Genomic DNA, 112,496 nt, shown 5'->3' with positions numbered 1-112,496 from the left:
ACGACGGACCCGACCCAGCTTTCCCTGGCCGATTTCATCGTGGTCGCCGTGCCGACACCGGTGGACGACGCCCACCAGCCCGACTTCTCGCCCCTGGTCGGCGCCTCCGAGACCGCTGGGCGGTACATGAAGCGGGGCGCGACCCTGGTGTTCGAATCCACGGTCTACCCCGGGGCCACGGAAGAGGTGTGCATCCCGGTGCTGGAGCGGAGTTCCGGACTGCGCTGGGGGCAGGATTTCCACGTGGGCTATTCCCCGGAGCGCATCAATCCGGGCGACAAGGAGCACACGCTGACCCGCATCGTGAAGGTGGTGTCCGGGGACAGCCCCGAGACGCTGGAGCAGGTGGCGCGCCTGTACGAGTCGGTCATCGTGGCGGGGGTGCACCGCACTACCTCGATCAAGGTCGCCGAGGCGGCCAAGGTCATCGAGAACACCCAGCGCGACCTGAACATCGCCTTGATGAACGAACTGGCGCTGATCTTCGACAAGCTCGGCATCGATACCAACGAAGTGCTCGAGGCGGCCGGGACGAAGTGGAACTTCCTCAAGTTCAAGCCGGGCCTGGTCGGCGGCCACTGCATCGGCGTGGACCCCTACTACCTGACCCACAAGGCCGACATGCTGGGCTATCACCCCCAGGTGATCCTGGCCGGCCGCCGCATCAACGACGGCATGGGCAAGTTCATCGCTGAAAAGACCATCAAGCTGATGATCCAGGCGGGGCAGAACATCAAGGGCGCGCGGGTGAACGTGCTCGGCCTGACCTTCAAGGAAAACTGCCCGGACCTGCGCAACTCCCGGGTGCCGGACATCATCCGTGAGCTGGAGAGCTACGGGGTGGAGGTGTTCGTCCACGATCCCCTGGCCGATGCGGCGGAGGCAAAGCACGAATACGGCCTGACCCTGTCCGCCTGGGGCGATCTGCCGGTGGCCGAGGCGGTGGTGCTGGCGGTGGCCCACGATGCCTACCGCAACGACGGTGCCGCCATCGCCGAGAAGATTCTTCCCCGTGGCGGGCTGGCAGATGTCAAAGCCCTGTTCGGGCAGCCGCCCCGCGGCGACATCACCCTGTGGCGTCTGTGATTTCGCCGCTGTATCGACAACAAGCATAGGGAGCGGAACAACGTGATCCTGGTAACTGGCGGGGCCGGGTTCATCGGCGCCAATTTCGTGCTCGACTGGCTGGCGGAGAACGAGGAGCCAGTCCTCAACCTCGACAAGCTGACCTACGCGGGCAACCTGGAAAACCTGGCGGCGTTGGCCGGGAATCCACGCCACATCTTCATCCAGGGCGACATCGGCGACGCGGCGCTGCTCGAAAAGCTGCTGACCACGCACCAGCCCCGGGCCGTGGTGAACTTTGCCGCCGAGTCCCATGTGGACCGCTCCATCCACGGCCCCGAGGATTTCATCCAGACCAATATCGTCGGCACCTTCCGCCTCCTCGAGGCGGTCAGGGGCTACTGGAGCCGGCTCGACGACGCGGCGCGGGCGACATTCCGCTTCCTGCACGTTTCCACCGACGAGGTCTATGGCTCCCTGACCGCGGAGGCGGCGCCTTTTGCCGAGTCGCACCGTTACGAACCCAACAGCCCGTACTCGGCCTCCAAGGCCGCGTCCGACCATCTGGTGCGGGCGTATCACCATACCTACGGGTTGCCGGTTCTCACCACCAACTGTTCCAACAACTACGGCCCCTACCATTTCCCGGAAAAACTGATCCCGCTGATGATCGTCAATGCCCTGGCGGGCAAGCCCCTGCCGGTCTATGGAGACGGCATGCAGGTTCGCGACTGGCTCTACGTCAAGGACCACTGCAGTGCGATCCGGCGCGTACTCGCCGCCGGCCGCCTGGGGGAAACCTACAATGTCGGCGGTTGGAACGAGAAGCCGAACATCGAGATCGTCCATACCCTGTGCGACCTGCTGGATGAGATGCGGCCCCGGGACGACGGACAGCCCTACCGTACGCAAATCATCCATGTGGCCGATCGCCCCGGGCACGACCGCCGCTATGCGATCGATGCGCGCAAGATCGAACGGGAGTTGGGGTGGCGTCCGGCGGAAACCTTTGAATCCGGTATCCGCAAGACGGTCCGCTGGTACCTGGATAACCAGGACTGGGTCGCCAACGTGCAAAGCGGCGCATACCGCACCTGGCTGCAGACGAATTACGGCGAGGCGCTGAAGTGACGGCTCCGCTGAAAATCCTGCTCTTCGGCAAGAACGGGCAGGTAGGCTGGGAACTGCAGCGCGCCCTGGCGCCGTTGGGCCAGGTGCTTGCCTTGGGGACGTCGGGCCAGCCCGGTCTGGCTGGGGATTTTCGCGATCCCGAGGCGATCGCCCGGACTGTCCGGACGGTGGCGCCGGATGTGATCGTCAATGCGGCCGCCTACACTGCCGTCGACAAGGCGGAAGGCGAGCCCGAACTGGCCCGGTCCATCAATGCCGACAGCGTGGCGGCGATCGCCCGGGAAGCCGCGGCCCTGGGGGCCTGGCTGGTGCACTACTCCACGGATTACGTCTTCGATGGCAGTGGCGAGCGGCCCTGGTGCGAGCGGGACGTCCCCGCGCCCCTGTCGGTCTATGGTCAGACCAAGCTGGCGGGAGAGCAGGCAATCCAGGCGGCCGGGTGTCGCCACCTCATCTTCCGGACGAGCTGGGTCTATGCCACCCGTGGCGGCAACTTCATCAAGACCATGCTGCGCCTGGCGGCGGAACGGGACCAACTCAAGGTGATCGACGACCAGTTCGGGGCCCCGACCGGTGCCGAACTGATCGCCGACGTGACCGCCCACGCCATCCGCACCGCCCGACGGCAGGCGGACGTGGCCGGGCTTTACCATCTGGCCGCCGCTGGGGAAACCACCTGGTACGGCTACGCGCGCCATGTGATCGAATCCGCCCTCGCGGCGGGGCGCCCGGTCCTGGTCCGGCCCGTGCCGACCAGCGCCTATCCCCTGCCGGCCCCGCGGCCGCACAACTCGCGTCTGGATACGGCGCTGCTGCAACAGACCTTCGATCTGGCTCTGCCCCATTGGAAAATTGGGGTGTCACGCACGTTGGCGGAACTTTTCGACAAATAATCACCATGATCCAGCGCAAAGGTATCATCCTCGCGGGCGGGGCCGGAACCCGCCTGCATCCGGCCACGTTGGCGGTGTCCAAGCAGCTTCTGCCTGTCTTCGACAAGCCGATGATCTACTATCCCCTGAGCACACTGATGCTGGCCGGGATCCGCGACATCCTGATCATTTCGACGCCCCAGGACACGCCCCGTTTCGAGCAGCTGTTGGGCGATGGCCGGCAATGGGGGTTGAACCTGACCTATGCCGTGCAGCCCAGCCCGGACGGTCTGGCCCAGGCCTTCATCATCGGCGAGTCCTTCCTTGCCGGGGCGCCAAGCGCGTTGGTGCTGGGCGACAACATCTTCTACGGCCACGATTTCCCGCAACTGCTGGGCAATGCCATGGCTCGGGAACACGGCGCCAGCGTGTTCGCCTACCACGTCCACGACCCCGAACGTTACGGCGTGGCCGAGTTCGATACGGCGGGAAAAGTCCTGAGCCTGGAGGAAAAACCTGCCCGGCCCCGGTCCAACTATGCGGTCACCGGCCTGTATTTCTACGACAGCCAGGTGGTGGAACTGGCCAAGGGATTGCAACCTTCCCCCCGTGGCGAACTGGAAATCACCGATCTCAATCGCCTCTATCTGGAACGGGGCGACCTGTCGGTCGAGATCATGGGGCGCGGCTATGCCTGGCTCGATACGGGGGCCCATGAAAGCCTGCTCGAGGCGGGGCAATTCATCGCCACCCTGGAAAAGCGCCAGGGCCTGAAGGTGGCCTGTCCCGAGGAAATCGCCTGGCGCCATGGCTGGGTCGACGACGCCGAACTTGAGCGGCTCGCCCAGCCCCTGGCCAAGAACGGCTATGGTCAGTACTTGCAGGGTCTGTTGAAGCAGAAGGTGTTCTAAGGTGAAAGCGGTTCCATCGGCGATTCCGGATGTGGTTCTCTTTGAGCCGAAAGTATTCGGCGACGAGCGCGGATTTTTCTTCGAGAGCTTCAATGCCCGCGAATTCGCCAAGGCCACGGGGCTGGAGGCCCAGTTCGTCCAGGACAACCATTCCCGCTCCCGCCAGGGCGTACTGCGTGGGCTCCACTATCAATTGGCGCCCAAGGCCCAGGGCAAGCTGGTGCGGGTGACCGAGGGCGAAGTGTTCGACGTGGCGGTGGACATCCGCCGCGGTTCGCCGACTTTCGGCCAATGGGTGGGGGAGATTCTCTCCGCGGAAAACAAGCGCCAGCTGTGGATTCCAGCCGGTTTTGCCCACGGCTTCGCGGTGTTGTCCGAGAATGCCGAATTCCTGTACAAGACCACCGACTATTGGTCCCCCGAGCACGAGCGCTGCATCCGCTGGGACGATCCGACACTGGCGATCCCGTGGCCAGTGCCGGGCGCGCCGCTGGTCTCCGACAAGGATCGCCAGGGGTTCAACCTGCGCGATGCCGAACTTTATGATTGAGTGATTTCATGGCCACCTACGCCATCGGCGACATCCAGGGCTGCTTCGACGCCCTGCAATGCCTGCTCGACCGCTGCCGCTTCGACCCCGCCCAGGACCGGTTGTGGTTCGTTGGCGACCTGGTGAACCGGGGGCCCCAGTCCCTGGAAACCCTGCGCTTCGTGCGCGGCCTGGGGGATGCGGCGGTGACAGTGCTGGGCAATCACGACCTGTACCTGTTGATGGTGGCCGCCGACGCGGTGCCCAAGCGGGGGCGTGATGACACCCTGGACGAGATCCTGGCCGCGCCGGACCGGGGCGAGTTGCTCGACTGGCTGCGCCGCCAGCCCCTGTGCCACCGGGAAGGCCCCTACTGCGTCGTCCATGCCGGCCTGTTGCCGGGCTGGAGCGCCGACCAGGCCCGGGCCCTGGCCAGGGAGGTGGAGCTTGAGCTGGCCGGCCCGGACTGGCGCCGCTTCCTGCAGACCCTGTGGGGCGACGAGCCGGCGGCCTGGCGCGACGATCTGGCGGGGACGGAGCGCCATCGGGTGATCGTCAACGCCATGACCCGGATGCGCTTCTGCTCGCCGGAGGGCGAGATGGAATTCCGCGCCAAGGGGGAGCTGAGCGACGCCCCCTCCGGCTTCCTGCCCTGGTTCGACGTGCCCGGGCGGCGCAGCCACGACGGCCGCACCGTGCTGGTCACCGGCCACTGGTCGGCCCTGGGCCTGTTCCTGCGCACCGATCTGCTGGCCCTGGATTCGGGCTGCCTGTGGGGCGGCGCCCTGACCGCCCTGCGCCTGGAGGACCGGCAGGTCTTCCAGGTGGAATGCGGCCAGGACGGCTGCGTCGCGCGCTGATGGGGCTGCGACCGAGCAGCCTATAAATTTTTGTTATGTTGCCCGGTGGGTGCTTCGTCAAGCTCGGCGACTGGCGCGGACCTTCTGTTTTTCACTGCCGGACATCATTAATGTTTTTAATGATGTGACCGGCTGATCGGCGCAATGTCGTCATTTCGCCGTCACTGCGGCCAAGGGCGAATCCGTAAACGGAGGGCGGCGCCTGAAAGTCAGAGGCGCCGCAAAATCAGCCCGTCAGCCTGCGGCGCCCATCAGTCCACGGCAAAACCCAGAGCGTTGGCGATGCTGGCCCGGGCGGTGCGCGCCAGGGTGCGGCGGTCGGCGCAGGGCGAATCGGGTCCGGTGTCGAGGGGGGGCAGAATCTGCACCCGCACGATCAGCCGACGGCGCGTCAGGATGGCGCCCAGGCACTGGCCCATGGTGGTGTCCCCGGCATAGGCCGGCGCCAGGCTGGGGCGCCCGTCGGCCTCGTGGTACGACAGGGCGATGGGGATCACCGGCAGCCCTGTTTCCACCGCCGGTTGCAGCAGGGCGCCGTGGAAGTGCAGCAGATGGGTGCCGTCGGTGGTGGTGCCTTCCGGAAACAAGGCCACATGGGCGCCGGCGGTCATCGCCGACTCGATCTCCCCGTTGACCACCTTGGCGTGGCCCCGGCTGCCGCGGCGCAGGAAGATGGTGTCGGTGTGGGCCGCCAACCAGCCGATCACCGGCCACTGGCGCACCTCTGCCTTGGAGACGAAGGCCACCGGCGAGGTGGCGTTGAGGGCGTAGATGTCGATCCAGGACACGTGGTTGGCCACCACCAGGCCGGCGGGGGGCAGCACCGCGCCGTCGGCGTGGCGGACCTCCAGGGCGAAGCCGAGCATGGCCAGCAGCTGCCGGGCCCAGCGGCGCTTCAAGGCGCGGCGGTGGCGCGGCGAGGTCCAGGGATAGACCAGCATCAGGGTCAGCACGCCCTGGACGAGATGGAGCACCAGCCGGGCGCAGCGGAACAGGCGCACGACCCGGGTGGTGGGGCGCGGGGCGGTGCGCGAAAGCGTGTCTGGCGCGGCCGCGGCGTTGCCGTCGGGGTGGGCCAGGGAAGGAGCGGGGGCGTTCAGTTTCGGACTCGCGAGGTGAAACGACAAACGGGGAGACGCAGGCGCCTCCCCGGGATCGGGCGGTTGCCGCCGGCGCGCTCAGGCGCCGTTCTTCAGGAAGTGCTTGGCGTAGCGGGCATCCACCCGGGACATGGGCAGCAGCACCGGCAGGTCGGCGGTGTTGAAGTCCGGGTCCCAGGCCGGCTCGCCGCACACCCAGGCGCCGGCGCGCAGGTAGCCCTTGACCAGGGGCGGCACCAGCGCTTCGCTGCTGGCGGCCGCTTCGCGGCTCAGGGCGTCCAGGGGCAGGGGCACCCGGGGGAAGACCCGGTATTCCAGGGGCGACATGTGCTCGGTCAGGCGATGATACAACGCGGCGGCGGCGAAGCCCCCGTCGGCCATGGACACCGAGGCGCAGCCGATCAGGTAGTCGTAGCCGTTCTCCAGCATGAAGCGGGAGAGGCCGGACCACAGCAGGGTGATGGTGGCGCCGCTGCGGTAGTCGGGATGGACGCAGGAGCGGCCCACTTCCACCAGCTTGGGGCGCAGGTGCTGCAGGCGGGTCAGGTCGAACTCGCCCTCGGTGTAGTAGTTGCCGATCTTGCGCGCGGCTTCGGGCGACAGGATGCGGTAGGTGCCCACCACCTCGCCGCTGTCCTCGTCGCGCACCACCAGGTGCTCGCAATGAGCGTCGAACATGTCCTGGTCAACGCCCGGGGTGCGGCATTGCAGGTTGGCGCCCATTTCCTGGGCGAACACCCGGTAGCGCAGGCGCTGGGCTTCTTCGATTTCACGGGGACTGCGGGTCAGGCCCACGCTCAGGTGGCGGCGCTGGCGCGCGGCGGATTGGTCCTGGGCGGCGGCGTCGGCGTTGTGCAAGACCGGGGACTGGTCGGCTGGGGTCGTCATGGAGTGCTCCCTCTCGTTCGATGGGGACCACTGTACGGATCGACCATGACAGACCGGTTGCAGCCGCATTAACCGTCCATGACCTGGAGGGCGGAAACGCCACGAGGCCCCGCAGGGCCCCGTGATATGCCGGTAGCGGCGCGCGGATCAGCGCGATACGCGGGTGGCGCCGCCGCCGGACAGCACCCGCACCCGGTCGCCAGGGGCGAACTGCTGATCGGCTTCCTGCACCACGGCGATCAGGGAGCCGTTGTCGAGGCGCACGGTGATTTCCAGGCCCTGCTTGCGGGTCAGGCCTTCCTCGGCCGCCGCGCCGGCCAGGCCGCCGGCCACGGCACCGATGATGCCGCCGATGATCTGGCCCTTGCCGCCGCCCACGTTGCTGCCGGCCACACCGCCCACCGCGGCGCCGGCCAGGCCGCCGACCGGGGTCTTGGTGCCTTCGATCTGCACCGGCTTGACGGCTTCGACCACGCCCATGCGCACCACCTGTTCCTGGCGCGCCTGGTCGCGGCTATAGACCTCGCCGGAGCGGCTGGAGGCGCAACCGGCGGAAATCAGCACGGTGCCGCCCACCAGGGCGAGCAGCGCCAGGCGGGAGGCGGAGAGGGGCATGGAGAGAGCGGCGGGGCGGGTCATGTCGGGCTCCTTGATCGTTCTTGGTGGTATGGGAAAAGCATACTGCGCTCGGCAGAGCTTACCAAGGCCGGTAGCCGAATTCGGTGACGAAGCGTTGCGCGATGTAATCGCGGGTGAAATGGTGGTTCTGCGGGCCGGCCTGGGCGATCTTGATCGCGCCGAGCAGGGAGGCCAGGCGCCCGGTGGTTTCCCAGTCGAAACCGGCGGCAATGCCGTAGAGCAGGCCGGCCCGGTAGGCGTCGCCGCAGCCGGTGGGGTCCACCACGGCTTCGGCCTTGACGCAGGGGATGGTGAGCTTGCGGCCGCCCACGTAGATGTCCGAGCCTTCGGCGCCCTTGGTGACTATCAGGGCAGTGACCTTCTCCGCCAGGGCCTCCAGGGAGAGGCCGGTGCGGTCCATCAGCAACTGGGCCTCGTAATCGTTGAAGGCGGCGTAGGTGGCCTGCTCGAGGAAGGCCAGCAGGTCGGCGCCGTCGAACATGGGCATGCCCTGGCCCGGATCGAAGATGAAGGGGATGCCGGCCGCGGCGAACTGGCGGGCGTGCTCGATCATGCCGTCCCGGCCGTCCGGGGCGACGATGCCCAGCACCACATCCTTGGCGTCGGCCACCTTGTTCTCGTGGGAGAAGCTCATGGCGCCCGGGTGGAAGGCGGTGATCTGGTTGTCCGACAGGTCGGTGGTGATGAAGCACTGGGCGGTGTAGCTGCCCGGCACCAGGCGCACGTGGTCCTGATTCAACCCCAGGTCGCCGAGGCGCTGCCGGTAGGGAGCGACGTCCTCGCCCACGGTGGCCATGATCAGGGGTTCGCCGCCGAGCAGCTTGAGGCTGTAGGCGATGTTGCCCGCGCAGCCGCCGAATTCCCGGCGCAGCTGGGGCACCAGGAACGACACGTTCAGCATGTGGATCTTGTCCGGCAGGATGTGATTCTTGAAGTGGTCCGGAAAGACCATGATGTTGTCGTAGGCGATGGAGCCGCAGATCAGGGTGCGCATGGGAATGGTGGCGGGAATAGGAATGGGCGGGTTGGAATGGCCGGGGCGGCGGGCCGCTCCGGAAAACCCGCAAGTTTAGCGCGAAAAAAACGGCCCGCCGTTGCCGGCGGGCCGAAAGCTATTCCCGAGAGACTTGCAGGGCAGGACTATGCCTGCGCCAGATGACCGGGCGATTACGGCGGCGCAGCGCCTGCCGCCGGGGTCAGGGGTAGAACACCACCAGCCGGTAGCCGGCGGCTTCCAGGGGCTTGATGTCCAGCCACACCTTGACGGCCAGGTCGGCCCCCGGGGCGAACTCGGCGGGGGCGCCCGCCGGCAGGTAGTCCGCCGGAGCCAGGGTGCGGCGCAGCACCACCGTGTCGCCCACGTCGGTGAGGGCCAGGTCCAGGGACGGGTAGGCCTGGGCGAAGGCCGCCCGGTTGCGCAGGGTGGCCTGCAGCACCAGAAGGCCGCGGCTGGCGTCGGATTGCAGGTCGGAGGCTTCCAGGCTGATCTTTTCGGTGACCCGAGGCAGGGGCACCTTCATGCCCAGGGCGGCGAACACGCCGCGCAGGGCCGGCACGCTGGTGCACAGCTCGGTGCGCCAGTAGGCGGCGGCCTGGCCGAGCAGGACGAGCACGAGCAGGGTCGCCGCCAGGGCGTAGGGCCAGGCGGGGCGCTGCTGGGATGCACCCAGGCCCAGGCCACCGGCGCCGCCGGCCAGGGGGGCCTGGGCCCATTTGCTGTAGCCGGGAATCTCGGTGTGGTCCCGGGCCAGGATCGGGTCGCTCGGGTCCGGGGTCAGGACCGGGTTGAGGGGGGCGGCGGGGGCAGCTTCCTCGGCGGCAGGTTCGGCGTTGGGCTCGGATTGGAGCTCGGCATCGGCCGGGCCGGGTTCGGCGCCCGGCTCATCCGGCGGTACAGCGCGGCCGTCCGCGGCGATGGCGCCGTCTGGGACGGGTTTCGCCTCCTCCGGCGCCATGTCGGGGCGGGGGACGAGTACGGTTTCGCCCGCCGGGTCCCAGTCCGGGCCGGGGGCGAGGAGGGTTTCCCCGGCCGGGTCCCAGGCGGGGTCGAGCAGGGGCGCGGCCTCGACGGGGGACTCCGACACGTCGAGTGCCAGGGGCTGGGGCTCCGACTGGAACTCCAGGTCGGTAGGGAGCCGGGTGGGGGCGTCCAGCGGCAGGTCGGCGGGATGCGCTGCGGGGGAGATTGCCGGGGGCTCGGCGGCTGGAGCCTCGGCAGGTTCCAGGGGCGCGGCCAGGATGGTTTCGTCGCTGGGGTCTGCTTCCAGGTGTTCCCGGGCGTCGAAGACGTGCTGGCACTGGCCGCAGCGCACCCGTCCGGACCGGGCCTGGAGCTGTTCCGGGGTGATGCGGAAGGTAGTCTGGCAAGCGGGGCAGCGGGTCAGCATGACAAAACTCCGGGAGCGGGCGCGGTCAGCGCCCGGCCGTCAGGGATGGCGTTGGCCGGCCAAGCATACCCAGCCTTCCCGGCTGTCGGCCAGGGCGGTGGGCAGGTAGGTGGAGTAGAGGGCGCACATTTCCTCGGCCTGTTCCGCCAGGATACCCGAGAGCACCAGCCAGCCGCCGGGGCGGACGTGGCCGGCCAGGGCCGGGGCGAGCATCTTGAGCGGATTGGAGAGGATGTTGGCCACCACCACGTCGAACAGGCCGTCCACCGGCGCGGCCGAGTCGTGGAAGCGGCACTGGGCGGCGACCGCGTTGCGCTCGGCGTTGGCGACGGCGGCATCCACCGCCTGGGGATCGATGTCCACCCCGACCACGCTGGCGGCGCCCAGCCGGGCGGCGGCGATGCCGAGGATGCCCGAGCCGCAGCCGTAGTCGAGGACGGTCTCGCCGCCCTTCAGGTTGGCTTCCAGCCACTCCAGGCACAGCCGGGTGGTGGGGTGGGAGCCGGTGCCGAAGGCCATGCCCGGGTCGAGGATCAGGTTCACCGCGCCCGGGTCCGGCGCCTCGTGCCAGGAGGGCACGATCCACAGCCGGCCGGAAATGGGGATGGGGTCGAACTGGCTCTGGGTGAGCTGCACCCAGTTCTGCTCTTCCACAGTCTCGGTGGTGAAGGGGGGCACGGCGTTGAGGCCGGCCTCCCCGGCGGCCAGCGCCAGGCTGGCGGCCAGGTCGGCATCGGCGTCGAACAGGGCGACCACCGCCGAGCGTTTCCAGCCCGGCTGGGTGATCATGCCCGGTTCGCCGAACTGGGGCTCCTCGTCGGGGGTGCCGGCGTCGGCATCCTCGATCGAGGCGGTCAGCGCCCCGTGCTCCATCAGGGCGTCGGCCAGCGCTTCGGCGCCGGCCGCATCGGTAATCAGCCGCACCGAAAGCCAGGCCATGACGTCAGTCCTTCTTCTTGATCTCGCCGCGGGCGGCGAGCTTCTCTTCCAGGTAGTGGATGCTGGTGCCGCCTTCGACGAAGCGGGCGTCCTGCATCAATTCCTGGTGTAGCGCGATGTTGGTCTTGATGCCGGTGACGGCCATTTCCGACAGGGCGATGCGCATGCGGCGGATGGCCTGCTCCCGGGTTTCGCCGTAGGCGATCACCTTGCCGATCATCGAATCGTAGTGGGGCGGGACGCGGTAGCCGGCATAGACGTGGGAATCCACGCGAATGCCGGGGCCGCCGGGCGGGTGCCAGCCGTCGATGGTGCCGGGGGAGGGCACGAAGTTGAACGGGTCTTCGGCGTTGATGCGGCACTCGATGGCGTGGCCCTTGAGTACGATGTCGCGCTGCTTGACGCGCAGCTTCTCGCCGGCGGCGACGCGGATCTGTTCCTGGACGATGTCGATGCCGGTGATCAGCTCGGTGACCGGGTGTTCCACCTGGACCCGGGTGTTCATCTCGATGAAGTAGAACTCGCCGTTTTCATAGAGGAATTCGAAGGTGCCGGCGCCCCGGTAGCCGATCTTGCGGCAGGCTTCGGCGCAGCGTTCGCCCACCTTGGCAATCAGCCGCGGGGGAATGCCCGGGGCCGGCGCCTCTTCGATCACCTTCTGGTGGCGGCGCTGCATCGAGCAGTCCCGTTCGCCCAGATACACGGCGTTGCCGTGCTGGTCGGCGAGCACCTGGATTTCCACGTGGCGCGGATTCTCCAGGAACTTCTCCATGTACACGGTCGGGTTGCCGAAGGCGGTCTGGGCCTCCTGGCGGGTCATTTGCACGGCGTTAACCAGGGCGGCCTCGGTGTGCACCACGCGCATGCCGCGGCCACCGCCGCCGCCGGCGGCCTTGATGATCACCGGGTAGCCGACGCTGCGGGCGATCTTGACGATCTCCTTGGGGTCTTCCGGCAGGGCGCCGTCGGAACCGGGCACGCAGGGCACGCCGGCGGCCTTCATGGCGTCCTTGGCCGAGACCTTGTCGCCCATCAGGCGGATGGTGTCGGCCTTGGGGCCGATGAAGACGAAGCCCGAGGACTCGACCCGCTCGGCGAAGTCGGCGTTCTCGGAAAGGAAGCCGTAGCCCGGGTGGATGGCCTGGGAGTCGGTGACTTCCGCCGCCGAAATGATGGCGGGGATGTTGAGGTAGCTCTGGGCGGAGGGGGCCGGGCCGATGCACACCGACTCGTCGGCGAGCTTGACGTACTTGGCTTCGCGGTCGGCCTCGGAGTGCACCACCACCGTCTTGATGCCCAGTTCCCGGCAGGCGCGCTGCACACGCAGCGCGATCTCGCCCCGGTTGGCGATGAGGACCTTGTCGAACATGCTGTCCGACTCCTTAGCCGATGACGAACAGCGGCTCGCCGAATTCTACCGGCTGGCCGTTCTCGATCAGGATGGCCTTCACGGTGCCCGAGACTTCTGCCTCGATTTCGTTGAGGAGCTTCATGGCCTCGATGATGCACAGGGTCTCGCCGGCCTTGACCGCCTGGCCCACCTCGACGAAGGCGCTGGCGCCGGGGGAGGGGGAACGATAGAAGGTGCCGACCATGGGGCTCTTGACCACGGTGCCTTCCGGCAGGGCGTCGGCGGCGGGGGCTTCCGGAGCCATAGTGGCGGCCACGGGGGCAGCGGCGGCCGGGGCGGCGGGCATCACATAGGCCTGGGGGGCGGCGGTGGGGGCGGCCAAGTGTTTGGCAATGCGCACCTTCTCTTCGCCTTCGGTCACCTCCAGCTCGGAGATGCCGGACTCTTGCACCAGGTCGATCAGTTTCTTGAGCTTACGCAGATCCATTCTTGATTTCTCCCCAAAAAAAGCGCGCAACGGGGCGCACGGGATGATTTATGCAGGACGTTTTGAACTTGGAAATTTGGTTGGGGCGGCAAGATGGCCGCCCCGGAAGGCTGTCCGACGGAGCTCAGGCCGTGTCGCTGGCGGCGATGCGGGCCAGGACGTATTCCAGGGCCAGGGAATAGCCCTCGGCCCCCAGGCCGCAGACGACGCCCACGGCCAGGTCGGAGAAGTAGGAATGCTGCCGGAAAGGTTCCCGGGCATGCACGTTCGACAGATGCACCTCGATGAAGGGGATGCCGACGCCTGCCAGGGCATCGCGCAGGGCGACACTGGTGTGGGTGTACGCCGCCGGATTGATGATGATGAACGCCACGCCTTCGTCCCGGGCCGCGTGGATGCGCTCGATCAGCGCCCCCTCGTGGTTGCTCTGGAACGCCACCAGCTCGACGCCTGCCGCTTCGGCCCGGCGCGCCAGGGCCAGGTTGATGTCGGCCAGGGTGGTGGAACCGTAGATTTGCGGTTCCCGGGTGCCCAGCAGGTTGAGGTTGGGGCCGTGCAAGACCAGTAGCCGCGGCGTGCGCGCCTCGACTGCGGAGGCGCCTTCGCGGGCGGTTTTGGTTTTGCCGGAGGTGGATTTTCGGCGCTGCATGCCGGCAAGTTTGCCGGAAATCGCCGGAGTTTGTCCAGACGGGAATCACGTAGCCCGGGGCGGCGCCTGGGGGGCGAAAACGCCGTCATGGGGCCGTTTTGCGCCTGGCATGGTCGGGGGAGGCCGGCCCCGGGCGGGTTGGCCGGCCATTTGGAGCGGCGTTGGCGGTGGCGTGGGGCGCTATGCCTGCTGCAAACCAGTTTGTCCGACGTTCGCCACAGATGGCCGCTTTTACCCCGTGCCGTGGCGCCGGGGTCAGGCGTTGGCGGCGACCAAGGATTCCACCGCCTCGCGGCGGGCCCGTTCCCGCACCCGGCCGTCCCGGCTGCGGAAGGTCACCCGCTCGTCGTCCGGCGGGTAGATCACCAGGTTCACCGGGGCACCGTGCCAATCCAGTTGCAACACCGCTTCGACCCGGTCGTGGCGCGGGGTGACGTGCTCGAAGGGGATGTTGCGGTTGAGCAGGTAGATTTCCACGTCCTTGGCCGAGTCCGGGTAGAGCAGCAGGTCGATCTCGGCGTAGCGCCCGGCGGTGCCGTCGAGCACCGAGCCGGTCAGATAAGGGCTGAAACGCTCGAACTCGCGCATCGCCTCCAGGGCTACCTGGCGCATGCCCTGGAGCCGGTCGCGCTGTTCGTCGCCCTGGTACAGGGCCTGGTGGGTGCGCAGGGCCGATTCCACCTCGGCGTTGGTGGGCAGCCCCTCGCCGTCGGCGAGGTTGAGCTGGCGGGCGGCCTTGCGCTTGGCCAGTTCGTAGTCGAGGGAGCCGTCCTCGGCGATCAGCCGGGCGGCGGTGGAGGCGATGGTCTGGCGCAGCATTTCGGCCTGGCGCGGGCTGGCCGGGTGCTGGCGGCGGGACGGGGTGGCGGTGTTGCGACGGGGCATGGCGATGGCCTCGGGTAGGGGACGGGCTCGGGTAGAATCCCGTCCAGTCCTCGGGGGCGGCGGCGTGTGGCGCAGCCCCCAGTCCACGCGTCCCATTGTATCCCGCCCCCAACGCATTCCCATTACAACATGCACATCCACATTCTCGGTGTCTGCGGCACCTTCATGGGCGGCATCGCCCAGCTGGCCGCCGCCGCCGGCCACCGGGTCACCGGCTGCGACCTGAACGTCTATCCCCCGATGAGCGACCAGCTGGCCGCCGCCGGCATCGAACTGGTGTCCGGCTATGGCGAGGAGCAACTGGCCCTGGAACCCGACCTGTTCGTGGTCGGCAACGCCATCTCCCGGGGCAACCCGCTGCTGGAGGCCATTCTCGACAAGGGGCTGCCCTACGTCTCCGGCCCCCAGTGGTTCGCCGAGCACATCCTGCAAGGCCGCTGGGTACTGGCGGTGGCTGGCACCCACGGTAAGACCACCACCTCGTCGATGCTGGCCTGGATTCTCGAAGACTGCGGCTACGCCCCGGGCTTCCTGATCGGTGGGGTGCCGCTCAACTTCGGCGTGTCGGCCCGGCTGGGCGGTTCGCCCTTCTTCGTGGTCGAGGCCGACGAGTACGACACGGCCTTCTGCGACAAGCGCTCCAAGTTCATCCACTACCGGCCCAAGACCGCCATCCTCAACAACCTGGAATTCGATCATGCCGACATCTTTGCTGATCTGGCGGCGATCGAAACCCAGTTCCACCATCTGGTGCGGACCATGCCGCGGATCGGCCAGATCGTCACCAACCGGGGCGAGGCCAGCCTGGAACGGGTCCTGGCCCGGGGCTGCTGGTCCGAGCAGGTGGGCTTCAACGACCCAGCGGGCTTCCACACCCGGGGCGACGACGCCAGCGGCGCCCTGGCGCTCTACGAGGGCGAGCGCCTGGTGGGCGAGACCACCTGGGAGGTGACCGGCGACCACAACCGGGCCAACGCCGTAGCCGCCCTGCTTGCCGCCCGCCACGTCGGCGTGCGCCTGGAGGATGGACTGGCTGCCCTGTCCCGCTTCAAGAACGTCAAGCGGCGCATGGAAGTGCGCGGCGTGGCCGGCGGGGTGACGGTGGTGGACGACTTCGCCCACCATCCGACCGCCATCGCCACCACCGTGGCCGGCCTGCGCCGCAAGGTGGGGGCGGATACCCGCATCCTGGCGGTGCTGGAGCCCCGCTCCAACACCATGAAGCTGGGGGTGATGAAAAACGCCCTGCCCGGCTCCCTGGCCGAGGCCGACCGGGTGTTCTGCTACGCCGCCAACCTGGGCTGGGACGCCGCTGCCGCCCTGGCGCCCCTCGGCGACAAGGCCGTGGTGCGCGACGACCTGGACGCCCTGGTGGCCGAGGTGGTGGCCGCCGCCCGGCCCGGCGACCAGGTGCTGGTGATGAGCAACGGCGGCTTCGGCGGCATCCACGGCAAGCTGCTGGACGCCCTGGCTGCGCGGGGCTGACCCGGCCCCCGGGCGCCGTTCGGCGCTCGGGCTGCCGCCCCTTCCTTTTTCCCCTTCCCGGCCTGATCGTCCGGAGCGCCCGATTCAGGCGCCTTGGGGGGGTCAATAGCTGCGGTAGCTCGGTCCGCGCCGGTTGTCGTATTCCATCTGGCGCAGGGTCGCCTTGTCCCGCTCCAGGCGCTGCTGGGCTTCGCGCTGGCGTTCCTGTTCCAGGGCGAGCACCTGTTGCTGCTGGCGGCGGTTTTCCCGGGCGGCGTTGGCGGCAGCCACTTCCCGGGAATGCAATGCCGCGTCGGCCCGGGCATTGGCGACCTCGTAGCTGTGCTGGGCGTCCCGTTCGGCCTGGGCCTGGAGCTGGGCCTGCTGGCGGGCTTCGGCGGCCTCCTGGAGCAGGCGCGTCTTTTCCAGTTCGGCGGCCAGTTCGAGGGCGCGCCGCTCCTTGGCCTGACGTTCGACCTCGGCCAGGGCGCGGGCTTTTTCGGCCTCCTGCCGGCTCTGGTATTGCCAGCCGCCGACCAGGGCGGCGCCGATCAGCAGGACGGCCACCCAGCCCAGGCGCCGCGATGGCGGGGGCGCAAGCATCGCCGCCGTGGCGGCGGCATCGGCCTTGGACGCCAATTGCTGGTCGTAGCGCTGGCGCGATTCGGGGCGGGACAGCACCTGGAAGGCGTCGTTGATCGCCTTGTAGCGGTTGAGCGCGTCTCCGTCGTCCGCCGTGCCCTGGTTGTGGGGCGCGTGGGGGTGGTACTTGTCGGCCAGGCGCTGGTGGGCGGCGGCGATGGTTTCGGCGGAGGCGGTGGACGAGACTTCGAGCAGGTCGTAGAGGGTCTTGCTCATGATGGCTGGGGCGGTGGCGGTAATGTAAAACGCGTGAATCGGTCAGAAATCCGTCAGGCCGTGACGATGACATAGCCGCGCCCGGCGGGCAAGGCGCCGGAGGGGGGGGCGGGACGAAGCCCGGGTTCTAAGCTCATCAGCAAACGTTATTTGGCCCCGGGGCGGCCGCTGTCCAGAATGAATTCACCTGTTCCTTCCGGAGATCCGCATGGCTTCCCTGCGCCTGGGCGATACCGCCCCCGACTTCGAGCAAGAGTCCTCCCTGGGCCCGATCCGCTTTCACGAGTGGCTGGGCGACAGCTGGGGCATCCTGTTCTCCCACCCGGCCGATTTCACTCCGGTGTGCACTACCGAGCTGGGCTTCACCGCCAAGTTGGCCGACGAATTCAAGAAGCGCAACGTCAAGGTCATCGCCCTGTCGGTGGACCCGGTGGAGTCCCACAAACGCTGGATCGAGGACATCAACGAGACCCAGAAGACGGTGGTCAATTTCCCGATCATCGCCGACGCCGACCGCAAGGTGTCCGAGTTGTACGACCTGATCCACCCCAACGCCAGCGCCACCGCCACGGTGCGTTCCCTGTTCGTCATCGACCCGCAGAAGAAGGTGCGCCTGACCATCACCTACCCGGCCAGCACCGGGCGCAACTTCAACGAAATCCTGCGGGTGGTGGATTCGCTCCAGCTCACCGAGTACCACAGCGTGGCCACCCCGGCGAACTGGCAGGACGGCGACGACGTGGTGATCGTGCCCTCCATCACCGACCCCGAGGTGCTCAAGGCCAAGTTCCCCAAGGGCTGGAACGCCATCAAGCCCTACCTGCGCCTGACGCCCCAGCCCAACCGCTGATTCAATCGCTGATCGCCGGACGTTTGCGTCCAACGGCAAAAAGCCCGCTTCGTGCGGGCTTTTTGCCGTTCATGGGGTGATTTTTGCTGCGATTGGCGGCGAACGTCGGTCAATCGTTGCGGGGCGGCGGCGCCGTTCACCCGGCCGGATGCAACTGGCGCCAGCCGCCGGGCCGGGGGGCCGGTGCGTCCCGATCCCGCCGGGGTGCCCGGGCCAGGCGGTGGCACAGGGCCAGGGCGCCGGCCAGGAGCAGGGCGGCGCCCGTGTTGTGGGCCACCGCCAGGGGCAGGGGCAAGGTCGCCAGCACGTTGGCGACCCCCAGCCCGGCCTGGAGCAGCGTCAGCCCGGCCAGGGCGGCGGCCGCGCCGCGGTGCCCCTGGCGCAGCAAAGCCAAGGCCAGGGCGGCGGCGGCGGCCAGCACCGCCAGGGCGCCGGCCCGGTGGGCCAAGTGGATGGCGGTGAGCGCCGCGCCGGGCAGCAGCGCGCCGTCGGCGGTGGCGCCCAGGCTGCGGTCGAGGGTGAAGGCGTGGTGCCAGTCCGCCGCCGGCCAGGCTTGGCCGCCGGTGCAGGCGGGGAAATCGCCGCAGGCCAGGGCCGCGTAGTTGCTGCTCACCCAGCCCCCCAGGGCGATCTGGCCCAGCACCAGCAGCACGAACAGGGCGGCGCCCCGGCGCAGTCCCGGGCTGGCCGCCGGCAGCCGCTCCGGCGCCGGCGTCAGGTTCGGGCGCAGTTGCAGGTTGAGGGCCAGCAGGCCGCCCCAGGTGAGCATGCCGCCCAGCAGGTGGGCGGTGACCACCAGGGGCTTGAGCAGCAGGGTCACGGTCCACATGCCGAGCAGGGCCTGGAACAGCACCAGCCCGACCAGGGCCGTGGGCAGGGCGCGGCGCAGCGGCCCGCGCTCGGTCCATACCCCGCGCCAGGCGCCCACCGCCAGGGCGGCGATGAGCAGGCCCAGGGTGCCGGCGGCGTAGCGGTGGATCATCTCCTTCCACGCCTTGGCCGCTTCCACCGGCCGGTCGGGGAACAGCCGGGCCGCCTGGGCGTGCTCGTGGGGGGCGTCCGGCACCCCCACCAGATGGCCGTAGCAGCCGGGCCAGTCGGGGCAGCCCAGGCCGGCGTCGGACAGGCGCACGTAGGCGCCCAGGGCGACCACCCCCAGGGCGAGGAGGGCGGCGAGCAGGGCGAGGCGGCGGTAAAGAGCGAGGGTCATGATGGACTCGGGGGGGAGAGCAAAAATAGGAAGAGGGGGGCGGGCGCCAATGCCGGTGGATCGGCCGCCTTCCAGCGGGCTGGGGCGGCCGATGTATTAATAAATTTCATGTATTCGCCTGGTTCGAAATACAAGGTCCGCGCCAGTATTGGAGTTTGGCGATACGCCGGTCGGGATACATGAATAAAATTGATATATTGATGCCACCGCCGCCTCAGGCCGTACCCGGCAGGCCCAGGAAGTGATCGGCCAGGAGCGCGGCGAACAGGCCGAACAGATAGACGATCGAGGTGCGGAACACCTTGCGCGCCAGGGCGTCGGAATAGGCCCGCCATAGTTGCCAGGTGCGCGCCAGGAACAGGGCGTCGAGGACCAGCACCGCCGCCAGGTAGAGGCCGCCGGCCATGCCGATGGCCACCGGCAGCAGGCTCACGCCGCACAGGGCGATCACGTACACCAGGCTCTGGGTGCAGGTGTGGGCCACCCCGTGGGTCACCGGCAGCATGGGCAGGCCGGCCTGGGCGTAGTCGTCGCGCCGGTAGCAGGCCAGGGGCCAGAAGTGGGGCGGGGTCCAGGTGAAGACGATGAGGAACAGGGCCAGGGCCTCGGCCCCCACCTGGCCGGTCACCGCCGCCCAGCCGAGCAGCGGCGGCATGGCCCCGGAGGCGCCGCCGATGACGATGTTCATGGGCGTGGCCGGCTTGAGGATGACCGTGTAGATCACCGCGTAGCCGAGGAAGGTGGCCAGGGTCAGCCACATGGTCAGGTCGTTCACCCACAGGTGCAGCACCGCCAGGCCGGTACCCCCCACCAGGGTGGCGAGGGTCAGGGTCTCGACGGCGCCGATCTCGCCGCGCACCAGGGGGCGGCCCCGGGTGCGGGCCATGCGCGCGTCGATGTGCCGCTCCACCAGGCAGTTGATGGCCGCCGCCGCCCCGGCCACCAGGGCGATGCCCAGGGAGGCGGCGACGAACACTCCGGCGCCGGGCAGCCCCGGGGTGGCCAGGACCATGCCGATCATGGCGGTGAACACGATCAGGCTGTTCACCCGGGGTTTGCACTGGCGCCAGAAGGCGGCGAGCTTGAGGGCGAGGGGCTGGGGCCGGGCCAGGATGGCGGCGCGGGCGTGGGTGTGGGCAGCCTCCGGACCGGCGGGCGTGGGGGTGGCGGTCAGCATGGTCTCCTCCTTTTCTTGTTCGGGCCGGACGGACGTCCCTAGCCCACCCAGGAATACTTGAGCAGCCGGTCCAGGTCCTGGCGCAGGTCGCCCCAGGGCACGGCTGCCGGATAGGCCAGGATCAGCCGGCCCAAGGGGTCGGCCAGGTAGAAGCGGTAGGCGGCCGGGGGCTGGCCGGCGGCGCCCAGGTCGGGCGGTGTTACGGGGACTTCGCGCAGGGCCACCCGGTCGGCGTTCTTGCCCAGGGTGGCGCGCAACTGGGTCAGGGTGCGGCGGGCCGCCTGGCAGTCGGTGCCACAGGGCCCCTTGCCCACCAGCAGCACCTGCCAGCGGCCGGCGGTCGGCGCATTGGCGTCGTTGGCCGCCAGGGCCGGCGGCAGGGGCTGGGGCGGCTGGATCAGGACGCCGTGGGGCGAGCCGCCGGGCCGCCAGCCCAGGGCGAACAACCCCCAGCCGAGCACCAGGGGCAGGGCGAACAGGGCGAACACGCCGGCCATCGGCCAGAAGCGGCGGCGGGCGGCCTGGATGGGGGAGTCGGGTGAGGGAGGCGCCGCTGGCGGCGCGGGCTGGGGCCGGGCGGCGGTGCGGCGCAGGGGGATCAGGGTGGCGGTCATGGGCGGCGCCTCAGGTTGAGTCCGACGTAGAGCGCCGCCAGGGTGGCGGCGAAGGCAAACCATTGCCCGGCGTAGGCCCGGTTGCGCGCGGCACCGTCGTCCGGGGGCAGGGGGGCGAGGGGGAGGGGCTGGAGCTGGGGGGCGGTCCGGGATGCGGGTGCGACAGCGACGCTTTCGCCGCGGGCTTCGCCGCCGCGCCCGGGCGCGGCACCGTCCGGGGCGGCCAGCTGGAGCACCACCGGGAGCACCACCGGCGCCACGTCGACGGCGGGGGCAGCATTGGCGGCCTGGCGGGCGGCGGCGTAGCGTTCCGGGGTGAGGTATTGCCAAACCCCGCGCCAGTGGCCGTTTTCCAGGCCGGGCTCTTCGGGCGCGAGGAGGAACGCGGCTTTCGCCGGGGGCATGGCGGTTCCCCGCGCCAGCACCGGGCCTTGGGGCGCCGGCACCTGGGGGGCATGGCTGCGATCGGCTGGGGCCGGCACCCAGCCCCGGTCCACCAGGATCTGTTGCGGCCGGTCGCCGCCGGCCAGGGTGAGGGGGGTGATGACCCGGTAGCCGGCCTGGCCGTCGTGCACCTGGTTGTCCAGCAGCATCTGGTGGGCGGCGTCGTACTCGCCCGCGGCCTCGACCGGCCGGTAGGCCAGGGCCTCGGCGGTGGGCAGGGGGGCGGTGCCGTCCAGGAGCCAGGGGGCGAACTGGCTGCGGGCCGCCAGTTCGGCGCGGCGCGCCTCCTTGGTCTCGGCCCGGCCGAGCTGCCACTGCCCGAGGGCGATCAACAGGGGCAGCAGCAGGGCGGTGGTCAGGGTGGCGGGCCAGCCGGGGCGGAACCGCCAGCGGCGCGGGGCGCTCTGAGAGGGAGAAGGTTCGTGCGCTGCGCCGCCCAGCGGGCCGTCCGCCGGCACCAGGGCTGGGTGGAGCGGACGGCAGAGCGCGCAGGGTTCCGCCGGGGGCTCGGGGAATGGAGCGACCGGATCGATCGAATCGAACGACTCGAATGAAGGGAAGGGAGCGTCGGCCATGGTCTTCAAACTGGTGGTGATCGCGGTGTTGCTGGCCATCGTCGCCAGCCTGTTTTCCGGGCTGGTGTTCCTCTACCGCGACCGGGGCCAGGGCACCCGGGCGGTGCGGGCGCTGACGGTGCGCATCGGCTTGTCCATCATGCTGTTCCTACTCCTGCTCGTGGCGTTCCGCCTGGGCTGGCTGCCGGCGGTGCGCTAGGGTGGGGTTGGGCGTTCGGATTCAGGCGAATTCAGGCAGATTCAGGACCGGGGGCCGGGCTGGATGAAGAAGGCGTAGGACAGGGTCACGTCCCGCACGTCCGGGTCCAGGGCCGGGTCGAGGATGAAGGTCACCACCAGTTCCCGGGTTTCCCCGGGGGCCAGGGTCTGCTGCTGGAAGCAGAAGCAGTCGAGCTTGTTGAAGTACTGGGCGGCGTTGCCCGGCGAGACGCTGGGGATGGCCTGGCCGACGATGCTGCGCTCCGAGCGGTTGTGCACCACGAAGCGGGCCTGGTGGACCTCGCCCGGATGCAGGTCGAGGCGGCCGGTGATCGGCCGCACTTCCCAGGGCAGACCGGGCATGGCGGTGCCGACGAAATCGAGGGAGACGGTGCGGGCCAGGTCGACCCGGGAGGCGGGGGCGCTGGCTACCAGCGGTGCCGCCGGAGTGTTGGCGGTCTTGCCGTTGATGCCGGTGAGGCGGCAGAAGGTGTCGTAGAGCGGCACCAGGGCGAAGCCGAAGGCGAAGGCCCCGGCCACCAGCCAGAGCAGGCGTTTGACCAGCCGGCGGTTGGCCGCGGCAGTGGCGGCCGCAACCACCGGCGGCGCGGGCATCGCGGCGGCAGTTGCGCAAGGCTTGGTGGGCGGCACGGGCGGAGGCATCATCCCGATCTCCTGGGCAGGAAGGTGGGGCGGCGGGGCCGCCCGGGCGATCGCTTCGCAGGGTTTGAAGCCTGCCCGGCCCGTTTAGTTTCGTCGTCCCGCCATGCCCCGAGAATTTTTTCCGCCCGGGCCGGCCATAATCCAGGCCTGGCGCGGGCGGAGCGCGCCGGATATTGAGAGGACGAGAGGAGAAAGAGCGATGCGGCGACGGCCGGAATGGATGAACGGGATGGGCGCCCTGGCGGCGGCGCTGGCCGTGGCGTTGTTGCTGGCCGCCTGCGGCGAACCGGCACCGCCGCCCTTCCGCGCCACCGACATCACCGGCGCCTCGGTGGGGCCGGACTTTCCCCGGCCGCTCACCGACACCCAGGGCCAGCCGCGCCGCTTGGCCGACTACCGGGGCAAGGCGGTGGTGCTGTTCTTCGGCTACACCCATTGCCCGGACGTGTGCCCCACGGCCCTGACCCGCTTCGCCGCGGCGATGCAGGCCCTGGGCGACGAGGCGAAGCGGGTCCAGGTGGTGTTCGTCAGCATCGACCCGGCCCGGGACACTCCGGCCCAGCTGGCCGGCTACGTGCCCTGGTTCAACCCGGATTTCGTCGGCCTGACCGGCAGCGCCGAGGACGTGGCCGCCGCCGCCCAGGCTTTCCGCATCTACGCCGCCCGGCGCGACGTGCCCGGGGGCATGGGCTACGTCATGGACCATTCCGCCGGCGCCTACGTGCTCGATACCGCCGGCCGGCCGCGCCTGTACCTGCGCGACGACGCGCCGGTGGAGGACATTGTCGCCGACCTGCGTCGGCTCCTGGCCGGGGGCTGAGGGGCGCTGTAGGGCCACGCCCCGGGCGCTTCCCGCGCCGCGCCTCCGCCTGTTTTTCGCCCGCGTTCCCGCTCGTTTCCCCATTCCGGCCGGCCCAGGCGGGACGGGCCGTTCCGGTGGTCGCTTCATGCCGCTGGGAACTTGTTCGGTGCCGTCGCACTCCCACGCCTTGAGCTTTGCCGGCAGCTGGTCGGGGTAACGGGGCGTGCTGGATGCCCCCACCCCGCCGCCGCCGGCAAGGCGCCCGCCAGGCCCGATCGCCCGGGCCCTGGCCTCGCCGGGAGCGCGGTCGCAAGTCCGCCCTTCCGCCGTTGAGGAGGGGGTCGATGAAAAAGAACGATGGCTGGAGACAGGCGACGGCGTGCCGGCGGGGCATCCCCCGGACCATGCCGCTGCTGTGCGCGTTCCTCGCCGGGGCGCTGCCGCCGGGCCTGGCCCGGGCGGAATTCGCCCTTAACCTGCAAGCGCCGGCGACGGTCATCGCCCGGCAGATCGTGGACCTGCACACCACCATCCTGTGGATCTGCGGCGTCATCCTGGTGGTGGTCTTCCTGCCCCTGGTCTATGCCCTGATCCGCTTTCGCCGCTCCCGGGGCGCCCAGGCCAGCCAGTTCCACGACAACACGCCCCTGGAGATCGTCTGGACCATCATTCCGGCGGTGATCCTGGTGGCCATGGCCTGGCCGGCCACCGAGACGGTGCTGGCGATGAAGGACACCAGCGCCTCGGACATGACCATCAAGGTCACCGGCCACCAGTGGAAGTGGGAATACGAGTACCTGGCCCGGGACGGCACGCCGGAAAGCGACGAACCGGTGCGCTTCTTCAGCAACCTGGCCACCCCCCGGGAGCAGATCGAGAACCAGGCGGCCAAGGGCGAGCATTACCTGCTCGAAGTGGACAATCCCCTGGTGGTGCCCACGGGCAAGAAGATCCGGCTGGTGCTGACCGCCGCCGACGTGATCCATTCGTGGTGGGTGCCGGCCTTCGGGGTCAAGCAGGACGCCTTTCCCGGCTTCATCCGCGACACCTGGTTCAAGGTGGACGAGCCCGGCGTGTACCGGGGCCAGTGCGCCGAGCTGTGCGGGGTGAACCACGGCTACATGCCGGTGGTGGTGAAGGCCGTGCCGCCGGCGGAGTTCGACGCCTGGCTGGCGAGCCAGAAGCAGCTGCACGCCGCTGCCCGGGCCGCCGCGACCCGCACCTATGCCCTGGCCGACCTGAAGGCCCAGGGCGAGAAGGTGTACGCCACCAACTGCGCCGCCTGCCACCAGCCCACCGGCAAGGGCATCCCCGGCGCTTTCCCGGCCCTGGACGGCTCCAAGGTGGCCACCGGCCCGGTGGAAGGGCACCTGGACGTAGTGCTGCACGGCCGCCCGGGCACCGCCATGCAGGCCTTCGGCAAGCAGCTGTCCGACCTGGAGATCGCCGCGGTGCTGACCTACGAGCGCAATTCCTGGAGCAACCGGGCCGGGGCCGCGGTCCAGCCTGCCGACGTGGCGGCTGCCCGGGCCAAGGATGCAGCCGGCGGCGCCGGCATGGCCCAGGCTCCGGCAGGCAAATGAACTAGCCGAGCGCATCGGCCCAGACGAGGAGGCCCCATGGACGCCCACTCTGCCAATCCCGCCATTCCCGTGCCCGGGCAACCGCCCCGGGACTACGCCGAGGAGCACCACGGCGCGCCTCCCGGCGGGTTGCGCCGCTGGCTGACCTCCACCAACCACAAGGACATCGGCACCCTGTACCTGTGGTTCTCCTTCGCCATGTTCCTCTTCGCCGGGGCCCTGGCCATGCTGATCCGGGCCGAGCTGGCGCGGCCGGGCATCCAGCTGGTGGAGCCGGCGGTGTTCAACCAACTCACCGCCCTGCACGGGCTGATCATGATCTTCGGCGCGATCATGCCGGCCTTCGTCGGCTTCGCGAACTGGATGGTGCCCTTGCAGATCGGCGCGCCGGACATGGCCTTTCCGCGCATGAACAACTGGAGCTTCTGGCTGCTGCCGGCGGCGGGCACCCTGCTCATTTCGTCCTTCTTCGTCCCCGGCGGGGCGGCGGCGGCGGGGTGGACCATGTACCCGCCCCTCTACCTCCAGGGCGGCATCTCCTACGACATGACCATTCTGGCGATCCACATCCTGGGCCTGTCGTCGATCATGGGGGCGATCAACATCATCGTCACCATCCTCAACATGCGGGCGCCGGGCATGACGCCGATGAAGATGCCCCTGTTCGTGTGGACCTGGCTGATCACCGCCTTCCTGCTGGTGGCGGTGATGCCGGTGCTGGCCTGCGCCATCACCATGCTGCTCACCGACCGGCACTTCGGCACCCACTTCTTCTCGGCGGCCGGCGGCGGCGACCCGGTGCTGTTCCAGCACGTGTTCTGGTTCTTCGGCCACCCGGAGGTGTACATCATGATCCTGCCGGCGTTCGGCATCGTTTCCACCATCTTGCCGACCTTCGCCCGCAAGCCCCTGTTCGGCTATACCTCGATGGTCTGGGCGGTGGCCTCGATCGCCTTCCTGTCGTTCCTGGTATGGGCGCACCACATGTTCACCACCGGCATGCCGGCCGCCGGCCAGCTGTTCTTCATGTACACCACCATGCTGATCGCCATCCCCACCGGGGTGAAGGTGTTCAACTGGGTAGCGACCCTGTGGAAGGGCTCCCTGACCTTCGAGACGCCGATGCTGTTCGCCATCGCCTTCATCTGCCTGTTCACCATCGGTGGCTTCTCCGGCCTGGTGCTGGCCCTGGTGCCGGTGGACATCCAGTTGCAGGACACCTACTACGTGGTGGCCCACTTCCACTACGTACTGTTCTCCGGGGCAGCCATGAGCATCATGGCCGGGGTGTATTACTGGCTGCCGAAATGGACCGGCCACATGTACGACGAAACCCTGGGCAAGACCCATTTCTGGCTCACCGCCATCGCCTTCAACGTCACCTTCTTTCCCATGCACTTCCTCGGCCTGGCCGGGATGCCGCGGCGCATTCCCGACTACGCCCTGCAATTCGCCGAGTTCAACCTGATCGCCAGCATCGGCGCCTTCGTCCTCGGTGCGGCCCAGCTGCTCTTCCTCTACAACGTGGTCCGCTGCATCCGCGGCGGCAAGCCGGCCGGGGCCAAGCCCTGGGAGGGGGCCGACACCCTGGAATGGACCCTGTCCTCGCCGCCGCCCTACCACTCCTTCACCACCCCGCCGACGGTCCGCTAGCCGCCATCGCCCCCACCGCCATCGTTACACGTGCCGTCCCCGGAGGTCCGCCATGTCCCTGCCCTCCCAGCCCGGAAACCTCGCCGCCCACGCCGCCCCCGGCGGCTACTACACCCCGCCGCCGTCCTGGTGGCCCCTGGTCGGCTCGGTGGCCCTGCTTACCCTGGCCTCGGGCTTCATCCTGCTGCTCGCCAAGGTGGGCGCCGGCCCCTGGGTGATGGCCCTGGGCTTCGCCATCCTGGTGTTCATGCTGTTCGGCTGGTTCGGCAACGTCATCCGCGAGAGCCTGGCCGGGCGCTACAACCCCCAGGTGGATCGCTCGTTCCGCTGGGGCATGGTGTGGTTCATCTTTTCCGAGGTGATGTTCTTCGGCGGCTTTTTCGGTGCGCTCTTCTACGTACGCGAGTTCGCCATCCCCTGGCTGGCCCACACCCCCCTGCTGTGGCCCGGCTACGACGGCGCCTGGCCCACCGAGGGGCCGGGGCTGAAGGACGCCTTCACCCCCATGGCGGCCTGGGGCCTGCCGGCGATCAACACCCTGATCCTGCTCAGTTCCGGCGCCACCGTGACCTGGGCCCACTGGGGGCTGAAGAGCGGCCGGCGCGGCCAGCTCGCCCTGGGGCTGTTGCTGACGGTGCTGCTCGGCGCCCTGTTCCTCACCTTCCAGGCCTACGAGTACCACGAGGCCACCTTTTCGCTGAAGACCGGCATCTACGGCGCCACTTTCTTCATGCTTACCGGCTTCCACGGCCTGCACGTGACCCTGGGGGCGGTGATGCTGACGGTGATCCTGCTGCGCGTGCAGGCCGGCCATTTCACCCCGGACCACCACTTCGCCTTCGAGGCGGTGTCCTGGTACTGGCACTTCGTGGACGTGGTCTGGCTGCTGCTGTTCGTCTTCGTCTACTGGCTGTGAGGGTGACAGAACGGCCCTGCTCCGGCGAGGTCCAATTCAATGTAGTGAAGCAGTGAATTTGTGGTGCTTGGCAGTCGTTGCAAGGGGGCTCAGGGAGTGGTTCGCACTATGCGTCTTGCCTGAAAGGAGGTACGCCATGAGTCCGATGATGTTCCCGAAGATGCTGTCGTCCCATGGCGAGGGCTGGGACTGGCTGATGAAGGTCCACCCCTCGGTCACCAAGATGTTCTGGATGTACGTGGTGCCCATGTCCCTGGTGCCGCCGGCAATGATGCTCTACGCCTGGTCGGCTTACCACGAGACGGTGAACCTGCCGACGATCGGGCGGCAGATGATGATGGGCATTGCCGTGCTGTTCTACGTCACCGAGCTGGTGGCGGTGCCGGTGATGGCCCGCATCATCCAGCAACTGGGCGATGTGATCGACGCCCGGCCGTCCTACCAGGACGCCTTCACCCTGGCGGCGGTGGCGCCCACCCCCCTGTGGATCGCGCCGGTGGCCTTCTTCGCACCCAGCCTGCTGTTCAACGTGGCGGTGGCCATCCTCGCCCTGTTCGCGGTGGGCGTGCTCATCTACCAGGGCGTCAACCGGGTGTTCCACATGGGTGACGACGACGGCCATGCCCTGCTGCTGTGGGGCTCGGTGCTGGCTGCCGGCCTGTGCGCCTGGGTGGTGATGATGTTGCTCACCTTCGTCGCCCTGGGCTGGGCGGTGGGCTGATCCTGCAACCGGGGCCTTGCCCGCGTGCAGGCCCCATAAACACAACGGCCGGAGCGCACGCGCATCCGGCCGTTGGCATTGGGGGGGCGGAAAGGTCAGGCCGCCAGCACCCCGCGCAGGGACTTGAGGGCCTTGGCCTCGATCTGGCGGATGCGCTCGGCGGAAACGCCGAATTCGGCGGCCAGGTCGTGCAGGGTGGCGCCGCCGTCCTCGGCCAGCCAGCGGGCCTCGATGATGCGGCGGCTGCGCGCATCCAGGGTGGCCAGGGCGCCGCGCAGGCCCTCGTTGTGCAGGCGCTCCTCTTCCCGGGCTTCCAGCACCCGGGTCGGCTCCAGGCGCGAATCGGCCAGGGTGGCGATGGGGGCCAGGCGGCCTTCCTCGTCGTCCGGGTTGCCTTCCAGGGCCAGATCGTGGCCGCTCAGGCGGGTTTCCATCTCCACCACTTCCTCGGGCTTGACGCCCAGGGTGGCGGCCACTTCGTTGGCCTGCTCCGGCGTCAGCGCTTCGCTGCCCGGTTTCATGCTGCGCAGGTTGAAGAACAGCTTGCGCTGGGCCTTGGTGGTGGCCACCTTGACCAGGCGCCAGTTCTTCACGATGTATTCGTGAATCTCGGCCTTGATCCAGTGGATGGCGAACGACACCAGGCGCACGCCCCGGTCCGGGTCGAAGCGCTTCACGGCCTTCATCAGGCCGATGTTGCCTTCCTGGATCAGGTCGGCGTGGGGCAGGCCGTAGCCCAGGTAGCCCCGGGCGATGGCGATCACCACCCGCAGGTGCGACAGCACCAACTGGCGGGCGGCACTCAGGTCGTCGTCGTCGCGGAAGCGGCGAGCCAAGGCCTTCTCTTCCTCGTCGGAAAGCAGCGGAAAGCGTTGGGCGGTCTGGATGTAGGCGTCCAAATTGCCCACCGCCACCGGTAGATGCATCAGCGAAGCGGTCTGGGTCATGGAGGTCCTCCAAAAGGGTCGATCTGATTTTAGCACTCGTTGCCTTTGAGTGCTAAAGGGGGGATGAGTTCTGGGGAATCGCAGCTGGCGGCACCAGGTTAGGCCGCGCGGAACTCAGCCGGGAAGAGCATTCAAGATTGGCGTTTGGCATAAAACATGCTGCTTGGAAGAACTCGCCTTCCAAGGACTTCCCATGATCGTCCAGAGCGCCTTTGGCGCCGCCTCGCTGTATGCCGCCTCCGGTACGCCTGCCGTGCAGCGGCAAATCTTGGCAACCACCGATCCGGGCACGGCAAAATCTGCCGAACCGGTATCCATTTCGGCAGCCGCCCGGGAGCGGCTGGCTGGTGAGCAGCGGGCGGCCGCATCGGCCCCGTCCTCGACCGTGGCTTTCGATACCAACCAGGGAACGGTCAACCTGGACGTCGAGTCTTACCTGACCGGAAAGTCCTGGTCCGGCACGGGGGAGATTCCCCCGCTGCTGATGCCGACCCAGCGGAACATCGACGCCCTGGGGCAGTACGTTTCGAGCAACATGCCGGGGCTGCTGGCCGCCCACGGCATTCCCTATGCGCCTGCCCAGATCGGCTTCGATTCCCAGGGGCAGGTCCAGTTTCCTAGCGACTACCCCTACGGCGCCCAGTTGAAGGAGGCGTTGCAACAGTCGCCGGCTATGGAGCGGGCCCTGGGTTGGAGCCAGGGCTTGTCGGAAAGCAAGGCGGCGCTGGATGAGGCCGTCGGCTTCCAGGCCGAATACCGGGGCGCGGCGTCGCCGCAGGAATTGCAGGCGGTGATCGCCAAGTACGGCAGCCTGCTGTCGGGCAACCGGACGTCGGCCCAGGTGGTCCTGAATTTCAGCTCCGCCGGGCAGTTGAACATCACGGTCAATGGCGCGCCCCAGCGCACGTGAGCCAGGGGCGGCGGCGTGGCGGGGGCCGACGAACGTGCGCCGTCCCGGCCCGGGCGGGGGGTGTGGCGGCTGTGCAGCGAGTTGCAACAGTCGGTAAATCCAGGGCCGGCGGGTCGGCTCGGCAGCTGGTTCCGGCGTTAAATGCTCACGGATCGACGCTTTCCAACATTGCACAACAAGGAACCGCCATGCGCACCAAGCTGCTACTCGTTGCCCTCGCCACCGCCGCCGCCCTGTCCGGCTGCGTCGTCGCCCCTGTCGGCCGGCCGTATTACGGCCCGGCCTATTCCGAACCGGTGATGGTGGCTCCGCCACCGCCCCAGGTTGAAGTCGTGGGCCCGCCCCCCGTGGTCGGCCAGATCTGGATCGGCGGCTTCTGGAACTGGACCGGCCACCGGCACGAATGGGTGCCCGGCCACTGGGAGAACCCCCGTCCCGGCTATACCTGGGTGCCCCACCGCTGGGAGCAAGCCGGCAACGGCTGGCGACATACCGGCGGCCACTGGGAAGAAGACCGGGGCCGGGGCGAGCGCGAGCGCCGCGACTGGCGCTGAACCAACTACCCACTCAGTCAGGGCCGGCAGCGTGATGCTTCACGCTGCCGGCCCTTTTCCTTTGTGCCGCTCCGACGCCTGTGCGGGGTGCTGCAGTCCGCCGCTGGACGCATTGCCGGAGTGGCTGGGAGCGTGTTCGACAGCCCCGCTGCGGCGGTATGAGAGCAGTGGCGATTCCCTTAATCGAAACGTGTTGCATATCAGAAAACAGGTGCTAATATATCAGCAAGCTGAACTGACATATCAGAGCGGCTTCCCTAAAAAACAGAGGAGACAAACATGGTTGCTGGTATCAAGGCCCGTCATGGCGTGTTGTTCGGAGCGATGGCCGTTGCCCTGTTATGTACGGGGCCGGCCCGGGCGGCCGACCCGGACAAGTTCAAGATCGGCGGGGTGGTGTCCCTGTCCGGCACCTACGGAATCTTCGGCGAGGACATGCGCAAGGGCGTCGAGATCGCCATCGAGCAGCGCGGCGGCAAAGTCCTCGGCAAGCCGATCCAGGTGATTTGGGAAGACGACGAGACCAAGCCCCAGCCGGCGGTGCAGAAGACCACCCGGTTGATCTCCGAAGGGGTGCAGATGATCTTCGGCGCGGTCAGTTCGGCCTCCAGCATCGCCATCATGAACATCGCCAAGCAGCGCAAGATTCCCCACCTGGTGACCATGTCCGCCGACGACAAGATCACCGTGCCCAACGGCTCCCGCTACACCTTCCGCACCTCCAACACCCTGGGCATGGAGCAGCGCATGGCCCTCAGCTTCACCAAGGAACAGAAGCTCAAGCGGGTCTACGGCGTCACCGCCGACTACCAGGCCACCCGCGACAGCTGGGAGTGGTATCGCCGCGAGGCGGAGAAGGCCGGCGTCGAGATCGTCGGCGCCGACTTCGCCCCCCTGGGCAACCGGGATTATTCCTCCATCGTGGACAAGATCGCCCGCTCCAACGCCGACGGCGTGGCCCTGTTCATGACCGGCTCCGACGCCGTGACCATGGTCAAGCAGGCCGGCCAGGTGGACCTGGGCAAGACGCGCAAGATCTTCGGCCCGGTGATCGCCGATGAAACCATGGCGGCGGGGGTGGGCCCCGCTTCCATCGGCGTCTATTCCGGGGTGCGCTACCACTTCACCGTGGATAACCCGGCCAACCGCAAGTTCGTCGAAGCCTTCCGCAAGAAGTACAACGAACTGCCCTCCAGCGCCGCCGGCGAAGCCTACGACGGCATGGCCTGGTGGCTCGACACGGTCGAGCAGACCGGCTCCTGGGACAAGGAGAAATGGGTCGCGGCCTTCGAGAACAGCGTCCGCGACAACTCGGTGGAAGGGCGCAAGTCCATGCGCGCCTGCGACCACCAGGCGATGCAGGACGGCCTGTGGGGCGTGGTCGAGAAGGGCGCACCGCCGGCGCCGGCCTACACCATGAAGATCGTCAAGGTGTTCCCGCCCAACCAGGTCTTCGACGCCTGCCAGCCCTGAGCGCCGGCCCCGTCCGCCCCTGGGCGGCGCGTTGGGCCTAGCGCCTGACCGTCGTCCCCAGGGGCCGGGTTTCCTGCCGGTGCCGCGCGCACCGGCCGACTGACCGATGGAGGGAGTCCCCCGGAGGCGGCCTGGCCGCCCTCCCGGGCGGCGCTCGTCCCGACGATCCCTCCGCCGCGGAGATACCTCATGTCTACCCTCATCATCGGGCTCAGCCTGGGGATGCTGCTGTTCCTGCTCGCCTCGGGGCTGACCCTCATCTTCGGCATGCTGGGCGTGATCAACTTCGCCCACGGCGCCCTGTACATGCTCGGTGCCTATATCGCCTTCGACATCGGCCGCCACACCGGCTCCTTCGTCGCCGGGCTGATCGGCGCCACCGTGCTGGTGGCCGCCGCCGGCGCCCTGATCGAGCGCCTGGCCCTGCGCCCGCTCTACAACCGACCCCACTTCTACCAACTGATCCTGACCTTCGGCGTGATTCTGGTGATCAGCGAGCTGGTCAAGATCGTCTGGGGCCTGGGCTACCAGGAATCGACCATGCCCGAGGCCCTGGCCGGCACCGTGGAGCTGTTCGGCAGCACCATCCCGGTCTACCGCCTGTTCGTCATCGGCTTCGGCGCCCTGGTCTCCGGCGGCCTGTTCCTGCTCATCGAGAAGAGCACCTTCGGCATGCTGGTGCGCGCCGCCAGCAGCGACGGCGAAATGGTGCGCCTGCTCGGCCTGCCCGTGTCGTCGGTGCGCATGGCCGTGTTCGCCCTCGGTTCGGGGCTGGCCGGCCTGGCCGGGGCCATCGCCGCGCCGCTCTTTCCCATCGAGCTGGGCATGGCCACCAACACCATCATCGACTGCTTCATCGTCGTCATCCTCGGGGGCCTGGGCAACATCCGCGGCGCCGTGGCGGCCTCGCTGCTGATCGGCCTGGTGCGCGCCCTCGGCTACGCCTACATGCCGAGCTGGGTGGACATCCTGACCTTCGCCCTGCTCATCGCGACCCTGCTCACCCGGCCCCAGGGCCTCTTCTTCCGCGCAACGAGGTCCGCATGAACGTCTCCCGTTTCGACCTGTGGCTCGGCCTGCCCCTGGCGGCCGTCGCCCTGCTGCTGCCTTTCACCGGCCCAAGCGACTTCCTGCTCAACCTGGCGACCCTGGTGATGATCTGGGCGATCTTCGCCATCGGCTTCGACTTCGTCTTCGGCCTGCTCGGCATGGTTTCCTTCGGCCACGCCAGCTTCCTCGGCCTAGGCGGCTACGCCCTGGCCCTGGCCACCCAGCTGTGGGGCCTGCCCTTCAGCGCCGGCCTGGGCCTGGCCATCGTCGCCGGCGCCCTGTGCGCCTGGCTGTTCAGCTTCTTCGCCCTGCGCGTCTCGGGCATCTTCTTCGCCCTGGTCACCCTGGCCCTGTCGCAACTGCTCTACATCCTGGCCGACTCCAAGCTGCGCGCATGGACCGGCGGCGCCGACGGCCTGCCCGGGGTGGAGCGGCCCGGCCTGGGCGGCATCGACTTCTTCGATTCGACCCACTTCTACTGGTACGTGGTGGCGGTGTTCGCCCTGGTCATGGCGGCGGTGGCGGTGCTGCGCCGCTCACCCTTTGGCCGGGTCATCGCCGGCATCCGCCAGAACGAGACCCGGGCCGAGCAGCTGGGCTTCGACGTGCACCGCTACAAGCAGATCACCTTCATCGTCTCCGGCGCCATCAGCGGCCTGGCCGGGGCGCTGCTGGCCTCCCTGCTGATGTACGTGAATCCCCAGATGCTGCATTGGACCACCTCCGGCGACGTCATCATCATGACCCTGCTCGGCGGCGCCGGCACCCTGTGGGGGCCGGTGGTGGGGGTGCTCGCCTTCGAGGTGCTCAAGGAGTGGTTGAGCGGCTGGACCCAATACTGGTACGGCTTGCTCGGCCTGGTCTTCATCCTCGCCACCCTGTTCTTCCCCAAGGGCATCGTCGGCGAATTGCAGGAGCGCTTCGGGCAATGGCAGGACAAGGCCGCCCGGCGCGACGGGAGGTCCTCATGAGCGACATCGCCCTGAAATGCGACGGCGTGACGGTGAGCTACGGCGCCCTCAAGGCCATCGACGGCGTCAGCCACAGCTTCGAGCAGGGCCGCATCTACGGCCTGATCGGCCCCAACGGGGCGGGCAAGACCACCCTGCTCAACGTCCTGGCCGGGCGGCAGATGCGCCATAGCGGCAGCATCCACTGCTTCGGCGCCGATATCACCCGCACCCCACCCCACGAGCGCGCCCACCTGGGCATCGGCCGCAGCTTCCAGATCACCAAGATCTTTGCCGAGATGACGGTGCTGGACAACCTGCGCATCGCCGCCCAGATCAAGCACTCGCGCTTCCAGCCGTTCTGGATCGCGCCGCGCTACGAGCGGCGCCTGGCCGGCGACATCGACGCCATGCTCGAACTGACCGGCCTCACCGCCCGCCGCGACGACATCGCCGGGACCCTCTCCTACGGCCTGCAACGGGCCCTGGAGCTGGGCATCACCCTGATGCCGGACCCGCGCATCCTGCTCCTCGACGAGCCCCTGGCCGGCGTCGGCCAGCACGAGATCGAAAGCTCGACGCGCCTGATCAAGGCCGTTTCGGCCGGGCGCACCGTGCTGCTGATCGAACACAACATGGACGCCATCATGTCGCTCTCCGAAGAGATCGTGGTGATGAGCAACGGCCGGGTGATCGCCGTCGGCGCCCCGGAACAGATCCGCAACGACGCCACCGTGCGCTCGGTTTATCTCGGGGAGGATGCATCGTGATCGCGCTCGAACACGCCAGCGTCAAGTACGGCCACGCCCTGGCCCTGGAAGACATTTCGATCGAGGTCGGGCTGCACGAGATCGTCGCCATCGTCGGCCGCAACGGCGCCGGCAAATCCACCACCCTCAAGACCCTGGTCGGCCTGCTGCCGCTGGTGGCGGGGCGGCGGGTGTTCGGCGAGCGCGACATCTCGCGCCTCTCGGTGGAGCAGATCGCCCGCCTGGGCATCGCCCTGGTGCCCGATACCCGGCGCATCTTCCCCAACCTGTCGGTGCGCGAAAACCTGCGCATCGGCGCCGTCGCTCACCAGCCCGGCTACTGGACCGAGGAGCGGGTGCTGGAAATCTTCCCCCGCCTGGGCGAGCGCATCGACTTCGGCGGCGACCAGCTGTCCGGCGGCGAACAGCAGATGCTGGCGATTGCCCGGGCCCTGCTCGGCAACCCGCGCATCCTGCTCCTCGACGAACCCACCGAGGGCCTGGCGCCCCTGATCGTGGACCAGCTGGTGCAGGTGTTCGCCCACGTCCACCGCCAGGGCACCGGCATCATCCTGGTCGAGCAGAACCTCAAGGTGCCGATGAAGCTGGCCCACCGCCAGTACGTGCTCGACCACGGCCAGGTGGTCTGGTCGGGCACCTCGGCCGAACTGCAACAACAGCGGCAACTCGTGGAAAACCTCATCACTACCGGAGCGGCACAATGAGCAAGCAGAACCTCTACATCGTCGGCGTCGGCATCACCCATTTCGCCAAGCACCCGGACAAGACCGTCAAGGACCTAGTGCGCGAGGCGGTCGAGGGCGCCCTCCAGGACGCCGGCTGCGGCCGCGAGCTGATCCAGGCCGCCTACTTCGCCACCGCCGGCCAGGGGGTCATCGAAGGCCAGCACATGGTGGCCGGCGAAGTGGCCCTCAAGGCCATGGGCCTCACTGGCATCCCGGTGACCAACGTCGAGAACGCCTGCGCCAGCTCCAGCACCGCCCTCAACGCCGCCCAGCTGTACGTGGCCGCCGGCGAAGGCGACATCTGCCTGGCGGTGGGCGTGGACAAGCTGTTCTCGCCGGACAAGGAAAAGAGCTTCAGCGTCTTCGACGGCGCCTTCGACGTGAACAACAGGGATGGCCAGCTGGCCCTGCTGCACGGCCTGGCGCCGACGGTGACGCTGCCGGCGGGCATCAAGGAAGCGGACCAGCGCAGCATCTTCATGGACATCTACGCCAGTCTGGCGCGGCTGCACATGGAGCGCTTCGGCACCACCCAGCGGCAGATCGCCGCGGTGGCCGCCAAGAACCACGTCCATTCCACCCGCAACCCCCTGGCCCAGTTCCAGTACCCCCTGACCATCGACGAGGTGCTGGCGGCGCGCACCATCGCCTGGCCCCTCACCCTGCCCATGTGCGCCCCCATCGGCGACGGGGCGGCGGCGGCCATCGTCTGCAACGAGGACGGCCTGCGCAAGTTGCAGCGCAGCCGCGCCGTGCGCCTCATGGCCAGCGTGCTGCGCACCGCCACCGAGCGGCCCGCCGACCAGTACGAACGCCACCTCTGCCACCTGGCCGCCTTCGAGGCCTACGAGCGGGCCGGGGTCGGCCCCGAGGACATGTCCCTGGCCGAGGTGCACGACGCCACCGCCTTCGCCGAAATCCAGCAGACCGAGGCCCTGGGCTTCTGCCCCTTCGGCGAGGGCGGACCGATGGCCGAATCCGGCGCCACCAGCCTGGGCGGGCGCATCCCCATCAACGTCTCCGGCGGCCTGCTCTCCCGCGGCCATCCGATCGGCGCCACCGGCCTGGCCCAGGTGTACGAGATGGTCACCCAGCTGCGCGGCGAGGCCGGCGCCCGCCAGGTGGACAAGGCCCGCTTCGCCATTGCCGAGAACGGCGGCGGCTTCAACGGCGTCGAGGAAGCCGTCACCTGCATCACCATCCTGGGCCGCTGATCCACGCCATCCGCATCGTTTATTGCGACGAGACCACCATGCACCTCAACCAACTTTTCCAGCGCACCGTGCGCCTGCACGGCGACCGTCCCGCCCTGGCCCGGGGCCGGGGGCCGAGCCTCACCTACCGGCAACTGGAGCGGCGCGTCGCCGCCCTGGCCGGCTGGCTGCGCCACGACCTGGGCTTGCAGCCCGGCGACCGGGTCACCCTGGCGATGAAGAACTGCATCCAGTACGCCGAATCCATGCTGGCCATCTGGCACGCCGGCCTGTGCGCCGTGCCGGTCAACGCCAAGCTGCACCCCAACGAGCTGGAGTACGTACTGCACGATTCCGGTTCCGCCGCCTGCCTGTCTAGCGGTGAGCTGTACCGGGGGCTGCTGCCGGTGGCCGAGCGCCTGCCCGGCCTGCAACTGATCGACGTGGAGGCGGACGGCTACACCGCCGCCCTGGGCCGGGCGCCCATCGCCCCGGTGGCCGGCAACGGCGGCGACCTGGCCTGGCTGTTCTACACCAGCGGCACCACCGGCCGGCCCAAGGGGGTGATGCTGACCCACGACAACCTGCTCGCCACCTCCCTCAACTTCTACGCCGACGTGCAGCCGGTGGATGGGGACGACGTGCTGGTGCACGTGGCCCCCATGTCCCACGGCAGCGGCCTCTACAGCGTGCCCTACTTCATCCGCGGCGCCTTGCAGGTGGTGCCCGAGAGCGGCGGCTTCGACGAGGCCGAGCTGTTCGAATTGCTCGGCCACTACCGCTCGGCCAGCCTGTTCGCCGCGCCGACCATCGTCCAGCGCATGGCCCAGCACGCGGCGGACCACGGCAGCGCCTTCCCCGGCCTGCGCGCCTTGATCGTCGGCGGCGCGCCGTTCTACGTCGAGGACATCAAGGCGGCGGTGGCCTGCTTCGGCCCGCGCATCGCCCAGATCTATGGCCAGGGCGAAAGCCCGATGTCGATCACCGCCCTGTCGGCGGAGCAGACCGCCGCCGCCGTGGCCGGCAACGACCTGGCCATGCTGGCCTCGGTGGGGGCCAGCCAGACCTCGGTGGAAGTGGCGGTGCTCGGCCCCGACGGCCAGCCGGCCCCGGCCGGCACCCTGGGCGAGGTGGTGGCCCGGGGACCCTCGGTGATGAAGGGCTACTGGAACAATCCGGACGCCACCCGCCAGACCCTGGCCGGGGGCTGGCTGCACACCGGCGACGTGGGCGTGCTCGACGAGCGCGGTCTGCTCCAGCTGAAAGACCGCTCCAAGGACGTCATCATCAGCGGCGGCACCAACATCTACCCCCGGGAAGTGGAGGAAGTGCTGCTCCAGCACGCCGCGGTCCAGGAAGTGTCGGTGATCGGCGTGCCCGACCGGGAATGGGGCGAGTCGATCGCCGCCTTCGTCGTCTGCCGCGACGGCATGGCGGTCGGCGAAGCCGACCTGGAGGCCCTGTGCCTGCGTTCCATCGCCCGCTTCAAGCGGCCGCGCTGGTACTTCTTCGTCGCCGAACTGCCGAAGAACGGCACTGGTAAAGTGCTGAAAACCCAACTGCGCAAACTCGCCACGCCGACCTCATGACCGACGCCGACGCCAATCCCCTCTTTGCCCGCCAGACCGCCAGCCAGACCGAGAAGGCCTATTGCGCCCTCGAAGAGATGGTCGTCACCGGAGAGCTGCCCCCGGGCAGCCAGTGGTCCGAGGTGGCCCTGAGCGAGAAGGTCGGCTTCGGCCGCACCCCCACCCGGGAGGCCCTGCACAAGCTGGCCTACCAGCGCCTGGTGCACATCGCGCCGCGCCAGGGGGTGTTCATCTCCGAGATCGACTACCAGGGCCAGCTGAAGATCATCCAGGCGCGCCGCGAGATCGAGCGCCTGATCGTCTCCCAGGCGGCCCTGTGTGCCAGCGACGCTGAGCGGGCGGCGCTGCGCCAGCTAGCGGGCGAGCTGGAAGGGCTGAAGGCCCTTAACGACATGCGGGTCTACATGCGCCTGCACTTCTGCCTCACCAGCCGCCTCGGCGAGGCGGCGCGCAATACCTACGCCGCCGAGTTCTACGCCATGTTGCAGACCCTGGCGCGGCGCTTCCTGTACTTCCACCAGAAGCGCCACTCCAACCTGGCCCACATCTGCGACCTGCACATCGCCCAGATCAACGCCATCGCCGACGGCGACGCGGAGCGGGCGATGGCGGCGGCCACGGCGCGCAACGACTACGCCGAGCAGCTGGCGCGCAACATCCTGATGGAATTGATCGTCACCTCGGCGGTGACGATCAGCCCGGCCGAACGCTGACCGGTCCTGGCCGGGGCGCGGAGTTTGCAGAATCTGCGGCCCGGCATAGCCGATAACCAAAACAACCAACGAGGTGCGCCGCCACCGGCAGGCGTACCCAGGAGACGTTCCATGACCCCACCCCAACCGGGCCGTCGCGCCCTCGTCACCGGCTCGCTGCAAGGCATCGGGCTGGCCATCGCCACCGCCCTGGCCGAAGAGCAATGCCACCTGGTCCTGCACGGGCTGGGGGATGCCGAGCAGCAGGAACGGGCGCGCCAGGCGGTGCTCGCCGCCGGTGCCCTGTCGGCCACCGTCCATGGCCACGACCTGAGCGACGCCGCCCAGGTCCAGGCCCTGATGGCCGCCGTCCTGGCCGACGGCCCCCTGGACATCCTGGTCAACAACGCCGGCATCCAGCAGACCATGGCCCTGGCCGAGGTGCCCTTGGAGCTGTGGCAGCGCTTTCTGGCGGTCAATCTGTCGGCGGCCTTCCTCACCATGCAGGCCGCCCTGCCGGGCATGGCGGCGCGGGGTTACGGCCGGGTGGTGAACATCGCTTCGGTGCACGGCCTGGTGGCCTCGGTGCACAAGGCCCCCTACGTGGCCTCCAAGTTCGGCCTGGTGGGCGTGAGCAAGGTGGCGGCCCTGGAGTACGCCCGCGCCGGCAGCCGGGAGCAGGGCGGGGTGACCGTGAACTGCATCTGCCCGGGCTGGACCGAGACCGCCCTGCTCGAACCCCAGATATTGGACCGGGCCGCCCAGGTCGGCGGCGACCGGGAGGCCGGGGGGCGTTCCCTGCTCGCCGAAAAACAGCCCAGCCAGCGCATGTCGCTGCCGGTTGAGATCGCCCAGCTGGCGGCTTGGTTGTGCCATCCCGTGGCCCACAACATCACCGGGGCGGCGATTCCCGTCGAGGGAGGCTGGACCAGCCAGTAGCCGCGGGGCAGGGCGGGCGGCCGGGTGGCCCCGCCTCAATCGAAGGCGATGTCCCGGGGCACCACCACCGGGCGGCTGTCCTCCTGCCAGGCTTCGAAGCCGCCCGCCAGGGAAGTCACGTTCTCGAAGCCCATGGACTGGAGCGATTTCACCGCCAGGGCGGCGCGGCCGCTGGTCTTGCAATAGACGATCACCGGCCGGGTCACGTCCTGGAGGGCGGGCTCGCTGGAAATCTTGAACTCGAGCAGGCCCCGGGGAATGTTCAGGGCGCCCTGGATGTGCCCCTGGCGGTACTCGTCCGGTTCGCGCACGTCGAGCAGCAGGGTGTCCGGCGCCGTCGCCCGCCGGGCCTGGAGCTCGGCGGGGGAGCATTCGTCTATGGTCAGGCGGGCCGCCTGGACGAGGGTGTGGGCAGGGGTGAACATGGGGGCCTCCGCAAACGTGGCAAGGGCATGGCCCGCCGCCGGGGCGGCCATGACAGGGTGGAGAAGGATCAGTTTTTTCTAATTTAGCACGGCCGCCGCCGTGCAGCCCCCAGGTCTTCAGCTACCGTTACGTCGGCCCTTTTGCCGGCCCCTTGCCGGAAATGCCGATTGGTCGCCGCCGCCGTCGGGCCTACACTGGCGCCTCCTTTCACCGCGCCGGAGACGCCCATGTCCCGCCCCGCCGACCTCCCCTTGGTCTATTCCTGTTCCGGCTGCTCCAGCGCCGCCCAGATGGCCAATCACATCGCCGTGCAGCTGGACCGGCGCGGCGAGGCCGAAATGTCCTGCATCGCCGGGGTCGGCGGCGACGTGCCCCACCTGGTGCGCATCGCCCGTTCCGGCCGGCCGATCCTGGCCCTGGACGGCTGCCCGTTGCAATGCGTCAAGCACAGCCTGGCCCAGCGCGGGGTGACGCCCGACCGGCAACTGCTGCTGCACGAGCACGGCATCAAGAAGCGTCTGCGCACCGATTTCGACCTGGACGATGCCGCGCGGATGCTTGAGGTGGCGACGGCCGCCGCCCGTGACCTGCGCCAGCCGGCGGCGGAGGTGGCGTAAGTGGGCAAGGCCGCCATCTGGGTCGATGCCGACGCCTGCCCCAAGGTCATCAAGGAAATCCTCTTCCGCGTCGCGGTGCGGGCCGAGATGGTGGTCACTCTGGTGGCCAACCAGGCCCTGTTCGCTCCGCCTTCTCCCTTTGTGCGCAGCCTCCAGGTGCCGCGCGGCTTCGACGTGGCCGACCAGGCCATCGTCGAGCGGGTGGCAGAGGGCGACCTGGTGATCACCGCCGACATTCCCCTGGCCGCCGAAGTCATTGCCAAGGGGGCCCGGGTGCTGACGCCCCGGGGCGAGCCCTACGGGCCGGACACCATCCAGGCGGCCCTGACCCTGCGCAACTTCATGGACACCCTGCGCTCCTCCGGGGTGGAGACCGGCGGTCCGGCGGCCTTCAACCACGACGACCGCCGCGCCTTCGCCCGAGAGCTGGAGCGCTTCGTCGTCAAGGCCGGACGCCGGGTGGAGTAATCCTGCTGCGCAGATCCACGGACCCTTAGCCTTGCGGCGGCGCCGTGGCGCCGCCTCCCGTTTCGTCTTCGCTCTCCGCCCGTTCCTGCTCAGGGCGTCTCAATCGACGTCGTAATCCCAGAGCTGGTGAGCGTCCAGCTCCAGCCGGTAGCGGGCTTCCAGGGCGTCTAGGCGGGTCTGTTCGGCGGCCAGCCGGCCCTCGCCGGCCTGGCGGCGGGCGAGTAGCACCTCGGCCAGGGGCGCCTCCCCCAGGGATTGGGCCCGGGCGGTCAGGTCGGCGCTGGCCTCTAGTTGCCGGGCCGCCTGGTCGGCCCGTTGCCAGGCGATCTGGGTGGCGCTGGCCAGGGCGTGGCGGCTGGCGATGTCGGCGCTCACCTGGCGGCGCAGCCCGTCCTCCCGGTAGGACGCCGCATTGGCCCGGGCCGCCTGGCTGCGCGCCGCGGCACCCCGGGCGGCGCCGGGCAGGGGAATGGTGACCGACACCCCCACCAGCTTTTCCTCGCCGCCCCGCTCGCTGCCGACATGCACGCCGAACACCGGGTCCGGAGTGCGCTCGGCCTCGGCGCGCTGGACGGCCAGCCGGGCCTGGCGGGTCTCGGCGCCGGCCAGGGCCAGTTCGTGGCTCTTGCCGGCGATGCGCTCTTGCCAGGTGGTCAGGGTGCCTTCCAGGGGCTCGGGGGCCGGCAGGCTCACCCGCTCCGGCTGGGCAATGGCGGGAAAGCGCGCCCGCAGGTCTTCGCTGGCAGCCTGGAGGCGGGCCCGGGCCTGCTGCCACTGGGCGTCGGCCTGGGCGGCGGCGGCTTCGGCCTGCATCGCTTCCAGCCGCGCCGCGTCGCCCAGCTTGAGGCGCCGGCCGGTGCTGTCGGCCAGCCGGGCCAGCAGCCTGGCCTGGGTCTGGGCCTGGTCGGCGGCGACCCGGGCGCGCAGCCACTGGAACCAGGCGGCCAGCAATTGGCGGGCGGTTTCGTGCTGGGCATCCTCCACGGCGATGCGGGCGGTGTTCTCGCCCTGTTCGCCCAGGGCCCGGTCGGCATCGGCCTTGGCCGGTAGGCGCAGCGGCCGTTCCAGGGTCACCAGCCATTCGTTGTACGGCCCGCCCGGGCCTTCGCTGGGGGCGCTGCGCAGGCGCCGGCGCTGGTCCATGAGCCGGGTGGTCCACTCGTGGGGGCCGGCGTCGAGCCGCTCCCGGTTGGCGCTTTCCGCGCTCAGGTCGGCCCGGGCGGCGGCTACCAGGGGGGCGGCGGCGATGGCGGCCTTGACCTCGGCGGCGGCAGGCAGGCCGTCGCCGGTCTCGGCCCGGGCGGCCGGGACCGCCAGCAGCAGGGCCAGCAATAGGCTCAGAGGCAGGGTCAGCGGCAGGGATGAAACGGCGGTGGGGAAATGCGGGGTCATGACGGTTGCACCACGGAAGAGTCGTTGCCGCTATTGCTGCCGTCGCTTTCCGCGTTCCGGGGAACGCCGAAACGGCGGTAGAGGATGGGCAGCAGCACCAGGGTGAGCAGGGTCGAGCTGATCAGCCCGCCCACCACGACGATGGCCAGGGGGCGCTGGATTTCCGAGCCGGGGCCGCTGGCGAAGAGCAGGGGCACCAGGCCGAAGGCGGTGATCGAGGCGGTCATCAGCACCGGGCGCAGCCGGCGCCGGGCACCCTCGCGCACCACTTCGTCCAGGGGCAGGCCCTGGTCGCGCAGGGTGTTGAAGTAGCTGACCAGCACCACCCCGTTGAGCACGGCGATGCCGAGCAGGGCGATGAAGCCCACCGAGGCCGGCACCGACAGGTATTCGCCGGAGACGAACAGGGAGATGGCGCCGCCCACCAGGGCGAAGGGGATGTTGGCCAGCACCAGGGCGGCCTGGCGCAGGGAGCCGAAGGTGACGAAGAGCAGGCCGAAGATCAGCAGCAGGGCCATCGGCACCACCAGGGCGAGCCGGGCCGCGGCGCGCTGCTGGTTTTCGAACTGGCCGCCCCAGGCGATGCGGTAGCCGGCCGGCAGCTTGACATGGGCGGCCACGGCGGCCTTGGCGTCATCGACGAAGCCCACCAGGTCCCGGTCGCGCACGTTGCTCTGCACCACCACGTAACGCTGGGCGTTTTCCCGGTCCACCTTCACCGGGCCTTCGACCCGCTTCAGGGTGGCCACCGCCGACAGAGGCACGGCCCGGCCGTCGGGCAGTTGCAGACGCAGATCGGCCAGTGCCGGGGCGGCGCTGTCGGCGCCGGGGCCGCGCAGCAGCAGCGGGGTGCGCCGGCCCGGCTCCACCACCACCCCCACCGGGGTGCCCTCGATCAGGCGCTTCAGGTCCGCTTCCAGGGCGTTCACCGAGAGACCCAGGCGGCCGGCGGCAAGCCGGTCGATGCCCACCGACAGGTACTGGACGCCCTCGTTCTTGAGGGTGATCACGTCCTCGGCGCCGGGCACGCCCTTCACCGCGCCCTGGACCTGGGCGGCCAGGCCGTTGAGGGTGTCGATGTCCGGGCCGTAGATCTTGATCGCCACGTCGCCGCGCACCCCGGTGAGCATTTCCGAGACGCGCATCTCGATGGGCTGGGTGAAGCTGTAGACCACCCCGGGGAAGCGGTCGAGCACCTGGCGCAGCTGGTCGGCCAGCCAGGCCTTGTCCGGTGTGCGCCACTCGTCCACGGGCTTGAGCACCAGGAAGGTGTCGGTCTGGTTGAGGCCCATCGGGTCCAGGCCCAGCTCGTCGGCGCCGGTGCGGGCGACGATGCGCCGGACCTCGGGGATGTCCTGGAGGATCGCCGCCTGGACCTGCTGGTCCAGGGCGGTGGAGGCGGACAGGCCGATGGAGGGGAGCTTTTCCAGCTGGACGATCAGGTCGCCCTCGTCCAGGGTGGGCATGAAGGTCTTGCCGGTGCCCAGGTAGGCGCCCACCGCCAGCACCAGGGACAGGCCGGCGCCGATCAGCACCGGGCGTGGATTGGCCAGGGCCCAGGGCAGCAGCCGGTCGTACAGGGCGGTGAGCTTGCGCACCAGCCAGGGATCGCCGTGGGCCGGCTTGAGCAGCAGGGAGGCCGCCGCCGGCACCACGGTGAAGGCCAGCAGCAGAGAGGCGCCCAGGGCGAAGACGATGGCCAGGGCCACCGGCATGAACAGCTTGCCTTCCAGCCCTTCCAGGGTCAGCAGCGGCAGGAAGACGATGGCGATGATCGCCACGCCCGAAGCCACCGGCGGCGCCACCTCGGCCACCGCCCGGAACACCAGGGCCAGCTTGTCGTGGGCCGATAGGGCGGCCGGGTTGCCGGCGGCCCGAGCGTGCAGGTGGGATTCGATGTTCTCCACCACCACCACGGCGCCGTCCACCAGCATGCCGATGGCGATGGCCAGACCGCCCAGGCTCATCAGGTTGGCCGACAGGTCGTAGTGCCCCATCAGGATGAAGGTGGCCAGGGCCGACAGGGGCAGGATCGCCGCCACCACCACGGCGGCGCGCAGGCTGCCGAGGAAGGCGAACAGCAGGATTGCCACCAGCACCACCGCTTCGAGCAGTGCCTTGGTCACGGTGTGCACCGCCCGGGCCACCAGCTCGCCCCGGTTGTAGAAGGGCACCAGGCGGGTGCCGGCGGGCAGGGTGGGCTCGATCTCGGCCAGCTTGGCCGACACCGCCTCCACCACCGCCCGGGCGTTGGCGCCGCGCAGGCCGAGCACCAGCCCTTCCACCGCCTCGCCCTGGGCCAGGGCCGGAACGGCAGCGTTGGCATCGTTGGCTTGGCCGGCGTGGTCCGGCTGGGAGCGCTGGGTTACCGCGCCGTAGCGGGTCAGGGCGCCGAGGCGCACCTCGGCCACGTCGCCGACCCGCACCGGGGCGCCGCCGCGCACCGCCACCACCACGTTGCGCAGGTCGTCCACGTCGCGGATGGCGCCCTCGGCCCGCACCAGCAGGGCTTCTTCGCCCTCGTTCACCCGGCCGGCGCCGTCGTTGCGGTTGTTCTCGGCCAGGGCCGTTTCCAGGTCAGTCAGGGATAACTGGCGGGCGTTGAGCGCCGCCACGTCGGGCACCACCTCGAAGGCCCGGGCGTTGCCCCCCAGGCTGTTCACGTCGGCCACGCCGCGCAGGGTGCGCAGCTGGGGGCGGATCACCCAGTCGAGCAGGGTGCGCTTCTCCTCCAGGGAGAGGGGGCCCTCGACGGTGAACATGAACATCTCGCCCAGGGGCGTGGTGATCGGCGCCAGGCCGCCGGAGGCTTGCGGCGGCAGGTCCTTGAGCACGTTGCCGAGGCGCTCGCCCACCTGCTGGCGGGCCCAATAGATGTCGGTGCCGTCGTCGAAGTCGATGGTGATGTCGGCCAGGGCGTACTTGGAGGTGGAGCGCAGGATGTGCTGCTTGGGAATGCCCAGCATCTCCTGCTCGATGGGCACGGTGATGCGGGTTTCCACCTCTTCCGGGGTCATGCCCGGGGACTTGATGATGATCTTGACCTGGGTGGTGGAGACGTCAGGGAAGGCGTCGATGGGCAGGTTCTGCAGGCTCACCATACCGAAGCCGGCCAGCAGCAGGGCGGCCAGCCCCACCAGCAGGCGCTGGGCCAGGGAGAGGGCGACGAGCTGGGAGAAGAAGCGGGCGATCATGGCTGGTTCCGCCGCCTCATTCCGCGTTCTGGCCGAGCCAGGCGGCCTTCAGCGCCGCCACACCGGCCGTCGCCACCCGGCTCTTGTCGCTCAGGGGGGCGCCGCCGGCGGACTTGACCAGCCAGCCCCCGGGCACCGGGCCAAGCACCGTCACCGGCTGAGGCATGAAGCGGCTTTCCCGGGCGTCCTCCTGCACGGCAACGAACACGTAGGCCGTCGTCGCCTGCTTGCCCGGGCTGGCGGCGCCGCTGCGGTAGGTCAGGGCCGCGCCGGGGATGCGCACCGCGCCGGCCAGGGCGGGCAGTCCGGCCAGGCCGATTTCGGCTTCCACCGCCTGGCCGGGGCGCAGGGGCAGGGCGGCGGTGCCCGCCGCGGGACGCTCCAGGCTGGCGCGTACGGCCACGGTTTGGGCGGCGCCCACCTGGCGGCCGACGCTCACCACCTTGCCGCGCACGCTGCGGCCGTCGGCCAGGGTGGCGGTGACCGGCGCCCCGTCCGGCAACAGGGCGGCCAGGCTGGCGGCCACCTGGATTTCCAGCCCCAGGGCGCTGGTTTCGGCCAGGGAGAAGAGGGGGGCGGCGGCATCGACCCGCTGCCCCGGCGTGGCCATCTGCTCCAGCACGTAGCCGGAGAGGGGGGCGGTCAGGGCGGCGGCGCCCGGGCCGGATTTGGTCGCCGCCGACAGGCCGGCCACTCCCAGGGACAGCCGCTTTTCCTCGGCCTGGGCGGCGGCCTGGGCCGCACTGGCCCGGGTGGCCTCCAGGCGGGAGGCGGGGATGATGCCCTCGTTGTACAGCGCTTCGTCCCGGCGCCGGGCGCTGGCCGCCAGCTCGGCCTGGCTGCGGGCGATGCTGGCGTCCCGTTGCAGGGCCAGCAGTTCCGGGCTGGCGAAGGTGGCCAGCACCTCGCCCTTGCGCACCTGCTGCCCCGGCACCACCTTCACCGATTCCACCAGGCCGGCGGCGGGGGCGGCCACCATGCGCAATTGGCCCAGGGGCACGTTCACCGTGGCCGGCAGGCGCGACAGGCTGGCGCCACCGGCGCCGGCCGGTGTCGCCGGGGTGCTGCGCACACCCAGGGCCTGGACCTGGGCGGCGCTGAGCACCAGGGGCGGGGCCGGCGGCTCGCCGGCCCCCAGGGCGGCCAGGGGGAACGTTGCCTGGGTCGCCAGGGCCAGGGCCGCCAGACGGCGGCGCCAGGGGGCGGGCAGGAGGGGAAGGCGCGGGACGGCGGGTAGTGGCTGGCGCATGGCTGGCGGGGAGCAAGGGGAGAGTGGCCGCCAGCTTAGGCCGTCCAGATTAAGCGTCCCTTAAGGCACGGGCCGCCGCATCGGCGCGGGCGGCCGGACGTCGCTGGCCTGCCCTCGGGGCGTTGCCGTTGGAATGCCATCCGCCCCGGCCGCCGCTACAATGCTTATCCAAAAACCTGATAAGGGCGGTTTCCGCCCCTTCCCCTCCCCAGCCGATTCCGCCATGACTTCTCCCTCTACCTCCGCCGCGGACCGCACCCTGGCCTCGGTGTTGCTCTTCGCCGCCCTGATCGTGTGCGTGTCCATGGGCATCCGCCACACCTTCGGCCTGTTCCTCGCCCCCATGACCAGCGCCCACGGCTGGAGCCGGGAGCTGTTCTCCTTCGCCATCGCCGTGCAGAACCTGATGTGGGGGTTCAGCCAGCCCTTCGCCGGCCTGCTCGCCGACCGCTTCGGCGCCAAGCGGGTGCTGTGGGTGGCCAGCCTGTTCTACGTGCTCGGCCTGGTGGGCATGGCCTATTCGGCCAGCGGCACCGGCCTGGCGGCCACCGCCGGGGTGCTGATCGGCATGGCCCAGAGCGGTACCACCTACAGCGTGGTGTTCTCGGCCATGGGCAAGCTGGTCGCCCCCAACCGGCGCAGCTGGGCCATGGGCATCGTCGCCGCCGCCGGCTCCTTCGGCCAGTTCCTGATGATCCCGGTGGCCTCCGGGCTGATCGGCGGCCTGGGCTGGTTCGGCACCCTGCTGATCTTCGCTGGCGCCGCCTTCCTGATCGTGCCCCTGGGCGCTTCCCTGACCAAGGGGGTCGCCGCCGGGGCGGCAGCCCACGGCCAGACCGCCGGCGAGGCGCTGCGCGAGGCGATGCGCGAGAAGAGCTTTATCTTTCTCATGCTCGGCTACTTCGTCTGCGGCTTCCAGGTGGTGTTCATCGGCGTACACCTGCCCACCTACCTGCTCGACAAGGGCTTGCCGGCTTCGGTGGGCATGACCGCCCTGGCCCTGATCGGCCTGTTCAACGTGTTCGGCACCTATACCGTGGGCCACCTGGGCAACCGCTTCCCCAAGCGCTACCTGCTCGCCGCCATCTACTTCTGCCGCAGCATCGCCATCAGCCTGTTCCTGCTGGCGCCCCTCACGCCCCTGAGCGTCTATGCCTTCGCCGCGGTGATCGGCTTTCTCTGGCTGTCCACCGTGCCGCCCACCAACGCCATCGTCGCCCAGGTGTTCGGCGTGCGCTTCCTCGGCATGCTCTCCGGCTTCGTCTTCTTCGCCCACCAGATCGGCAGCTTCCTCGGCGTCTGGCTGGGGGGCAAGCTGTTCGATGCCACAGGCGCTTACGACACCGTGTGGGGCATCTGCATCGCCCTGGGGGTGATGGCCGCCCTGATCAACCTGCCCATCGACGAGCGCAGCCTGGAGTCGCGCCGCGCCGTGCCGGCAGCGGCCTGACCCTTCCGGAAGCATCGGACCACGGGACCGCCATGCGCCTGCTCCTCGTCGAAGACGACCTGCTGCTCGGCGACGGGCTGTGCGTCGGCCTTGGCCACTACGGCTTCCAGGTGGATTGGGTGCGCGGCGTGGCCGCGGCCCGGGCGGCTCTGGCCACCGACGCCTACGCCGTGCTGGTCCTCGACCTGGGCCTGCCCGACGGTGACGGGGTGGCGGCGCTGGAGGCAGCCCGGGCCGAAGGCGGGCGCAACGGGGCGGTGCCGGTGCTGCTGCTCACCGCCCGGGACGCCAAGGAGGACAAGCTGCGGGCCTTTTCCGCCGGGGCCGACGACTACGTGGTCAAGCCGGTGGACCTGGACGAACTGGCTGCCCGGCTGCGCGCCCTGATCCGGCGCAGCCACGGCCGTGCCGTGCCGCGTATCGTCGCCGGTCGCGTCGCCTTCGACCCGGAGGCCCGCCAGGCCTACCTGGACGATGCCCCGGTGGAATTGTCCGGCCGGGAACTGGCGATCCTCGAACTGCTGCTCGCCAGCCTGGGCCGGGTGGTGTCCCGGCCCCAGCTCGAAGCCGCCCTGTACCGTTGGGGCGAGGGGGTGGAGAGCAACGCCATCGAGGTGCACATCCACCACCTGCGCAAGAAGCTCGGCGCCGACTTCATCCAGACCCGCCGCGGCCTGGGCTACCTGGTGGACAAGCCGTGATCCGCCGCTGGCTGTCCTCGCTCCATGGCCGGCTGATCCTGATCGTGCTGGTCTGCGTCACCGGAGTGGACGGCCTCACCGGCCTGCTCGGCTACCGCCAGGCCACCCGGGAGGCGGCCGAGCTGATGGACGCCCAACTGGTGGAGATCGCCCATGTGCTGGGCACCACCACCGGCGCTCCCGCCACCGCCGTGGTCAGCGTCGACGGCGCGGCCCGGGCTGCTCATCGCTACCACAAGCGCCTGGTGTTCCAGGTCTGGCGCCCCGGGACGGGAGGGCGTGGCGACCAGTTGCTGGCCCGTTCCGACACGGCCCCCGAGGCGCCTCTGGAGGCCTTGGCGGCGGTGGCCGACGACGGCTACGTGACCCTGCCCTGGCGCGACGGCACCTGGCGCTTCTACGTGTCCGGCAACGAGCCGGGCGGGCTGCGGGTGGTGGTGGGCCAGCAGGGCGGAGTGCGCGACAAGATGGCCCGGGAAGTGGCCATGAACGCCCTCTATCCCCACCTGGCCAGTTGGGCGGTGTTGGTGGGCCTGCTGCTGGTGGGCGTGCGCCAGGCCCTGACGCCCCTGCGCCAGTTGGCCGAGCAGGTGCGCCAGCGTTCGCCGGACCACCTGGTGCCGGTCCGCATCGAGGCGGCGCCGGCGGAGATCGTCCCCGTGGCGGGGGCGGTCAACGGCCTGCTGCAACGGGTCGAAGCGGCCCTGGAGCGGGAACGGCGCTTCACCGCCGACGCCGCTCACGAACTGCGCACGCCCCTGGCGGCGCTCAAGATCCAGGCCCAGGTGGCGCGCCTCGCCGATTCCGGCAGCGACGAGGCGGCCCGCCAGGCCGCCTTGCTCAACGTCATCCGCGGCACCGACCGGCTGGCCCACCTGGTGGAGCAACTGCTCACCCTGGCCCGGGTGGATGCTCATGCTCCCGGCCAGGCGGGGAACGCCTTCGCCACGGAGAGCGCCGACCTGGCCGCCTTGGCCCGGGAAGTAGTGGCCGGGGCGGCCGGACAGGGCGCCCAGGCCCAGCGCCGCGGCGTGACCCTGGCGGCGGTGCTGCCGCCGTGGACGGCCACGGCGGCGGGCCAGGCCGACCTGCTGGCGGTGCTCCTGCGCAACCTGGTGGACAACGCCCTGCGCTATACCCCGGCCGGCGGCCGGGTGGAGGTGCGGGTCGACCAGGTGCCGTTCGGCTGGCGCCTGACGGTGGCCGACGACGGCCCGGGCATCCCCGTGGCCGAGCGCGACCGGGTGCTGGAGCGCTTCGTGCGGCTGGCGGAGGATGCCGGCGGCGGCGAGGGAAGCGGCCTGGGGCTGTCCATCGTCGCGCGCATCGCCCAGTTGCACGGCGCGGCCCTGGAACTGGGCGATGGCCTGGGCGGCAAGGGCCTGGCGGCGAGCGTGGTCCTGCCCCTGGCCACCGGGGCGGCCTGATCGGCCAGGCGCGGCCTTCCCGCTGCCCTCAGGCCCCGGCCACCGGGACAGCTGGCAGGCCCACGGGCGGCCCTGCCAGCAATTCGGCCAGAGGGCGCGGCGGCGAGAGCGCGTAGCCCTGGCTGTAGCCCACCTCCAGGTCGGTCACCCAGTGCAGCACTCCCGCGTTGTGCACGAATTCGGCCACGGTGCCGACCCCCAGCCGGTGGGCCACGCGCACGATCGACGCGACGATCTCCCGGTCCACCGGGCTGCTTTCCAGATCCTTGACGAAGGCCCCGTCGATCTTCACGTAATCCACCGGAAAGCGTTTCAGGTAGTCGTAGGTGGCCAGGCCGGTGCCGAAGTCGTCCAGGGCGATGCGGCAGCCGAGCGCCTTGAGGCCGAGGAGCAGGTCGCTGGCCGCCTGGTCGTTGAGAATGGCCTGGCTTTCGGTGATCTCGAAGGCGAAGGGCGCCGTGGGCAGGCCGTGGGCGCGCAGGCGGTCGCGGATGAAGGGCAGCATGTCCGGATCGGACAGGCTGGCACCGGTCAGGTTGAGGGCGCATTTGCCGACCCGGGCGAGCTGTTCCGGGTGGGCGGCGAAATGGGCGAAAGCGGCCTCGATCACCGCCCGGTCCAGTTCCAGGGCCAGGGGCCGCTGGGCCAGGGCGGCGATGACCTCCGGCATGGGGATGACGTTGCCGCCCTCGTCGAGCACCCGCACCAGCACCTCGAAGTCGTGGTGCGGCGGGGCGTCCGATGGCAGTGGGCGGTTGGCGACCAGGGGCTGGGCGAGCAGGCGGATACGCCCTTCGCCCAATGCGGCGCGTACCGCCTCGATGCGCCGGGCATGGGCGCGGCGGGTGTCGGCCTGGTGGCGCGACACCGGCTCCGGCAGCACCCGCCGGTCAGGCTTGAGGGCTGCCTCGCTCAGGGCTTCGCGCAGGGCGATGAGAATCTCGTCGAGGGTTTCCTGGGCTTGGGCGGGCACGTACAGGCCGGCACGCAGGGGTTGCAGGCGCAGCGCCGTGCCGTTGCCAGCCAGGTGCAGGGGGCCGCGGCGGAAGCCGGCTTCGACGCGCAGGAAGGCTTCCTCCACCGCCGCCGGGCTGCCGAAGGGCAACAGGGCGGCGAATACCCCGGGCTGGAGCCGGGCCACAGCGCTCAGGTCGTCCTCGGCGCGCAGCCGTGCCGCCAGTTCGCGCTCGAAGTCGGCGATGGTGGCCAGCCCCACCAGGTGGCCGGCGGATTCCAGGTTCTCGACGCCGAGGATGAACAGGCCCCGGCCGTCGCGGCGTCGCGCCCGTTCCCGGCGGCTGTGCTCCATGGCGGTGAGGAAGCCCCGCTCGTTGAGGCAGTCGGTGACGTTGTCCAGCTCGGCCTGGCGCGCCAGTTTGCGGTAGGCAGCGCGGCGGTCGGCGGCGATGGCCTGGAGAATCTGGCCGAAAGCGGCGGCCACCAGCAGCACCAGGGCGGTCTGGAAGATGGCGAAGCGCAGGGCCTGGGCGTCCATGGTGGCGAACGCCTTGGCCGACAGGATCAGGATGGCCGTGGCGATCAGGGTCAGGCCGGTGGTGGCGGCCTCGCGGCGCATGGCGCAGGCGGCGATGGCCGGAAAATACAGGTAGGCCAGGGCGGTGGCGTAGTCGTTGGCGCCGCTCCAGGCGAGCAGGGTCAGGGCCAGGGCGATGGAGGCGGCGGCCGCCAGGGTGGGGCGGTCCAGCGTCGCCAGCCACTGCCGGGGGCGGATGTTCTCCTGCCACAGGGTGAGCAGGGCGGGGGCGAACAGGATGCCGCCGATGGCATCGACCAGCCAGTAGGCGAGAAACACGTCGAGGGCCGAGGAGGCGGGGAACAACCCGCCCAGCTTGAAGCCCAGGGTGCCGATCAGGGCCGACAGGGGCGCCGCGATACCGACCCCGACGCGGTAGAAGGCGAGCAGGTCGCGCACGCCGCTGCGCCGTTCCGGCATGGCGGTCGGGCGGGCCCGCAGCAGGCGGCGCAGCACCCTGGCCCCCACCGCCGGCCCGGTGCACGAGGCGACGATGGCCAGGGCCGCCACCAGAGGCTCCTGGTGGTAGGAGAGCAGGCTCCAGGCCCCCAGCCCCAGGGCCAGGGGCCACAGCCCGGGCAGGCCGTAGCGCCAGACCAGGGCGAAGCCGATGCCGGCCGGAGGCCAGAACAGGGAGAAGCTGAGGTCGGAAAAGGTGTTGCCGGAAAACGACAACAGGCGGGAGAGGGCGGCACCGAGGAAGACGGCCACCGCCGTCCACAGGCCCGCCTGGGCCGCGAGGCGGGGGCGGGGCAGGGGAGCGGGAGCGAAGAGACGGGGCATGTCCGTGGGCAGGCTCGCAAAAGGGTGGCGGCGGTGGAGCGGAATTGCGGCGACGGGACGGTCGGCCTGGAGGGCGTATCGTCCCGCTGCGGTGCTATTGCTCTGACCCGCTCGCCCAGCGGCTGTTTCCGGGGGCGGTGGCCGTAATCCTACTGGGGCTGCTGGCGCAGGTAGAGGGCCACCGACAGGCGGGCGCCGAGCCAGCCGAGCAGGGCGCCGGCGGCGCACAGGGCGCCCACTTCGGCCAAGCTCGGGCCGCGCAGGCGGAAGCTGCTGCCGTAGAGGCGGGTCAGTTCCCCCACCGGCCCGGACAGGAAGAAGAAGGCCAGGGCCACCAGGGCCGCGGCGAGCAGCCCGCCAAGGATGCCTTGCAGGGCGCCGTAGTAGGCGTAGGGCCGGGAGACGAAGCCCGGGGTGGCGCCGATCAGCCGGGCCACCTCGATCTCCTGGGCCCGGGCCAGCATCTGCAGGCGGATGGTGTTGAAGGTGGCGGCCACCAGGCCGACGCCGAACACCCCGGCGAGCAGCACAACGGCCAGGCGCCCCAGGCGCAGGAAGGCATCGAGGCGGCGCATCCAGGCCGAATCGAACTGGACGTGGGCGACCCGGGGCCACTCGCCGGCGCTCTTGACGAAGGCTTCCACGGCGGCGGCGTCGCGCCCCGCCATGTCGGCGACGAAGGCGTCGGGCAGGGGGTTCTTCGGCAGGTTGGCCACCAGATCGGCCAGCCCTTCCCGGGCTTTCAGCCGTTCCAGGGCGGCGTCCTTGGCGACGAAACGGTAGGGGGCGCCAGCGTCGCGCAGCTTCTGCTCAATGGCCTTGACCTCGTCGCGGCCGGCGCCAGGGTCGAGGAACAGGCTGACCTCGGGGGCCTCTGCCAGGCCGCTGGCGGCCAGGCGCACGTTGTCCAGGGCGACCCAGCCGGCGGCGGGCAGGGCCAGGGCGATGCCGATGACCAGGAGCGACAGCAGGGCGTTGAAGGGGGCGTCGCGCAGGCGCTCCAGGGCGGTGGCGAGGGCCTGCTGATGGTGGGCGAGGCTCATCGGGTGGCCTCCTCGATCAGGGTGTCGGAGGCGCCGGGGACGGCGAGCGCGTTCAGGGGTGCCAGTTCGACGGGGGACTGGGCGGGCAGGCCTTCGTGCAGCTTGCCCTTGGCCAGCCACAGCACCCGGGGTCGGAGCTTGTCCACCCATTGCAGGTCGTGGGTGGCCAGGATGACGGTGACGCCGACCTGGTTGAAGCTGTTGAAGATGGACAGGATCTGGCCGGCGGAGGCCGCGTCCAGGTTGGCGGTGGGCTCGTCGGCGAGCAGGATGGCGGGGCGGTTGACCACCGCCCGGGCGATGGCCAGGCGCTGCTGTTCGCCGCCGGACAGGGCGATCGGCAGGGCCTTCTCCCGGTCGAGCAGGCCCACCTTGTCCAGCGCCGCCAGGGCGCGCTTCTTCGCCTCCCGGGGCGGGGTGCCGGCGATTTCCAGGGGCAGCAGCACGTTGGCCAGCACCGGGCGGTCGAACAGCAGCTTCTGGTCCTGGAAGACCAGGCCGAAGTTGCGCCGCAGGAAGGGCAGGGCGGAGGCGCGCAGGGCCGAGAGGTTCTGGCCGTTGACGATGATGCCGCCGCTGGTGGGCCGCTCGATGGCGGCCATCAACTTGACCAGGGTGGTCTTGCCGGCGCCGGAGTGGCCGGTGACGAAAACGAACTCACCGGCCTGGATGTCCAGGCTGACGTCGCGCAGGGCTTCGAAGCCGGTGGGGTAGCGCTTGGTGACGTTGGCGAAGGTGATCATGGTGGGGGTGTCGTGGGCGTCAGGCCAGGGTGTCCTGGCCGAACAGGGCGTCGGTGAAGTCCCGGGCAGTGAAGGGGCGCAGGTCGTCGATGGCCTCGCCGATGCCGATGAAGCGCACCGGCTTCGGGCACTGGCGCGAGATGGCCGCCAGCACGCCGCCTTTGGCGGTGCCGTCGAGCTTGGTCACCACCAGGCCGGTGACGCCGATGGCCTTGTCGAAGGCCTTCACCTGGGCGATGGCGTTCTGGCCGATGTTGGCGTCGAGCACCAGCATCACCTCGTGGGGGCCGCTCGGGTCGGCCTTCTGGATGACGCGGCGCACCTTGGCGATCTCTTCCATCAGGTGCAGCTGGGTGGGCAGGCGGCCGGCGGTGTCGGCCAGTACCACGTCGATGCCCCGGGCCTTGGCGGCGGCGATGGCGTCGAACACCACGGCGGCCGGGTCCCCCGATTCCTGGGCGATGACGGTGACGTTGTTGCGCTCGCCCCAGGTCATCAGCTGTTCCCGGGCGGCGGCGCGGAAGGTGTCGCCGGCGGCCAGCAGCACGCTCTTGCCCTGGCCCTGGAAATACTTGGCCAGCTTGCCGATGGACGTGGTCTTGCCGGCGCCGTTGACCCCCGCGATCATGATCACGAAGGGGGTATGGGTGCCCACGTCGAGGGGCGCCTCCAGGGGCGCGAGCAGCCCGTTGACGCTGTCGGCCAGGGCCTGCTGGATCGCCTCCGGGGTGTTCAGGGTGCCGGTCTTGGCCTTCTTCTTCAGCTCGTCGAGCAGGTGCTGGGTGGCCTCCACCCCCACGTCGGCGGTGAGCAGCAGGGTTTCCAGTTCCTCGAGCAGTTCGTCGTCCACCTTGCCCCGGGAAAACAGGGACTTGAGCCCTCCGGACAACTGGCTGCGGGTGCGGGTCAGGCCGGCGAACAGGCGCTCGCGCCAGGAGCGCTTCTCCTGGGGAGCGGCCTCGGCCGCTGCGGCCGCAGCGGGCTGCGGGGCGTCTGCCGGGGATTTCTTGAACAAACCAAACATGCGGGAATCCAGTCGTAGCGGGGCGGGGCGCCGGGATCGGCGCGATGGGGCGGGCGGCCGGTACTGGCCGTGGGGCAAGAGGCGGGGGTAACATCCCCCGTTCGCTGGCGCCCGTTCCCGAGCCCGGGAAAGCGGGATTTTATCCCAGCCCGGGGCGCTCCCGCCCGTTCCGGCGCTTTTGCTGTTCGCTGACGTCATTTCGCCATCGCCGAGGATTACCATGAAACGAATGTTGCGCGGCATGCTCGCATTTACCCTGCTCCTGGAAGGCAGTCTGGCCCTGGCGGCCGGCGCTCCGGTGTTCGAAACCCGGCTCGACAACGGCCTCAAGGTGCTGGTCATGGAAGACCGGCGCGCGCCCACGGCGGTGCAGATGGTGTGGTACCGGGTGGGCAGCGTGGACGAGGTCAACGGCACCACCGGCGTGGCCCACGCCCTGGAGCACATGATGTTCAAGGGCACCCCCAAGGTCGGCGCCGGCGAGTTCTCGAAGCGGGTGGCCGCCGCCGGGGGGCGCGACAACGCCTTCACCAACCGGGACTACACCGCCTACTTCCAGCAGATTCCCAAGGAGCGGCTGCGCGACATGATGGCCCTGGAGGCCGACCGGATGCGCCACCTGACCCTGGCCCCGGCCGAGTTCGCCAAGGAGATCAAGGTGGTGATGGAAGAGCGGCGGCTGCGCACCGACGACCAGCCCACCGCCCTGTTGAGCGAAGGGCTCAACTCGGTGGCCTTCCAGGCTAGCCCCTACCGGGTGCCGGTGATCGGCTGGATGGACGACCTGGAGCACATGACCGCCACCGACCTGCGCGCCTTCTACGACCGCTGGTACGTACCCAACAACGCCACCCTGGTGGTGGTGGGCGACGTGGACCACCAGCAGGTGGTCCGCTGGGCCAAGGAAACCTACGGCCTCCTCAAGGCCCGGCCGCTGCCAGTGCGCAAGCCCCAGGACGAGCCCGTCCAGGCCGGCATCCGCCGCCTGACGGTGAAGGCCCCGGCCGAGCTGCCCTCGGTGCTGCTGGCCTGGAAGGCGCCCAAGATCACCGGCATGGACGCCAAGGCCATGGCCAACGACGCCGACAGCTACGCCCTGGACGTGCTGGCGGCGCTGCTCGACGGCTACGACGGCGCCCGCCTCAACACCCGTCTGGTCAAGGAATCCCGCATCGCCCAGGACGTGGGCGTGGGCTACGACAACGTGGGCCGCGGCCCGGCCCTGTTCATGGTCCAGGCCACCCCGGCCCCGGGCAAGACCCCGGCCGAAGTGGAAGCGGCCCTGCGCGCCGAGATCGCCCGCATCGCCAACGAGGGCGTCAAGGACGAGGAACTGGTGCGGGCCCGGGCCCAGATGCTGGCGGCCCAGGTCTACAAGCGCGATTCGATGTTCGCCCAGGCCATGGAGATGGGGGAGCTGGAAACCGTCGGTCTGGGCTGGCGCGCCACCGACCTGATGATCGAGCGCCTCAAGGCGGTCACCGCCGCCGACGTGGCGCGGGTGGCCAAGGCCTACTTCGGCGACGACACCCTGACCGTCGGCGTGCTCGATCCCCAGCCCCTCAAGGACCGGCCCGCTGCACCGCCCCCGTCCGGCATGCTCCACTGACCGCGCGCCTTCGCGCTGCGTTGCCGATATTGCTGACGATTCGACAGACTGCCCGCGCCGCCACGGCGGCGCCGCTTCCGGAGAAGACCATGAGCGTTTCCCTCGCCGTCCCGCGGCACTTCGCCTCCCCGGCCATCGGCCGGGCCTTTAGCCGGGTGCTTGGCCGGGCCCTTGTTCCCGCCTTCTTCGGGCTGGTGGCCGCAGGTCTGGCCCTGCCCGCCGCGGCGGGCCCCCGCATCGACACCTGGACCGCCCCCTCCGGTGCCAAGGTGCTGTTCGTCGAATCCCACGTCCTGCCGGTGGTGGACGTGCAGGTCGATTTCGCCGCCGGCTCGGCCTACGCCCCGGCGGGCAAGGCCGGGGTGGCCGGCCTGACCCGGGGCCTCCTCTCCCAGGGGGCGGGGAACCTGAGCGAGCAGGCCATCGCCGACCGGCTGGCCGATCTGGGCGCCCAACTGGGCGGGGGCGTGGACCCGGACCGGGCCAGCCTGTCCCTGCGCACCCTGTCCGATGCCCCGACCCGGGACGGCGCCCTGGCGGTGCTGCGCACCGTGCTGGCTGCGCCGGCCTTTCCTGCCGACGTGGTGGCCCGGGAGCGGGACCGGGCGGTGGCCGCCCTCAAGGAATCCCTGACCCGGCCGGAGACCCTGGCCAGCCGGGCCTTCTGGCAAAACCTGTACGGTGACCACCCCTACGGGCGCCAGGCCACGCCGGAGTCCATCGCCGCCCTCACCCGGGACGACCTGGCGGCCTACTGGAAGGCCCACTACACCGCCCGGCGCGCCACCGTCACCCTGGTCGGCGACCTGACCCAGGCCCAGGCCGAGGCCGTGGCCCAGGACCTTACCGCCGGGCTGCCGGCGGAGGCGGCCAACGGCGGCGCCTCCCTCGCCCTGCCGGCGGTGACCCCGCCCAAGGCCACTACCGTGGCCGTGGCCCACCCGGCGGCCCAGTCCCATCTGTTCATCGGTTCCCCCACCTTCAAGCGCGGCGATCCGGACTTCTTCCCCCTGGTGGTGGGCAACTACGTCCTGGGCGGCGGTGGCTTCGTCTCGCGGCTGATGAAGGAAGTGCGCGAGAAGCGCGGCTACGCCTACAGCGTCTATTCCTACTTCCTGCCCCTCAAGGAGGAAGGCCCCTTCCAGATCGGGCTGCAGACCAAGCGCGATCAGGCCGGCGCCGCCCTCAAGGTGGTGCGCGACACCCTGGCAGAATTCATCGCCAAGGGCCCCACCGAGTCCGAGTTGCAGGCGGCCAAGGACAACCTGGTGGGCGGCTTCCCCCTGCGCCTGGACAGCAACCGCAAGCTCCTCGACCAGGTGGCCACCATCGGCTTCTACGGCCTGCCCCTGGATTGGCTCGACCGCTACACCGAGCGGGTCAAGGCGGTGACCGTGACCCAGATCAAGGACGCCTTCGCCCGCCACGTGCAGGATGCGCGCCTGGTGACGGTGGAAGTGGCGACCGACCTGCCCGACGCGCAAGCCGGGGCCGCCCGCTGATGGGCAACCTGCGCATCATCGGCGGGGCGCACCGGCGTCGGGTGCTCAAGTTCCCCGACGTGCCCGGGCTGCGCCCCACCCCGGACCGGGTGCGGGAAACCCTGTTCAACTGGCTCGGCCAGGACCTGACCGGCCAGACCTGCCTGGACCTGTTCGCCGGCAGCGGCGCCCTGGGGTTGGAAGCGGCCTCCCGGGGGGCCGCGCGGGTGGTGATGGTGGAGCGTTCGCCCCAGGTGGCGGCGGCCCTCAAGGCCAACGCCAAACTGCTCGGATTGGGCTGTGTGGAGGTGGTGGTGGCGGATGCGCTACAATTCGCCGCCTCCGCCGGGGTGCCTGCGGGCGGGTTCGATGTGGTTTTTCTCGATCCCCCCTACCGGCAGGGCTTTCTCGAACGGCTGGAGGCACACCTGCCGCGGCTGTTGCGGCCGGAGGGCGCGCTGTACGCCGAGGCGGAAGCGCAGCTCGCCGGGCTGGCGGGCTGGACACCGGTCCGGGAGGGCCGGGCCGGGCAGGTTTTCTACCACTTGTTGAGGCAGGCTGAACACGACGGTGCCCGCGCTGCCTAAGCAGTGTGGGCTGGCGCAGGTTCTCCCCGGCCCGATCCTGGAGCATCGATGGAATTGAGCAAGCGCGTCGCCATCTACCCCGGTACTTTCGATCCGTTCACCAAGGGGCACGAAGACCTGGTGCGACGGGCCGCACGGCTGTTCGACCACGTCATCGTGGCGGTGGCCGACAGCCGTTCGAAGCGGCCTTTCTTCCCCCTGGCCGAGCGGGTCGAGATCGCCACCCAGGTGGTGTCCGCCTACCCGAACGTCGAGGTCAAGGGCTTCTCGTGTCTGCTCATGGAGTTCCTCCATCAGCAAGGCGCCAAGGTCATCCTGCGCGGCCTGCGGGCGGTTTCGGACTTCGAGTACGAATTCCAGATGGCCGGCATGAACCGCAACCTCTACCCGGACGTGGAGACCGTGTTTCTCACGCCGGGTGAGCAGTACATGTTCATTTCCGCGACCATGGTCCGGGAAATCGCCCTGCTGGGCGGCGATGTTTCGAAGTTCGTGCAGCCGGCGGTCGCCGAGCGGCTGGCTGCCAAAGTGTCCGAAATTCGGCAAGCAACGAGTGCGTAAGGAAAGCAGCCATGGCTTTGTGGATTACCGACGAATGCATCAACTGTGACGTTTGCGAGCCGGAGTGCCCGAACGAAGCGATTTCCCAGGGCGCGGAGATCTATGAGATCAACCCGTCCAAGTGCACCGAGTGCGTCGGTCACTACGATACCCCCCAGTGCATGGAAGTGTGCCCGGTGGATTGCATCGGCAAGAGCCCGGAGCATCCCGAAAGCAACGACCAGCTGTGGGTCAAGTACGAGCACCTGACCGGCAACAAGCGCCCCGCCTGAGCCTGGGCGCGGCGTGATGTTGCGTAGCTAACGTAGCGCCGCGGCCGGCCGTTCAGGACGCGCAAACGAACAGAGGGCTCCCGCCGGCGACGGCGGGAGCCCTCTGTTCGTTTGTTGCCCGGTCGCCTCCCCGCAGCGGGGTCAGGCGGCGGCCCGGACAGCCTCGGCGGTGCCTTCCAGGCGTTCGTCCAGGGTCATCTTCAATTGCGCCAGGGCGGCCTGCTGGGTGCCCAGTTCGCCGTCCACATGGTTAAGTTCGGCGATGCGGTCTTCCAGGGTCTCGGTGGCCTGGTGGATGCGCTTGATGCTTTCCAGGCGCCGTTTCAGGGTGATCTGGTGCTCGCGCACCTGGGTCTCCATGGGCGCCATCACCGCCTTCAGCCATAACTCGGCGTCCCGGTTGGCGTGCTCGAAGGCGCGCCGCACCTGCACCGCCACCTCGTCGAAGAACTTCTGGATGACGTTGCGCTTCTCGTGGGTGAGCAGCTGCCGGGCGGTGTTCAGATTGTCGTTGCACCAGCGTTCCAGGCGCAGCACCTCCTTCTCGTAGCGCAGCAGGGAGAAGGCGGTGGGGGCGCCGAGCTTGAGGCCGTGTTCGACGCTGAACTGGCGGTACACAGCGTCCATCATGGCGGTGATCTCGCCGATCTCCTCGGCGGACTTGGCGAGGTTGCCGCGCACCACGACGAAGAAGCGGGTCATGGCCTCGGACAGGTGGCGCGAGAAGCTGGCCTCGTCCATGGCCTCTCGGGTGGTGCGGGTCAGGGCCTTCAGCGCTTCCAGCCCCAGGTGGCCGAACAGGTTGTTGGTCAGGGTGGAGAACACGCTGCGCACCGCGTAATAGCGTTGCAGGCCGGACTCGAACTCGTCCTTTTCGGTCTGAATCTTGCCCATCATGTACTCGACCACGCCCCGGTTCTTGCCGCGCAGCTCGGTCAGTTCGGCGAGCTGTTCGGCCAGGCCGGCCTGGCGGGCGTCCAGCAGGCGCCGGATGCGCAGGTGCAGCTCGTTCAGCTCACCGGCGGCGCCGTCCCTGACGATCTCGCGCTTGGCCGGGATCAGCTCCCCGGCCAGGGCCTGCTCCAGGTCGGCGAGGCGGCTGCGGGCGAGCAGCCCGGCGTCGCCGTTGATCTTGCCCACCAGCCCCTTCTGGGCCGAGACGGGAAACACCTGGGCGTCGGGCACCCCCAGGATGGCGGCGCAGTCGTGCTGTTGGCGGGCGATCTCGCCGTCCACCTCGTTGTCGCTCTTGAGCTCGTCCCACAGGCCGTCGATCTTGTTCAGCACCACCAGCCGGCCCCGGGCCGGGGCGCGCTGGCCCGGCCCGCCGTTCTGGCCGTCGTCCGGGCCGACGATGTGTTCCTGCCAGACTTCCAGGTCGGACTGGGTGACCCCGGTGTCGGCGGACAGGATGAACAGCACCGCGTGGGCGTTGGGCAGCAGGGACAGGGTCAGCTCGGGCTCGGCGCCGATGGCGTTGAGCCCCGGGGTGTCCAGGATCACTAGGCCCTGTTGCAGCAGGGGGTGAGGGAAGTTGATCAGGGCGTGGCGCCAGCGCGGGATTTCCACCAGTCCGTCGTCCCCCGCCCGGTGGGTATCCTCGCCCACGGGAAAGCCCAGAGCGGCGGCTTTTTCCGGCGGTACCCGGACTACTTCCGAGACCTGCTTCAAGGCCGCCTGCATGGCCTCCGCCGAGGTGGTGTCGAGGGGTACCCGGCGCCATTCGTCCGGGTAGCGCTTGAGCTCGGAGATGCTGGTGTTGCCTTCCCGGGTGGCGATGGGCAGCAGTTCGATGGCCGGGGGCTTGGCCGGATCGAACAGCAGTTCGGTGGGGCACATGGTGGTGCGCCCGGCCGACGAGGGCAGCATGCGGTTGCCGTAGTCGGCGAAAAAGATGGCGTTGATTAGCTCCGACTTGCCCCGGGAGAACTCGGCGACGAAGGCCACGTTGAGCCGGTCTTCCGTGAGCCGGTCGAGCAGGCGTTCGAGTTTCAGCTCGATCTGGCCGTCGTTCAGCTCGTTGTCGGCGAGCCAGCTCCGGAAGCGTTCGATGCCTTCCCGCAGGCCGGCGCGCCATTGGCCGTAGGCGGCGAAATCCTGGGCGATCGTCATGTGGAGTGTCCTGAAAGGGGCGGCGCCGCGCGGCGCCAAGCGCATGGTTGGAAATGTATCACAGGGGCATGGCCGCCCGGTCTGGCCGGACGAACGGCGCGAACGCCACACCGGCCGGAGCGCGCCGTGGGCCCTCAGCGTCCCTGGCAGTGGGGGCAGTAGAAGGTGGAGCGGCCGCCTTGGCGAATCTGCCGGATCGGCGTGGCGCACACCCGGCAGGGCTCGCCGGTCCGGCCGTAGACGGCGCAGCTCAACTGGTAGCCGCCCATGCCACCGTCACTGTGCACATAGTCGCGTACCGAGCTGCCGCCCAGGGCGATGGATTCGGCCAGCACTTCCCGTACCGCCGCCGCCAGCCGGGCGCAGCGGGCGGCGGACAGGCTGCCCGCCGGCGCCGTGGGGGCGATGCGGGCGCGGAACAGGGCCTCGGCGGCGTAGATGTTGCCGACGCCGACGACCAGGTGCGAATCCATCAGGGCCTGCTTGATCGCCACCGACTTGCCGCCCAGGGCCCGGTGCAGCCAGGGGCCGGTGAAGGTCTCGCCCAGGGGCTCGACGCCCAGCACCGCCAGGCGCGGGTCCCGCTCCGGGTGGGGGCCGCCGTGCCAGACCATCAGGCCGAAGCGGCGCGGGTCCCGGTAGCGCAGCACGGCCCCGGGGAAGCGGATGTCCACGTGGTCGTGGGCGGCGGGCGGGGCGCCGTCCGCCACCAGGCGCAGGCTGCCGGACATGCCCAGGTGCACGATCAGCCAGCCCGGCTCGTCCTGGGGATCGCCCGGGCGGGCGGTCCATTCGAACAGCAGGTATTTGCCGCGGCGGTGGATGGCCGTGAGCAGGCGTCCTTCGAGCAGGGCGTTGAGGTCGGGCAGGGGCAGGCGCAGGCGGGGTGCCCGGGTGACGGCGCCCAGGCAGGGGCGGCCGGGCAGGTGGGGGAGCAGGCCGCGGCGGCTGACTTCGACTTCGGGGAGTTCGGGCATGGCTGGATCAAGGTTAGGGGGCGGGCGGCGTTGTCGGGTGGGGGAAAAGGCCCTACCATCGGGGACCCTGGCGCCGGGCCGCGTAGCGGCGCGTACCGCCGGGGGCGATGATCGCAAACCGCTACAAAGCCGTCACAAACTATTGCCCGCCGCCGGGTTCTAATCAAGCACCTCCATTTTCCTTCGTCGGCATCCCGGGGACCATTGCCCCGCCGGTCGCCGGATTGGATTCTTCTATGCCCCTCGCTCCCACGAGCCCGCTCAACTCCCGGTCCGCAGCCCCGTTGCCCCGTCCCGCCTTCTCCCTCGCCGTCCTGGCGGCTGCCGCCTGGCTGGGGGTGGCGCCGCCGTTGCTGGCGGCCGATGCCAGCCCGGCGACCCCGGCCGCGGATGCGCCCAGCGCGGCGAAAGCCAAGGCCAAGGCCCGTCCCCGGGCCGAGCGGAGCGAGCCCGCGCCGCGGCCTGCCCATCCGCCCCTGCCCGGCGGTGGCGAGATTTCCGAAGGCCAGGGGGTGTACCAGTACCTGATCGGCGAATTCGCCATGCGCCGCGGCATGGCCGACCTGGCCACCTCGGCCATGGCCGATCTGGCGGCGCGCACCGACGATCCGAAGATTCTGGCCCGCACCGTGGAGGTGGCCGGCTTCGCCCGCCGCTTCGACGTGGCCCTGGTTGCCGCCCAGCGCTGGGTGACGCTCCAGCCCGAATCGATGGAGGCCCGCCAGGCCCTGGTCAGCCTGCTGGTGGTGACCGGCAGCTACGACGACCTGCCCGCCCAGCTCGGTTACCTGCTGGCTCAGGAAAAGGTCCAGTTGCCGGCCAACCTGCTCGGCCTCAACCGCCTGTTCCCGCGCAACGCCGACAAGCAGGCGGTGCTTCAGGTGGTGTCCGAGGTGGCGGCCCCCTACGGCAACTTGGCCGAGGCCCACTTCGCCGTGGCCCAGGCGGCTATCAACGCCGGCGACCTGCCCAGGGGGCGGCTGGAACTCGGCCGGGCCCTGGCGATCCGCCCGGATTGGGAGAGCGCCGCCCTGGTGCGCGCCCAGCTGCTCGCCCGGGACGACGTCAAGGCGGCCCTGGACTACCAGGCCGAGTTTCTCGACAAGTACCCCAAGTCCAAGGATGTGCGCCTGCATTACGCCCGCCAGCTGGTGCTGGAGCGGCGCTTCGGCGACGCCCAGGCCCAGTTCCGCCAGTTGCTCAAGGACGAACCGGACCGGGCCGACGTGGTGTACGCCGCCGCCATCCTGTCGTTGCAGCAGCGCGACTACCGTTTCGCCGAGGCCCAGTTGCAGCACTTGCTCGACCTGGAGCCCGCCGACCCGGGCCTGATCCGCTTCCAGCTCGGCCAGATCGCCGAGGAACAGAAGCACGACGACGCGGCCCTCGCCTGGTACCGCCAGGTGGACGACGGCGACCAGTTCGTGCCCGCCAAGAGCCGGGCCGCCTCCCTGCTCGCCAAGCGCGGCGACCTGGACGGTGCCCGGGCCCTGCTCAAGGCCGCCCAGGTCCAGCGCCCCCAGGACCAGGCCGCCCTGCTCGGCTCCGAGGCCCAACTGCTGCGCGACGCCAACCGGGGCGACGAAGGGCTGGCCCTGCTCGACCAGGCTCTCGCCAAGGAGCCCAGCAATCCGGACCTGCTCTACGATTCGGCGCTCCTCGCCGAGCGCATGGGCAAGGTGGAGTTGGCCGAGAGCCGGCTGAAGAAGCTGATCGCGCTGCAACCGGACCACGCCCACGCTTACAACGCCCTGGGTTATTCCTACGCCGAGCGCAACGTGCATCTGGGCGAGGCGCGCAAGCTGATCGAAAAGGCCGTCTCCCTGGCGCCGGAAGACCCGTTCATCATCGATAGCCTGGGCTGGGTGCTGTTCCGCCAGGGCGATCTCCAGGGCGCCTTGCAACAGTTGCAGAAAGCCTACGCCCTGCGCGCCGATCCCGAGATCGCCGCCCACCTGGGCGAGGTGCTGTGGGACCTGGGCCGCCAGGACGAGGCCAAGGGCGTGTGGAAGGAAGCGGCCAGCCGCTTCCCCGACAACGACGTGCTGTCCGCCGTGCAGCGGCGCTTCCAGCCGTGACGGCGGCGCTGCACCTGGCGGCGCCGAGCGCGCCGCGCCGCCGCTTGCTGCGCGGCCTGGCCGGCATTCCCCTGGCGTTGGCCCTGGCCGCCTGCGCCAGCAAGGGGGCGAAGGTCGATAAGCCGGCCGCACCCTTGCCCCTGCCGGATCGGGACGATCTGAACGCCTTCCTCGTCTCCGGCCGCTTCGCCGTGCGCCACGGCGAGCAGAGCGCCGCCGGCGGCTTCTCGTGGCGGCGCACGCCGGAATGGCGCGGCGATGCGGCGCGTAATGGCCCGGGAACCGTGGCCAGCAACCGGGACGAGGTGTTCTTCTATTCCCCCCTTGGCCAGACCGTGGCCGAACTGGTGATCACGGTGGACGGTGCTACCCTCACCGCCGACGGCCGCACCGAGTCGGCCGCCAACGCCGACGCCCTGGTCCAGCGCGCCCTGGGCCTGGAGTTGCCCCTGGCCGGCGGCGGCGACTGGCTGCTTGCCCGGGGCGGTGCGGTGCAGCGCCGCGACGGTTCGGGCCGGCCGGCCCGCATCGAGGATCGGGGCTGGCGTCTCGACTACGGCTACCCGGACGAACGCCCCGGCGCCCTGCCGGAACGGGTGGTGGCGCTGCGCCTGCTGGACGAGGTGGAGGTGCGCCTCAAGCTCGACGAGTGGGAGGCCCTGGGGCTGGACGCCCTGACGGGGCGCCGGCCGTGACGGCCGCCGACTGGGGGTGGGACAGCGCCTACCCGGCCCCGGCCAAGCTCAACCTGTTTCTGCACGTGGTGGGGCGCCGTCCCGACGGCTACCACCTGTTGCAGACCGTGTTCCGCTTCATCGACCGGGCCGACACCCTGCGCTTCTCCCCCCGGGACGATGGCCAGGTGGTGCTCGCCACCCCCATTCCCGGCGTGCCGCCGGAATCCGATCTGACCGTGCGCGCCGCCCGCCTGCTGCTGGCGGAAACCGGCGCCCGCCACGGCGCCACCATCCACCTCGACAAGCGTCTGCCCATGGGCGGCGGCATTGGCGGCGGCAGTTCTGACGCGGCCACCGTGCTGCTGGCCCTCAACCACCTGTGGGGCCTGGAGCTGCCGCGCTCGCGCCTGCAAGCCCTGGGCCTGGTCCTCGGGGCCGACGTGCCGGTGTTCGTCTATGGCCGGGCGGCCTTTGCCGGCGGCATCGGCGAGGAGCTGTCGCCGGTGGCGGTGTCGGCGGAAACCTATCTGGTGGTTGAATCCCCGGTGGCGGTGCCCACCCCGGCGATCTTCGGCGCTCCGGAATTGGTGCGCGACACTCCCGCCATCGACCCCGCCGCCTGGCGTCCGGGGATGGGGCGCAACGACCTGGAACCGGTGGCCTGCGCCCGTTTCCCTGCCGTGGCGGAGCGGCTGGCCTGGCTCAAGGCGGCAGCCGCTGCCGCCGGCGGCGGGCCGGCGCGGATGACCGGGTCGGGGGCCTGCGTGTTCGCTCCGTTCGCCGGGCGGCAGGCCGCAGAACAAGCATTGGCGCGCCTTCCCGAGGGGTGGGTGGCGTGGCTGGCGGCCGGGCTGGAGGATCATCCGCTGCGCGGCCTGCTGGCCGATTGAAGGCACGTGACCGAGATTTTTTTCGCGAGTTGCTGCGAAAAGTTGGCACAAGCGGAAAAATTTCTGTACTATGCGCGCCTCGCCACTGACGCATTGAGCAGTACGCAGCAATGCGGTTCGGCACCGAATTCCGAGCCTTCGCTAGAAGGCTTCGAAAAAGGTCACTGGGGAGTCGCCAAGTTGGTTAAGGCACCGGATTTTGATTCCGGCATGCGAGGGTTCGAGTCCTTCCTCCCCAGCCAAAATTTTGCAAAAAACGGGCAGGCTAATCCCTGCCCGTCTTGCTTTCCGGGGTTCGCCTCATGGCCTACAACAGCCTGATGGTCTTTACCGGCAACGCCAATCCGAAACTGGCGTCCGCCGTTGCGCAAAAGCTCAATATCCAACTCGGCCGTGCCAAGGTGGGCCGCTTTTCCGACGGCGAGGTGAGCGTCGAGATCGAGGAGCACGTCCGCGGTCGCGACGTTTTCGTGCTGCAATCGACCTGCGCCCCGTCCAACGACAACCTGATGGAACTGCTGGTCATGGTGGATGCGCTCAAGCGCGCCTCGGCCGGCCGCATCACCGCCGCGATCCCCTACTTCGGCTACGCCCGCCAGGATCGCCGCTCCCGTTCCTCCCGGGTACCCATCGCCGCCAAGCTGGTGGCCAACATGCTCACCGCCGCGGGCGTGGACCGGGTCCTGACCATGGATCTGCACGCCGAGCAGATCCAGGGCTTCTTCGACATCCCGGTGGACAACATCTACGCCCAGCCCATCCTGCTGGACGACATCCAGACCCGCCGCAAGGACTGGGGCGAGGATCTGATGGTGGTGTCCCCCGACCACGGTGGCGTGGTGCGCGCCCGGGCCCTGGCCAAGTGCCTGGAGAGCGACCTGGCGATCATCGACAAGCGCCGCCCCAAGGCCAACGTCTCCGAGGTGATGAACATCATCGGCGACGTGCAGGGCCGCTCCTGCATCATCATGGACGACATCGTCGACACCGCCGGCACCCTGTGCAAGGCCGCCCAGGCCCTCAAGGACCACGGCGCCAAGGCGGTGCGCGCCTACTGTACCCACGCCGTGCTGTCCGGCGCGGCGATCGAGCGCCTCAACGAGTCGATGCTCGACGAACTGGTGGTCACCGACACCATCCCCCTGCGCGACGAGGCGGCTGCCTGTACGCGCATCCGCCAGCTGTCGGCGGCGAACCTGATGGCCGAAACCATCCGCCGCATCAGCTGCGAGGATTCGGTGTCCGAACTGTTCGACTGATCCGTTCCCGTTTCTCAGCCCCCGGCTCCGGCCGGGGGTTGTCTTGTCAGCCGCCTGGTCGCGGGCGGCTTAATTTCTGGAGTCATCATGAAAATCGAAATCAACGCCAAAAAGCGTGACGTGCAGGGTTCGAGTGCGAGCCGCCGCCTGCGCCGCGCCTCCCAGGTCCCGGGCATCGTCTACGGTGGCGAAGCCGCCCCCGTGTCCATCGTCTTCGACCACAACGAGCTGTACCAGGGCATGCGCAAGGAAGCCTTCCACTCGTCCGTGCTGACCCTGGCCATCGACGGCGCCAAGGAACTGGTGCTGCTGCGCGACTACCAGATGCACGCCTACAAGCAGCAGATCCTGCACGTGGACTTCCAGCGCGTGGACGCCAAGCAGAAGCTGCACACCAAGGTGCCCCTGCACTTCGTCAACGCCGACGTGGCCCCGGGCGTGAAGCTCTCCGGCGGCATCGTCTCCCACGTGCTGAACGAAGTGGAAGTGGCCTGCCTGCCCGCCGACCTGCCCGAGTTCATCGAAGTGGACCTGAAGGACCTGAACGCCGGTCACTCCCTGCACGCTGCCGACCTGAAGCTGCCCAAGGGCGTCAAGCTGGCCCACGCCGACACCAACCCGGTCGTCGCCACCATCCTCGCCGTCCGCGGCGCGGCTGCTGACGAAGCCGAAGCCCCGGCCGCCTAAACAGCGTCCGGTCGCTGAAGCCGCAGGGAGAGGCGTTGCCTTCCCCTGCGGCTTTTCCATTTCTACCCGCAGCCACCGCCATGACCCCTCCGCGCCTGATCGTCGGCCTGGGCAATCCCGGGCCGGAGTACGAAGACACCCGCCACAACGCCGGCTTCTGGTTCGTCGACCGGCTGGCCGCCGACCTCAAGGTCCACCTGGCGCCCCAGCCCAAGTTCTTCGGCGAGGCGGGCAAGACCGGCGACGTGTGGCTGCTCAAGCCGGCCACCTTCATGAACCGCTCCGGCCAGGCCGTGGCCGCCCTGGCGCGCTTCTACAAGATCGCCCCGGAAGAGGTGCTGGTGGTGCACGACGAACTGGACCTGCTGCCCGGCGCGATCCGGGTCAAGCAGGGCGGCGGCAACGGCGGGCACAACGGCCTCAAGGACATCCAGGCCCAGCTCGGTACGCCCAACTTCTGGCGCCTGCGCCTAGGCATCGGCCACCCCCGTTCCCTGGCTCTCAAGCAGGAGGTGGTGGACTTCGTCCTGCACCGGCCCCGGGTCGAGGAACAGCGCGACATCGACGAGGCCATCGACCGCTGCCGCATCGCCTGGCCCAAGCTGGCCGCCGGCGACTACGGCGCCGCCCAGCAATCCCTGCACGGAAAGCCCACCCCATGACCGCTCCCGCCCTGCCGCCCCTGATGGGCCGCCTGCTGGCCCTGCTGCCCGGCCGCGGCCTGCGCCTCGAACCCCAGGACGACACCCTGCTCGCCGGGGCCCTGGAGCGTGACGGCGCCCGCTTCGGCCTGATGCTCGCCGCTCGGGAGGACGAGCGCCTGCTGATCGCCCTGGTGCATTACCCGGTGGAAGTGGCCGACGACCTGCTGCCCGACTGGGCCTTGCTGCTCGCCGCCCTCAACCGGGGCCTGCCGCGCGGCCGCTTCGAACTGGACCTGGACGCAGGCCAGGTGCACTACTTCTACTCCGCCGACTTCGTCGACAGCGAACTGACCCCGGCCCAGCTGGATCGCTTCCTGCTGCCGGTGCTGGAGCAGGGCTTCCGCGCCTGCACCCTGTTCGACGCGTTCGCCGACGGTCGCCTCGACCTGGAAGCCGCCTTCGCCGACCTGGCGGCGGTGCGGGTCGAACTCGACCAGGTGCCCGGGCTCTCCCGCGCCTGAAGCCTGGCCGCCAGGCGGCCGCGACCCCCGGTGATACAATCCGGGCGCCCCGGGTTGGGCGCCCCCTCATGTAGCAACGCAAGGAAAACGAGATGAGCCTCAAGTGCGGTATCGTCGGCCTGCCCAACGTGGGCAAGTCCACCCTCTTCAATGCCCTGACCAAGGCCGGCATCGCCGCCGAGAACTACCCCTTCTGCACCATCGAGCCCAACGTGGGCATCGTCGAGGTGCCGGACCAGCGGCTCGTCGAACTGTCCAAGATCGTCAAGCCCCAGCGCGTCCAGCCGGCCATCGTCGAATTCGTGGACATCGCCGGCCTGGTGGCGGGCGCCTCCAAGGGCGAAGGTCTGGGCAACCAGTTCCTGGCCAACATCCGCGAAACCGACGCCATCGTGAACGTGGTGCGCTGCTTCGACGACCCCAACGTGGTGCACGTCTCCGGCAAGGTGGACCCCATCGCCGACATCGAGACCATCGTCACCGAACTGGCCCTGGCCGACCTGGCCGCCGTGGAGCGCACCATCGCCCGGGACGGCAAGAAGGCCAAGGCTGGCGACAAGGACGCCCAGAAGCTGGTGGCCGTGCTGGAAAAGCTGCTGCCCCACCTCAACGAGGGCAAGCCCGCCCGCACCGCCAGCCTGTCCGACGACGACAAGGCGATCATCAAGCCCCTCTGCCTGCTCACCATCAAGCCGGCCATGTACGTGGGCAACGTGCTGGAAGACGGTTTCGACAACAACGCCCACCTAGACCGCCTGAAGGAATTCGCCGCCAAGGAACATGCCCCGGTGGTGGCCGTGTGCGCCAAGATCGAGGCCGAACTGGCCGATCTGGAAGACGAGGACAAGGCCGCCTTCCTGGCCGACCTGGGCCTGGAAGAGCCGGGCCTCAACCGCCTGATCCGTGCCGGCTACGACCTGCTCGGCCTGCAAACCTACTTCACCGCCGGAGTGAAGGAAGTGCGCGCCTGGACCATCCACAAGGGCGACACCGCCCCCCAGGCCGCCGGCGTGATCCACTCCGACTTCGAGAAGGGCTTCATCCGCGCCCAGACCATTGCCTTCGCCGACTTCATCGCCTGCGGCGGCGAGCAGGGTGCCAAGGAAGCCGGCAAGATGCGCGCCGAAGGCAAGGAGTACGTGGTGCAGGACGGCGACGTGATGAACTTTTTGTTCAACGTCTGACCGGCGTCCGCTATGGCGGATCGCCACCAAAGCAAAAGCCCCGCAAGTGCGGGGCTTTTGCTTTGGTGACCGGGGCGGCAGGGCCTGACGTTCAGCGGTGCAGGGTGCCGATGGGCACGTCGGGCGGGTGCAGGCTCCATTCGACGATGCCGATGAAGCCGTCCTGGACCGCCACCAGCATCTGCAAGGCGTTGACGTGCACCAGGGTGCCGGGGCGGTAGTCGTGGCTTTCCTTCCAACCTACCGCCTTGTGCACGAAGACGGTGACGTCGTTGACCACCGCCAGGCATTCGATCAGGCCGAAGGCGCGGATGCGGCGCAGGATTTCGTCCACCGGCCGGGTCAGGTCCAGGGTCCGGTCCGCGGTGGTCCATAGTTTGAAGTAGGTGCCCTCGCCCTGGGGGCGGGCGTTCTCCCAGTAGTCGCCGAAATGGGCGGCCACGTCCGCGGCCAGGGTCTTGGCTGCCAGCTGGACCTTCAGGTCCAGGGACTCGTGGCATTCGTCGGCGGCGAGGGGAAAAGTGCGGCTGGCCAGGATCGGGCCGCTGTCGAACTGGGGGTCGAGGCGGTGGCAGGTCACGCCCCAGGAATCGTGGTTGCCGAGGATGGCCGAGACGATGGGGTAGGCGCCCCGGGCGTAAGGCAGGGGCGAGGGGTGGAAATTGACGGCGTAGCGCAGGTAGGGGCGCCAGTCGCCGATGCGCCAGTTGTAGCTGGCCACCACCAGGGCGTCGCAGCCCCGCTGGGCCAGGTCCTCCAGGTCGGCTTCGCCGAGGGGGGATATCTGGGCCTCGATGCCCCGCTCCCGGGCGTACTTGAGTACGGCCTGGTGGTGGTGCAGGCGGTTGTCCACCGGGGTGGTGAACAGCTTGACAGGCTCCCAGCCCTGGGCCACGAAGGCTTCCCAGACGCCCAGGTAGCGGTCGCTGGCGGTGATGGCGAATTTCATCGGCAGATGGCGTTGATGGCGGCGGCTGGTCAACAAACCGGTGCCCCGCCGCCGTGGGGCTGCAGCAGGGAGTCGCCGGCGACTTTACCGTCCCGTACCCCACGCAAACGTCAAGGGCGTGTAAGGAAACGTAAGAGTTCGACATTGCCAACAGCTGCTTACAACTTTCACCGCAGGCTTACATCTGCGCGTCAGTCGTGGGGCGGGGCGCCGCGTTAATGTCTTCAGGACCGGGCAGTTTCAGTCGGCGGCCCGCCGGAACCGGTCTCCGTCCGCAGGACCAAATTTCGAGGAGAAGATCATGTCGCGCACCAACAAGATGCTGTCCGCCCTGCTGGTTTCCGTCCTGGCCCTGGGGGCCGCCGGTTCGTCCTTCGCCGAGACCCAGTGGCAGAAGACCCACCCCCGCCGTACCGAGGTGAACGACCGCCTGGCCAATCAGAACCGCCGCATCCATCAGGAAGTGCGGGAAGGCGAGATGAGCAAGCAGAAGGCCGCCCAATTGCACAAGGAAGACCGGCAGATCCGCCAGGAAGAACGGGACATGGCCAGCCAGAACGGCGGCCACATCACCAAGCAGGAACAGCGCACCCTGAACCAGCAGGAAAACGGGGTCAGCCGCCAGATCGGCCAGTGACGAGGGAGCGCGCCGACCGGTGGGCCGGCAAGCGCACCTGACCTGCACCACGCCGGACGACCCGCCCTTGTGGCGGGTCTTGTTCGTTTACGGATGGCCGTAAACGGCCCGGGGCAGGCTCGTGGCCTGCCCCGGAGCAGAAAAAGCCGGGTGAAGCGGCTTACTTCTTCTGGATCAGTTCGATCTTATAGCCGTCCGGGTCCTCGACGAAGGCGATCACGGTGGTGCCGTGCTTCATCGGGCCGGCCTCACGCACGACCTTGCCGCCCCGGGCCTTGATCTCGGCGCAGGCGGCGTAGGCGTCGTCCACTTCCAGGGCGATGTGGCCGTAGCCATTGCCCAGGTCGTAGGCGGCGGTGTCCCAGTTGTGGGTCAGCTCGATCACCGCCCCCTCGCTCTCCGGGCCGTAGCCAACGAAGGCCAGGGTGAAACGGCCATCCGGGTAGTCGTGCTTGCGCAGCAGTTGCATGCCCAGGACCTCGGTGTAGAAGGCCAGGGATTTGTCGAGGTTGCCGACGCGGATCATGGTGTGCAGCAGGCGCATGGGGAAATCTCCGGTGGAGGCCGCAGGGCGGCCGGGATACTAGGGCAGGGCGGGACCGTCCTACCAGGTGGGCAGCGTTGCGGACAGGCGGCGCAGTTCCTCCCGGGCGTGCTGCCAGTCCGGGTAGAGGGAGCCGACCACGGCCCAGAATTGCGGGCTGTGGTTCATCTCCCGGGTGTGGGCCAGTTCGTGGGCGACCACGTAGTCGATGATGTCCAGGGGCATGAACACCAGGCGCCAGTTGAGGCGGATGGCGTAGGCGTCCGGGGCGCCCAGGGGGGCCGCCGGATTGCGACTGCAACTGCCCCAGCGGGTCCGCGCCGAGGACAGGGACAAGGGCGGCGGGGCGATGCCGAGCCCGGGGGCGAAGTGGGCCAGCCGTTCGGCGAAAAGCTCCCGGGCCCGGGATTGGAGCGCCCGGGCCAGCAGGGTTTCCGCGTCCCGGCCGGGGACGGTGAACAGGGTCAGCTGGGGATGGGCACTGTCGGCGTGCCACACCGCTCGGGCCCGGCGGGTGCCGGCAGCCAGGCGCAGGGTCAGGGTGGTGCCGAGGAAGGGCAGGGTGGCCCCGTCCGCCACCCGCAGGGGCTCGGGGCGGCGCCGGTTGCGCCATTCGTCGAGCTTGGTCAGCACCCAGTCGCCGTGGTGGCGCAGGGTGGCCTCGATTTCGGCGATCGATGAGCGGGGCGGTGCGCCCACGGTGAGGCCCCGGTGGTCGATGGTCAGGCCGATGGTGCGGCGCCGGCTGCGGCGCAGCTGGTAGGGCACGATGCGGTCGGCCAGGGCGATGGTGCGGCTGTCCGCCCCGGGGCGCGACGTGGGTTCGCCCGGGAGGGCGAGGGCCAGCTGGGGCGAACGGGACGGCGGGGCGGGACGGCGGGGCAAGGACGGGGGCGGCGTGCGGGCGGAACGGAGCGGTCAGGCGGCCTGCTGGGTGGCGGAGCCGGCCTGGCGGTAGCGGTGCGGGGCAATGCGCGCCATTTCGGCTTCGATCCAGGCTTCGGCGCGCTGGCTCACCTCTTCGGCGCTCAGGCCGACGGTGTCGATGGCCGGGCCGAAACTGATGGTGACGGTGCCCGCCTGCTTGACAAAGACGTTGCGCGGCCACAGCTCGCCGGCGTTGTGGGCCACCGGCACCACCTTGGCGCCGGCCTGCACCGCCAGATGGGCGCCGCCAGCCTTGTAGCGGCGCTTCTGGCCGGGAGGCACCCGGGTGCCCTCGGGGAAGATGATGACGCTGATACCGTGGCGCAGCCGGTCGGCGCCCTGGTCGGCCACCTGGGACAGGGCGTCCAGGCCGGCGGCCCGGTCGATGGCGATCATGCCGATGGCTCTGAAGGCCCGGCCGAGGATGGGCAGTTTGAGCAGTTCCTTCTTGAGCACGAAGACCATGCGCGGGAACCACTGTTGCAGGGCCACCGTTTCCCAGGCCGACTGGTGCTTGGAGAGCACCACCACCGCCTCGGCGGGAATGTTCTCGGCGCCCACCACTTGGGTGCGGATGCCGAGCACGATGCGCACCAGGCCCTTCATGAAGCAGAAGCGCCAGGCGTCGATCAGCACGTAGGCCGCCTTGGGCGACAGGGGGGCGGCGATGGCCACCAGAAAGCCGAACAGGCCGGTGAGCGGCAGGGCGAGCAGGGTGAAGAGAAGGGAGCGGATGAAGGCCATGGAGGTTCCGTCAGCGGGCAGGGCGGGAGGGGGCGGCGAGCAGGTGGTCCACCGCAGTGGCCAGGTCGGGAAAGACCCGGGTGCCTTCGGGCAGACCGCCGTCGGCCTGGGTCTTCTCGCCCTTGCCGGTGAGCACCAGGTAGGGCACGCAGCCCTGGGAGGCACCGGCCACCAGGTCGCGCAGGGAGTCGCCCACGGTGGGTACGCCCACCAGGTCCACGTTGTACACCCCGGCGATGCGCTGGAACATGCCGGGCTTGGGCTTGCGGCAGGCGCAGTCCACGTCGGCGGCGTGGGGGCAGTAGAAGATGGCGTCGATGCGGCCGCCGGCGGCGGTCACGGTCTTGTGCATCTTGTCGTGGATGGCGTTCAGGGTGTCCATGTCGAACAGGCCCCGGCCCACCCCGGACTGATTGGTGGCCACCACCACCCGGTAGCCCGCCTGGTTCAGCTTGGCGATGGCTTCCGGGCTGCCCGGGATGGGCTTCCACTCGGCCGGGCTCTTGATGAACTGGGCCGAGTCGTGGTTGATGACGCCGTCGCGGTCGAGAATGATCAGCTTCATGCCGAGAGTTTGGAGATGTCCGCCACCTGGTTCATGGCCAGGTGCAGGGTGGCCAGGAGGCCCAGGCGGTTGGCGCGCAGGGCCGGGTCTTCGGCGTTGACCATCACGTCGTTGAAGAAGGTGTCCACCGGCGCCTTGAGGGCCGCCAGGGATTGCAGCGAGGCGGCGTAGTCGCCCTTGGCGAAGGCGGCGTCGGCGGCCGGCTTCACCTCGGCCAGGGCGGCGGCCAGGGCCACCTCGGCGGCTTCCTGGAGCAGGCCCTTGTCGATCGCGGCGGCAACCGTGCCTTCGGCCTTCTTGAGGATGTTGCCGACGCGCTTGTTGGCGGCGGCCAGGGCCTCGGCCTCGGCCAGGGCGGCGAAGGCGCGCACGGCGGCCAGGCGCTTGGGAATGTCGCCCAGGCGCTGGGGCCGCTGGGACACCACCGCGTCCACTTCCTGGGCGGTGTAGCCCTGCTCGCGCAGGCTGCCGGCCAGGCGCTCGTAGATGAAGTCGGCCAGGGCGCCATTGTTGGCCTTGAAGCCCTCGACGGCGGCGAAGGTGGCGGCGGCGTTGGCCAGCAGCGCGTCCAGGGGCAGGTCCAGGTCGCCCTCGGCCAGCATGCGGATCACGCCCAGGGCGTGGCGGCGCAGGGCGAAGGGGTCCTTGTCGCCGGTGGGGATCTGGCCGATGCCGAACAGGCCCACCAGGGTCTCCAGCTTGTCGGCCAGGGCCACGGCGGTGCCCACCGGGTTGCGCGGCAGGGTGTCGCCGGCGAAGCGGGGCTTGTAGTGGTCCTCGATGGCGTCGGCGATGTCGGCGGAGAGGCCGTCGTGCAGCGCGTAGTAGCGGCCCATGATGCCTTGCAGCTCGGGGAACTCGCCGACCATGTCGGTGAGCAAGTCGGCCTTGGCCAGCAGGGCGGCCTGTTCGGCCTGGAGCGCTTGGGCTTCTCCACCGAGTTGGGCACCGATGGCCTTGGCGATGGCGCAGACCCGCTGCACCCGCTCGCCCTGGGTGCCCAGCTTGTTGTGGTAGACCACCTTGGCCAGGCCGAGGACGCGGGATTCCAGGGTCTTCTTGCGGTCCTGGTCGAAGAAGAACTTGGCGTCGGCCAGGCGGGGGCGCACCACCCGCTCGTTGCCGCCGATGACGGCGGACGGGTCGGCCGGGGCGATGTTGCTCACCACCAGGAACTGGTTGGTCAGCTTGCCCGCATTACCCACACTCGCGTCGAGCAGGGGGAAGTACTTCTGGTTGGCCTTCATGGTGAGGATCAGGCATTCCTGGGGCACGGCCAGGAATTCGGCCTCGAACGTGCCGATCAGCACGTTGGGGCGCTCCACCAGGGCAGTTACTTCGTCGAGCAGGGCCTCGTCGTCGATGGGCTTGAGGTTGCTGCCTGCTTTGGCGGCAGCCGCGGCGAGCTGGCGCTCGATCTCGGCGCGGCGCTCGGCGAAGCTGGCGATGACGGCGCCGTCCCGCTTCAGGGTCTCGGCGTAGCTGTCGGCATCAGCGATTACCACCGGGCTCTTGGCCGCCTCGAAGCGGTGGCCCTGGGTGGTGTTGCCCGAGGTCAGGCCGAGGATGGCCAGGGGTACCACGTCGGCGCCGTGCAGGGCCACCAGGCCGTGGGCCGGGCGCACGAAGTTGACGCTGCTCCAGCCGTCCTGCAACTGGTAGGTCATCACCTTGGGAATGGGCAGGGCGGCGAGGGCGGCTTCCAGGGCCTTCTGCAAGCCTTCGGCCAGGGTCGCGCCCTTGGCCAGGCTGTCGTAGAACAGCACGTCGGCCTTGCCGTCGTTTTCGCGGCGCAGGCCGGGCACTACCGAGGCGTCGGCGCCCAGGGCGGAAAGCTTCTTGAGCAGGGCGGGGGTGGCGTTGCCGCTGGCGTCCAGGCCCACGGCCACGGGCATCAGCTTTTGTGCCACGGGCTTGTCGGCGGCCACCGCCAGCACGCCGGTGACGTGGGCGGCCAGGCGGCGGGGCGAGGCGTAGGGGGTTATGGCGGCCGCGTCGGACGCCAGGCCCTGGGTCTTGAGGGATTGGGCCAGGGTCTGGGCGAACACCTCGCCCAGCTTCTTCAGCGCCTTGGGCGGCAGTTCCTCGACGAACAGTTCAACGAGCAGATTCTTGGCGGTCATGGTCAGGCGGCTTTCTTTTCGATCTGGGCGAGGACTTCGGCGGCCCACTCCTTGGGCGCCATGGGGAAGCCCAGACGGGCGCGGCTGTCCAGGTAGCTCTGGGCGACGCTACGGGCCAGGTTGCGGATGCGGCCGATGTAGGCGGCCCGCTCGGTGACGGAAATGGCGCCCCGGGCGTCGAGCAGGTTGAAGGTGTGGGCGGCTTTGAGCACCTGCTCGTAGGCCGGCAGGGCCAGGGCCACTTCCTCGCTCATCAGGTGCTTGGCATTGCCCTCGTGGGCATCGAACGCCTTGAGCAGAAAATCGACATTGCTGTGCTCGAAGTTGTAGGTGGACTGCTCCACCTCGTTCTGGTGGTACACGTCGCCGTAGGAGAGGCCCTCGGTCCACTTCAGGTCATAGACGTTTTCCACGCCCTGCAGGTACATGGCCAGGCGCTCCAGGCCGTAGGTGATCTCGCCAGTGATCGGCTTGCAGTCGATGCCGCCGACCTGTTGGAAGTAGGTGAACTGGGTCACTTCCATGCCGTTCATCCACACCTCCCAGCCCAGGCCCCAGGCGCCCAGGGTGGGGTTTTCCCAGTCGTCCTCGACGAAGCGCACGTCGTTCTTTTTCAGGTCGAAGCCCAGGGCCTCCAGGGAGCCCAGGTACAGCTCCAGGATGTTGTCCGGGGCCGGCTTCAACACCACCTGATACTGATAGTAGTGCTGCATGCGGTTGGGGTTCTCGCCGTAGCGGCCGTCCTTGGGGCGGCGGGACGGCTGGACGTAGGCGGCTTTCCAGGGCTCGGGGCCGATGGCCCGCAGGAAGGTGGCGGTGTGGCTGGTGCCGGCGCCCACTTCCATGTCGTAGGGTTGCAGGAGGGCGCAGCCCTGTTTGTTCCAGTAGTCCTGCAGGCGCAGGATCACTTCCTGAAAGGTCAGCATGACGGCAATCCGTAAGGGGCGTGAGCGTGTGAGAACGCGTGGGAAAACCTTGAATTCTACCGTTTTTCGCCCGCCGAGTCCGAGGGCGGGCGCGTAGCCGGCATGGGGCGCGGGGCTTCGCGGCGGCGCGATGGCTGTGCCAGAATTTCCCCATTGCAACCGGAGTACGCGCCATGCGCCTCGATGACGACAGTGAAAGCCAGAATGTGGAAGACCGCCGCGGCAGCGGCATGGGCGGGTTGCCCATCGGTCCTGGGGGCATCGGGGTGGGCACCGTGGTGCTGGCCCTGGTGGCCTGGTACTTCGGCATCGACCCGTCGGTGGTGATCAACGGCGCGCGCATGATCGAGCAGCAGGCTCCGGCCTCCGCGCCGGCGGGCAAGCCCCTTTCCAGCGACGTCAAGGAGGACGCCACCGCCCACTTCGTCGCCAAGGTGCTCAACGACACCGAAAAGACCTGGCACCAGGTCTTCCGCGAGGCCGGCCGCGATTACGAGGAGCCCAAGCTGGTACTGTTCCGCGGCGCCACCCAGACCGCCTGCGGCGCCGGCCAGGCGGCCATGGGGCCGTTCTACTGCCCCCTGGACCGCAAGGTGTACATCGACCTGTCGTTCTACGACGAGCTGCGCCAGCGCTTTCATGCTCCCGGCGATTTCGCCGAGGCCTACGTGATCGCCCACGAGGTGGGCCACCACGTGCAGAACCTGCTGGGCATCTCGGACCGGGTGCACCAAGCCCAGCAACGGGCGTCCAAGACCCAGGCCAACGCCCTGTCGGTGCGCCTCGAACTCCAGGCCGACTGCCTGGCCGGGGTGTGGGCCAACCGGGCCAACGCGGCGCGCAAGATTCTCGAAAGCGGCGACGTGGACCAGGCCCTGCGCGCCGCCACCGCCATCGGCGACGACACCTTGCAGAAGCAGAGCCGGGGCGTGGTGGTGCCCGAATCCTTCACTCACGGCACCTCGGAGCAGCGGGTGCGCTGGTTCCGCCAGGGGCTGGACAGCGGCAGCGTCGTCCAGTGCGACACCTTCAAGGCCGCCCAGCTATAGGCGGGCGGCAACGCCCTGCGGCGCGCCCGGGTCAGCCCGCCGTCGCCGGGATGACCCGCCGTGCCGCCGCCAGCAGGCCCAGGGAGAGCAGGGCGAAGGTCAGGCAGAACAGCAGCACCGCCGGGGCCAGCCCCAGGTGGTCGGCGAGAAAGCCCACCCCCAGCACCGGCAGGATGGTGCCCAGGTAGCCCACCGAGAAGAACGAGGACAGGATGCCCGCCCGGGTCTGGGGCGTGCTGGCGGCGCTGGCGGTGGCCAGGGCCGCCATGAAGGCCATGCCGTGCCCCGCGCCGGTGACCAGGATGGTGGCGATGAAGAGGGCACTGGATTGTGATTCCAGCGCTGTGGCGAGCAGCCCCACCCCTATGGCCAGTCCGGCCAACCCCTGTATCAGGTTGCGCCGCACCGGGCGGCGGCGCAGCACGAACTGGATACCCGCCGAGCACAGCAGAAAGAGGGCCAGGGCGCTGCCGCTGATGGCCGGGCCGTGCAGGTGCAGCAGGGCCTTGAGGAAGGACGGGGCCAGGGAGCCGAACAGGCTGAAGATGGCGAACAGGCTGAAGGTGGTCAGGGCCGCCACCCAGAACCCGGGCCGCGCCGGCCGGGCCGGCAGGACGAAGCGCGGGTGCAGCGACAGGGGCGGCGGCGACGCCCGGCGGGTGGCGCGGAAGCCGCACAGGGCGGCCAGCACCACCGCCACCAGCAGCATCACCACCACGTAGGGGGTGAGCAGGGGGCTGGGGGCGAACTGGGCCATCAGCCCGCCGGCCAGGGGGCCCAGGCCGAAGCCGACGATGCTGGTGATCGAGCCCACCAGGGAGGCGTGCCCCTTGGCAGCCGCCGGCGCCACCTCCATCAGCCCGGCGGTGGCCGAGGCAGTGATCAGCCCCGAGGCGATGCCGATCACCGCCCGGCCGGCGAACAGCTCCGCCAGCCCGGCGGGCGCATAGGCGGCCGCCGCCGATAGGCCCATGCCGGCCAGGATCAGCACCAGGGCGGCGCGCAGCACCGTGAGCGGGCCGAAGCGGTCGGACAGGCGGCCGAGAAAGAGGAAGGCGCACAGCACCGCCACCATGTAGGCGACGAAGATCAAGGTGATGGTGCTGGCGGTCAGGTGCCACAGCTCCTGGTAGAGCGGATAGAGCGGGCTGGCCAGAGCGGTGCCCATGGTGCCGGCGCACAGGGCCAGGGCGATCCAGCAAAAGAGGGGCCAGCCGGTCGAAGGGGCGGCGGTGGGTGGGGCAGGGGGCATGGCGTAGGCAACGGCGCCAGCCCGGGCGGGGCCGGACTGGATTGGGCTGATTGAGCGAGGGGAATGAAAAACAACGTTGGCGTGCAATGGACGCCAGGATGGGGCCGGAGGTTCCGGAAGACGGGCGACCTGAGGGAGACAGGGTGATTTTACGCCTGCCGCACACCGGGGCGATGGCTCGGCGGGGCGACGTCGCCCACCTGCACTGGCGTGGCCGGTCGGTCCGCCGATCGGCTTCATGCTCCCCGAAATGCCACAGGCCGCGTTGCGGCGCGGCCTGTGGCGGGGATGACGATGTGGTGGGCGGCCTACTTCTTCGCCAACTGCTTTTCCAGCTCGTCCACCCGGCGCTTCAGGGCGTTGATCTGGGCGTTGAGCTGGCCGGTCAGGGCGCCCACGTTGAGGAAGGTCTCGTTCTCCACCGGGGCCGACAGCTTGGCCGCCCAGCCCAGCCAGGAGGAGTCGTACACCTTCACGTCCTTGAAGCCCAGGGTTTCCAGCACCGCGGCGGTTTCCGAGGCGCGCACGCCGGACTGGCAATAGACGATGGTCTCCTTGTTGCGGTCCAGGTCCTTGTACAGGGCTTCCAGGGCGGAACGATCCTTGAGGGCCAGACCGGCGGTGTTGGCTGCTTCCTTCTTGGCCAGCTTCTGCGGCGCCTCCGGGTCCTGCCAGTTCTGTTCGACGGGGATGCTGATGGCGCCGGGAATGTGGCCGCCGCGGATGGCGCGGATGTCGTCGCCGGAGAATTCCTTCCTGGTGCGCACGTCCAGCACCTGCACGCTGAGGGCGTTGAAGCGCTTGACCACCTCGTCGGTGGTGGCGGCGATGGCCGGGTTGGGAGCCAAGGTCAGAGCTATCTTGGGGCGTTGGTGGGGCTCGGTGGACACCGGCTTGCCGGCCTCCTGCCAGCCCTCGAAACCGTCGTGGAAGACGCTCACGTTGCGGCCGCCGAAGTAGCGCACCGCGTAGCCGCCGAAGTAGGCGTAGGCGTTACCCCGGCCGCCGTAGACCACCACCTCCTGGCGCGGGTCCAGGCCGGCGTCGCCGAATGCCTTGGCGATGGCGGCGGTGGGCAGGAAATCCTCCCGCTGCTCGTCGCGCAGCACCTTGCCGGCGTCGCCGAAGTTGATCGCCCCGGGCAGGTGGCCGCGCTTGTAGTCGTCGGCGGAGCGCACGTCCCAGACGATGGCGCCCCGGGCGATGGCGGCCTCGACCTGGGCGATGTTCACGATGCGGCCGCCGGGCTGGGCGGCCGCGTTCGCCTTGGCCGGCGCCGGACCGTCCGCGGCGTGGGAGGGGGCGGCGTGCAGGACCAGGCCGGCGGCGCAGAAGAGGCCCACGGCCAGGGTGCGCAGGATGCGGGCGGGGGAAGCGTCCAGGGTGCGGGTCAGGTGCAGGGCGGAGGCGAGGGCGAGCATGGCGTCGGGCGTGGGGGAGGCGATGGTGCCCACTCTAGCCCCGCCTTTATGTGCCCGAAAGTCGATTTTCTTCTTCGCTTATGGCGAAAAAGAATGAGGGCGCCGCCGTTGCCGGCGCGCCCTCGGGCCTGAGCCTGGGCCGATGCCGTGTCCGGGCCGGCAGGCCCGGACACGGAGTGGCGGGATCAGGACAGCAGGTCGGCGTACATGCCGGTGGCCCAGCCGAAGTCTTCCTTGACCAGCCGGTGGCTGCGCACGTTGTCGTCCACCTGGGTCTGCTGGATGATCCCCTGCTCGTTCACCTTGTAGTCGAAGGTGACCAGCAGGTCCTCCTGGGGGCCGCCGTCCAGGCCGCCGTTGACCATCATGTAGCAGAGGTTGTCCGGCAGGGCGTACTTGGGCGTCTTGCCGGCGACGCGCTGGGCGATGTAGCCGGCGACGATGCGGCCGAGGCGGTGGGCCACGTGGCCGCTCTTCGGGTAGAAGCCGAAGTGGGGCGAGACGAAGCCGACCGAATCGCCCACCACGTAGGTGTCCGGATCGTCCTTCAGGTTGAGCATGAACTGGTCCACGTCGGCCCAGCCGGTGGGCTTGCCCTCGGCGTTCTTGCCGATGCCGCCGGCCTTCCACACCATGTCGCCGGCCTGGTGCGGGGTCATCAGGATGGCGTGGTCCCACTTGAAGTCGCCGGCCTCGGTGACGATGCGCTTGTTGTACGGATCCACCGACTGCACCCGGGCGTTGGGCACGTAGGTGACCATGCCCGGGTACAGCTCCTCCCAGGCTTCCTTGAAGCCGGGGCCCAGGGGGCGGGGCGAATCCTTGGGGTCGAGGATGGTGATGTGGCCCTTGACCTTCTTCACCGTGAACATCCAGGCCAGCAGCGTCGCCCGTTCATAGGGCGAGGGCGGACAGCGGTGGGGCGGCGGCGGCAGGGTCATCACCAAGTCGCCGCCCTGGAACTGCTGGATGCCCTTCTTCAGCCGGAACATCTCATTGTTGGGGATGTAGGCCGAGGGGAAGTGGGTGCGGGCGTAGTTGGCCGCTGCTACGTCGTTGCCGAACCAGGCCTCGAAGTTGTAGCGGATGCCGGCGGCCAGCACCAGGTAGTCGTACTCCAGGTAACCCTGGGCGGTGTAGACCCGCTTGCGGTCGCGCTCGAAGCCGGTGACTTCGGCCTGGATGAAGCGGTAGCCGTAGGTGTCGGCCACTTGCAGGTAGTCGTGCTGGAGGAACTGGGTGTCCACGATGTCCACCAGCCATTTGTTGCTCATCGGGCCGGAGAAGAAGCTCGGGTTCTTCTCGATCAGGATCACTTCCAGGTCCGGATTGGCCTTGCGCAGATGCTTGGCGGTGGACAGGCCGCCCCAGCCGCCGCCGCAGATCACCACCCGCTTGGCTTTGCCCTTGGGCAGGATCGCCTGCACCGAGGTGGTGGTGAGGATCGGCAGCTGTGGCGGAAAGGCCGGCTGGGGCGTGGCGGTCGTGCTTTGGGCGAGGCTCGGGCTGGCGGCCAGGGTGGCGGATGCGGCGGTGGTGGCGCCGGCGGCGGCCAGGAAGCGGCGCCGCGACAGGTGCGGTTTGGTGTCGGACATCGGGTTTCTCCCATTGGAGTCGTTGCCCGCCCGGGTGGGGATGGCGCCCGGGCGTTGGGATGCCGCCGGGGTGGCCGGCGGCGGTGCAAGGGCCGCGCACAGGCGGCGAGGGGAGTTTACCCGATGGAGCAAGCCTTGCCCCATGGCTGTTGCATGGGGGATGGGGCGCCGCGCGCCCGGGCGTCGGGCGGGCAGAAATGGGAAGCGTAGAAACGGGGCCGGGGGGCGGGCGTCCGCCTGCCGGAATGGCCGGCCGGCGTTAGTCGCCCTGGTCCGTCGCCTGGGCTGCGGTGGGCTGGCGGCTGGGGCGGGGCGCCAGAAGCGCTGCCAGGAGCAGGGCGGCCACGGCCAGCAGCAGGGCCGGCAGGTTGCCGAAGCGCACGAAGGGCGTGGTGCCGGTGGTGCCGGTGACGGTAGCCACCAGGCCGTCCCGGGTGAACGGGGCGAGCACGCCGGCGATGCGGCCGTCTGGGGTGACGTGGGCGGTCATGCCGGTGTTGGTGGCGCGCAGCATGGGCCGGCCGGTTTCCACGGCGCGCATGCGCGAAATCTGCAAGTGTTGGGGCTGGGCCAGGGAATGGCCGAACCAGGCAGTGTTGGACAGGTTCACCAGCACCGTGGCGTCCTGCGCCCCCCGGGCGATCTGGTCGGGGAACAGGTCCTCGTAGCAGATGTTCACCGCCACCTTCTGCCCGGCCAGGGACAGGGGCGGCTGGGGGTCGGGGCCGGCGTAGAAGTCGCCCATGGGGATCTTCATCAGCTTGAGGAACCAGTCGAAGCCCGGCGGGATGTACTCGCCGAAGGGCACCAGGTGGGCCTTGTGGTAGCCCTGGGCGGCCTGACCGTCCGGCCCCAGGGCCAGGGCGCTGTTGGCGTAGCCGCCGGGCTGGCGGGTCGGCGCCCCGGTCAGCAGTTCGCCCGGGGCGGCCCGGCGCAGGGCCGCCAGGTAGTCGGCGGGCAACTGGTCGAAGAGCAGGGGCAGGGCGGTTTCCGGCAGCACGGTCAGGTCCGCTGGATGCTCCCGGGTCAGGGCCAGGTAGGTGACCAGGGAATCGCGCAGGCGCTCCGGCTCCCACTTCAGGGACTGGGGGATGTTGCCCTGGAGCAGGGCCACCTTGATCGGCGCGCCGCTGGGCTGGGTCCAGGAAATGCCCGCCAGGAGCCAACCTCCGAGCAGTACCGCCGCCAAGGCGCATGAATGCTTGATCGCAGCGGGGTGTGCCCGGAGAACGAGGCTGGACGCGGCGTTCCACAACAGTGCCCCGCACAGGGCGGCCATGCCCGAGACGCCATAGACGCCGAGCAGGGGGGCGAAGCCGGCCAGGGGCGAAGGCGGCGTCTGGCTGTAGCCCAGGGCCAGCCAGGGGAAACCGGTGAGCACCCAGCCGCGCAGCCATTCGCTCAGGGTGACGAGGGCGGCGAAGGCCACGGCCGCCGCCGCGGGCGACAGGGGGCGGCGGGCGGAAAGCCTGGTCAGGACGGCGCCGGCCAGGGCCGGGTAGAGGGCCAGGTAAGCGGCCAGGGCCAGGGCGGCCAGGGCGGCGATGGGGGCGGGCATGCCGCCCACGTCGTGCATCGACACATAGACCCAGGAGACGCCGCCTACGTAGAGGCCCAGGCCGAAACCCCAGCCGATCAGGGCGGCGCGGCGCGGCGGGAGGGGGGCGGCGTTGAGGGGAGCTCCGGCGGCATCACGGCTGGGCCGCCCGCCCCGCAGCAGGGCGAACAGGCCGCCCCAGGCGACGAAGGCCAGGGGCCAGGCCTCGAAGGGGGCGAAGGCGAACACCCCCAGGGCGCCCAGGGCCAGGGCGGCGGCGAAGGCGGCGGTCCGGCCGGGGGCGGAGACGGGGCGCGGAATGGCGCCCTCAGCGGCCGGTGGCGTCATCGGCGGCCGGGGTGCCGTTGCTTGCGGCGTCCGCCGCCGGCTTGGGCAGGGCGTCCACCAGCAGGGTGTACAGGCGGCGGCTGTCGGCGCGCAGCACCTGGAAGGTGACCGGGCCGATGCGCACGATCTCGTTGCGTTTGGGCACCCGGCCCAGGTGGTGCAGCACCAGGCCGCCGATGGTGTCGGACTGTTCGTCGGCCAGGGCGGTGCCGAAGGCTTCGTTGAAGTCCTCCAGCTCGGTCTGGGCCTTGACCCGGTAGCGGCCGGCGGCGTCGAGGCGGATGTGGTCCTCGGTCTCGTCGAAGTCGTACTCGTCCTCGATGTCGCCGACGATCTGCTCCAATACGTCCTCGATGGTCACCAGGCCGGACACGCCGCCGTACTCGTCCACCACGATGGCCATGTGGTTGCGGCTGACGCGGAACTCGCGCAGCAGCACGTTGAGGCGCTTCGATTCGGGGATGAACACGGCCGGACGCAGCCAGTCGCGCAGGTTGAAGTTTTCTTCGCTGATGGAACGCAGCAGATCTTTGGCGAGGAGGATGCCGAGGACGTCGTCCTTGTTCTCGCCGATCACCGGAAAGCGGGAGTGGGCGGTGTCGATGACGAAGCGGATCAGGTCCGGCAGTTGGGCGTCCATGTCCACCACGTCCATCTGGGCGCGGGGGACCATGATGTCCCGGACGGCGGTCTCGGAGGCGGCGAGCGCCCCTTCGATGATGGTCAGGGCGTCGGCGTCGAGCAGGCTTTTTTCGTAGGAGGCGTGGAGCAGGTCGAGCAATTGCTCCCGGTCTTCCGGCTCGCGCAGGAGCAGGGAAGAGAGGCGTTCGAGGAAGGAAGGCTTGGGACTACTTGGGGAACTGTCCATTTCAGCGTGGGCAGGATGCAGGAGTCAGAAAGGCCGGCGGGCGCCCGGGGTCGGACGCCGGCCGGCGGTCCTCAGTCTTGAACCCTGGGGGCGGGGGAATCTTTTTCGGCGGCGTAGGGGTCCGGGTAGCCCAGGCCGGCGAGAATCTCGGTTTCCAGAGTCTCCATGGCCTCGGCGTCGTCGTCGTCCTCGTGGTCGAACCCTTGCAGGTGCAGCATACCATGCACCACCAGGTGGGCATGGTGGTGCTCCAGGGGCTTGCCCTGCTCGAGGGCTTCCCGGGCCACCACCGCGGCGCAGACGATCAGGTCGCCCATCACCACCGGCTCGGTGTCGTAGGGAAAGGACAGCACGTTGGTGGCGTAGTCCTTGCCCCGGTAGTCCCGGTTCAGCTCCTGCCCCTCGTCGGGTTCGACGAAGCGCACCGTGACCTGGCCGCCCCGGTCCGCGTCCACCGCGTCCAGGGTCGCCCGGGCCCAGCGGCGCACCGCCTCACGGGAGGGTAAGCCATCCTTGTTGCAGGCGTATTGCACCGACAGGTTGAGGCGCCGGGAGGGGCGGGGCAGCGGCTCGGTCATGCCTCATCCCCCTCGCCAGTGGTGCCGGCGGCCCCCGTGGCGCCGGCGTGGCGGGCCGCCTGGGCGGCCTTCTGGGCGGTTTCCACGGCCTTGGTGTGGGCCTCGTAGGCGGTGACGATGCGCGCCACCAGGGGGTGGCGCACCACGTCCTCGCGGCCGAAATGCACGAACGACAGGCCGCGCACGTCCTTGAGCACGTCGGCGGCTTCCTTGAGGCCGCTCTTCTGGCCCTTGGGCAGGTCCACCTGGGACGGGTCGCCGGTGACCACCGCCTTGGCGCCGATGCCGATGCGGGTGAGGAACATCTTCATCTGCTCGGGCGTGGTGTTCTGCGCCTCGTCGAGGATGATGAAGGCGTTGTTCAGGGTGCGGCCGCGCATGTAGGCCAGGGGCGCGATCTCGATGTTGCCCTTTTCGAACAGCTTGCCCACCCGGTCGAAGCCCATCAGGTCGTAGAGGGCGTCGTAGAGGGGGCGCAGGTAGGGGTCCACCTTCTGGGCCAGGTCGCCGGGCAGAAAGCCCAGGCGCTCGCCGGCTTCCACCGCCGGGCGGGTGAGGACGATGCGCTCGACCAGCTCCCGCTCGAAGGCATCCACCGCGCTGGCCACGGCCAGGTAGGTCTTGCCCGTGCCGGCCGGGCCGATGCCGAAGGTGATGTCGTGCTCCTGGATCGCCTTCAGGTAGTCGCCCTGGCGGGGTGTGCGGCCGTGCAGCTCGGCCTTGCGCGTGACCAGCTGCACCGTGGCGGTGTCCTGGGGGCTGACCCGGCGCACCGGCTGGTTCACCAGCTCGATCAGGCCGAGTTGCAGGGTATCCACCCCGATCGGCTCGCCGGACTTGCCGTAGAAGTAGCGGATGGCGTCCTCGGCGCGGCGCATGGCGTCCAGCTCGCCGCGCAGGGTGAAGTGTTCGCCGCGCCGGGCGATGGCCACGTCGAAGGCGGCCTCGATCTGGCGCAGGTTCTCGTCCAGGGCGCCGCACAGGTTGGCCAGGCGCAGGTTGTCGTAGTCGTCCAGGGCGAAGCTGAGGGGGCGCTGCTTGGGGGCGTTGGTGGGCACCGGGGCTTACTCCTTGACCACGATTTCGCCGCGCAGGCTGTGGGGCAGGGCGGAGGTGATGGTCACGTCGACGAACTGGTGCACCAGGCGCGGGTTGCCGACGAAGTTCACCACCCGGTTGTTGTCGGTACGGCCGGCCAGCTCGTTGGGGTCCTTCTTCGACGGGCCTTCCACCAGCACCCGCTGCACCGTGCCGACCATGGCTTGGGAAATGGCCTGGGCCTGATCCTCGATGCGCTTTTGCAGGCGCATCAGGCGCTTCAGCTTGACGTCCTGGGGCGTGGTGTCGGCCAGCTCCACCGCCGGGGTGCCGGGGCGGGGCGAATAGACGAAGGAGAAGGAGGTGTCGAAGCCCACGTCCTCGATCAGCTTCATGGTCTTCTCGAAGTCCTCCTCGGTTTCGCCGGGGAAGCCGACGATGAAGTCGGAGGACAGGGAAATATCCGGGCGTGCGGCGCGCAGCTTGCGGATCAGGCTCTTGTATTCGAGGCCGGTGTAGCCGCGCTTCATCGCCGCCAGCACCTGGTCCGAGCCGGCCTGCACCGGCAGGTGCAGGTGGGACACCAGCTTGGGCACCTTGGCGTAGGTGTCGATCAGGCGCTGGGTCATCTCCCGGGGGTGGGAGGTGGTGTAGCGGATGCGCTCGATGCCGGGAATCTCGGCGATGTACTCGATCAGCATGGCCAGGTCGGCGATCTCGCTGCTGCCGTCCATGATGCCCCGGTAGGCGTTCACGTTCTGGCCGAGCAGGGTCACTTCCTTGACGCCCTGGTCGGCCAGGCCGGCCACCTCGGTGAGCACGTCGCCGAAGGGGCGCGACACTTCCTCGCCGCGGGTGTAGGGGACGATGCAGAAAGTGCAGTACTTGGAGCAGCCTTCCATGATCGAGACGAAGGCACTGGCACCCTCGGTGCGCGCCGGCGGCAGGGCGTCGAACTTCTCGATCTCGGGGAAGGACACGTCCACCGCCGCCTGGCCCTTGGCGCGGCGCTCGGCGATCAGTTGGGGCAGGCGGTGCAGGGTCTGGGGGCCGAACACCACATCGACGAAGGGCGCCCGGGCGACGATGGCGTCGCCTTCCTGGCTGGCCACGCAGCCGCCGACGCCGATCACCAGGTCCGGGTTCTGCTGCTTCAGGTGGCGCACCCGGCCCAGGTCGTGGAAGACCTTTTCCTGGGCCTTCTCCCGCACCGAGCAGGTATTGAAGAGGATGATATCCGCCTCTTCCGGGTTGTCGGTCTTGACCACCCCCTCGGCGGCGTCGAGCACGTCGGCCATCTTGTCCGAGTCGTACTCGTTCATCTGGCAGCCAAAGGTCTTGATGTACAGCTTTTTCACGGCAAACAACCTACACAAAAAGAGCGCCCGGGGGCGCGGAAAAACGGGGGGCGGCGAAGCGCGGGCGGCCGCTGCCTACTTGTTCACTTGGCCAGGGCCTGGGCTTCGCCCTCGGTCAGCAGCCACAGCTTCCAGATCTGGCCTTGGGCGTCCCACTGCACCCGCACCGGCAGGTCCTTGTACTCCCCGACCACCGCCATCGGCAGCACGATCAGGTTCTGCTGGTTGCGAATCTGGACGCCGGGGGCCAGGGGAAAATCGGTCTTGTCGATGCGCACCCAGCCCTGGCCGATGACGCTCAGCTTGCCCACCTGGGTATTGGCCGGAAAGATGCGCAACTGGGCCAGGACCGGCAGGCTCGTCCCCCACATCGCCAGCACGGCGAAAACGGCCAGCAGGCGGCGCAGGGCGGGGGCGGCGGTCATGGCGGCTCCAGGAACGGTGATCGGGCGGTCGGGCGGAACGGATATGGACGCGGCGGCCGGGCGAAAAGTTGCAGCGCCAACCCCGTCCGGGGCGCCGCGAGGGGCGAGGAGCCGCGATAAATGATGCGGATTTCGCCCGAATCCCGGCTAAAAACAGCAATTTGCGCAAGTATAGCCGATTCCTGTACAGTGCATCTGTTGACGGCGAGTGGCGTTTTGCCTATTATTTGCGCCCTTCGTGGTGATGTAGCTCAGTCCGGTTAGAGCGGCGGATTCATAACCCGCAGGTCGGCAGTTCGATCCTGCCCATCACCACCAGAATCCCGCAAAAAGCCCGCTGGCGTTGTCCAGCGGGCTTTTTTGTTGGTTTTGTCCGGGCGAGCGATCTGGAGAGTGGAAGATGTCCCAGGAAAAATCCCCTGATTTCGACGTGCTCATCGTCGGCGGCGGCCTGGCCGGCCTGAGCCTGGCGGTGGGGCTGCGGGACGCCCGGCTCAAGGTGGCCCTGGTCGAAGCCCAGGCGCCGCGCCGGCCCACCGAGGGCTGGGACGCCCGCATCTACGCGGTCAGTCCGGCCAACGTGCGCTTCCTGCGCCAGCTCGGCGTGTGGGACCGCCTCGACCTGTCCCGGGTGGCGCCGGTGGCGCGCATGGCGGTGGCCGGCGACGCCGGCGGCCAGCTCGACTTTTCCGCCTACGAGGCGGGGGTCTCCGAACTGGCCTGGATCGCCGAATCGTCCCTGATCGCCGAGGAGCTGTGGCAGACCGCCCTGCGCCAGTCCAACCTGACCCTCTTCGCCCCGGCCCGGCCCGCCGCCGTGTCCTGGGACGGAACGGCCGCCCGGCTCACCCTGGACGACGGCCGCGCCCTGTCCGCCCGCCTGCTGGTGGCCGCCGACGGGCGCGATTCCTGGGTGCGCGGCCAGGCCGGGTTGCCGGCCCATGCCACGCCCTACAACGAGGTCGGCGTGGTGGCCAACTTCGACATCTCCCGCCCCCACCTGAATGTGGCCCACCAGTGGTTCCGCGACGACGGGGTGCTGGCCTACCTGCCCCTGCCCGGCGACCGCATGTCCATCGTCTGGTCCACTCCGGACGCCCACGCCAAGGAACTGCTGGCTCTGGAGCCGGCGGCCTTCTGCGACAAGGTGGCGGCGGCCGGCGGCCGGGTGCTGGGCGAACTGTCCCTGATCACTCCGCCGGCGGGTTTTCCCTTGCGCCTGATCCGGGTGCCGCGCACCGTGGCGCCGCGCCTGGCCCTGCTGGGGGACGCCGCCCACGGCATCCACCCGCTCTCGGGCCATGGCATCAACCTGGGGTTCCAGGACGCCCGGGCCCTGGCCGAATTGTTGTCCGGCGCCTCGCCGTGGCAGGATGTGGGCGACGAGCATTTCCTCGCCCGCTACCAGCGCGCCCGCAAGGAAGAGGTGGTGATGCTGCAGACCGTCACCGACGGCCTACGCCGCCTGTTCCGCGAGCCCCTCCCATTCCTCCGGGCGGTGCGCAACACCGGCCTGTCCCTGACCAACCGCCTTGGGCCGGTAAAGAGCCGCCTGATCCGCTACGCCCTGGAAACCTGAGCGTTTTTTCTGGAAGTCTGGAGTCCCCCATGTCCCTGCCCATTTCCCGCCGCCCTCTCGCCCTGCTGGGCGTCCTGGCCCTGTCCGCCGGCATCGCCGCGATCGGCACCGCCCTGGCGGCCGACGACGGCCACGCCCGCCTCAAGGCCGACCTGGAGAGCAAGCTCAACATCAAGGTCGACAGCATCACCAAGAGCGGCTACCTGGGCCTCTACGAGGTCTATGCCGACGGCACCATCTTCTACACCGACGAGAAGGGCAGCGCCTACGTCTTCGGCAACCTGGTGGACGCCAAGACCCGCCAGAGCGTGACCGAGGCGCGCATGGCCAAGCTCAACGCCATCAAGTTCGCCGACCTGCCCTTGGATTCGGCGCTGAAGCAGGTCAAGGGAAACGGCAGCCGCACCCTGGTGACCTTCGAGGACCCTAACTGCGGCTACTGCAAGCGCCTAGCCAAGGACCTGCAAAAGCTCGACAACGTCACCATCTACACCTTCCTCTACCCGATCCTGTCCCAGGATTCGGTGGACAAGGCCAAGCAGATCTGGTGCTCTGCCGACAAGGTCAAGGCCTGGAACGACCTGATGCTCGACGGCCGCGCGCCCTCGGGCAAGGGCGACTGCACCACCCCGACCCAGAAGGTGGTGGAGTTGGGCCAGAAGTACAACATCCGCGGCACCCCGACCCTGGTGTTCACCGACGGCGAGCGCATCCCCGGCGCCGTGCCCCTGGACCGCATCGAGAAGAAGCTGGCCAGCCTGGGCAAGTAAGCCGGCTGGAAACCCAAGCGGGGCGGGCCTCTCCGGTCTGCCCGAACGCCCCCTGGAGAGCGCCGTCCGGCGCATTTCTCCAGGGGGCGTTTTGTCGTTTGCGCGGCCGATGAGGGGGCTCCCCGTGCGTGCCTTGAACGTCCAACCCATTGATGCTTTTGGCATTTTTGAGGGGCGTCCCGATATCGCTGCGGCATTTTGTCACTTTCGGCTACTCGTAACAAAACGTAACAATCCGCCCTCGTTTGCGCCCCGGCCACGTTGCCGCCGGGCGTTTCCGGGGCCCGGCCGTGCCGGTGCCATCCGGCTTGCCGTGCAGCCCAGGGATGCCTTCTCGCCCGGCGGCAGGGCAAGCCGACGACAACAACAACTCCGCTCAAGGAAGTCGTGGCATGGGATTCAAACGTTCACCGCTCGGCCTGGCCGTATCGCTCCTCTTTTCATGCGCAAGCGCTGTCCCCGTCATGGCCGACGAGGGTGAGCGGGTTCTGGCGCCCGTCACCACCACCCTGGACCGCTATGCCGATGTCCATGCCCGCACCGAGCTGGGCAAGCTGACCGAGTCGACGCCGATCTCCGGCGCGGTGGTCGACAGGGACGAAATCGAGAACCTGGAGTATGTGAACAGCCTGGCCGAGCTGGGGCGACGGGTGCCGGGCATCAGCATGGTGCGCAACCTGCGCATACCCGACGGTTCCAAGAACTACACCGAGAACCGGGTGGACGGCATGCGCGTGTCGTCCACCTCGAACTTCACCCTCCTCGACGAGGTGAACATCTCCAACGTCGAGCGCATCGAGGTGATCACCGGCCCCGGGTCCGCGCTGTACGGCAGCGGGGCCCTGGGCGGCACCCTGAGCGTCTTCACCCGTCAGCCGCCGAAAGGCCTCGAAGGCCGGCTGTCCCAGGAGTTCGGCAGCTGGGATTTCCAGCGCACCCAGGGCTACGTGGGGGCGTCGACGGAAGACGGCCGGCTCGGCTTCAGCCTCAACGGCGCCATGATGGACAACGGCGGCTGGCGCAAGGACACCGCGCCGAGCGCCGCCAATGCGGCGGCCGAACACAAGAACGGCGCTTCGCTGCGGGCCATGGCCCGTCCCACCGACACCACCCGGATCACCCTGGGCTACGATCAGCTGCACTACGACTTCCGCCTGGCCGGCGCCGTGCCGCTGACCGCGGCGGATGCGGCCCGGCTGCGCAACGCTGCCTTCAACGGGGCGTCCCTGCGCGGCGTCTCCTTCGCCAGCGATTGGCAACAGGTGGTGCCCGGCACCTACGGCCAGAGCATCAACGACTTCGATACCTATTCGGCCCGGCTGGTGCAGATGGTCGGCGCCCGGGGCGAATTCAGCCTGGCCTTCTCGCAACGCAACAACGACGGCCTGGGCTACGGTTCGGGCGGTTCGGGGGGCGCCCTCAACGTCATTTGCGACAACAAGGTGGTGACGTGCGCCACGGTCAACGGTTCCGGCACCTCGACCAACACGCTGAAGAAAACCCGCGAGGTGACCCGCTCCACCACCCCGATGTACCGGCAGGAGTTCGACCTGGCCAAGTCCACCCTGTACGTGGGGGCGGAGCTGATCGACATCTCCTCCGATTCCGTCACCTACAACAACGCCTACAACGCCAAGCAGGCCCAGGCGGGCAGCTGGGGCCAGGGCACCCTGTCCAACGCCGGCTCCCTGGCCCGGGAAAAGGACGTCACACCGTTCATCCACTATGAGTTCTCCCCGCTGGAGAAGCTGCGCTTCCACATCGGCGAGCGGTTCGACAAGATCACCTACTCCACGGACGACCGGACGCCGGCCAACAAGGACGTGCAGAAGACCTTCAACGCCCAGATCCTCAAGAGCGGCGTCACCTACGACCTCAATGCCAATCACCTAGTCTGGGGCAATTGGTCCGAAACCTTCAACGCGCCCAACCTCAGCACCCTGCTCGACACCGCGGCCAAGGGCACGGCGGGCAACACCATCGGCGCCAACCTGCGGCCCGAGGAAGGCGTGACCCGGGAAATCGGTCTGCGCGGATTCTTCCCCGGCCGCGGCCTGCGCTACGACATGGCCCTGTACCACACGACGAACAAGGGCTTCATCGTCAGCCGCAACTGCACGGCGGCCGAACAGGCGGCCCTGAACAACGGCGCGGCCTGCAACATCAACGAGAACGCCGGCCAGTTCACCGCCCGGGGCTTCGAGTCCATGTATTCCTGGGCGGCCACGTCCTGGTTGGACCTGGGCGCTACCTACACCTACGCCGAGGCCTACTACAACAAGTACAAGACGGCAGCTGCCGATTACAGCGGCAACTCCTACCAGGCCATGCCGCGCAACCGCCTGAACCTGCGCGTCGCCGTGAAGCCCGCCGCCGGCTGGAACGTCGAACTCGAAGGCGACTACATCTCCCGCTACTACTACGACACGGCCAATACCGGCACCTATGCCCGGCCCACCCTGTTCAACCTGCGCGCCAGCTACCGTGACAAGCACTGGGGCTTCTGGGTCCATGTCCTCAACCTCACCGACCGCAAGTACGCGGCCCGGGTGACCACCACCACGATCGCCGGCGTGCAGAACGTCGTGTCGGCCGCCACGGTAGGCAACTCCGGCACCTATACCCCGCTGACGGTGCGGGCGGGGCTGTCCTACAGCTTCTGAGCCGTCGCCGGGCGCACTGGCCCGGTGGCGATGGAAACGGGGAACGAAGGTAAGGAACGGATACATGAGGAAGGCGCTGGTGGTGCTCTGCTGCATGCTCTGCATGCAGCCTGCCTGGGCGGAAAAGGTGGCCTTGCTGTCCACCCAGTTCGTGCTCGAAGGCAAGTTCAGGCTGATGGAAGCCGCGGCCCGCAAGCAAGGGGTCGAATTGGCCTGGACCCAGGTCGACCGGGACGGCGAAGAGGGCGTGCGGCGCGCCCTCAAAGGGGCCGGCCTGGTGATCGTCGATGCCCCGCGGGCCGACGACCAGGCCCTGATCGAGCGGGTCGCGGGCAAGGCCCTGGCCGGCGCCGCCGTTCCCCTGGTGGCCATCCAGGTCATGTCCGCCCCCAACCGGCTGCGCCAGCAGCGCATCGACCCGGCGGTGGCCCAGCGCCTGTACGACTATTACGTGGGCGGCATGCGCGCCAACCACGAGCGGCTCTTTCTCTATGTCCGGACCTGGCTGGCCCGGGGCGACCTGGCGCGGGTGCCGCCGCCCCTGGAAATGCCCAACGGCGGCATCTATCACCCGGGCCACGAGCAGGGAGTCTTCGCTTCCCTGCCCGCCTACCTGGACTGGTGGAAGCAGCGCAACGGCAAGGCGCCCCTGGCGCGGCCGGTCATCGGCATGGAAATCTCCTCCGGCCATCTTTCGGACGGGCAGACGCGCCTGCTCGATGCCGTCGTCGCGGCCCTCGAAGAGGCGGGGGCATTGCCGGTGGTGTTCTACCGCAGCAGCCGGGTCGCCCAGGAGCAGGCGGCGCGCGGAGGCGCAGCCGCGGGGGGCCGGGGGAGCGAGCGCGGTGGGCGCCGGGCGCCCGCCGCCGCTGCCGGCGAGGGCGATCCGGGCTTTCCCAACCCCAAGCCGGTGCAGCGCGTCGCCATCGACGAGCCGATCATCACCCTCGACGACAAGCCCGTGCTCAACGTGCTGCTGGTCCACACCTTCCTGGGCAGCAACCCCGAGGGGCGCAAGACCTGGCACCAGGCCCTGGGCATTCCCGCCATCAACGTGGTGACCTACCGGGGCGGCACCCGGGCCGACTACTACAAGGACAACGCCGGCATCAGCAGCTTCAACCTGCCGTTTACCCTGACCACTGCCGAATACATCGGCCTGCAGGACCCGGTGGTGGTCGCCGCCAACGAAGGGGGCGAGCTGGTGCCGATGCCCGAGCAGCTGGACATGCTGGTGGGCAAGGCGGTGCGCCTGGCTGCGCTCCAGACCCGCCCCAACGGCGACAAGAACGTGGCCCTGCTGTTCTGGAACCACCCCCCCGGGGAGAAGAACCAGGGCGCCTCGAATATGAACGTGCCGCGCTCCATCGCCTACCTGGTGGAGCGCCTGCGGGCGGAGGGCTATGCCTTCTCGCCGGTGGAAGAGCGGCAGATGATCGACACCGTGGCCACCATGCTGCGCCCGGCCTACCGCAAGGGCGGCCTGCCCGAACTGATGCGCACCCCGCACTGGGCCTTCCTGCCCCTGGCCGCCTACAAGCGCTGGTACGCGGCGCTGCCGGCGGCGGTACGGGCCGACATCGAAAAACGCTGGGGCGCACCCGAGAGAAGCGCCTGGATCGCCCGCAAGGACGGGGTGCCCGGCTTCGTCATTCCGCGCATGGCCCTCGGCAACCTGGTGGTGATGCCCCAGCCGTCCCGGGGCGAGATGGCTCATTCGGAAGAAGAGAAAAAATTGTTCCACGACACCAAGCAGCCCCTCAACCATGGCTACCTGGCGGCGTACCTGTGGATTCGCGAGCGGTTCAAGGCCGACGCCATCGTGCACTTCGGCACCCACGGCACCCAGGAATGGACCCCGGGCAAGGAGCGGGGGCTGTGGGCCTACGATTCCCCCAACCTCCTGGTCGGCAACGTGCCGGTGGTCTACCCCTACATCGTCGACAACATCGGCGAGGCGATCCACGTCAAGCGCCGCGGCCGGGGCGTCATCGTCAGCTACCAGACCCCAGCGTTCTCCCCGGCCGGCCTGTCGGACGACCTGGTGCGCATCAACGATCTGATCCGCGAGTACCAGTCCCTCGACCAGGGGCTGGTGCGGGACAACGACCGCAAGCTGATCATCGAGCAGGCGGTGAAGATGAACATCCACAAGGACATGAAGTGGAAAGTCGCCGATCTCGAACGGGATTTCGACCGCTTCCTGCGCCAGTTGGAGGATTACCTGGAAGACCTGGGGGCCGCCCAGCAGCCCCTGGGGCTGCACACCTTGGGCAAGGATGCGGAGCGCGCCCACCTGGTCAGCAACGTCATGCAGATGCTCGGCGAGCCCTTCTATCTCCAGCTCGGCATCAAGAATTCCCGGGCCATGCTGCGCGACGACTACCGCAAGCTCCAGCAGAGCAAGCCCTACCGCTTCGTGGATGAGGTGATCTTTTCCGACCGGCCGGCCGACGAGATCGCCGACCGGGGTCTGCGCGCCTCGGTGGAGCGGGGTCGCAAGTTCCTCGCCGACCTGCGCGCCGAGGGGGAGATCGAAGGCGTGGTCCGGGGCCTGTCCGGGCGCTGGATCGATCCTTCCTACGGCGGCGACCCGATCCGCAACCCGGATGCCCTGCCCACCGGCCGAAACATGTACGGCTTCGACCCGGCCCGTGTGCCGACCCGGGCGGCCTACGAGGCGGGCAAGGAAGCCATCGAGCAACTCATCGCTAATTACAAACTCACCCACGGCAAGTTCCCGGAAAAGCTCGCCTTCACCATGTGGAGCACCGAGACCATGCGCCACCTGGGCATGCTCGAAGCCCAGATCTTCCACGCCATGGGGGTGCGGCCCACCTGGGACGAAGGCGGCCGGGTGACGGGGCTGGAGGTCATTCCCCTGCGCGAGCTGGGCCGGCCGCGCATCGATCCGGTGATCTCCCTGACGGGCCTCTACCGGGACCAGTTTCCCAACGTGATGGAGCGCTTCAACGAGGCGGTGGCGATGCTGGCCGTCCGCGACGAACCCGACGGCGCCAACTTCGTGCGCGCCAACACCGAGCGCATCGAGGCCAAACTGCGGGCCCAGGGCGTCGCGCCCGAGCCGGCCCGGGAGTTCGCCCTGACCCGGGTGTTCGGCAACGAGAGCGGCGACTACAGCACCCGCCTGACAAAGGCCTCCCTGGCCTCCGACCAGTGGGACGAGGGGGACGGCAAGCTCGAACAGCTCTACCTGTCGCGCATGTCCTGGGCCTACGGGCCGAACACGGCCCACTGGAGCCGCAAGCTGACGGATGGCGCGGGGCGCGAGATCAACGCCTATGCCGAGCATCTGCGCGGCACCAGCGCCGCGGTCTTTTCCCGCTCCTCGAACCTGAAGGGGCTGCTCGACACCGACCACCCCTTCGAGTACCTGGGCGGGATTTCGCTGGCGGTGAAGTTCCTCGACGGGGCCAACCCCCAGCTCTACATATCCAACATGCGCGACCCCCGCCGGGCCAAGCTCGAAACGGCGGAAGCCTTCCTGGCCAAGGAGCTGCGCGCGGTCTACCAGCATCCCAACTGGATGAAGGAGATGCAGAAGGAGGGTTACGCCGGCACCTTGCAGATGCTCAACACCGTCAACAACTTCTGGGGCTGGCAGGCGATGGACCGCAACATCGTGCGCGACGACCAGTGGCAGGAATTCCACGAGAGCTACGTGAAGGACCGCTACAAGCTGGGCATGCGCGAGTGGTTCGAGAAGTCGAACCCCACGGCCCTGGCCCAGATCGCCGAGCGCATGCTCGAAGCGATCCGCAAGGGCTACTGGCAGGCCGATGCGCAGACCACGCGGGAATTGGTCGAGACCTACCGGGAGGTCGCCCGCCGCCACGACGTCCACACCGACAACGCCACCTTCAAGGCCTACGTGGCGGAGCTTTCCGCCGGCTTCGGCCTGGGGCGGCCGGCTCAGGCCGCCTCGCCCCGACCCGCCACGGCATCGGCGTCGCCCCCGCCGGCCGTTCCGGCCGAACCGCCCCCTGCCCCGGACGCGGTGCGCGGCCAGGAGCTGAAGGAAATGACGATGCACAAGAACGCCGAACGGGTCCTCTGGGCCTACGCCTGGATGCTCGGCGCGATCGTGCTCGCCGGCATCGCCTACCAGGCCTGGCGCGTGCGCCGCGAATCCCGTGTCCCCCCGCCGCATCCCTGAACCGAAACCATCCCACCGGAGCCCCGCCGTCGTGAATGCCCTTGAAACCCTGCTCTACGAAGTCTCGAAGTTCTTCCTCGCCCCCGTGCTGGTGGTGCTTTGCCTGATGTTCGCCTACGCCCTGTTCATCTTCGGCACCCTGCTGTTCGACATCGCCCTGCGGACGCTGCGCGGGCGCGGCCGCCAGCCTTTGCACCGCTTTGCCGCGGCGCGCCCCGGAGCCAGCCAGGAGGCCCTGGAACTGCACCTGCTCAAGCTCATCGAGCCCCTGCGCATCACCAGCCGGATCGCTCCCCTGCTCGGACTGGTCGCCACCATGATCCCCATGGGGCCGGCCCTGGTCGCGGTGTCCGCGGGTAACGCCCAGGGCATGGCCCAGAACCTGGTGGTGGCCTTTTCCGCGGTGATCGTCGCTCTGCTGGCGGCGGCCATGACCTACCTGGCCCTGACGGTACGGCGGCGCTGGCTGCTCCAGGAACTGGACGAGTTGCTCACCCGGCGCAGCGCCACCGCCGCGGTGGCCGGTCTGCCCGTGGCGATGCCCGCCCACCTGGCCGAGGTGGCCCATGGCTGAACGCCGTCCACTCAACGTGCTTGACGACGACGATGCCGACGACCCGATCCTGAGCGTGGTCAACATCATCGACGCCTTCCTGGTGATCATCGCCGTGCTGCTGGTGGCCGTGATCGAAAACCCGCTCAACCCGTTCACCCTGCAGAACGCCCTGGTCATCAAGGACCCGGGCGAGCCGACCATGGAAATGGTGGTCAAGAAGGGGGACGAGCTGACCCGCTACAAATCCTCCGGCCAGATCGGCGAAGGGGAGGGAGCCAAGGCCGGGACCGCCTACCGCCTCAAGGACGGCCGCATGATCTACGTGCCGGAATGAGGGCGTAGCCTTTCCCCGGTGCGCCTGGCGGCGCCCCGGAGCGGTGCGCCCGGCCGTGCGCCTCAGCGGGCGGCGGCGGAGACCTTGAACTGGGCCATCAGCCGGTTCAGGGCCTGGGCGGCGCCGCCGGTCTGCTCGGCGCTGCGATGGGATTCCTGGATTGCCGTGCGCACCGTGTCGGCGCTCTCGGCCATGGCTTCGATGCGGTTGCCGTTGGTGCGGGTGGCGGCGGCCAGTTCGTCGATGGTGGCGAACAGGCGCTCCAGGATGTCCTGCACCTCCTTCTTGTCGCTGGCCGCCTCCATGGCCAGCTTGAGGCCTTCCTCCAGTTCGTCCATGCCCGAATCCATGGTGCTCACCGCCTCCTCGGCCCGGTGCTGCACCGTGGCGATCATGCCGCCGATCTCCTGGGTGGACTGGGCGGTGCGGTCGGCCAGCTTGCGCACCTCGTCGGCCACCACGGCGAAGCCCCGGCCCGCCTCCCCGGCCCGGGCCGCCTCGATGGCGGCGTTCAGGGCGAGCAGGTTGGTCTGGCTGGCGATCTCGTTGATCACCGTGACGATGCGGCCGATTTCCGAGGCGCTGTCCTTCAACTGGCGGATGGTCAGGGTGGCGGCCCCCACCGACTCCCGGATCTGGCCGCTGCGTGCTTCCACCAACTGGAACTGCTCCCGGGCCTCGGCGGTGGCCTGGTGCACCGCCTCGCGCATGGTCTCGACCTCGGCGCTGGCGGAATCCAGCTCCTCGGCCTGGTGGCGCACGCTGGCCAGGGTGTCCACCAGGGTTCCATGCAACTGGCCCGAGGCGTCCAGGGTCTTGCGGCTGGTGCCCTGCAAGGCGGTATTGGCCCGGCCGATCTCCTGGTTGGTGGCGATCACCCGGCCGATCAACTGCTCCAGGTTGTCGATCAGGCTGTTGATCCACTGGGCGATCACCGTCGCCTCGTCGCCCCGGCCGTCGGGGCGGGGCAGGCGCTCGGCCAGGTTGCCGCCGCCCTCGGCGATGGTGCGCAGCACCCGGCTGGTGTCGCGCAGCCGGTGCGATAGGGCGGTGGCCCCCAGCCGCTTAAAGAGGAAGGCGCCGCCCAGCACCAGTACCAGCTGGATGAGGGCGATGGCGGCGAAAGACAGGTCGGTGAGGCCGTGGATGGCGGCGCCCGCGCCCCACACCCCCAGGGTCATGGCCAGGTAGAGGCGCGACAGCTGATAGCCGACGCTGCGGTAGCGGTAGACCTCTTCCAGGTCGGCCTCGCACATCATCCCCCAGGTGTCTTTCGAGCCGGGCATGGCGAAGGTGACGCCCTTGCCGATCACCGGGATGTGCCGGTAGTCCGAATAGCCCGGGTAGGTGACGAACAGGTTCTGCCCTTGGCGGATGGTTTCCCGCACTCCGGGGTGGAGCTGGCCGGTGGCCGGGTCGTTGAAGACCACCTCGAACTCGGTGTGCTCCTGGATGCGTACCGTGCCGAAGTCGGTGCGCACCCCCTGCTTGAGGTTGTCGCCCAGGGAGAAGGTGCTGTCCTCGAAGCGCGAGCGGGACAGGGCGGTGCCCGGCTTGATCGACGGATCGAAGCGGGACTGGACCATGAACAGGTAGTTGTCGCCGGACTCGTGGAAGATGTGCCCGGCCTCGCGCTGGATCAGGTCGCCCACCACGTCGTTGGGCACCCGCGCCATCAGGGCGGCCTTGTTCCCACCCACCGCCAGGGGGCGGTAGAACATCAGGGTGACGGCGTCGTGGAAGGCCGAGGTGGAGGGCCCCAGGGCGCGGGTCGCCGGATCAACGTAGGGGCCGTGCAAAAAGCGCTCCGTGAGGCCCGCCGCCACCGCCTTGGCCGGCAGGTCCCGGGCGCCCACGCGCTCGGCGCGGGTCGAGGCCAGCACCGCGCCGTCGGCGCCGATCACGGCGATCTCGCTGGCGTCGCGCAGCAGCTTCTGCTTGTCGCTCAACAGGCTGGCGGGCACGTTGGGGTAGGCCCGCTCCACTTCCCGGGCCAGGGCGTCGAGCTGGTCCCAGGTCTGCTCGGCCCAGGATTGCAGGATGCGCACCCGGGTGGCGGCGAAGCCCTCGAAAGCCTGCTCCAAGGCCGGGTAGCGGTCCTTGTTGAGCCAGGTGCCCCAGCCCATGGCCAGCTTGCCGGTCTTGCCCAGCCAGGGCAGCCAGGCCCGTTCGGCGGGGGAGAGTTGCATCGCGTCGCTTTTCAGCATGGCGTCCTCGTATCGGAGAGAGTTCGGGTTTTCTTGCCAGGAGGATTAGCAAGGGCTGTTCCATTTTTGGGCGTTGGCGTTAATTCCTTGATCCAAAGGATGAAATGGCAGTTTTGCGGCTTTATGATTATGGCATCCGCACCATGGCGGTGCCAGCCGTCTGCGCCGGGACGGGGCGTCCGGGATTGCATGCACCACGGCGGTGCGCGGTGGCGCTCAGGAGGCCGGCGGGGCTTCGCCCGGGGCGCGGTCGCGCTCGTGTTCCCCCACCACCTCGGGGGCAGCGGCCCGCATCGCCTCCACGAAGAAGCGCAGCCGGGCCGGGTAGAAGCGGGCGTAGGGGTAGACCAGGTTCACCGGCAGGGGCGCCGCCTGCCAGCGCGGGACGAGTTGGACCAGGCGCCCGGCGGCCAGGTCGTCGGCCATCACCCAGGCCGAGCCGATGGCTACGCCCAGCCCTTGCACCGCCGCGCTGCGCAGGGCGTACAGGCTGTCGGTGCTCAGGCGCGGGGCGATGGGGATGCGGGCGGATTCGCCGGTATCCAGGTGGGTGAGGCGCACCTCGTGGCGGTAGTAGGTGCGCAGGGCCAGCCAGGGCAGGGCGGCCAGGTCGGCGGCCCGTTCCGGCGGCGCTCCGTTGCCGAGCAGCGACGGGGCGGCCACCACGATGCGCGGCACTTCGGCGAGCTTGATCGCCACCAGGCTGGAATCGGCCACTTCGCCCACCTGGATGGCGCAGTCGATGCCCGCGGCGATGAAGTCCTGGATGGCGTTGTCGTCGTGCAACAGCCACTCCACGGTCATGCGCGGGTGGCGCCTCAGGTAGTCGGCCAGGGGCTTCACCAGGCGCTCCTGGCCGAAGGCGTGGGGCGCCACCACCCGCAGGATGCCTTCGGCCTCCTCGCTGGCGCCGCGCAGTTCCGATTCGAAGGCGGCCCAGCCGGCCAGCAGCTCCCGGGCGTGTTCGTAGCAGCGCTCGCCGTCGGCAGTGAGGCGCATGGAATGGGTGGAGCGTTGCAGCAGGCGAGCCCCCAGGGCCCGTTCCAGGGTTTGCAGGCGGCGGCTGGCGGTGGGCTGGGTGATGGCCAATTGGGCCGCCGCCGCCGACAGGCTGCCGGCCTCGACGATGCGCACGAAGGTCTGCAACAGCTCGATCCGGTCCCCCGCCCCGGTGGCGAAGGTGGGGGCGGCGCTGCCGGCGGGGGGGACGATGATGGGCTGTTTCATGCGCTAAACGTATAACAAATCTTCGGGTCATGCCACTACCGCAAGACAAGGTCGGCGACCACACTTGCGCTCCATCGAAACACCGAATGGACCTTGAAGGAGCGCACCATGTCATCCATCCATACTTCGCATAACCAGGCCGCCCTGGCCGGGACGCACGAGCCGGCCCCCCAAGCCACCACCGCCACCACCGCCCCGGCGGAAACCCCGCTCGGGCCGGGCCTGGTGCTGCTGCTGGCCGCCGGCGCCGGGCTGTCGGTGGCCTCCCTCTACTACAGCCAGCCCATGCTCGGCGTCATGGCGGCGGACCTCAAGGCCGGAGACCAGGCCATCGGCCTGGTGCCGACCCTGACCCAGCTCGGCTACGCCCTGGGCATCCTGCTGCTCGCCCCCCTGGGGGACCGCCACGACCGGCGCCGCATCATCCTGGCCAAGGCCTCCTTGCTGGTGGCGGCGCTGGCCGGGGCGGCCCTGGCACCTTCACTGGCCGTGCTGCTCGCCGCCAGCCTGGCCATCGGCCTGACCGCCACCCTGGCCCAGGACATCGTTCCCGCCGCCGCCACCCTGGCGCCCAACGCCCGGCGCGGCAAGGTGGTGGGCACGGTGATGACTGGCCTGTTGATGGGCATCCTGCTCTCCCGGGTGGTCAGCGGCGTGGTCGCCGCCCAGGCCGGCTGGCGGGCCATGTTCGGCCTCGCCGCCCTCGGCGTGGCGGCCATCGGCGTCGCGGCCTGGCGCGGCCTGCCCCGCTTCGCCCCCACCACGGCCCTGCCCTACAAGGCCCTGCTCGGCTCCCTGCTCGACCTGCTGCGCCGCCACGGGGCGCTGCGCCACGCCGCCCTGGCCCAGGGACTGCTGGCCATGGGCTTCAGCGGCTTCTGGTCCACCCTGGCGGTGATGCTGCACGGCGAGCCTTTCCACATGGGCAGCGCGGCGGCCGGGGCCTTCGGCCTGGCCGGGGCGGCGGGCGCCCTGGCGGCGCCCTTGGCCGGCCACCTGGCGGACCGGCGCGGGCCGGAACTGGTGACCCGCCTCGGCACCGGCCTCACCGCCCTGTCCTTCGCCCTGATGTGCCTGGCGCCCCTGCTCTCGCCGGCGGCCCAGCTGTGGCTGCTCGGCATCGGCACCGTGGGCTTCGACCTGGGCGTGCAGAGCACCCTGATCGCCCACCAGACCATCGTCTATGGCATCGAGCCAGGGGCACGCAGCCGCCTCAACGCGGTGCTGTTCGTCGGCATGTTCATCGGCATGGCCGGTGGCGCCGCCCTGGCCAGCGCCCTGCTCGCCCACTGGGGCTGGCTCGCCGTCACGGGCATGGCCACCCTGACCGCCCTGGCCGCCTTCGCCGTGCGCCTCTGGCCGGTGCCGGCGGGCGAGGCGTGAGGATCGGCGCCGATGCCCAGGCCTCGCCGTGTGGCGGGGTTTGGGCCATGCAGGCGGGAGGCGTTTGGAAAACGGAGGAAGCGGTCGTCGGCCGGTGCGGCGCTCCGCCGCAGAGCGGCGATCAACGCACCGTCATAGGCATCGTCATAGAATAGGGACCCCGGCGGCCGGCGTTCCCGATGTTTCCAAGGCGGATACGCCGCCCGGGCTCCCGTCTGGCGTTGTTGCGGCGATACCTCCGAAGGAACGGCATGAAGAACCTGGCCCTGATTGCGCTCACCCTGTCGTTTGCCGGCGCCGCCGGCGCGGCTACCGTCCAGAATTTCCAGCCCCAGGGCAAGGTGGCCGACCAGACGCGGATCACCGCCCGCTTCAGCGCCGACATGGTCAAGCTGGGCGATGCCACGGCGGCGGCGCCCTTCGAGGTGGACTGCAACCGCATTGCCGGCGAGGGGCGCTGGGTCGATCCGCGGACCTGGGCCTGGCAGTTGGCCCGGCCGTTGCAACCCGGCGAGCGCTGCACCTTCACCCTCAAGCCCGGGCAGGCCAGCGCCGGTGGCGAGGCCATCGGCGGCCGCACCCGCTTCGAGCTGCTGGGCGCCCCGCCCCGTCCCTGGCGCATCGTCCCCAATCCCGGCGCCGCCATCGAGGAGGACCAGGCCTTCGTCATCAACGGCGGCGGCAAGCTGGACGGCGCCTCCCTGGAGCAGAACCTGTGGTGCGAGGCCGACGGCGTCGGCCACCGCCTGCCGGCCCGGCCGGTGCCCGACGCCGTGCGCCGCGAGGTGCTCGAGCACGTCGGCAACGTCGGCGCTTCCCCTCTGGTGGTCGCGTGCAGCGAGCGCCTGCCCGCCGGCAGCCGGGCGCGGCTGGTGTGGGGCAAGGGCATCAAGGCGGCCAACGGCACGCCGAGCGAGAAGGAAGAGAGCTTCGTCTACAAGGTCCGGGAGCCGTTCAAGGCCACCCTCACCTGCGAGCGCGAGCGGGCCGACGCCCCCTGCTCGCCGCTGTCGGGCCTGACCCTCAATTTCAACGCCCCCGTCGATGCCAAGCTGATCGGCCAGTTCGGCCTCGCCACCCCCGAAGGCCCGCGCAAGGCCACGGACCCGAACCAGGCCGGCAGCAATCGGCACGCCACCTTCCAGTCCGTCACCTTCCCTGGCCCCCTGCCGCAGAACGCCGAGCTGACCGTGACCCTGCCCGCCGGGCTGAAGGACGACGCCGGGCGCCCCCTGGCCAACGGGGCCAGCTTTCCCCTCAAGGTGAAGACCGGCGGCCTGCCGCCCCTGGCCAAGTTCCCCGGCCGCTTCGGCATCGTCGAGCTGAAGGAAGGGGGCGTGCTGCCCGTCACCCTGCGCAACGTCGAGGCCAGCCTGAAAACCGCCCGCCTGGCCCTGCCCGGCCAGCACCGTTTCAGCCAGCAGCGGCTGACCGAGGACGCGGACGTGATTGCTGCCATGGTCGCCCTGGAAACCTTCGAGCAGCAGACCCGCAAGGTCAAGGTGAAGGTGGGCGGCGAGACCCGGGAGGTGGAGGACCCTTATTACGCCCGGGAACTGTCCTTCCTCCAGGGCCGGCCCGGCGTCATCCGCCAGGAGCTGCCCAAGCCCGGGGGCAGCAGCGAATTCGAGGTGGTGGGCGTGCCCCTCGGCCAGCCCGGCTACCACATCGTCGAAATCGAGAGCCGGCTCCTCGGCCAGGCCCTGCTGGCCACGCCCAAGCCCATGTACGTGCGCAGCGCGGCCCTGGTCACCAACCTGGCGGTGCACCTCAAGACCGGCCGGGACAACGCTCTGGTGTGGGTCACCGCCCTGGACAGCGGCAAGCCGGTGGCGGGGGCCGACGTGCGCATTTCCGGCTGCAACGGCCAATCCCTCTGGCAGGGCAAGACCGACGCCCAGGGCCGGGCCGCGGTGGACCGGGCCGTGAATTCCCCCCATTGCCGCAACGCCAGCTTCCTCTTCGCCAGCGCCCGCCTCGACGGCGACTACAGCTTCGTCCGCTCCGACTGGAACGAAGGCATCGAACCCTGGCGCTTCGGCGTGGACACCTGGGGCGCGGTCGGCGAATTCAAGATCCACAGCGTGCTCGACCGCACCCTGTTCCGCCCCGGCCAGACCGTCTCCATGAAGCACCTGGCGCGCAGCCGCAACAGCCGGGGCTTCGCCCTGCCCGCGGCGGACGAGCTGCCCACCCGCCTGGTGATTCGCCACTGGGAGAGCGGCACCGAATACACCCAGGCCCTGGCCTGGGACGGCCAGGCCTCCGCCACCAGCAGCTGGAAGGTGCCTGAGTCGGCCAAGCTGGGCAATTACGAGATCGTGCTGTCCGGCGGCAAGCGGGGCGAGCAATACACCGGGGAATTCCGCGTCGCCGATTTCCGTCTGCCCGTGTTCACCGGCAGCGTGCAGGGCGTGCCGGCCCGCCAGGTGGCCCCGGGCAAGGTGCCCCTGGCCCTGGGGCTGTCCTTCCTCAACGGCGGCGCCGCCAAGAACGCTCAGGTCCAGGTGTCGGCCACCCTGCGCCCGCGCTGGCCGGTGTACAAGCACTACGAGGCCTACAACTTCAACATCGACTTCGACGCCACCGCCCTGGCGGCCTTCAAGGTCGAGGCCAACCGGGAAGAGGAGAACCTGATCCTGGACCGGCAGGACGTCACCCTGGACAAGGCCGGCGCCGGCAAGCTGGACGTGGTGCTGCCCGCCAAGCCCAAGGGGCCGAGCGAGGTCTATGCGGAAATGACTTTCTCCGACCCCAACGGCGAAATCCAGACCCTGCGCGGCGTGGTGGAGTTGTGGCCGGCCGCCGTCGCCGTGGGCATCAAGGTGGCCGACTGGGCGTCGGGGTCCGGCAAGAACCGCATCGAGGTGGTGGTCCTGGACACCCAGGGCCGGCCGGTGGCCGGCCAGGCGGTCAGCGTCAAGGCCAAGCGGCGCATCGACTACAGCCACCGCCGCCGCATCGTCGGCGGCTTCTACGCCTACGAGAACCAGCAGGACTACCAGGACATGGGCGAGGTGTGCAGCGGCGCCACCGACAGCCGGGGCCTTCTGCTGTGCGAGCCCAAGGCCGGCGAGCCGGGGGCCGTCTACCTGCTGGCGGAGGCCCGGGACGGCCAGGGCAACACCGCCCGCGCCAGCACCAGCTACTGGGTCAGCGGCGGCGGCGACCTGTGGTTCACCGCCGGCAACCAGGACCGCATCGACGTGATCCCGGAAAAGCGCAGCTACCTGCCCGGCGAAACCGCCCGCTTCCAGGTCCGCACCCCGTTCCGCGAAGCCACCGCCCTGGTGTCCGTCGAGGCCGGTGGCATCATCGATACCTTCGTCCAGCCCCTGTCCCGCTTCAAGCCCACCGTGGAAATCCCGGTCAAGGCCGAGTGGGGGCCGAACGTCTTCGTCTCGGTCCTGGCGGTGCGGGGCCGGGTCGAGCCCCTGCGCTGGACCAGCTTCTTCCAGTGGGGCTGGCGCGAGCCCGTCGCCTGGTTCAAAGAATGGTGGAACCCGGAACAGCCCACCGCCATGGTGGACCTGGCCAAGCCCGCCTACCGCCTGGGTCTGGGCGAGATCGCCGTGGGCACCGACGGCTTCCGCCTGAAGGTGGAGGTGAGCACCGACAAGCGCGACTACCGGCCCCGGGAAGAGGCCACCGTGAAGATCCGCGTCACCACCCCGGACGGCAAGCCCGCCCCGGCCGGCAGCGAGGTGGCCTTCGCCGCGGTGGACCAGGCCCTGCTGGAACTGCGCCCCAACGACAGCTGGAACCTGCTCGACGCCCTGCTGCAAAAGCGCGCCTATCAGGTGGAGACGGCCACGGCCCAGTCCCAGGTGATCGGCAAGCGCCACTTCGGCAAGAAAGCCCTGCCCCCCGGGGGCGGCGGCGGCCGCGCCCCGGCCCGGGAACTGTTCGACACCCTGCTCAGCTGGCAGCCCCGGGTCAAATTGGATGCCAACGGCAGCGCCACCCTCAAGGTGGCGATGAACGATTCCCTGACCGAGTTCCGCCTGGTGGGCGTGGCCACCGCCGGCGCTGGCCTGTTCGGCACCGGCAGCGGCAGCGTGCGTACCCGGCAGGATTTGCAGATCATCTCCGGCCTGCCGCCCCTGGTGCGGGAAGGCGACCAGTTCAAGGCCCTGGTCACCCTGCGCAACGGCACCGCCCGCAAGATGACGGTGCTGGTGCAGGGCAAGCACGGGGCCGCCGCCCTGGCCGAGCGCAAGGTCGCCCTGGAGCCGGAAGGCGCCGCCGAACTGAGTTGGGACGCCGGCGCCCCCGAAGGCGCCGCCCACCAGGACTGGGAATTCACCGCCCGGGAAGAGGGCGGCAGCGCCCAGGACAACCTCAAGATCGCCCAGCAGGTGGCGCCCGCCGTGCCGGTGACGGTGCAGCAGGCCACCTTCACCCGGGTGGAGGGCAAGTACGAGGTGGGCGTGGCTCCGCCGGCCGGCGCCCTGCCCGGCAAGAGCGGGCTGGAAGTCAGCCTGTCGCCCAAGCTGGCGGTGCCGCCGCCGGGCCTGCGCCGCTTCTTCGAGGAATATCCCTTCTCCTGCCTGGAGCAGCAGACCTCCATCGCCGTCGGCCTCAACGACGCCAAGCGCTGGCAGGCGGTGGCCGACAGCCTGCCCGGCCTGCTCGACGGCAACGGCCTGGCCGCCTACTTCCCCGGCACCCCGGGCAGCGCCACCCTCACCGCCTACCTGCTCGACCTCACCACCCTGGCCGGCTTCGCCCTGCCGGAAGAGAGCAAGCGGCGCATGGTGCAGGGGCTTTCCGCCTACGCCGAGGGGCGCCTCAAGACCGGCGAGTGGGCCCCCGCGGCCTATGGCGATCCCCTGCTGCTGCGCCGCCTCAACGCCTTGCAGGCCCTGACCCGGCAGGGCGTCCTGCCCACCCGCACGGTGGCGGCACTGGACATCGACCCCCTGCGTCTGCCCACGGCGGCGCTGATCGACTGGTATCAGGTCCTGCACCGCATTCCCGATCTGCCCCAGCGCGACAAGCGCCTGGCCGAGGCCCAGCAGGAACTGCGCAACCGCCTGTCCTACACCGGCGGGCGCCTCACCTTCACCACCGAGCGGGACGACTACTGGTGGTGGATGATGCTCAACGGCGACGCCAACGCCTTCCGCCTGATCGAGGCCATGCTCGACAACCCGGCCTGGAAGGACGACCTGCCCCGCCTGGTGCAGGGCGCCATGGAGCGCCAGGTGCGGGGCCGCTGGCTGACCACCACGGCCAACGCCTGGGCCCGGGTGGTGCTGGACCGCTTCGCCCGGCAGTTCGAGCGCGACCCGGTGACGGGCCGGACCGTGGCCGCCCTGGGCAAGGCCAGCGCCGAGGTGAACTGGAGCAAGGCCGGCGAGCCGGCGGGCAACGGTACACCGCCGGCGCCCCTCGCCCTGCCCTGGCCGGTGCCCGCCGGCAAGGACGACCGGCTGCAACTGACCCACCAGGGCAGCGGCCGGCCCTGGGCCACGGTGCAGGTGCTGGCGGCGATCCCCGACGGTCCGGCCCGGGCCATGGGCTACCGCATCAGCCGCCGGGTCGTGCCCCTCCAGGAAAAGGTGCCCGGCAAGGTCAGCCGGGGCGACCTGTGGCGCGTCACCCTGACGGTGGACGCCGAGCAGGACATGACCTGGGTGGCCCTGTCCGACCCGATCCCGGCCGGCGCCCGCATCCTGGGCGACGGCGACGGGCGCGACTCGGCCATCGGCACCCTGGGCGAGAATCGCGACGCCAAGGGCATGCCGCCTTCCTTCGTCGAGCGCAGCTTCAGCGCCTTCCGTGCCTACTACGCCTGGCTGCCCAAGGGCCGCTTCGTCCTCGACTACACGCTTCGCCTCAACAACAGCGGCAGCTTCGCCCTGCCGCCAACCCGGGTGGAGGCCCTCTACGCGCCGGACGTGTTCGGGGAAGTCCCCAACGGCCGGGTCAAGGTCGGAGACTGAGGCCGGGGTGGCAACGGCACTCGTGATCCCGGGGGGCGGCCCGCCGGCGCCGGCCCGGGCGGTCCTGCCGGTCCTGGCGCTGGGGCTGCTCCTGGGCCTGGCCTCCCCGGTCGCCCAGGCCCTGCCGGAGTTCGCCCAGGTGCGGCGCGACTACCGGCCTTCCGACGCCACCCTGCTGGCCCGGGACGGCCAGCCCCTGCACACCCTGCGCATCGACAAGACCGTGCGCCGCCGCGCCTGGACGCCCCTGGCGGAAATCTCCCCAGCCCTGGTGCGGGCCGTCATCGTCTCGGAAGACAAGCGCTTCATGGAGCACGACGGTATCGACTGGCGGGCCGCCGGCAAGGCCGCCTGGAACAACTTCTGGGGCGGCCGCACCCGGGGCGCCAGCACCTTGACCATGCAGCTGGCCGGCCTGCTGGACGAAGACGGCCAGCGCCGCGGGCGCCGCTCCGTCCTGGACAAGCTCTCCCAATCCGCCGCCGCCATGCGTCTGGAAGGGGCCTGGAGCAAGCGCCAGATCATCGAGGCCTACCTCAACCTAGTGCCTTTCCGCGGCGAGCTGCAAGGGGTCGCCGCCATGAGCCTGGACCTGTTCGGCAAATGGCCCCACGGCCTGGACGCCCGGGAATCCGCCCTGGCCGCCGCCTTGCTCCGGGCGCCCAACGCCTCTCCCGCCGTGGCGGCCCGGCGCGCCTGCAACCTGCTGCGGGAAATGGGGCAGGAAGGGGGGCAACAAGCGGGGCGAGAAACGGGTCGGGAAACGAAGCGCGAGGCCGGGCCAGGGGTGGAACCGGGCGGCGACTGCGCCGACCTGCCCGCCTTCGCCGGCGACGCCCTGAGCGGCGCCCTGCGCTCCCGGGAGAACCAGGCCCCCCAACTGGCGCTCCACCTGGCCCGCAAGCTTCTCGACACGCCGGGCCAGGCCCTGCGCTCCAGCCTGGACGGGGGCTTGCAGCAGTTCG

The 112,496-nt window shown here is 69.6% G+C and carries 99 protein-coding genes and 2 tRNA genes (2 of these 101 running past the window's edge); 56 read left to right on the top strand and 45 right to left on the bottom strand.

Translation table 11 applies throughout. The features are described 5' to 3' along the window. The 6 genes in view from LWW89_RS11150 to LWW89_RS11125 are tightly spaced (at most 42 nt apart) and all read left to right on the top strand, a layout consistent with a single transcriptional unit that may run on beyond the window. Nucleotides 1–1,086, top strand: the 3' portion of a protein-coding gene (locus LWW89_RS11150; RefSeq protein WP_293264123.1) for a nucleotide sugar dehydrogenase. Its footprint begins 204 nt before the window's first position; 1,086 of the gene's 1,290 nt are visible here — the last part of the coding sequence; the start codon falls outside the window, past its left edge; it ends in the stop codon at nt 1,084–1,086. A 42-nt stretch (nt 1,087–1,128) separates the two neighbouring features. Next, nucleotides 1,129–2,196 carry a dTDP-glucose 4,6-dehydratase gene (gene rfbB / locus LWW89_RS11145; RefSeq protein WP_293264121.1) on the top strand — a complete coding sequence of 356 codons (1,068 nt, stop codon included), beginning with the start codon at nt 1,129–1,131 and terminating at the stop codon, nt 2,194–2,196. An 8-nt stretch (nt 2,197–2,204) separates the two neighbouring features. Beyond that, a complete protein-coding gene (gene rfbD / locus LWW89_RS11140; RefSeq protein WP_293264157.1) occupies nt 2,205–3,089 on the top strand; it encodes a dTDP-4-dehydrorhamnose reductase in 885 nt (294 codons plus the stop codon). Between the two features lie 5 nt (nt 3,090–3,094). Further along, on the top strand, nt 3,095–3,979 hold the full coding sequence (gene rfbA, locus LWW89_RS11135) for a glucose-1-phosphate thymidylyltransferase RfbA (RefSeq protein ID WP_293264119.1): 885 nt from the start codon (nt 3,095–3,097) through the stop codon (nt 3,977–3,979). 1 nt (nt 3,980) lies between these two features. Then, nucleotides 3,981–4,529, top strand: a complete 549-nt coding sequence (gene rfbC, locus LWW89_RS11130) for a dTDP-4-dehydrorhamnose 3,5-epimerase (protein WP_293264117.1) — start codon at nt 3,981–3,983, stop codon at nt 4,527–4,529. Nucleotides 4,530–4,537: 8 nt separating this feature from the next. Further along, complete coding sequence (locus LWW89_RS11125) at nt 4,538–5,368, top strand: symmetrical bis(5'-nucleosyl)-tetraphosphatase (RefSeq protein ID WP_293264115.1); 831 nt, start codon at nt 4,538–4,540, stop codon at nt 5,366–5,368. Between the two features lie 251 nt (nt 5,369–5,619). On the opposite strand, the gene LWW89_RS11120 is transcribed toward LWW89_RS11125, so the two are convergent. The 10 genes from LWW89_RS11120 to LWW89_RS11075 form a co-directional block, all read right to left on the bottom strand. Then, nucleotides 5,620–6,495 (bottom strand): lysophospholipid acyltransferase family protein, encoded by an 876-nt coding sequence (locus LWW89_RS11120; protein ID WP_293264113.1) that lies wholly within the window; start codon nt 6,493–6,495, stop codon nt 5,620–5,622. Nucleotides 6,496–6,546: 51 nt separating this feature from the next. Further along, nucleotides 6,547–7,356: a GNAT family N-acyltransferase gene (locus tag LWW89_RS11115; protein ID WP_293264111.1), complete on the bottom strand. Its 810-nt coding sequence runs from the start codon at nt 7,354–7,356 to the stop codon at nt 6,547–6,549. Nucleotides 7,357–7,503: 147 nt separating this feature from the next. Beyond that, on the bottom strand, nt 7,504–7,995 hold the full coding sequence (locus LWW89_RS11110; protein ID WP_293264109.1) for a glycine zipper 2TM domain-containing protein: 492 nt from the start codon (nt 7,993–7,995) through the stop codon (nt 7,504–7,506). A gap of 58 nt (nt 7,996–8,053) precedes the next feature. Continuing rightward, entirely contained in the window at nt 8,054–8,989 is a 936-nt protein-coding gene (locus LWW89_RS11105) for a carbohydrate kinase family protein (protein ID WP_293264107.1), read from the bottom strand. A gap of 202 nt (nt 8,990–9,191) precedes the next feature. After that, nucleotides 9,192–10,382, bottom strand: a complete 1,191-nt coding sequence (locus tag LWW89_RS11100; RefSeq protein WP_293264105.1) for a DUF3426 domain-containing protein — start codon at nt 10,380–10,382, stop codon at nt 9,192–9,194. Between the two features lie 39 nt (nt 10,383–10,421). After that, nucleotides 10,422–11,321 (bottom strand): 50S ribosomal protein L11 methyltransferase, encoded by a 900-nt coding sequence (gene prmA, locus LWW89_RS11095; protein ID WP_293264103.1) that lies wholly within the window; start codon nt 11,319–11,321, stop codon nt 10,422–10,424. Between the two features lie 4 nt (nt 11,322–11,325). Further along, a complete protein-coding gene (gene accC, locus LWW89_RS11090; RefSeq protein ID WP_293264101.1) occupies nt 11,326–12,690 on the bottom strand; it encodes an acetyl-CoA carboxylase biotin carboxylase subunit in 1,365 nt (454 codons plus the stop codon). Between the two features lie 13 nt (nt 12,691–12,703). Beyond that, entirely contained in the window at nt 12,704–13,159 is a 456-nt protein-coding gene (gene accB, locus LWW89_RS11085) for an acetyl-CoA carboxylase biotin carboxyl carrier protein (protein WP_293264099.1), read from the bottom strand. 124 nt (nt 13,160–13,283) lie between these two features. Next, the gene (gene aroQ / locus LWW89_RS11080) at nt 13,284–13,808 is read right to left on the bottom strand and encodes a type II 3-dehydroquinate dehydratase (RefSeq protein WP_293264098.1); all 525 of its coding nucleotides are present in this window, start codon (nt 13,806–13,808) and stop codon (nt 13,284–13,286) included. A gap of 255 nt (nt 13,809–14,063) precedes the next feature. After that, complete coding sequence (locus LWW89_RS11075; protein ID WP_293264097.1) at nt 14,064–14,693, bottom strand: hypothetical protein; 630 nt, start codon at nt 14,691–14,693, stop codon at nt 14,064–14,066. Between the two features lie 129 nt (nt 14,694–14,822). Between LWW89_RS11075 and mpl the strand changes: the two genes are divergently transcribed. Continuing rightward, on the top strand, nt 14,823–16,178 hold the full coding sequence (gene mpl / locus LWW89_RS11070) for a UDP-N-acetylmuramate:L-alanyl-gamma-D-glutamyl-meso-diaminopimelate ligase (protein ID WP_293264096.1): 1,356 nt from the start codon (nt 14,823–14,825) through the stop codon (nt 16,176–16,178). 102 nt (nt 16,179–16,280) lie between these two features. Here the strand turns inward: mpl and LWW89_RS11065 are convergent, their stop codons facing one another. Next, nucleotides 16,281–17,015, bottom strand: coding sequence for a DnaJ domain-containing protein (locus tag LWW89_RS11065; RefSeq protein ID WP_293264095.1), 735 nt, complete (start codon nt 17,013–17,015; stop codon nt 16,281–16,283). A 208-nt stretch (nt 17,016–17,223) separates the two neighbouring features. On the opposite strand from LWW89_RS11065, the gene LWW89_RS11060 reads away from it, so the two are divergent. Then, nucleotides 17,224–17,865 carry a peroxiredoxin gene (locus tag LWW89_RS11060; protein ID WP_293264093.1) on the top strand — a complete coding sequence of 214 codons (642 nt, stop codon included), beginning with the start codon at nt 17,224–17,226 and terminating at the stop codon, nt 17,863–17,865. A gap of 136 nt (nt 17,866–18,001) precedes the next feature. On the opposite strand, the gene LWW89_RS11055 is transcribed toward LWW89_RS11060, so the two are convergent. The 4 genes from LWW89_RS11055 to LWW89_RS11040 all read right to left on the bottom strand — a co-directional run bounded on the left by LWW89_RS11055 (nt 18,002) and on the right by LWW89_RS11040 (nt 21,885). Further along, entirely contained in the window at nt 18,002–19,075 is a 1,074-nt protein-coding gene (locus LWW89_RS11055; RefSeq protein WP_293264091.1) for a COX15/CtaA family protein, read from the bottom strand. 214 nt (nt 19,076–19,289) lie between these two features. After that, nucleotides 19,290–20,252, bottom strand: coding sequence for a heme o synthase (locus LWW89_RS11050; RefSeq protein WP_293264089.1), 963 nt, complete (start codon nt 20,250–20,252; stop codon nt 19,290–19,292). A 38-nt stretch (nt 20,253–20,290) separates the two neighbouring features. Further along, on the bottom strand, nt 20,291–20,866 hold the full coding sequence (locus LWW89_RS11045; protein ID WP_293264087.1) for a hypothetical protein: 576 nt from the start codon (nt 20,864–20,866) through the stop codon (nt 20,291–20,293). Further along, nucleotides 20,863–21,885: an SURF1 family protein gene (locus LWW89_RS11040; protein ID WP_293264085.1), complete on the bottom strand. Its 1,023-nt coding sequence runs from the start codon at nt 21,883–21,885 to the stop codon at nt 20,863–20,865. Before LWW89_RS11040 ends, LWW89_RS11045 begins: the two co-directional genes overlap by 4 nt. Between LWW89_RS11040 and LWW89_RS11035 the strand changes: the two genes are divergently transcribed. Next, nucleotides 21,884–22,084 (top strand): twin transmembrane helix small protein, encoded by a 201-nt coding sequence (locus tag LWW89_RS11035; protein WP_293264083.1) that lies wholly within the window; start codon nt 21,884–21,886, stop codon nt 22,082–22,084. The genes LWW89_RS11040 and LWW89_RS11035 overlap by 2 nt on opposite strands. A 41-nt stretch (nt 22,085–22,125) precedes the next feature. Here LWW89_RS11035 and LWW89_RS11030 read toward each other — a convergent pair whose 3' ends face one another. Next, the gene (locus LWW89_RS11030) at nt 22,126–22,749 is read right to left on the bottom strand and encodes a cytochrome c oxidase assembly protein (protein WP_293264081.1); all 624 of its coding nucleotides are present in this window, start codon (nt 22,747–22,749) and stop codon (nt 22,126–22,128) included. 196 nt (nt 22,750–22,945) lie between these two features. On the opposite strand from LWW89_RS11030, the gene LWW89_RS11025 reads away from it, so the two are divergent. The 5 genes from LWW89_RS11025 to LWW89_RS11005 all read left to right on the top strand — a co-directional run bounded on the left by LWW89_RS11025 (nt 22,946) and on the right by LWW89_RS11005 (nt 28,421). Next, a complete protein-coding gene (locus LWW89_RS11025; RefSeq protein WP_293264079.1) occupies nt 22,946–23,566 on the top strand; it encodes an SCO family protein in 621 nt (206 codons plus the stop codon). Nucleotides 23,567–23,892: 326 nt separating this feature from the next. Beyond that, nucleotides 23,893–25,131, top strand: coding sequence for a cytochrome c oxidase subunit II (gene coxB, locus LWW89_RS11020; protein ID WP_293264077.1), 1,239 nt, complete (start codon nt 23,893–23,895; stop codon nt 25,129–25,131). A 36-nt stretch (nt 25,132–25,167) separates the two neighbouring features. Then, nucleotides 25,168–26,784, top strand: coding sequence for a cytochrome c oxidase subunit I (gene ctaD / locus LWW89_RS11015; protein ID WP_293264075.1), 1,617 nt, complete (start codon nt 25,168–25,170; stop codon nt 26,782–26,784). Nucleotides 26,785–26,836: 52 nt separating this feature from the next. After that, nucleotides 26,837–27,700 (top strand): cytochrome c oxidase subunit 3, encoded by an 864-nt coding sequence (locus tag LWW89_RS11010; RefSeq protein WP_293264073.1) that lies wholly within the window; start codon nt 26,837–26,839, stop codon nt 27,698–27,700. A gap of 136 nt (nt 27,701–27,836) precedes the next feature. After that, nucleotides 27,837–28,421: a Yip1 family protein gene (locus LWW89_RS11005; RefSeq protein ID WP_293264071.1), complete on the top strand. Its 585-nt coding sequence runs from the start codon at nt 27,837–27,839 to the stop codon at nt 28,419–28,421. Nucleotides 28,422–28,516: 95 nt separating this feature from the next. Here LWW89_RS11005 and rpoH read toward each other — a convergent pair whose 3' ends face one another. Next, nucleotides 28,517–29,368, bottom strand: coding sequence for an RNA polymerase sigma factor RpoH (gene rpoH, locus LWW89_RS11000; protein WP_293264069.1), 852 nt, complete (start codon nt 29,366–29,368; stop codon nt 28,517–28,519). A 193-nt stretch (nt 29,369–29,561) separates the two neighbouring features. On the opposite strand from rpoH, the gene LWW89_RS10995 reads away from it, so the two are divergent. From LWW89_RS10995 to LWW89_RS10945, 11 genes are all read left to right on the top strand, one after another. Then, nucleotides 29,562–30,278 (top strand): hypothetical protein, encoded by a 717-nt coding sequence (locus LWW89_RS10995; protein ID WP_293264067.1) that lies wholly within the window; start codon nt 29,562–29,564, stop codon nt 30,276–30,278. Nucleotides 30,279–30,466: 188 nt separating this feature from the next. Beyond that, nucleotides 30,467–30,832, top strand: a complete 366-nt coding sequence (locus tag LWW89_RS10990) for a hypothetical protein (protein WP_293264065.1) — start codon at nt 30,467–30,469, stop codon at nt 30,830–30,832. A gap of 279 nt (nt 30,833–31,111) precedes the next feature. Then, on the top strand, nt 31,112–32,305 hold the full coding sequence (locus LWW89_RS10985) for an ABC transporter substrate-binding protein (RefSeq protein ID WP_293264063.1): 1,194 nt from the start codon (nt 31,112–31,114) through the stop codon (nt 32,303–32,305). Nucleotides 32,306–32,494: 189 nt separating this feature from the next. Further along, a complete protein-coding gene (locus tag LWW89_RS10980) occupies nt 32,495–33,352 on the top strand; it encodes a branched-chain amino acid ABC transporter permease (RefSeq protein WP_293264061.1) in 858 nt (285 codons plus the stop codon). Next, on the top strand, nt 33,349–34,326 hold the full coding sequence (locus LWW89_RS10975; protein ID WP_293264059.1) for a branched-chain amino acid ABC transporter permease: 978 nt from the start codon (nt 33,349–33,351) through the stop codon (nt 34,324–34,326). The genes LWW89_RS10980 and LWW89_RS10975 overlap by 4 nt, the downstream gene beginning before the upstream one ends. Beyond that, complete coding sequence (locus LWW89_RS10970) at nt 34,323–35,075, top strand: ABC transporter ATP-binding protein (protein WP_293264057.1); 753 nt, start codon at nt 34,323–34,325, stop codon at nt 35,073–35,075. The genes LWW89_RS10975 and LWW89_RS10970 overlap by 4 nt, the downstream gene beginning before the upstream one ends. Beyond that, a complete protein-coding gene (locus tag LWW89_RS10965; protein WP_293264055.1) occupies nt 35,072–35,779 on the top strand; it encodes an ABC transporter ATP-binding protein in 708 nt (235 codons plus the stop codon). The genes LWW89_RS10970 and LWW89_RS10965 overlap by 4 nt, the downstream gene beginning before the upstream one ends. Further along, the gene (locus LWW89_RS10960) at nt 35,776–37,014 is read left to right on the top strand and encodes a thiolase family protein (protein WP_293264053.1); all 1,239 of its coding nucleotides are present in this window, start codon (nt 35,776–35,778) and stop codon (nt 37,012–37,014) included. Before LWW89_RS10965 ends, LWW89_RS10960 begins: the two co-directional genes overlap by 4 nt. A 38-nt stretch (nt 37,015–37,052) precedes the next feature. After that, entirely contained in the window at nt 37,053–38,582 is a 1,530-nt protein-coding gene (locus LWW89_RS10955; RefSeq protein ID WP_293264051.1) for an AMP-binding protein, read from the top strand. Continuing rightward, nucleotides 38,579–39,295, top strand: coding sequence for a GntR family transcriptional regulator (locus LWW89_RS10950; protein WP_293264049.1), 717 nt, complete (start codon nt 38,579–38,581; stop codon nt 39,293–39,295). The genes LWW89_RS10955 and LWW89_RS10950 overlap by 4 nt, the downstream gene beginning before the upstream one ends. A gap of 111 nt (nt 39,296–39,406) precedes the next feature. Beyond that, nucleotides 39,407–40,213 carry an SDR family NAD(P)-dependent oxidoreductase gene (locus LWW89_RS10945; protein ID WP_293264047.1) on the top strand — a complete coding sequence of 269 codons (807 nt, stop codon included), beginning with the start codon at nt 39,407–39,409 and terminating at the stop codon, nt 40,211–40,213. 35 nt (nt 40,214–40,248) lie between these two features. On the opposite strand, the gene LWW89_RS10940 is transcribed toward LWW89_RS10945, so the two are convergent. Continuing rightward, nucleotides 40,249–40,638 (bottom strand): rhodanese-like domain-containing protein, encoded by a 390-nt coding sequence (locus LWW89_RS10940; protein WP_293264045.1) that lies wholly within the window; start codon nt 40,636–40,638, stop codon nt 40,249–40,251. 228 nt (nt 40,639–40,866) lie between these two features. On the opposite strand from LWW89_RS10940, the gene LWW89_RS10935 reads away from it, so the two are divergent. Both LWW89_RS10935 and LWW89_RS10930 read left to right on the top strand, forming a co-directional pair. Then, nucleotides 40,867–41,256 (top strand): putative zinc-binding protein, encoded by a 390-nt coding sequence (locus tag LWW89_RS10935; RefSeq protein WP_293264043.1) that lies wholly within the window; start codon nt 40,867–40,869, stop codon nt 41,254–41,256. Beyond that, on the top strand, nt 41,257–41,724 hold the full coding sequence (locus LWW89_RS10930) for a YaiI/YqxD family protein (RefSeq protein WP_293264041.1): 468 nt from the start codon (nt 41,257–41,259) through the stop codon (nt 41,722–41,724). It abuts the gene before it with no gap. Nucleotides 41,725–41,823: 99 nt separating this feature from the next. On the opposite strand, the gene LWW89_RS10925 is transcribed toward LWW89_RS10930, so the two are convergent. From LWW89_RS10925 to LWW89_RS10915, 3 genes are read right to left on the bottom strand one after another with little or no spacing between them, the layout of a single operon-like run. After that, nucleotides 41,824–43,116 carry a TolC family protein gene (locus tag LWW89_RS10925; protein WP_293264039.1) on the bottom strand — a complete coding sequence of 431 codons (1,293 nt, stop codon included), beginning with the start codon at nt 43,114–43,116 and terminating at the stop codon, nt 41,824–41,826. Then, nucleotides 43,113–46,310: a CusA/CzcA family heavy metal efflux RND transporter gene (locus tag LWW89_RS10920; RefSeq protein ID WP_293264037.1), complete on the bottom strand. Its 3,198-nt coding sequence runs from the start codon at nt 46,308–46,310 to the stop codon at nt 43,113–43,115. The genes LWW89_RS10925 and LWW89_RS10920 overlap by 4 nt, the downstream gene beginning before the upstream one ends. A gap of 16 nt (nt 46,311–46,326) precedes the next feature. Continuing rightward, complete coding sequence (locus tag LWW89_RS10915) at nt 46,327–47,559, bottom strand: efflux RND transporter periplasmic adaptor subunit (RefSeq protein WP_293264035.1); 1,233 nt, start codon at nt 47,557–47,559, stop codon at nt 46,327–46,329. A 223-nt stretch (nt 47,560–47,782) separates the two neighbouring features. Here LWW89_RS10915 and LWW89_RS10910 point away from each other — a divergent pair, with 223 nt between their 5' ends. From LWW89_RS10910 to LWW89_RS10900, 3 genes are read left to right on the top strand one after another with little or no spacing between them, the layout of a single operon-like run. Then, nucleotides 47,783–49,009 (top strand): MFS transporter, encoded by a 1,227-nt coding sequence (locus LWW89_RS10910; RefSeq protein ID WP_293264033.1) that lies wholly within the window; start codon nt 47,783–47,785, stop codon nt 49,007–49,009. A gap of 32 nt (nt 49,010–49,041) precedes the next feature. After that, entirely contained in the window at nt 49,042–49,710 is a 669-nt protein-coding gene (locus LWW89_RS10905; RefSeq protein ID WP_293264032.1) for a winged helix-turn-helix domain-containing protein, read from the top strand. Then, nucleotides 49,707–51,137, top strand: a complete 1,431-nt coding sequence (locus tag LWW89_RS10900; RefSeq protein ID WP_293264031.1) for an ATP-binding protein — start codon at nt 49,707–49,709, stop codon at nt 51,135–51,137. The genes LWW89_RS10905 and LWW89_RS10900 overlap by 4 nt, the downstream gene beginning before the upstream one ends. 28 nt (nt 51,138–51,165) lie before the next feature. On the opposite strand, the gene LWW89_RS10895 is transcribed toward LWW89_RS10900, so the two are convergent. The 4 genes from LWW89_RS10895 to ftsY form a co-directional block, all read right to left on the bottom strand. Beyond that, nucleotides 51,166–53,454: an EAL domain-containing protein gene (locus tag LWW89_RS10895; protein WP_293264030.1), complete on the bottom strand. Its 2,289-nt coding sequence runs from the start codon at nt 53,452–53,454 to the stop codon at nt 51,166–51,168. Between the two features lie 149 nt (nt 53,455–53,603). Further along, on the bottom strand, nt 53,604–54,497 hold the full coding sequence (gene ftsX, locus LWW89_RS10890) for a permease-like cell division protein FtsX (RefSeq protein WP_293264028.1): 894 nt from the start codon (nt 54,495–54,497) through the stop codon (nt 53,604–53,606). Further along, nucleotides 54,494–55,240, bottom strand: coding sequence for a cell division ATP-binding protein FtsE (gene ftsE / locus LWW89_RS10885; RefSeq protein WP_293264026.1), 747 nt, complete (start codon nt 55,238–55,240; stop codon nt 54,494–54,496). The genes ftsX and ftsE overlap by 4 nt, the downstream gene beginning before the upstream one ends. A gap of 19 nt (nt 55,241–55,259) precedes the next feature. Continuing rightward, the gene (ftsY, locus tag LWW89_RS10880; RefSeq protein ID WP_293264024.1) at nt 55,260–56,264 is read right to left on the bottom strand and encodes a signal recognition particle-docking protein FtsY; all 1,005 of its coding nucleotides are present in this window, start codon (nt 56,262–56,264) and stop codon (nt 55,260–55,262) included. A 241-nt stretch (nt 56,265–56,505) separates the two neighbouring features. Here ftsY and LWW89_RS10875 point away from each other — a divergent pair, with 241 nt between their 5' ends. From LWW89_RS10875 to LWW89_RS10855, 5 genes are all read left to right on the top strand, one after another. After that, nucleotides 56,506–57,873, top strand: a complete 1,368-nt coding sequence (locus LWW89_RS10875) for a pitrilysin family protein (protein WP_293264022.1) — start codon at nt 56,506–56,508, stop codon at nt 57,871–57,873. 89 nt (nt 57,874–57,962) lie between these two features. Next, nucleotides 57,963–59,375, top strand: a complete 1,413-nt coding sequence (locus LWW89_RS10870; protein ID WP_293264020.1) for a pitrilysin family protein — start codon at nt 57,963–57,965, stop codon at nt 59,373–59,375. Then, nucleotides 59,375–59,941, top strand: a complete 567-nt coding sequence (gene rsmD / locus LWW89_RS10865; RefSeq protein WP_293264018.1) for a 16S rRNA (guanine(966)-N(2))-methyltransferase RsmD — start codon at nt 59,375–59,377, stop codon at nt 59,939–59,941. The genes LWW89_RS10870 and rsmD overlap by 1 nt, the downstream gene beginning before the upstream one ends. A gap of 54 nt (nt 59,942–59,995) precedes the next feature. Continuing rightward, nucleotides 59,996–60,502 (top strand): pantetheine-phosphate adenylyltransferase, encoded by a 507-nt coding sequence (gene coaD / locus LWW89_RS10860; RefSeq protein WP_293264155.1) that lies wholly within the window; start codon nt 59,996–59,998, stop codon nt 60,500–60,502. Nucleotides 60,503–60,513: 11 nt separating this feature from the next. Beyond that, nucleotides 60,514–60,774 (top strand): YfhL family 4Fe-4S dicluster ferredoxin, encoded by a 261-nt coding sequence (locus tag LWW89_RS10855; RefSeq protein ID WP_293264016.1) that lies wholly within the window; start codon nt 60,514–60,516, stop codon nt 60,772–60,774. A 141-nt stretch (nt 60,775–60,915) separates the two neighbouring features. Here LWW89_RS10855 and LWW89_RS10850 read toward each other — a convergent pair whose 3' ends face one another. Both LWW89_RS10850 and mutM read right to left on the bottom strand, forming a co-directional pair. Continuing rightward, nucleotides 60,916–62,886, bottom strand: a complete 1,971-nt coding sequence (locus LWW89_RS10850; protein ID WP_293264014.1) for a dynamin family protein — start codon at nt 62,884–62,886, stop codon at nt 60,916–60,918. A 134-nt stretch (nt 62,887–63,020) separates the two neighbouring features. Then, nucleotides 63,021–63,863, bottom strand: a complete 843-nt coding sequence (gene mutM / locus LWW89_RS10845; RefSeq protein ID WP_293264012.1) for a bifunctional DNA-formamidopyrimidine glycosylase/DNA-(apurinic or apyrimidinic site) lyase — start codon at nt 63,861–63,863, stop codon at nt 63,021–63,023. A gap of 236 nt (nt 63,864–64,099) precedes the next feature. Here mutM and LWW89_RS10840 point away from each other — a divergent pair, with 236 nt between their 5' ends. The 9 genes from LWW89_RS10840 (at nt 64,100) to ychF (ending at nt 71,803) form a co-directional block, all read left to right on the top strand. Beyond that, nucleotides 64,100–65,941 carry a tetratricopeptide repeat protein gene (locus tag LWW89_RS10840; RefSeq protein WP_293264010.1) on the top strand — a complete coding sequence of 614 codons (1,842 nt, stop codon included), beginning with the start codon at nt 64,100–64,102 and terminating at the stop codon, nt 65,939–65,941. Next, a complete protein-coding gene (locus tag LWW89_RS10835) occupies nt 65,938–66,636 on the top strand; it encodes an outer membrane lipoprotein LolB (protein WP_293264008.1) in 699 nt (232 codons plus the stop codon). Before LWW89_RS10840 ends, LWW89_RS10835 begins: the two co-directional genes overlap by 4 nt. Further along, nucleotides 66,633–67,508 carry a 4-(cytidine 5'-diphospho)-2-C-methyl-D-erythritol kinase gene (gene ispE, locus LWW89_RS10830; protein WP_293264006.1) on the top strand — a complete coding sequence of 292 codons (876 nt, stop codon included), beginning with the start codon at nt 66,633–66,635 and terminating at the stop codon, nt 67,506–67,508. Before LWW89_RS10835 ends, ispE begins: the two co-directional genes overlap by 4 nt. Nucleotides 67,509–67,673: 165 nt before the next feature. Continuing rightward, nucleotides 67,674–67,750: transfer RNA gene (locus LWW89_RS10825), tRNA-Gln, on the top strand. A gap of 60 nt (nt 67,751–67,810) precedes the next feature. Beyond that, a complete protein-coding gene (locus tag LWW89_RS10820) occupies nt 67,811–68,767 on the top strand; it encodes a ribose-phosphate pyrophosphokinase (RefSeq protein ID WP_293264004.1) in 957 nt (318 codons plus the stop codon). Between the two features lie 87 nt (nt 68,768–68,854). Further along, a complete protein-coding gene (locus tag LWW89_RS10815) occupies nt 68,855–69,454 on the top strand; it encodes a 50S ribosomal protein L25/general stress protein Ctc (RefSeq protein ID WP_293264002.1) in 600 nt (199 codons plus the stop codon). An 80-nt stretch (nt 69,455–69,534) separates the two neighbouring features. Next, nucleotides 69,535–70,116: an aminoacyl-tRNA hydrolase gene (gene pth, locus LWW89_RS10810; RefSeq protein WP_293264000.1), complete on the top strand. Its 582-nt coding sequence runs from the start codon at nt 69,535–69,537 to the stop codon at nt 70,114–70,116. Further along, nucleotides 70,113–70,619 (top strand): YbjN domain-containing protein, encoded by a 507-nt coding sequence (locus LWW89_RS10805; RefSeq protein WP_293263998.1) that lies wholly within the window; start codon nt 70,113–70,115, stop codon nt 70,617–70,619. The genes pth and LWW89_RS10805 overlap by 4 nt, the downstream gene beginning before the upstream one ends. Nucleotides 70,620–70,711: 92 nt before the next feature. Beyond that, nucleotides 70,712–71,803: a redox-regulated ATPase YchF gene (gene ychF / locus LWW89_RS10800; protein WP_293263996.1), complete on the top strand. Its 1,092-nt coding sequence runs from the start codon at nt 70,712–70,714 to the stop codon at nt 71,801–71,803. Nucleotides 71,804–71,894: 91 nt separating this feature from the next. Here the strand turns inward: ychF and LWW89_RS10795 are convergent, their stop codons facing one another. Further along, a complete protein-coding gene (locus LWW89_RS10795; protein ID WP_293263994.1) occupies nt 71,895–72,752 on the bottom strand; it encodes a formyltransferase family protein in 858 nt (285 codons plus the stop codon). 301 nt (nt 72,753–73,053) lie between these two features. Here LWW89_RS10795 and LWW89_RS10790 point away from each other — a divergent pair, with 301 nt between their 5' ends. Then, nucleotides 73,054–73,389 carry a hypothetical protein gene (locus tag LWW89_RS10790; RefSeq protein ID WP_293263992.1) on the top strand — a complete coding sequence of 112 codons (336 nt, stop codon included), beginning with the start codon at nt 73,054–73,056 and terminating at the stop codon, nt 73,387–73,389. A 160-nt stretch (nt 73,390–73,549) separates the two neighbouring features. Here LWW89_RS10790 and gloA read toward each other — a convergent pair whose 3' ends face one another. From gloA to glyQ, 6 genes are read right to left on the bottom strand one after another with little or no spacing between them, the layout of a single operon-like run. After that, on the bottom strand, nt 73,550–73,933 hold the full coding sequence (gene gloA / locus LWW89_RS10785) for a lactoylglutathione lyase (RefSeq protein WP_293263990.1): 384 nt from the start codon (nt 73,931–73,933) through the stop codon (nt 73,550–73,552). Nucleotides 73,934–73,993: 60 nt separating this feature from the next. Next, a complete protein-coding gene (locus LWW89_RS10780; RefSeq protein ID WP_293263989.1) occupies nt 73,994–74,818 on the bottom strand; it encodes a SprT family zinc-dependent metalloprotease in 825 nt (274 codons plus the stop codon). A 33-nt stretch (nt 74,819–74,851) separates the two neighbouring features. Further along, nucleotides 74,852–75,604 (bottom strand): lysophospholipid acyltransferase family protein, encoded by a 753-nt coding sequence (locus LWW89_RS10775; protein ID WP_293263988.1) that lies wholly within the window; start codon nt 75,602–75,604, stop codon nt 74,852–74,854. A gap of 10 nt (nt 75,605–75,614) precedes the next feature. After that, nucleotides 75,615–76,169 carry a D-glycero-beta-D-manno-heptose 1,7-bisphosphate 7-phosphatase gene (gmhB, locus tag LWW89_RS10770; protein ID WP_293263987.1) on the bottom strand — a complete coding sequence of 185 codons (555 nt, stop codon included), beginning with the start codon at nt 76,167–76,169 and terminating at the stop codon, nt 75,615–75,617. Further along, nucleotides 76,166–78,292 carry a glycine--tRNA ligase subunit beta gene (glyS, locus tag LWW89_RS10765; protein WP_293263986.1) on the bottom strand — a complete coding sequence of 709 codons (2,127 nt, stop codon included), beginning with the start codon at nt 78,290–78,292 and terminating at the stop codon, nt 76,166–76,168. Before glyS ends, gmhB begins: the two co-directional genes overlap by 4 nt. Before the next feature lie 2 nt (nt 78,293–78,294). Continuing rightward, nucleotides 78,295–79,218: a glycine--tRNA ligase subunit alpha gene (glyQ, locus tag LWW89_RS10760; protein WP_293263985.1), complete on the bottom strand. Its 924-nt coding sequence runs from the start codon at nt 79,216–79,218 to the stop codon at nt 78,295–78,297. A gap of 173 nt (nt 79,219–79,391) precedes the next feature. Between glyQ and LWW89_RS10755 the strand changes: the two genes are divergently transcribed. Further along, a complete protein-coding gene (locus tag LWW89_RS10755; RefSeq protein ID WP_293263984.1) occupies nt 79,392–80,267 on the top strand; it encodes a neutral zinc metallopeptidase in 876 nt (291 codons plus the stop codon). 31 nt (nt 80,268–80,298) lie between these two features. Here the strand turns inward: LWW89_RS10755 and LWW89_RS10750 are convergent, their stop codons facing one another. From LWW89_RS10750 to LWW89_RS10710, 9 genes are all read right to left on the bottom strand, one after another. Then, on the bottom strand, nt 80,299–81,519 hold the full coding sequence (locus tag LWW89_RS10750) for an MFS transporter (protein WP_293263983.1): 1,221 nt from the start codon (nt 81,517–81,519) through the stop codon (nt 80,299–80,301). A 308-nt stretch (nt 81,520–81,827) separates the two neighbouring features. Next, entirely contained in the window at nt 81,828–82,973 is a 1,146-nt protein-coding gene (locus LWW89_RS10745) for a rhodanese-like domain-containing protein (protein WP_293263982.1), read from the bottom strand. A 152-nt stretch (nt 82,974–83,125) separates the two neighbouring features. After that, complete coding sequence (locus tag LWW89_RS10740) at nt 83,126–84,535, bottom strand: FAD-dependent oxidoreductase (protein ID WP_293263981.1); 1,410 nt, start codon at nt 84,533–84,535, stop codon at nt 83,126–83,128. Nucleotides 84,536–84,794: 259 nt separating this feature from the next. After that, entirely contained in the window at nt 84,795–86,420 is a 1,626-nt protein-coding gene (gene lnt / locus LWW89_RS10735) for an apolipoprotein N-acyltransferase (protein WP_293263980.1), read from the bottom strand. Beyond that, nucleotides 86,401–87,288: a transporter associated domain-containing protein gene (locus tag LWW89_RS10730; RefSeq protein WP_293263979.1), complete on the bottom strand. Its 888-nt coding sequence runs from the start codon at nt 87,286–87,288 to the stop codon at nt 86,401–86,403. The genes lnt and LWW89_RS10730 overlap by 20 nt, the downstream gene beginning before the upstream one ends. 71 nt (nt 87,289–87,359) lie before the next feature. After that, nucleotides 87,360–87,866: an rRNA maturation RNase YbeY gene (ybeY, locus tag LWW89_RS10725; protein WP_293263978.1), complete on the bottom strand. Its 507-nt coding sequence runs from the start codon at nt 87,864–87,866 to the stop codon at nt 87,360–87,362. After that, nucleotides 87,863–88,924, bottom strand: a complete 1,062-nt coding sequence (locus tag LWW89_RS10720; protein ID WP_293263977.1) for a PhoH family protein — start codon at nt 88,922–88,924, stop codon at nt 87,863–87,865. The genes ybeY and LWW89_RS10720 overlap by 4 nt, the downstream gene beginning before the upstream one ends. A gap of 6 nt (nt 88,925–88,930) precedes the next feature. Next, nucleotides 88,931–90,262: a tRNA (N6-isopentenyl adenosine(37)-C2)-methylthiotransferase MiaB gene (gene miaB, locus LWW89_RS10715; protein ID WP_293263976.1), complete on the bottom strand. Its 1,332-nt coding sequence runs from the start codon at nt 90,260–90,262 to the stop codon at nt 88,931–88,933. A gap of 83 nt (nt 90,263–90,345) precedes the next feature. After that, entirely contained in the window at nt 90,346–90,687 is a 342-nt protein-coding gene (locus LWW89_RS10710) for a hypothetical protein (protein WP_293263975.1), read from the bottom strand. A gap of 240 nt (nt 90,688–90,927) precedes the next feature. Between LWW89_RS10710 and LWW89_RS10705 the strand changes: the two genes are divergently transcribed. From LWW89_RS10705 to LWW89_RS10675, 7 genes are all read left to right on the top strand, one after another. Beyond that, nucleotides 90,928–91,005 (top strand) — tRNA-Met (locus LWW89_RS10705). Between the two features lie 82 nt (nt 91,006–91,087). Continuing rightward, nucleotides 91,088–92,266, top strand: coding sequence for a UbiH/UbiF family hydroxylase (locus tag LWW89_RS10700; protein WP_293263974.1), 1,179 nt, complete (start codon nt 91,088–91,090; stop codon nt 92,264–92,266). 29 nt (nt 92,267–92,295) lie between these two features. Then, complete coding sequence (locus tag LWW89_RS10695; RefSeq protein WP_293263973.1) at nt 92,296–93,036, top strand: DsbC family protein; 741 nt, start codon at nt 92,296–92,298, stop codon at nt 93,034–93,036. 464 nt (nt 93,037–93,500) lie between these two features. Beyond that, nucleotides 93,501–95,699 (top strand): TonB-dependent receptor, encoded by a 2,199-nt coding sequence (locus tag LWW89_RS10690; RefSeq protein ID WP_293263972.1) that lies wholly within the window; start codon nt 93,501–93,503, stop codon nt 95,697–95,699. 64 nt (nt 95,700–95,763) lie between these two features. Continuing rightward, nucleotides 95,764–99,876 (top strand): cobaltochelatase subunit CobN, encoded by a 4,113-nt coding sequence (gene cobN / locus LWW89_RS10685; protein WP_293263971.1) that lies wholly within the window; start codon nt 95,764–95,766, stop codon nt 99,874–99,876. A gap of 31 nt (nt 99,877–99,907) precedes the next feature. Beyond that, complete coding sequence (locus LWW89_RS10680; protein WP_293263970.1) at nt 99,908–100,450, top strand: MotA/TolQ/ExbB proton channel family protein; 543 nt, start codon at nt 99,908–99,910, stop codon at nt 100,448–100,450. After that, nucleotides 100,443–100,766, top strand: coding sequence for a DUF2149 domain-containing protein (locus LWW89_RS10675; protein WP_293263969.1), 324 nt, complete (start codon nt 100,443–100,445; stop codon nt 100,764–100,766). The genes LWW89_RS10680 and LWW89_RS10675 overlap by 8 nt, the downstream gene beginning before the upstream one ends. A 62-nt stretch (nt 100,767–100,828) precedes the next feature. Here the strand turns inward: LWW89_RS10675 and LWW89_RS10670 are convergent, their stop codons facing one another. Then, nucleotides 100,829–102,973 carry a methyl-accepting chemotaxis protein gene (locus tag LWW89_RS10670; RefSeq protein WP_293263968.1) on the bottom strand — a complete coding sequence of 715 codons (2,145 nt, stop codon included), beginning with the start codon at nt 102,971–102,973 and terminating at the stop codon, nt 100,829–100,831. A 216-nt stretch (nt 102,974–103,189) separates the two neighbouring features. Further along, nucleotides 103,190–104,200 (bottom strand): LysR family transcriptional regulator, encoded by a 1,011-nt coding sequence (locus tag LWW89_RS10665; RefSeq protein ID WP_293263967.1) that lies wholly within the window; start codon nt 104,198–104,200, stop codon nt 103,190–103,192. A gap of 108 nt (nt 104,201–104,308) precedes the next feature. On the opposite strand from LWW89_RS10665, the gene LWW89_RS10660 reads away from it, so the two are divergent. The 3 genes from LWW89_RS10660 to LWW89_RS10650 all read left to right on the top strand — a co-directional run. Continuing rightward, nucleotides 104,309–105,583 (top strand): MFS transporter, encoded by a 1,275-nt coding sequence (locus LWW89_RS10660; protein ID WP_293263966.1) that lies wholly within the window; start codon nt 104,309–104,311, stop codon nt 105,581–105,583. Between the two features lie 251 nt (nt 105,584–105,834). Then, entirely contained in the window at nt 105,835–111,531 is a 5,697-nt protein-coding gene (locus LWW89_RS10655) for an MG2 domain-containing protein (RefSeq protein WP_293263965.1), read from the top strand. A gap of 7 nt (nt 111,532–111,538) precedes the next feature. Next, nucleotides 111,539–112,496 carry the 5' end (the start) of a transglycosylase domain-containing protein gene (locus LWW89_RS10650; protein WP_293263964.1) on the top strand. The gene runs 1,364 nt beyond the window's last position, so 958 of the gene's 2,322 nt are visible here — the first part of the coding sequence; it begins with the start codon at nt 111,539–111,541; its stop codon lies off the right edge, out of view.

This window comes from Oryzomicrobium sp. (assembly GCF_021287045.1).
GTDB lineage: Bacteria > Pseudomonadota > Gammaproteobacteria > Burkholderiales > Rhodocyclaceae > Oryzomicrobium.
This window is presented reverse-complemented; position numbering and strand designations above follow the sequence as displayed.

Bases quoted from the DNA above. Each gene is read 5' to 3' on its own strand.
- LWW89_RS11050 (WP_293264089.1), bottom strand. From the start codon at position 20,252: ATGCTGACCGCCACCCCCACGCCCGCCGGTCCGGAGGCTGCCCACACC.
- LWW89_RS10915 (WP_293264035.1), bottom strand. From the start codon at position 47,559: ATGCGCCAGCCACTACCCGCCGTCCCGCGCCTTCCCCTCCTGCCCGCC.
- glyS (WP_293263986.1), bottom strand. From the start codon at position 78,292: ATGACCGCCAAGAATCTGCTCGTTGAACTGTTCGTCGAGGAACTGCCG.
- gloA (WP_293263990.1), bottom strand. From the start codon at position 73,933: ATGCGCCTGCTGCACACCATGATCCGCGTCGGCAACCTCGACAAATCC.
- LWW89_RS10960 (WP_293264053.1), top strand. From the start codon at position 35,776: ATGAGCAAGCAGAACCTCTACATCGTCGGCGTCGGCATCACCCATTTC.
- ftsY (WP_293264024.1), bottom strand. From the start codon at position 56,264: ATGTTTGGTTTGTTCAAGAAATCCCCGGCAGACGCCCCGCAGCCCGCT.
- LWW89_RS10850 (WP_293264014.1), bottom strand. From the start codon at position 62,886: ATGACGATCGCCCAGGATTTCGCCGCCTACGGCCAATGGCGCGCCGGC.
- LWW89_RS11060 (WP_293264093.1), top strand. From the start codon at position 17,224: ATGGCTTCCCTGCGCCTGGGCGATACCGCCCCCGACTTCGAGCAAGAG.
- LWW89_RS11035 (WP_293264083.1), top strand. From the start codon at position 21,884: ATGGTCTTCAAACTGGTGGTGATCGCGGTGTTGCTGGCCATCGTCGCC.
- ftsE (WP_293264026.1), bottom strand. From the start codon at position 55,240: ATGATCACCTTCGCCAACGTCACCAAGCGCTACCCCACCGGCTTCGAA.
- LWW89_RS10935 (WP_293264043.1), top strand. From the start codon at position 40,867: ATGTCCCGCCCCGCCGACCTCCCCTTGGTCTATTCCTGTTCCGGCTGC.
- LWW89_RS10670 (WP_293263968.1), bottom strand. From the start codon at position 102,973: ATGCTGAAAAGCGACGCGATGCAACTCTCCCCCGCCGAACGGGCCTGG.
- lnt (WP_293263980.1), bottom strand. From the start codon at position 86,420: ATGACGCCACCGGCCGCTGAGGGCGCCATTCCGCGCCCCGTCTCCGCC.
- LWW89_RS10945 (WP_293264047.1), top strand. From the start codon at position 39,407: ATGACCCCACCCCAACCGGGCCGTCGCGCCCTCGTCACCGGCTCGCTG.
- LWW89_RS10690 (WP_293263972.1), top strand. From the start codon at position 93,501: ATGGCCGACGAGGGTGAGCGGGTTCTGGCGCCCGTCACCACCACCCTG.
- accB (WP_293264099.1), bottom strand. From the start codon at position 13,159: ATGGATCTGCGTAAGCTCAAGAAACTGATCGACCTGGTGCAAGAGTCC.
- LWW89_RS11055 (WP_293264091.1), bottom strand. From the start codon at position 19,075: ATGACCCTCGCTCTTTACCGCCGCCTCGCCCTGCTCGCCGCCCTCCTC.
- gmhB (WP_293263987.1), bottom strand. From the start codon at position 76,169: ATGAAGCTGATCATTCTCGACCGCGACGGCGTCATCAACCACGACTCG.
- accC (WP_293264101.1), bottom strand. From the start codon at position 12,690: ATGTTCGACAAGGTCCTCATCGCCAACCGGGGCGAGATCGCGCTGCGT.
- LWW89_RS10790 (WP_293263992.1), top strand. From the start codon at position 73,054: ATGTCGCGCACCAACAAGATGCTGTCCGCCCTGCTGGTTTCCGTCCTG.
- LWW89_RS11065 (WP_293264095.1), bottom strand. From the start codon at position 17,015: ATGAGCAAGACCCTCTACGACCTGCTCGAAGTCTCGTCCACCGCCTCC.
- LWW89_RS11075 (WP_293264097.1), bottom strand. From the start codon at position 14,693: ATGCCCCGTCGCAACACCGCCACCCCGTCCCGCCGCCAGCACCCGGCC.
- LWW89_RS10980 (WP_293264061.1), top strand. From the start codon at position 32,495: ATGTCTACCCTCATCATCGGGCTCAGCCTGGGGATGCTGCTGTTCCTG.
- ychF (WP_293263996.1), top strand. From the start codon at position 70,712: ATGAGCCTCAAGTGCGGTATCGTCGGCCTGCCCAACGTGGGCAAGTCC.
- LWW89_RS10775 (WP_293263988.1), bottom strand. From the start codon at position 75,604: ATGGCCTTCATCCGCTCCCTTCTCTTCACCCTGCTCGCCCTGCCGCTC.
- ybeY (WP_293263978.1), bottom strand. From the start codon at position 87,866: ATGACCGAGCCGCTGCCCCGCCCCTCCCGGCGCCTCAACCTGTCGGTG.
- coxB (WP_293264077.1), top strand. From the start codon at position 23,893: ATGAAAAAGAACGATGGCTGGAGACAGGCGACGGCGTGCCGGCGGGGC.
- cobN (WP_293263971.1), top strand. From the start codon at position 95,764: ATGAGGAAGGCGCTGGTGGTGCTCTGCTGCATGCTCTGCATGCAGCCT.
- LWW89_RS11045 (WP_293264087.1), bottom strand. From the start codon at position 20,866: ATGACCGCCACCCTGATCCCCCTGCGCCGCACCGCCGCCCGGCCCCAG.
- LWW89_RS10695 (WP_293263973.1), top strand. From the start codon at position 92,296: ATGTCCCTGCCCATTTCCCGCCGCCCTCTCGCCCTGCTGGGCGTCCTG.
- LWW89_RS10675 (WP_293263969.1), top strand. From the start codon at position 100,443: ATGGCTGAACGCCGTCCACTCAACGTGCTTGACGACGACGATGCCGAC.
- LWW89_RS10665 (WP_293263967.1), bottom strand. From the start codon at position 104,200: ATGAAACAGCCCATCATCGTCCCCCCCGCCGGCAGCGCCGCCCCCACC.
- rpoH (WP_293264069.1), bottom strand. From the start codon at position 29,368: ATGACCCAGACCGCTTCGCTGATGCATCTACCGGTGGCGGTGGGCAAT.
- LWW89_RS10840 (WP_293264010.1), top strand. From the start codon at position 64,100: ATGCCCCTCGCTCCCACGAGCCCGCTCAACTCCCGGTCCGCAGCCCCG.
- LWW89_RS10700 (WP_293263974.1), top strand. From the start codon at position 91,088: ATGTCCCAGGAAAAATCCCCTGATTTCGACGTGCTCATCGTCGGCGGC.
- LWW89_RS10795 (WP_293263994.1), bottom strand. From the start codon at position 72,752: ATGAAATTCGCCATCACCGCCAGCGACCGCTACCTGGGCGTCTGGGAA.
- LWW89_RS11125 (WP_293264115.1), top strand. From the start codon at position 4,538: ATGGCCACCTACGCCATCGGCGACATCCAGGGCTGCTTCGACGCCCTG.
- LWW89_RS10815 (WP_293264002.1), top strand. From the start codon at position 68,855: ATGAAAATCGAAATCAACGCCAAAAAGCGTGACGTGCAGGGTTCGAGT.
- LWW89_RS10975 (WP_293264059.1), top strand. From the start codon at position 33,349: ATGAACGTCTCCCGTTTCGACCTGTGGCTCGGCCTGCCCCTGGCGGCC.
- LWW89_RS10755 (WP_293263984.1), top strand. From the start codon at position 79,392: ATGCGCCTCGATGACGACAGTGAAAGCCAGAATGTGGAAGACCGCCGC.
- LWW89_RS10870 (WP_293264020.1), top strand. From the start codon at position 57,963: ATGAGCGTTTCCCTCGCCGTCCCGCGGCACTTCGCCTCCCCGGCCATC.
- LWW89_RS10920 (WP_293264037.1), bottom strand. From the start codon at position 46,310: ATGATCGCCCGCTTCTTCTCCCAGCTCGTCGCCCTCTCCCTGGCCCAG.
- LWW89_RS11100 (WP_293264105.1), bottom strand. From the start codon at position 10,382: ATGCTGACCCGCTGCCCCGCTTGCCAGACTACCTTCCGCATCACCCCG.
- LWW89_RS10910 (WP_293264033.1), top strand. From the start codon at position 47,783: ATGACTTCTCCCTCTACCTCCGCCGCGGACCGCACCCTGGCCTCGGTG.
- LWW89_RS11030 (WP_293264081.1), bottom strand. From the start codon at position 22,749: ATGATGCCTCCGCCCGTGCCGCCCACCAAGCCTTGCGCAACTGCCGCC.
- rsmD (WP_293264018.1), top strand. From the start codon at position 59,375: ATGGGCAACCTGCGCATCATCGGCGGGGCGCACCGGCGTCGGGTGCTC.
- ftsX (WP_293264028.1), bottom strand. From the start codon at position 54,497: ATGAGCCTCGCCCACCATCAGCAGGCCCTCGCCACCGCCCTGGAGCGC.
- glyQ (WP_293263985.1), bottom strand. From the start codon at position 79,218: ATGCTGACCTTTCAGGAAGTGATCCTGCGCCTGCAGGACTACTGGAAC.
- LWW89_RS11005 (WP_293264071.1), top strand. From the start codon at position 27,837: ATGAGTCCGATGATGTTCCCGAAGATGCTGTCGTCCCATGGCGAGGGC.
- LWW89_RS10750 (WP_293263983.1), bottom strand. From the start codon at position 81,519: ATGCCCCCTGCCCCACCCACCGCCGCCCCTTCGACCGGCTGGCCCCTC.
- LWW89_RS10940 (WP_293264045.1), bottom strand. From the start codon at position 40,638: ATGTTCACCCCTGCCCACACCCTCGTCCAGGCGGCCCGCCTGACCATA.
- ctaD (WP_293264075.1), top strand. From the start codon at position 25,168: ATGGACGCCCACTCTGCCAATCCCGCCATTCCCGTGCCCGGGCAACCG.
- LWW89_RS10820 (WP_293264004.1), top strand. From the start codon at position 67,811: ATGGCCTACAACAGCCTGATGGTCTTTACCGGCAACGCCAATCCGAAA.
- LWW89_RS10950 (WP_293264049.1), top strand. From the start codon at position 38,579: ATGACCGACGCCGACGCCAATCCCCTCTTTGCCCGCCAGACCGCCAGC.
- LWW89_RS11040 (WP_293264085.1), bottom strand. From the start codon at position 21,885: ATGGCCGACGCTCCCTTCCCTTCATTCGAGTCGTTCGATTCGATCGAT.
- LWW89_RS10925 (WP_293264039.1), bottom strand. From the start codon at position 43,116: ATGACCCCGCATTTCCCCACCGCCGTTTCATCCCTGCCGCTGACCCTG.
- LWW89_RS11010 (WP_293264073.1), top strand. From the start codon at position 26,837: ATGTCCCTGCCCTCCCAGCCCGGAAACCTCGCCGCCCACGCCGCCCCC.
- LWW89_RS11025 (WP_293264079.1), top strand. From the start codon at position 22,946: ATGCGGCGACGGCCGGAATGGATGAACGGGATGGGCGCCCTGGCGGCG.
- LWW89_RS11110 (WP_293264109.1), bottom strand. From the start codon at position 7,995: ATGACCCGCCCCGCCGCTCTCTCCATGCCCCTCTCCGCCTCCCGCCTG.
- LWW89_RS10985 (WP_293264063.1), top strand. From the start codon at position 31,112: ATGGTTGCTGGTATCAAGGCCCGTCATGGCGTGTTGTTCGGAGCGATG.
- LWW89_RS10855 (WP_293264016.1), top strand. From the start codon at position 60,514: ATGGCTTTGTGGATTACCGACGAATGCATCAACTGTGACGTTTGCGAG.
- LWW89_RS10740 (WP_293263981.1), bottom strand. From the start codon at position 84,535: ATGTCCGACACCAAACCGCACCTGTCGCGGCGCCGCTTCCTGGCCGCC.
- LWW89_RS10655 (WP_293263965.1), top strand. From the start codon at position 105,835: ATGAAGAACCTGGCCCTGATTGCGCTCACCCTGTCGTTTGCCGGCGCC.
- LWW89_RS10995 (WP_293264067.1), top strand. From the start codon at position 29,562: ATGATCGTCCAGAGCGCCTTTGGCGCCGCCTCGCTGTATGCCGCCTCC.
- LWW89_RS10990 (WP_293264065.1), top strand. From the start codon at position 30,467: ATGCGCACCAAGCTGCTACTCGTTGCCCTCGCCACCGCCGCCGCCCTG.
- LWW89_RS11115 (WP_293264111.1), bottom strand. From the start codon at position 7,356: ATGACGACCCCAGCCGACCAGTCCCCGGTCTTGCACAACGCCGACGCC.
- LWW89_RS10875 (WP_293264022.1), top strand. From the start codon at position 56,506: ATGCTCGCATTTACCCTGCTCCTGGAAGGCAGTCTGGCCCTGGCGGCC.
- LWW89_RS10805 (WP_293263998.1), top strand. From the start codon at position 70,113: ATGACCGCTCCCGCCCTGCCGCCCCTGATGGGCCGCCTGCTGGCCCTG.
- LWW89_RS10905 (WP_293264032.1), top strand. From the start codon at position 49,042: ATGCGCCTGCTCCTCGTCGAAGACGACCTGCTGCTCGGCGACGGGCTG.
- LWW89_RS10710 (WP_293263975.1), bottom strand. From the start codon at position 90,687: ATGACCGCCGCCCCCGCCCTGCGCCGCCTGCTGGCCGTTTTCGCCGTG.
- mutM (WP_293264012.1), bottom strand. From the start codon at position 63,863: ATGCCCGAACTCCCCGAAGTCGAAGTCAGCCGCCGCGGCCTGCTCCCC.
- LWW89_RS10660 (WP_293263966.1), top strand. From the start codon at position 104,309: ATGTCATCCATCCATACTTCGCATAACCAGGCCGCCCTGGCCGGGACG.
- prmA (WP_293264103.1), bottom strand. From the start codon at position 11,321: ATGGCCTGGCTTTCGGTGCGGCTGATTACCGATGCGGCCGGCGCCGAA.
- LWW89_RS10955 (WP_293264051.1), top strand. From the start codon at position 37,053: ATGCACCTCAACCAACTTTTCCAGCGCACCGTGCGCCTGCACGGCGAC.
- LWW89_RS10970 (WP_293264057.1), top strand. From the start codon at position 34,323: ATGAGCGACATCGCCCTGAAATGCGACGGCGTGACGGTGAGCTACGGC.
- LWW89_RS11105 (WP_293264107.1), bottom strand. From the start codon at position 8,989: ATGCGCACCCTGATCTGCGGCTCCATCGCCTACGACAACATCATGGTC.
- pth (WP_293264000.1), top strand. From the start codon at position 69,535: ATGACCCCTCCGCGCCTGATCGTCGGCCTGGGCAATCCCGGGCCGGAG.
- rfbA (WP_293264119.1), top strand. From the start codon at position 3,095: ATGATCCAGCGCAAAGGTATCATCCTCGCGGGCGGGGCCGGAACCCGC.
- mpl (WP_293264096.1), top strand. From the start codon at position 14,823: ATGCACATCCACATTCTCGGTGTCTGCGGCACCTTCATGGGCGGCATC.
- LWW89_RS10895 (WP_293264030.1), bottom strand. From the start codon at position 53,454: ATGCCCCGTCTCTTCGCTCCCGCTCCCCTGCCCCGCCCCCGCCTCGCG.
- LWW89_RS10730 (WP_293263979.1), bottom strand. From the start codon at position 87,288: ATGGACAGTTCCCCAAGTAGTCCCAAGCCTTCCTTCCTCGAACGCCTC.
- aroQ (WP_293264098.1), bottom strand. From the start codon at position 13,808: ATGCAGCGCCGAAAATCCACCTCCGGCAAAACCAAAACCGCCCGCGAA.